This window comes from Campylobacter taeniopygiae (genome assembly GCF_005406225.1).
Taxonomy (GTDB): domain Bacteria; phylum Campylobacterota; class Campylobacteria; order Campylobacterales; family Campylobacteraceae; genus Campylobacter_D; species Campylobacter_D taeniopygiae.
The window spans coordinates 1-115,343 of record NZ_NXLY01000005.1 but is presented as its reverse complement, the minus strand read 5'-3'; the positions used below and the strand labels follow the sequence as shown (position 1 = coordinate 115,343).

103 protein-coding genes, 9 tRNA genes and 1 pseudogene (1 of these 113 running past the window's edge) are annotated in these 115,343 nt (G+C 29.4%); 62 read left to right on the top strand and 51 right to left on the bottom strand.

The window, feature by feature from the left end; translation table 11 throughout:
* The 11 genes from CQA75_RS03755 to CQA75_RS03705 form a co-directional block, all read left to right on the top strand.
* Positions 1-442, top strand: the 3' portion of a protein-coding gene (locus CQA75_RS03755; RefSeq protein ID WP_137623716.1) for a Jag N-terminal domain-containing protein. Its footprint begins 374 nt before the window's first position; the window shows 442 of its 816 coding nt (coding positions 375-816); its start codon lies off the left edge, out of view; it ends in the stop codon at positions 440-442.
* Positions 435-1,763, top strand: a complete 1,329-nt coding sequence (gene mnmE / locus CQA75_RS03750; RefSeq protein WP_137623715.1) for a tRNA uridine-5-carboxymethylaminomethyl(34) synthesis GTPase MnmE — start codon at positions 435-437, stop codon at positions 1,761-1,763. The genes CQA75_RS03755 and mnmE overlap by 8 nt, the downstream gene beginning before the upstream one ends.
* Positions 1,764-1,774: 11 nt before the next feature.
* Positions 1,775-3,961 (top strand): phosphoribosylformylglycinamidine synthase subunit PurL, encoded by a 2,187-nt coding sequence (purL, locus tag CQA75_RS03745; protein ID WP_137623714.1) that lies wholly within the window; start codon positions 1,775-1,777, stop codon positions 3,959-3,961.
* A complete protein-coding gene (locus tag CQA75_RS03740) occupies positions 3,958-4,728 on the top strand; it encodes a J domain-containing protein (RefSeq protein WP_137623713.1) in 771 nt (256 codons plus the stop codon). Before purL ends, CQA75_RS03740 begins: the two co-directional genes overlap by 4 nt.
* A gap of 16 nt (positions 4,729-4,744) precedes the next feature.
* Complete coding sequence (locus tag CQA75_RS03735) at positions 4,745-6,391, top strand: tetratricopeptide repeat protein (protein ID WP_137623712.1); 1,647 nt, start codon at positions 4,745-4,747, stop codon at positions 6,389-6,391.
* An 18-nt stretch (positions 6,392-6,409) separates the two neighbouring features.
* On the top strand, positions 6,410-7,942 hold the full coding sequence (purH, locus tag CQA75_RS03730) for a bifunctional phosphoribosylaminoimidazolecarboxamide formyltransferase/IMP cyclohydrolase (RefSeq protein WP_137623711.1): 1,533 nt from the start codon (positions 6,410-6,412) through the stop codon (positions 7,940-7,942).
* A 91-nt stretch (positions 7,943-8,033) separates the two neighbouring features.
* Positions 8,034-9,626, top strand: a complete 1,593-nt coding sequence (locus CQA75_RS03725) for a methyl-accepting chemotaxis protein (protein WP_137623710.1) — start codon at positions 8,034-8,036, stop codon at positions 9,624-9,626.
* Positions 9,627-9,636: 10 nt separating this feature from the next.
* Positions 9,637-10,068 carry an META domain-containing protein gene (locus tag CQA75_RS03720; RefSeq protein ID WP_137623709.1) on the top strand — a complete coding sequence of 144 codons (432 nt, stop codon included), beginning with the start codon at positions 9,637-9,639 and terminating at the stop codon, positions 10,066-10,068.
* A gap of 79 nt (positions 10,069-10,147) precedes the next feature.
* Entirely contained in the window at positions 10,148-11,125 is a 978-nt protein-coding gene (locus CQA75_RS03715; protein ID WP_137623708.1) for an agmatine deiminase family protein, read from the top strand.
* The gene (locus CQA75_RS03710; protein ID WP_137623707.1) at positions 11,122-12,009 is read left to right on the top strand and encodes a cation diffusion facilitator family transporter; all 888 of its coding nucleotides are present in this window, start codon (positions 11,122-11,124) and stop codon (positions 12,007-12,009) included. The genes CQA75_RS03715 and CQA75_RS03710 overlap by 4 nt, the downstream gene beginning before the upstream one ends.
* A complete protein-coding gene (locus tag CQA75_RS03705; protein WP_137623706.1) occupies positions 12,006-12,878 on the top strand; it encodes an N-carbamoylputrescine amidohydrolase in 873 nt (290 codons plus the stop codon). Before CQA75_RS03710 ends, CQA75_RS03705 begins: the two co-directional genes overlap by 4 nt.
* Here the strand turns inward: CQA75_RS03705 and CQA75_RS03700 are convergent.
* Complete coding sequence (locus CQA75_RS03700; RefSeq protein WP_137623705.1) at positions 12,868-14,199, bottom strand: SH3 domain-containing C40 family peptidase; 1,332 nt, start codon at positions 14,197-14,199, stop codon at positions 12,868-12,870. The genes CQA75_RS03705 and CQA75_RS03700 overlap by 11 nt on opposite strands.
* A gap of 48 nt (positions 14,200-14,247) precedes the next feature.
* On the opposite strand from CQA75_RS03700, the gene CQA75_RS03695 reads away from it, so the two are divergent.
* Positions 14,248-15,585: an ATP-dependent DNA helicase gene (locus tag CQA75_RS03695; protein ID WP_137623704.1), complete on the top strand. Its 1,338-nt coding sequence runs from the start codon at positions 14,248-14,250 to the stop codon at positions 15,583-15,585.
* A 9-nt stretch (positions 15,586-15,594) separates the two neighbouring features.
* Positions 15,595-16,335: a hypothetical protein gene (locus CQA75_RS03690; RefSeq protein ID WP_137623703.1), complete on the top strand. Its 741-nt coding sequence runs from the start codon at positions 15,595-15,597 to the stop codon at positions 16,333-16,335.
* A gap of 4 nt (positions 16,336-16,339) precedes the next feature.
* Here the strand turns inward: CQA75_RS03690 and lolA are convergent, their stop codons facing one another.
* Complete coding sequence (gene lolA, locus CQA75_RS03685) at positions 16,340-16,849, bottom strand: LolA-like outer membrane lipoprotein chaperone (protein ID WP_137623702.1); 510 nt, start codon at positions 16,847-16,849, stop codon at positions 16,340-16,342.
* A 92-nt stretch (positions 16,850-16,941) separates the two neighbouring features.
* Here lolA and secA point away from each other — a divergent pair, with 92 nt between their 5' ends.
* The 4 genes from secA (at position 16,942) to CQA75_RS03660 (ending at position 24,195) form a co-directional block, all read left to right on the top strand.
* Entirely contained in the window at positions 16,942-19,530 is a 2,589-nt protein-coding gene (gene secA, locus CQA75_RS03680; RefSeq protein WP_137623701.1) for a preprotein translocase subunit SecA, read from the top strand.
* Positions 19,527-20,732: an ABC transporter permease gene (locus CQA75_RS03675; protein ID WP_137623700.1), complete on the top strand. Its 1,206-nt coding sequence runs from the start codon at positions 19,527-19,529 to the stop codon at positions 20,730-20,732. Before secA ends, CQA75_RS03675 begins: the two co-directional genes overlap by 4 nt.
* A gap of 807 nt (positions 20,733-21,539) precedes the next feature.
* Entirely contained in the window at positions 21,540-22,691 is a 1,152-nt protein-coding gene (locus tag CQA75_RS03665; protein ID WP_137623699.1) for a Cj0814 family flagellar-dependent secreted protein, read from the top strand.
* 151 nt (positions 22,692-22,842) lie between these two features.
* Entirely contained in the window at positions 22,843-24,195 is a 1,353-nt protein-coding gene (locus CQA75_RS03660) for a Cj0814 family flagellar-dependent secreted protein (RefSeq protein ID WP_171000075.1), read from the top strand.
* A gap of 94 nt (positions 24,196-24,289) precedes the next feature.
* Here CQA75_RS03660 and CQA75_RS03655 read toward each other — a convergent pair whose 3' ends face one another.
* Positions 24,290-24,661, bottom strand: a complete 372-nt coding sequence (locus CQA75_RS03655) for a hypothetical protein (protein WP_137623698.1) — start codon at positions 24,659-24,661, stop codon at positions 24,290-24,292.
* Between the two features lie 110 nt (positions 24,662-24,771).
* Between CQA75_RS03655 and CQA75_RS03650 the strand changes: the two genes are divergently transcribed.
* The 8 genes from CQA75_RS03650 to CQA75_RS03615 all read left to right on the top strand — a co-directional run bounded on the left by CQA75_RS03650 (position 24,772) and on the right by CQA75_RS03615 (position 26,205).
* Complete coding sequence (locus CQA75_RS03650) at positions 24,772-25,551, top strand: amino acid ABC transporter permease (protein ID WP_137623697.1); 780 nt, start codon at positions 24,772-24,774, stop codon at positions 25,549-25,551.
* 61 nt (positions 25,552-25,612) lie between these two features.
* A tRNA-Lys gene (locus tag CQA75_RS03645) sits at positions 25,613-25,688 on the top strand.
* Positions 25,689-25,692: 4 nt separating this feature from the next.
* A tRNA-Val gene (locus CQA75_RS03640) sits at positions 25,693-25,768 on the top strand.
* 17 nt (positions 25,769-25,785) lie between these two features.
* Positions 25,786-25,862, top strand: a tRNA-Asp gene (locus tag CQA75_RS03635).
* 5 nt (positions 25,863-25,867) lie between these two features.
* Positions 25,868-25,943 (top strand) — tRNA-Lys (locus tag CQA75_RS03630).
* A 14-nt stretch (positions 25,944-25,957) separates the two neighbouring features.
* Positions 25,958-26,033, top strand: a tRNA-Arg gene (locus CQA75_RS03625).
* Between the two features lie 9 nt (positions 26,034-26,042).
* Positions 26,043-26,118: transfer RNA gene (locus CQA75_RS03620), tRNA-Val, on the top strand.
* Positions 26,119-26,128: 10 nt separating this feature from the next.
* Positions 26,129-26,205, top strand: a tRNA-Asp gene (locus tag CQA75_RS03615).
* A gap of 15 nt (positions 26,206-26,220) precedes the next feature.
* On the opposite strand, the gene CQA75_RS03610 is transcribed toward CQA75_RS03615, so the two are convergent.
* Entirely contained in the window at positions 26,221-27,489 is a 1,269-nt protein-coding gene (locus CQA75_RS03610; RefSeq protein ID WP_137623696.1) for an aminotransferase class V-fold PLP-dependent enzyme, read from the bottom strand.
* A 150-nt stretch (positions 27,490-27,639) separates the two neighbouring features.
* Between CQA75_RS03610 and CQA75_RS03605 the strand changes: the two genes are divergently transcribed.
* Both CQA75_RS03605 and CQA75_RS03600 read left to right on the top strand, forming a co-directional pair.
* A complete protein-coding gene (locus tag CQA75_RS03605) occupies positions 27,640-28,413 on the top strand; it encodes a DUF234 domain-containing protein (RefSeq protein WP_246023739.1) in 774 nt (257 codons plus the stop codon).
* Entirely contained in the window at positions 28,413-29,432 is a 1,020-nt protein-coding gene (locus CQA75_RS03600; protein WP_137623695.1) for a fla regulon two-component system sensor histidine kinase FlgS, read from the top strand. Before CQA75_RS03605 ends, CQA75_RS03600 begins: the two co-directional genes overlap by 1 nt.
* On the opposite strand, the gene CQA75_RS03595 is transcribed toward CQA75_RS03600, so the two are convergent.
* From CQA75_RS03595 to CQA75_RS03570, 6 genes are all read right to left on the bottom strand, one after another.
* Positions 29,425-30,849: a Mur ligase family protein gene (locus CQA75_RS03595; RefSeq protein WP_137623694.1), complete on the bottom strand. Its 1,425-nt coding sequence runs from the start codon at positions 30,847-30,849 to the stop codon at positions 29,425-29,427. The two genes, CQA75_RS03600 and CQA75_RS03595, sit on opposite strands and share 8 nt — an antisense overlap.
* Positions 30,850-30,851: 2 nt before the next feature.
* Entirely contained in the window at positions 30,852-31,574 is a 723-nt protein-coding gene (locus tag CQA75_RS03590) for an alpha/beta fold hydrolase (RefSeq protein WP_137623693.1), read from the bottom strand.
* Position 31,575: 1 nt separating this feature from the next.
* Positions 31,576-31,791 carry a type II toxin-antitoxin system Phd/YefM family antitoxin gene (locus CQA75_RS03585; RefSeq protein WP_137623692.1) on the bottom strand — a complete coding sequence of 72 codons (216 nt, stop codon included), beginning with the start codon at positions 31,789-31,791 and terminating at the stop codon, positions 31,576-31,578.
* Between the two features lie 61 nt (positions 31,792-31,852).
* Positions 31,853-32,893: a D-alanine--D-alanine ligase gene (locus CQA75_RS03580; RefSeq protein WP_137623691.1), complete on the bottom strand. Its 1,041-nt coding sequence runs from the start codon at positions 32,891-32,893 to the stop codon at positions 31,853-31,855.
* A 13-nt stretch (positions 32,894-32,906) separates the two neighbouring features.
* Positions 32,907-33,458: a Holliday junction branch migration protein RuvA gene (gene ruvA, locus CQA75_RS03575; protein WP_137623690.1), complete on the bottom strand. Its 552-nt coding sequence runs from the start codon at positions 33,456-33,458 to the stop codon at positions 32,907-32,909.
* Positions 33,431-35,293 carry a flagellar assembly protein A gene (locus tag CQA75_RS03570; RefSeq protein WP_137623689.1) on the bottom strand — a complete coding sequence of 621 codons (1,863 nt, stop codon included), beginning with the start codon at positions 35,291-35,293 and terminating at the stop codon, positions 33,431-33,433. Before CQA75_RS03570 ends, ruvA begins: the two co-directional genes overlap by 28 nt.
* 115 nt (positions 35,294-35,408) lie before the next feature.
* Between CQA75_RS03570 and murJ the strand changes: the two genes are divergently transcribed.
* From murJ to CQA75_RS03535, 7 genes are read left to right on the top strand one after another with little or no spacing between them, the layout of a single operon-like run.
* Positions 35,409-36,860: a murein biosynthesis integral membrane protein MurJ gene (murJ, locus tag CQA75_RS03565; RefSeq protein WP_137623688.1), complete on the top strand. Its 1,452-nt coding sequence runs from the start codon at positions 35,409-35,411 to the stop codon at positions 36,858-36,860.
* Positions 36,860-38,242 (top strand): cysteine--tRNA ligase, encoded by a 1,383-nt coding sequence (gene cysS, locus CQA75_RS03560; RefSeq protein ID WP_137623687.1) that lies wholly within the window; start codon positions 36,860-36,862, stop codon positions 38,240-38,242. The genes murJ and cysS overlap by 1 nt, the downstream gene beginning before the upstream one ends.
* Complete coding sequence (locus tag CQA75_RS03555) at positions 38,235-39,971, top strand: ABC transporter ATP-binding protein (protein WP_137623726.1); 1,737 nt, start codon at positions 38,235-38,237, stop codon at positions 39,969-39,971. The genes cysS and CQA75_RS03555 overlap by 8 nt, the downstream gene beginning before the upstream one ends.
* A gap of 54 nt (positions 39,972-40,025) precedes the next feature.
* Positions 40,026-41,075: a quinone-dependent dihydroorotate dehydrogenase gene (locus CQA75_RS03550; protein WP_137623686.1), complete on the top strand. Its 1,050-nt coding sequence runs from the start codon at positions 40,026-40,028 to the stop codon at positions 41,073-41,075.
* Positions 41,072-42,313, top strand: a complete 1,242-nt coding sequence (locus CQA75_RS03545) for a M16 family metallopeptidase (protein ID WP_137623685.1) — start codon at positions 41,072-41,074, stop codon at positions 42,311-42,313. Before CQA75_RS03550 ends, CQA75_RS03545 begins: the two co-directional genes overlap by 4 nt.
* Position 42,314: 1 nt before the next feature.
* Positions 42,315-43,211, top strand: coding sequence for a 4-hydroxy-tetrahydrodipicolinate synthase (dapA, locus tag CQA75_RS03540; protein ID WP_137623684.1), 897 nt, complete (start codon positions 42,315-42,317; stop codon positions 43,209-43,211).
* On the top strand, positions 43,211-43,990 hold the full coding sequence (locus CQA75_RS03535; RefSeq protein WP_137623683.1) for an enoyl-ACP reductase: 780 nt from the start codon (positions 43,211-43,213) through the stop codon (positions 43,988-43,990). Before dapA ends, CQA75_RS03535 begins: the two co-directional genes overlap by 1 nt.
* A gap of 34 nt (positions 43,991-44,024) precedes the next feature.
* On the opposite strand, the gene CQA75_RS03530 is transcribed toward CQA75_RS03535, so the two are convergent.
* From CQA75_RS03530 to dsrO, 3 genes are read right to left on the bottom strand one after another with little or no spacing between them, the layout of a single operon-like run.
* Positions 44,025-47,036, bottom strand: a complete 3,012-nt coding sequence (locus CQA75_RS03530; protein ID WP_137623682.1) for a molybdopterin-dependent oxidoreductase — start codon at positions 47,034-47,036, stop codon at positions 44,025-44,027.
* Between the two features lie 4 nt (positions 47,037-47,040).
* On the bottom strand, positions 47,041-48,102 hold the full coding sequence (gene nrfD, locus CQA75_RS03525; protein WP_171000074.1) for an NrfD/PsrC family molybdoenzyme membrane anchor subunit: 1,062 nt from the start codon (positions 48,100-48,102) through the stop codon (positions 47,041-47,043).
* Between the two features lies 1 nt (position 48,103).
* On the bottom strand, positions 48,104-48,868 hold the full coding sequence (gene dsrO, locus CQA75_RS03520; protein ID WP_137623680.1) for a sulfate reduction electron transfer complex DsrMKJOP subunit DsrO: 765 nt from the start codon (positions 48,866-48,868) through the stop codon (positions 48,104-48,106).
* A 164-nt stretch (positions 48,869-49,032) separates the two neighbouring features.
* On the opposite strand from dsrO, the gene CQA75_RS03515 reads away from it, so the two are divergent.
* Together CQA75_RS03515 and CQA75_RS03510 are read left to right on the top strand one after the other, a co-directional pair.
* A complete protein-coding gene (locus CQA75_RS03515) occupies positions 49,033-49,713 on the top strand; it encodes a response regulator transcription factor (protein WP_171000073.1) in 681 nt (226 codons plus the stop codon).
* Positions 49,698-51,275 (top strand): ATP-binding protein, encoded by a 1,578-nt coding sequence (locus CQA75_RS03510; protein WP_137623678.1) that lies wholly within the window; start codon positions 49,698-49,700, stop codon positions 51,273-51,275. The genes CQA75_RS03515 and CQA75_RS03510 overlap by 16 nt, the downstream gene beginning before the upstream one ends.
* Here the strand turns inward: CQA75_RS03510 and CQA75_RS03505 are convergent.
* Both CQA75_RS03505 and CQA75_RS03500 read right to left on the bottom strand, forming a co-directional pair.
* Positions 51,261-51,569: a hypothetical protein gene (locus CQA75_RS03505; RefSeq protein ID WP_137623677.1), complete on the bottom strand. Its 309-nt coding sequence runs from the start codon at positions 51,567-51,569 to the stop codon at positions 51,261-51,263. The genes CQA75_RS03510 and CQA75_RS03505 overlap by 15 nt on opposite strands.
* Before the next feature lie 9 nt (positions 51,570-51,578).
* Positions 51,579-52,175, bottom strand: a complete 597-nt coding sequence (locus CQA75_RS03500; protein WP_137623676.1) for an MBL fold metallo-hydrolase — start codon at positions 52,173-52,175, stop codon at positions 51,579-51,581.
* 64 nt (positions 52,176-52,239) lie between these two features.
* Between CQA75_RS03500 and CQA75_RS03495 the strand changes: the two genes are divergently transcribed.
* From CQA75_RS03495 to CQA75_RS03475, 5 genes are read left to right on the top strand one after another with little or no spacing between them, the layout of a single operon-like run.
* On the top strand, positions 52,240-52,992 hold the full coding sequence (locus CQA75_RS03495; RefSeq protein ID WP_137623675.1) for an NAD+ synthase: 753 nt from the start codon (positions 52,240-52,242) through the stop codon (positions 52,990-52,992).
* Positions 52,989-53,912: a tetraacyldisaccharide 4'-kinase gene (locus CQA75_RS03490; RefSeq protein ID WP_137623674.1), complete on the top strand. Its 924-nt coding sequence runs from the start codon at positions 52,989-52,991 to the stop codon at positions 53,910-53,912. The genes CQA75_RS03495 and CQA75_RS03490 overlap by 4 nt, the downstream gene beginning before the upstream one ends.
* The gene (thrC, locus tag CQA75_RS03485; RefSeq protein WP_137623673.1) at positions 53,909-55,318 is read left to right on the top strand and encodes a threonine synthase; all 1,410 of its coding nucleotides are present in this window, start codon (positions 53,909-53,911) and stop codon (positions 55,316-55,318) included. Before CQA75_RS03490 ends, thrC begins: the two co-directional genes overlap by 4 nt.
* Positions 55,315-56,034 (top strand): 3-deoxy-manno-octulosonate cytidylyltransferase, encoded by a 720-nt coding sequence (gene kdsB / locus CQA75_RS03480; protein ID WP_137623725.1) that lies wholly within the window; start codon positions 55,315-55,317, stop codon positions 56,032-56,034. Before thrC ends, kdsB begins: the two co-directional genes overlap by 4 nt.
* 49 nt (positions 56,035-56,083) lie before the next feature.
* Positions 56,084-56,854, top strand: coding sequence for a transporter substrate-binding domain-containing protein (locus CQA75_RS03475; RefSeq protein ID WP_137623672.1), 771 nt, complete (start codon positions 56,084-56,086; stop codon positions 56,852-56,854).
* Between the two features lie 34 nt (positions 56,855-56,888).
* Here the strand turns inward: CQA75_RS03475 and fliP are convergent, their stop codons facing one another.
* Positions 56,889-57,608, bottom strand: a complete 720-nt coding sequence (gene fliP / locus CQA75_RS03470) for a flagellar type III secretion system pore protein FliP (RefSeq protein WP_407920021.1) — start codon at positions 57,606-57,608, stop codon at positions 56,889-56,891.
* A 184-nt stretch (positions 57,609-57,792) separates the two neighbouring features.
* Between fliP and glmU the strand changes: the two genes are divergently transcribed.
* The 8 genes from glmU to CQA75_RS03430 all read left to right on the top strand — a co-directional run bounded on the left by glmU (position 57,793) and on the right by CQA75_RS03430 (position 67,323).
* On the top strand, positions 57,793-59,082 hold the full coding sequence (gene glmU, locus CQA75_RS03465) for a bifunctional UDP-N-acetylglucosamine diphosphorylase/glucosamine-1-phosphate N-acetyltransferase GlmU (protein ID WP_137623670.1): 1,290 nt from the start codon (positions 57,793-57,795) through the stop codon (positions 59,080-59,082).
* Positions 59,079-60,233: a bifunctional phosphopantothenoylcysteine decarboxylase/phosphopantothenate--cysteine ligase CoaBC gene (gene coaBC / locus CQA75_RS03460; protein ID WP_137623669.1), complete on the top strand. Its 1,155-nt coding sequence runs from the start codon at positions 59,079-59,081 to the stop codon at positions 60,231-60,233. The genes glmU and coaBC overlap by 4 nt, the downstream gene beginning before the upstream one ends.
* Positions 60,230-60,841 (top strand): hypothetical protein, encoded by a 612-nt coding sequence (locus CQA75_RS03455; RefSeq protein ID WP_137623668.1) that lies wholly within the window; start codon positions 60,230-60,232, stop codon positions 60,839-60,841. The genes coaBC and CQA75_RS03455 overlap by 4 nt, the downstream gene beginning before the upstream one ends.
* Before the next feature lie 2 nt (positions 60,842-60,843).
* Positions 60,844-61,512 carry a polyprenyl diphosphate synthase gene (uppS, locus tag CQA75_RS03450; protein WP_137623667.1) on the top strand — a complete coding sequence of 223 codons (669 nt, stop codon included), beginning with the start codon at positions 60,844-60,846 and terminating at the stop codon, positions 61,510-61,512.
* Between the two features lies 1 nt (position 61,513).
* Positions 61,514-62,299, top strand: a complete 786-nt coding sequence (locus CQA75_RS03445; RefSeq protein ID WP_281276520.1) for a prepilin peptidase — start codon at positions 61,514-61,516, stop codon at positions 62,297-62,299.
* Entirely contained in the window at positions 62,296-63,321 is a 1,026-nt protein-coding gene (locus CQA75_RS03440) for an LptF/LptG family permease (RefSeq protein ID WP_137623665.1), read from the top strand. The genes CQA75_RS03445 and CQA75_RS03440 overlap by 4 nt, the downstream gene beginning before the upstream one ends.
* Complete coding sequence (gene truA / locus CQA75_RS03435; RefSeq protein ID WP_137623664.1) at positions 63,321-64,043, top strand: tRNA pseudouridine(38-40) synthase TruA; 723 nt, start codon at positions 63,321-63,323, stop codon at positions 64,041-64,043. The genes CQA75_RS03440 and truA overlap by 1 nt, the downstream gene beginning before the upstream one ends.
* A 313-nt stretch (positions 64,044-64,356) precedes the next feature.
* Positions 64,357-67,323, top strand: coding sequence for an autotransporter outer membrane beta-barrel domain-containing protein (locus tag CQA75_RS03430; protein WP_137623663.1), 2,967 nt, complete (start codon positions 64,357-64,359; stop codon positions 67,321-67,323).
* A gap of 232 nt (positions 67,324-67,555) precedes the next feature.
* Here CQA75_RS03430 and CQA75_RS03425 read toward each other — a convergent pair whose 3' ends face one another.
* Entirely contained in the window at positions 67,556-67,954 is a 399-nt protein-coding gene (locus CQA75_RS03425) for a CoA-binding protein (protein ID WP_137623662.1), read from the bottom strand.
* 102 nt (positions 67,955-68,056) lie between these two features.
* On the opposite strand from CQA75_RS03425, the gene CQA75_RS03420 reads away from it, so the two are divergent.
* A complete protein-coding gene (locus tag CQA75_RS03420) occupies positions 68,057-68,467 on the top strand; it encodes a hypothetical protein (protein WP_137623661.1) in 411 nt (136 codons plus the stop codon).
* On the opposite strand, the gene trmA is transcribed toward CQA75_RS03420, so the two are convergent.
* Genes trmA through CQA75_RS03400 form a run of 4 tightly spaced genes read right to left on the bottom strand, consistent with a single transcriptional unit; the run spans position 68,454 to position 73,229 of the window.
* Entirely contained in the window at positions 68,454-69,527 is a 1,074-nt protein-coding gene (gene trmA / locus CQA75_RS03415) for a tRNA (uridine(54)-C5)-methyltransferase TrmA (protein ID WP_137623660.1), read from the bottom strand. The genes CQA75_RS03420 and trmA overlap by 14 nt on opposite strands.
* Positions 69,524-71,245 carry a Na+/H+ antiporter NhaC family protein gene (locus CQA75_RS03410; RefSeq protein WP_137623659.1) on the bottom strand — a complete coding sequence of 574 codons (1,722 nt, stop codon included), beginning with the start codon at positions 71,243-71,245 and terminating at the stop codon, positions 69,524-69,526. The genes trmA and CQA75_RS03410 overlap by 4 nt, the downstream gene beginning before the upstream one ends.
* Positions 71,242-71,991: an SDR family NAD(P)-dependent oxidoreductase gene (locus CQA75_RS03405; RefSeq protein WP_137623658.1), complete on the bottom strand. Its 750-nt coding sequence runs from the start codon at positions 71,989-71,991 to the stop codon at positions 71,242-71,244. Before CQA75_RS03405 ends, CQA75_RS03410 begins: the two co-directional genes overlap by 4 nt.
* Positions 71,988-73,229, bottom strand: a complete 1,242-nt coding sequence (locus tag CQA75_RS03400; RefSeq protein ID WP_137623657.1) for an ankyrin repeat domain-containing protein — start codon at positions 73,227-73,229, stop codon at positions 71,988-71,990. Before CQA75_RS03400 ends, CQA75_RS03405 begins: the two co-directional genes overlap by 4 nt.
* Positions 73,230-73,322: 93 nt before the next feature.
* On the opposite strand from CQA75_RS03400, the gene CQA75_RS03395 reads away from it, so the two are divergent.
* Entirely contained in the window at positions 73,323-73,775 is a 453-nt protein-coding gene (locus tag CQA75_RS03395; protein ID WP_137623656.1) for a methylated-DNA--[protein]-cysteine S-methyltransferase, read from the top strand.
* Here the strand turns inward: CQA75_RS03395 and CQA75_RS03390 are convergent.
* Genes CQA75_RS03390 through mobB form a run of 5 tightly spaced genes read right to left on the bottom strand, consistent with a single transcriptional unit; the run spans position 73,772 to position 78,125 of the window.
* Positions 73,772-74,713, bottom strand: coding sequence for a hypothetical protein (locus tag CQA75_RS03390; RefSeq protein WP_137623655.1), 942 nt, complete (start codon positions 74,711-74,713; stop codon positions 73,772-73,774). The two genes, CQA75_RS03395 and CQA75_RS03390, sit on opposite strands and share 4 nt — an antisense overlap.
* The gene (metG, locus tag CQA75_RS03385; protein ID WP_137623654.1) at positions 74,713-76,578 is read right to left on the bottom strand and encodes a methionine--tRNA ligase; all 1,866 of its coding nucleotides are present in this window, start codon (positions 76,576-76,578) and stop codon (positions 74,713-74,715) included. Before metG ends, CQA75_RS03390 begins: the two co-directional genes overlap by 1 nt.
* Before the next feature lie 20 nt (positions 76,579-76,598).
* Positions 76,599-76,796 carry a hypothetical protein gene (locus CQA75_RS03380; protein WP_137623653.1) on the bottom strand — a complete coding sequence of 66 codons (198 nt, stop codon included), beginning with the start codon at positions 76,794-76,796 and terminating at the stop codon, positions 76,599-76,601.
* Complete coding sequence (locus tag CQA75_RS03375) at positions 76,789-77,631, bottom strand: class 1 fructose-bisphosphatase (protein WP_137623652.1); 843 nt, start codon at positions 77,629-77,631, stop codon at positions 76,789-76,791. Before CQA75_RS03375 ends, CQA75_RS03380 begins: the two co-directional genes overlap by 8 nt.
* 14 nt (positions 77,632-77,645) lie before the next feature.
* Entirely contained in the window at positions 77,646-78,125 is a 480-nt protein-coding gene (gene mobB / locus CQA75_RS03370; RefSeq protein WP_137623651.1) for a molybdopterin-guanine dinucleotide biosynthesis protein B, read from the bottom strand.
* 105 nt (positions 78,126-78,230) lie between these two features.
* Here mobB and CQA75_RS03365 point away from each other — a divergent pair, with 105 nt between their 5' ends.
* Positions 78,231-78,716, top strand: coding sequence for a hypothetical protein (locus CQA75_RS03365; protein ID WP_137623650.1), 486 nt, complete (start codon positions 78,231-78,233; stop codon positions 78,714-78,716).
* Here CQA75_RS03365 and CQA75_RS03360 read toward each other — a convergent pair.
* Genes CQA75_RS03360 through gltX form a run of 3 tightly spaced genes read right to left on the bottom strand, consistent with a single transcriptional unit; the run spans position 78,613 to position 81,818 of the window.
* Positions 78,613-80,241: a lytic transglycosylase domain-containing protein gene (locus CQA75_RS03360; protein WP_137623649.1), complete on the bottom strand. Its 1,629-nt coding sequence runs from the start codon at positions 80,239-80,241 to the stop codon at positions 78,613-78,615. The two genes, CQA75_RS03365 and CQA75_RS03360, sit on opposite strands and share 104 nt — an antisense overlap.
* Complete coding sequence (locus CQA75_RS03355; RefSeq protein WP_137623648.1) at positions 80,238-80,519, bottom strand: YggT family protein; 282 nt, start codon at positions 80,517-80,519, stop codon at positions 80,238-80,240. The genes CQA75_RS03360 and CQA75_RS03355 overlap by 4 nt, the downstream gene beginning before the upstream one ends.
* Before the next feature lie 3 nt (positions 80,520-80,522).
* Positions 80,523-81,818 carry a glutamate--tRNA ligase gene (gene gltX / locus CQA75_RS03350; protein WP_137623647.1) on the bottom strand — a complete coding sequence of 432 codons (1,296 nt, stop codon included), beginning with the start codon at positions 81,816-81,818 and terminating at the stop codon, positions 80,523-80,525.
* A 93-nt stretch (positions 81,819-81,911) separates the two neighbouring features.
* Between gltX and CQA75_RS03345 the strand changes: the two genes are divergently transcribed.
* Both CQA75_RS03345 and CQA75_RS03340 read left to right on the top strand, forming a co-directional pair.
* A complete protein-coding gene (locus CQA75_RS03345) occupies positions 81,912-83,036 on the top strand; it encodes a metallophosphoesterase (RefSeq protein WP_137623646.1) in 1,125 nt (374 codons plus the stop codon).
* A complete protein-coding gene (locus CQA75_RS03340) occupies positions 83,036-83,836 on the top strand; it encodes a phosphatidylserine decarboxylase (protein WP_137623645.1) in 801 nt (266 codons plus the stop codon). The genes CQA75_RS03345 and CQA75_RS03340 overlap by 1 nt, the downstream gene beginning before the upstream one ends.
* Here CQA75_RS03340 and CQA75_RS03335 read toward each other — a convergent pair.
* From CQA75_RS03335 to CQA75_RS03305, 7 genes are read right to left on the bottom strand one after another with little or no spacing between them, the layout of a single operon-like run.
* Positions 83,833-84,114, bottom strand: coding sequence for a FlhB-like flagellar biosynthesis protein (locus CQA75_RS03335; protein WP_038837253.1), 282 nt, complete (start codon positions 84,112-84,114; stop codon positions 83,833-83,835). The two genes, CQA75_RS03340 and CQA75_RS03335, sit on opposite strands and share 4 nt — an antisense overlap.
* Positions 84,111-86,186, bottom strand: coding sequence for a flagellar hook-length control protein FliK (locus CQA75_RS03330; RefSeq protein ID WP_137623644.1), 2,076 nt, complete (start codon positions 86,184-86,186; stop codon positions 84,111-84,113). Before CQA75_RS03330 ends, CQA75_RS03335 begins: the two co-directional genes overlap by 4 nt.
* Positions 86,179-87,366 carry an MFS transporter gene (locus CQA75_RS03325; protein WP_137623643.1) on the bottom strand — a complete coding sequence of 396 codons (1,188 nt, stop codon included), beginning with the start codon at positions 87,364-87,366 and terminating at the stop codon, positions 86,179-86,181. Before CQA75_RS03325 ends, CQA75_RS03330 begins: the two co-directional genes overlap by 8 nt.
* The gene (locus CQA75_RS09135) at positions 87,344-87,841 is read right to left on the bottom strand and encodes a hypothetical protein (RefSeq protein ID WP_171000072.1); all 498 of its coding nucleotides are present in this window, start codon (positions 87,839-87,841) and stop codon (positions 87,344-87,346) included. The genes CQA75_RS03325 and CQA75_RS09135 overlap by 23 nt, the downstream gene beginning before the upstream one ends.
* On the bottom strand, positions 87,841-88,122 hold the full coding sequence (locus CQA75_RS03315; RefSeq protein ID WP_137623642.1) for an AtpZ/AtpI family protein: 282 nt from the start codon (positions 88,120-88,122) through the stop codon (positions 87,841-87,843). The genes CQA75_RS09135 and CQA75_RS03315 overlap by 1 nt, the downstream gene beginning before the upstream one ends.
* Positions 88,119-89,393 (bottom strand): glutamate-1-semialdehyde 2,1-aminomutase, encoded by a 1,275-nt coding sequence (hemL, locus tag CQA75_RS03310; protein WP_137623641.1) that lies wholly within the window; start codon positions 89,391-89,393, stop codon positions 88,119-88,121. The genes CQA75_RS03315 and hemL overlap by 4 nt, the downstream gene beginning before the upstream one ends.
* Positions 89,383-89,769 (bottom strand): c-type cytochrome, encoded by a 387-nt coding sequence (locus CQA75_RS03305; protein WP_137623640.1) that lies wholly within the window; start codon positions 89,767-89,769, stop codon positions 89,383-89,385. Before CQA75_RS03305 ends, hemL begins: the two co-directional genes overlap by 11 nt.
* A gap of 79 nt (positions 89,770-89,848) precedes the next feature.
* Here CQA75_RS03305 and folD point away from each other — a divergent pair, with 79 nt between their 5' ends.
* Positions 89,849-90,697 carry a bifunctional methylenetetrahydrofolate dehydrogenase/methenyltetrahydrofolate cyclohydrolase FolD gene (gene folD / locus CQA75_RS03300; RefSeq protein WP_137623639.1) on the top strand — a complete coding sequence of 283 codons (849 nt, stop codon included), beginning with the start codon at positions 89,849-89,851 and terminating at the stop codon, positions 90,695-90,697.
* Between the two features lie 8 nt (positions 90,698-90,705).
* Positions 90,706-91,557: a signal peptidase I gene (gene lepB / locus CQA75_RS03295; RefSeq protein ID WP_137623638.1), complete on the top strand. Its 852-nt coding sequence runs from the start codon at positions 90,706-90,708 to the stop codon at positions 91,555-91,557.
* A gap of 1,050 nt (positions 91,558-92,607) precedes the next feature.
* Here the strand turns inward: lepB and CQA75_RS03285 are convergent.
* The 4 genes from CQA75_RS03285 to fspA all read right to left on the bottom strand — a co-directional run bounded on the left by CQA75_RS03285 (position 92,608) and on the right by fspA (position 95,641).
* Positions 92,608-92,682 (bottom strand) — tRNA-Gly (locus CQA75_RS03285).
* 46 nt (positions 92,683-92,728) lie between these two features.
* Entirely contained in the window at positions 92,729-93,895 is a 1,167-nt protein-coding gene (locus CQA75_RS03280) for a molybdopterin molybdotransferase MoeA (RefSeq protein WP_137623637.1), read from the bottom strand.
* Positions 93,892-95,148, bottom strand: a complete 1,257-nt coding sequence (murA, locus tag CQA75_RS03275; RefSeq protein ID WP_137623636.1) for a UDP-N-acetylglucosamine 1-carboxyvinyltransferase — start codon at positions 95,146-95,148, stop codon at positions 93,892-93,894. The genes CQA75_RS03280 and murA overlap by 4 nt, the downstream gene beginning before the upstream one ends.
* 58 nt (positions 95,149-95,206) lie before the next feature.
* Complete coding sequence (gene fspA / locus CQA75_RS03270; RefSeq protein WP_246023737.1) at positions 95,207-95,641, bottom strand: flagellum-secreted nonflagellar protein FspA; 435 nt, start codon at positions 95,639-95,641, stop codon at positions 95,207-95,209.
* A 188-nt stretch (positions 95,642-95,829) separates the two neighbouring features.
* Between fspA and CQA75_RS03265 the strand changes: the two genes are divergently transcribed.
* Positions 95,830-97,113, top strand: coding sequence for a GntT/GntP/DsdX family permease (locus tag CQA75_RS03265; RefSeq protein WP_137623635.1), 1,284 nt, complete (start codon positions 95,830-95,832; stop codon positions 97,111-97,113).
* A gap of 10 nt (positions 97,114-97,123) precedes the next feature.
* Positions 97,124-98,392, top strand: coding sequence for a D-serine ammonia-lyase (locus CQA75_RS03260; protein ID WP_137623634.1), 1,269 nt, complete (start codon positions 97,124-97,126; stop codon positions 98,390-98,392).
* On the opposite strand, the gene CQA75_RS03255 is transcribed toward CQA75_RS03260, so the two are convergent.
* The 4 genes from CQA75_RS03255 to CQA75_RS03240 form a co-directional block, all read right to left on the bottom strand.
* Entirely contained in the window at positions 98,389-98,955 is a 567-nt protein-coding gene (locus CQA75_RS03255) for an anthranilate synthase component II (RefSeq protein WP_137623633.1), read from the bottom strand. The genes CQA75_RS03260 and CQA75_RS03255 overlap by 4 nt on opposite strands.
* Positions 98,952-100,727 carry a bifunctional chorismate-binding protein/class IV aminotransferase gene (locus CQA75_RS03250; RefSeq protein ID WP_137623632.1) on the bottom strand — a complete coding sequence of 592 codons (1,776 nt, stop codon included), beginning with the start codon at positions 100,725-100,727 and terminating at the stop codon, positions 98,952-98,954. Before CQA75_RS03250 ends, CQA75_RS03255 begins: the two co-directional genes overlap by 4 nt.
* Positions 100,717-101,781, bottom strand: a complete 1,065-nt coding sequence (locus CQA75_RS03245) for a tyrosine-type recombinase/integrase (RefSeq protein WP_137623631.1) — start codon at positions 101,779-101,781, stop codon at positions 100,717-100,719. The genes CQA75_RS03250 and CQA75_RS03245 overlap by 11 nt, the downstream gene beginning before the upstream one ends.
* A gap of 474 nt (positions 101,782-102,255) precedes the next feature.
* The gene (locus CQA75_RS03240) at positions 102,256-103,245 is read right to left on the bottom strand and encodes a c-type cytochrome (protein ID WP_137623630.1); all 990 of its coding nucleotides are present in this window, start codon (positions 103,243-103,245) and stop codon (positions 102,256-102,258) included.
* Between the two features lie 169 nt (positions 103,246-103,414).
* Between CQA75_RS03240 and CQA75_RS09525 the strand changes: the two genes are divergently transcribed.
* Positions 103,415-103,555 (top strand): hypothetical protein, encoded by a 141-nt coding sequence (locus CQA75_RS09525; protein ID WP_337195791.1) that lies wholly within the window; start codon positions 103,415-103,417, stop codon positions 103,553-103,555.
* Here CQA75_RS09525 and CQA75_RS03235 read toward each other — a convergent pair.
* From CQA75_RS03235 to CQA75_RS03215, 5 genes and pseudogenes are all read right to left on the bottom strand, one after another.
* The gene (locus tag CQA75_RS03235; protein WP_137623629.1) at positions 103,543-104,175 is read right to left on the bottom strand and encodes a hypothetical protein; all 633 of its coding nucleotides are present in this window, start codon (positions 104,173-104,175) and stop codon (positions 103,543-103,545) included. The two genes, CQA75_RS09525 and CQA75_RS03235, sit on opposite strands and share 13 nt — an antisense overlap.
* Positions 104,172-104,408: a hypothetical protein gene (locus CQA75_RS03230; protein WP_137623628.1), complete on the bottom strand. Its 237-nt coding sequence runs from the start codon at positions 104,406-104,408 to the stop codon at positions 104,172-104,174. Before CQA75_RS03230 ends, CQA75_RS03235 begins: the two co-directional genes overlap by 4 nt.
* A complete protein-coding gene (locus tag CQA75_RS03225; protein ID WP_137623627.1) occupies positions 104,383-105,441 on the bottom strand; it encodes a DHH family phosphoesterase in 1,059 nt (352 codons plus the stop codon). Before CQA75_RS03225 ends, CQA75_RS03230 begins: the two co-directional genes overlap by 26 nt.
* 8 nt (positions 105,442-105,449) lie before the next feature.
* Positions 105,450-107,624, bottom strand: a complete 2,175-nt coding sequence (gene flhA, locus CQA75_RS03220; RefSeq protein ID WP_137623626.1) for a flagellar biosynthesis protein FlhA — start codon at positions 107,622-107,624, stop codon at positions 105,450-105,452.
* Positions 107,608-108,023, bottom strand: a pseudogene (locus CQA75_RS03215) (Rrf2 family transcriptional regulator). The gene flhA and the pseudogene CQA75_RS03215 overlap by 17 nt, the downstream one beginning before the upstream one ends.
* A 149-nt stretch (positions 108,024-108,172) precedes the next feature.
* On the opposite strand from CQA75_RS03215, the gene rpsO reads away from it, so the two are divergent.
* A complete protein-coding gene (rpsO, locus tag CQA75_RS03210; protein WP_137623624.1) occupies positions 108,173-108,445 on the top strand; it encodes a 30S ribosomal protein S15 in 273 nt (90 codons plus the stop codon).
* 29 nt (positions 108,446-108,474) lie between these two features.
* Here rpsO and CQA75_RS03205 read toward each other — a convergent pair whose 3' ends face one another.
* Positions 108,475-111,438, bottom strand: coding sequence for an FtsK/SpoIIIE family DNA translocase (locus tag CQA75_RS03205; RefSeq protein ID WP_137623623.1), 2,964 nt, complete (start codon positions 111,436-111,438; stop codon positions 108,475-108,477).
* 108 nt (positions 111,439-111,546) lie between these two features.
* Positions 111,547-113,796: a flagellar hook-associated protein FlgL gene (gene flgL / locus CQA75_RS03200; RefSeq protein ID WP_137623622.1), complete on the bottom strand. Its 2,250-nt coding sequence runs from the start codon at positions 113,794-113,796 to the stop codon at positions 111,547-111,549.
* A 172-nt stretch (positions 113,797-113,968) separates the two neighbouring features.
* On the opposite strand from flgL, the gene CQA75_RS03195 reads away from it, so the two are divergent.
* Together CQA75_RS03195 and CQA75_RS03190 are read left to right on the top strand one after the other, a co-directional pair.
* A tRNA-Leu gene (locus tag CQA75_RS03195) sits at positions 113,969-114,055 on the top strand.
* A gap of 182 nt (positions 114,056-114,237) precedes the next feature.
* The gene (locus CQA75_RS03190; RefSeq protein WP_137623621.1) at positions 114,238-114,987 is read left to right on the top strand and encodes an ADP-ribosyltransferase; all 750 of its coding nucleotides are present in this window, start codon (positions 114,238-114,240) and stop codon (positions 114,985-114,987) included.
* Positions 114,988-115,343: the final 356 nt, after the last annotated feature.

The window sequence follows — 115,343 nt, the reverse complement described above, 5'->3', positions numbered from 1 at the left end:
TAAGATTCAGCTTGAAAAATTGCTTAATTCCACTTGTTTTGATATTGCCTTAAAAGAATTAAAAATGTATAATGAAGAAAGCGTCTTTATCCATTTAGATGGCGAAGATGCTGCTTTGCTTATAGGAAAAGAAGCTCATCGCTATAAAGCTATTTCTTATCTTTTACATAGCTGGATTAATGCGAGATATAATCTTTTAGTGCGTCTTGAAATATCTCATTTTTTAGAGGATCAAATTCAAGGTATGCAAGGTTATCTTCAAAGCGTTGTTGAAAAAATTAGACTTTATGGAAGTGGTCAAACAAAGCCATTGGATGGTGTTTTAATTAAGATTGCTTTAGAAAGACTAAGAAGTGAATTTCCGCATAAGTATGTGGGTATTAAGCAAAATAATAATCAAAGATTTATAGTTATAAATGATTTTTTAAAAAAAGATGAATGATACTATAGTAGCAATTGCAACAGCGCACGGAATAGGTTCGATTTCTATTGTAAGATTAAGCGGTGAAAGAGCTTTAGAAATTGCATCAAAAATAAGCAAAAAAAAAGAATTAATTCCGCGTTATGCTACTTTTACCAAGCTTTATAATCACAAAGATGAATTTTTAGATGAGGCTATAATTATATATTTTAAAGCGCCTTTTAGTTTTACAGGTGAAGATATAGTGGAATTTCAAATTCACGGTGGTTTTAGCGTGAGTGAGATTTTGCTTGATGAGCTTGTAAATTTAGGAGCTAGATTAGCTCAAGCTGGAGAATTTAGCAAAAGAGCATGTTTAAATGGAAAAATGACTCCTTTAAAGGCTTTAAACATACAAGATTTAATCGTTTCAAAATCTGCTCTTGCAGCTAAAGTTATCGCAAGAAATATGCGAGGTGATTTAGGAGACCTTTTAGAAAAAATTCGCACCGATTTGGTTAAAACTTTGGCTTTTGTAGAAACAAGTATTGATTATGCTGATGACGATTTGCCGTCCGATTTATTAGAGCAAATTAGCCTTATGTGTCAAGATAATGCTAAAATTTTAAGAGAAATTTATACGATTTCTCAAAGCAAAAAAGGACTTATAGAAGGTTTTAAAATAGCTATAGTAGGCAAACCAAATGTTGGAAAATCTTCTCTTTTAAATGCTTTACTTTCTTATAAAAGAGCCATAGTTTCAGATATAGCAGGGACAACTCGTGATACCATAGAGGAAAATTTTAAATTAGGTTCTTATTTGCTTCGCATTATCGATACAGCAGGCATTAGAGAAAGTAAAGATAAAATAGAACAAATAGGTGTAGAGTTAAGTAAAAAAAGTTTAAAAGATGCGGATATCATTTTGGCTGTTTTTGATTCTTCTAGAAAAGAAGATAAAGAAGATTTAGAAATTTATAATTTATTGCAAGATAGCGATAAAAAGGTATTTTGGATTTTAAACAAAAGTGATTTGTATGAGGTTTTTGAAAATAGTCAAAATATAGATTTTATAAAACTTAGCGCCCAAAATGATATTAATTTGCTTAAAGAGGAATTGGAAAAATATCTCAATTCTTTTGATGCTGAAGATACTATGGTAAGTTCTTTGGAGTTAATTAATTCTTGCAAAATTGCAAGTGAGGCTATATCAAGAGCAAAAGATCTTTTAAAAGAAAATTCTCTAGAGCTTTTTGCATTTGAATTAAATTTGGCAATAGGCGAACTTTCTAAATTTACTAAAGATTTTGAAAGAGATGAAATTTTAGATGAAATGTTTAGTAATTTTTGTTTAGGAAAATGAAAGGTAATAAAATGGATAAAGAAATTATAAAAGCACATAAAATCAGCGATGAAGAATATGATCAAATTTTAGAAATTCTTGGACGAGAACCTAATTTACTTGAATTAGGTGTTATTTCTGCTATGTGGAGTGAGCATTGCTCTTACAAATCAAGTAAAAAATACCTTAATGGTTTTCCAACCAAAGCGCCTTGGGTAATTCAAGGTCCTGGTGAAAATGCAGGGGTGATAGATATAGGTCAAGATATGGCAGCGGTTTTTAAGGTTGAAAGTCATAATCATCCTAGCTTTATTGAACCTTTTGCTGGGGCGGCAACTGGAGTAGGTGGAATTTTACGCGATGTTTTTACTATGGGTGCAAGAGTTGTTGCTGGACTTAATTCTTTAAAATTTGGAAATATTTATGATGAAAAATATGGAAATCATCAAAAATATCTTGTAAAAGGTGTTGTAAGTGGAATTTCTCATTATGGAAATTGTATGGGTGTTCCAACCATAGGTGGAGAATGTTCTTTTGATGAATGTTTTAATGGAAATATTTTAGTCAATGCATTTGCGTTAGGAATTTGTAAAAAAGAAGATATTTTTTATGCTAAAGCTGAAGGGGTAGGAAATCCTGTAATTTATGTAGGATCAAAAACGGGTAGAGATGGGCTTGGTGGTGCTGTTATGGCTAGCGATAGCTTTAATGAGCAAAATAAAAGTTTAAGACCAACAGTACAAATAGGAGATCCTTTCAGTGAAAAACTTTTAATGGAGGCGTGTTTAGAGCTTTTTAAAAGTGATTTGATTGTAGGAATTCAAGATATGGGAGCCGCTGGACTTACTTCAAGTTCTTTTGAAATGGCAGGACGAAGCGGAAGTGGAATGAAGCTTTATCTTGAAAAAACTCCTATGCGTGAAAGTGGTATGACGCCTTACGAATTGATGCTTAGTGAATCTCAAGAAAGAATGCTTATTTGTGCAAAAAAAGGTTGCGAAAATCAAGTTATAGAAATTTTTAAAAAATGGGATTTAGATGCTGTTGTGATTGGTGAAGTGACAGATACGGGAAATATGGAGCTTTTTTGGAATAATGAGCTTGTAGGAATGATACCTATTGAGCCTTTAAGTGAAAAAGCACCTATTTTAGATCGTCCAATAAGTAAGCCAAAATATCTAGATAGCATTAAAGATTATCAATTTGAATTAAAAAATGATATACAAGATTTATTTATTCAGATGATAAAAAATGAAAATGTTAATGATAAAGCTTTTGTTTATGATCAATTTGATTCAAGCGTACAAACCAATACAATTAAAGCCGATGGAAAATTAGGTGCGAGTGTTATACGCGTAAAAGAAAACAATGCAGCAATAGCAATGGCTATAGAATGCAATTCTCGTTTAAATTATATTGATCCAAAAGTAGGCGCAAGTGCTGCTGTGGCAAGTGCTGGAAGAAAAGTAGCTTGTACGGGAGCTAAGCCTTTAGCGATTAGCGATTGTTTAAATTATGGAAATCCGCAAAATCCTGAAGTGATGTGGCAATTTGCACAAGGATGTGAAGGCATTAAGGAAGCTTGTAAAGAATTAAATACTCCAGTGGTTAGCGGTAATGTCTCTTTATATAATGAAACAGAAGGGGTGAGTATTTATCCAAGTCCTACGATTGTAAATGTTGGCGTTTTAGAAAATTCTAATCGCGTTTTAAAAGCAAATTTTGATAAGGCTGGAATTAGAATCTATCTTCTAGGAGAAACTTTAGGTCATTTTGCCGGTTCTTTAGTGATGAAAATTCAAGATAAAAAAGTAGCAGGAAATCTTAAAAATATAGATTATAAAGCAGAATTAATGCTTTGGGATTTTCTTTATAAAGCAAATCAAGAATCCTTGCTTGAATGTGCAAATAGTGTAGGAGTTGGCGGTATTGCTATAACTTTGGCAAAAATGTGTGCTATTTCTAAAAAAGGTGCGATTTTAAAAAGTGGTTTTAGCGATAAAAAAATGATTTTTGATGAAAGCTTTAGTCGTGTTATAGTAGGCGTTGATGAAACATGTGAAGAGCAATTTTTACAATTAATTCAAGAGTTTAAGATAAAAACTCACAAATTAGGCGTAAGTACCGATGAGGATTGTTTTAGACTCGATGAAATTAATTTAAGTAAAAAAGAGCTTGAAAATCTTTATTTTGAAAGTTTTAAAGAGCAAATTCAATGAGTTTAATTTTAATCATTTTAGTTATCTTGATTTTTTATTGGTATTATAAAACTTGGGAAAAACAAGATTTTTTTAATTCTACTGCACGCGGTGTGAAAGGTTTTGCAAAAGGCTTTATGCGTGGAGTAGTTGAAGAGAGAATGGATGAAATTAAAAGACGGATGAATTATTATGTGATTGCACTTTTGGCAAAAATTGCAAAAAGTGACGGCAGAATCAGTCAAGATGAAGCTGATATGATCACCCAAATTTTAGATGCAAATGCAAAAGATAGGCGAGAAAGAGAATTTTTAAAAGCAAGTTTTAATGAGCACAAAGAAAATTTAAATGATGCTTTTGAGGTTGCAAAAGATTTTTTAAGAGAAGTTCCTTTGCCAAAAAGTGAGCGTTTTAATGTGCTTAGAGTGCTTGTTTTTATGGCTTTTATTGATGCAGAATTTAGCCCTAAAAAGAAAGAAATTTTAGGACAAATTGCACAGGCTTTTGATATAAGTCAGAATGAGTTAGAGAATTTTATCAATAATTTTTCAAATTTAAATACTTCTAAACAACAAATAAGTCTAGATGAGGCTTTTGAAATTTTAGAATTACCAAAAAATGCTGATATCAGTGCTGTAAAAAAACAATACCGAAATTTAGCGAAAAAATACCATCCTGATATTTTAAATGCAAACAATGTTAGCGAAGAAGAAATCAAAAAAGGGGTGGAAAAATTCCAAAAAATAAACGAAGCTTATGAAAAAATTAAAAAGTATTTAGAAAGGTAATCTTTAAGGAGTTAAAGTGAAAAAAGTTTGTTTGTTTTTGTTTATATTTTTAGGAATTTTAGCAGCAAAAGAAGAGTGTAAAAGCAATAAAGAATGTTTTAATTTAGGTTCTTTGTGTTATAAAAAAGGAGATTATCAAAAAGCTTATGAAATATGGACTGGTCTTTGCAAAAATAATTATTATCCTGCTTGTTTCTATTTAGGTACTTTTTACATTCAAGGACTAGGTGTAGTAAAACAAAGCTATGAAAAAGCAAGTCAATTTTATATCAAAGCTTGTAATGGCAATGTTTATGGTGCTTGTTACTATTTAGCTAAACTATATAAGGATAAAAAAGTAAGTGTAAAACAAAAATACAAAACAATTTACAAGCTTTATGCCAAAGCTTGTAAGGGTAATGTTTATGACGCTTGTTATGATTTAGGAGTTTTATATACAAATGGACTGGGTGTAAAACAAGATTATAAAAAAGCTGTTGAGTTTTATACCAAAGCTTGTGATAATAATATTTATGATGCTTGTAATAATTTAGGAACTGCTTATATGTATAGTAGAGGTGTAAATCAGGATTATTCTAAGGCCAAAATGTTTTGGGAAAAAGCTTGCGATAATAATAATATTTATGGATCTTGTTATGGTTTAGCTTTTATTTATGCAAATGGGCTAGGCGTAGAACAAAATTATAAAAAAGCTTATGAACTTTATACTAAAGCCTGTAATGCTAACAATTATTCTGCCTGTTATAATTTAGGCGTTTTTTATGAAGGTGGATTAGGTGTAAAACAAGATTATGAAAAAGCAAGTGAATTTTATACTAAAGCCTGTAATGCTAACAATTATTCTGCCTGTTATAATTTAGGTATGTTATCTCAATATAAAAAAGTAGATATGGAAGTGGATTATAAAGTACTTTCTAAGCTTTATACCAAAGCTTGCAATGGTAATGTTTATGATGCTTGTTATAGTTTAGGTATGTTATATCAGTATGTAGATGTAGAACAAGATTATAAAAAAGCAAGTCAATTTTATGCCAAAGCTTGTAAGGGTAATGTTTATAATGCTTGTAATAATTTAGGAGTTTTATATGCAAATGGGCTAGGTGTAAAACAAAGCTATAAAAAAGCAAGTCAATTTTACACCAAAGCTTGTAATAATGATATTTATACCTCTTGTGGTAATTTAGGTATTTTATATGTAAAAGGATTAGGCACAAAACAAGATTATAAAAAAGCTGTTGAATTTTACACCAAAGCTTGCAAGGGTAATGTTTATCCTATGTGCAATGATTTAGGTTTTTTATATGCAAAAGGACTAGGTGTAAAACAAGATTATGAAAAAGCTGTTGAATTTTATACCAAAGCTTGTAATGGTAATAATTATATTGCTTGTGGCAATTTAGGTATTTTATATACAAAAGGATTAGGAGTAGAGCGAGATTATAAAAAAGCACATAAATTTTACTATAAAGCCTGCAGTGGTTATAATGATATTCCAGATATTAATAAAGGTGATATGGCAAAATTTTGCTATAATTTAGGAATTTTTTATGTATTTGGCAAGGGTGGAGAATATAATCTCTCTGAAGGTGGAAAATGCCTTAATCTGGCCTGTACTTTAGATAGAACATATTGTGATAAAACTGATATGGCTACTACAAGATAAATAATTAAAAGGAATAAAATGAGAGCATTGCTTAGTGTTAGCGATAAAGAAGGTATAGTAGAATTTGCTAAAGAGCTTGAAAATTTAGGTTTTGAGCTTCTTTCAACGGGTGGAACTTTTAAAATTTTAAAAGAAAATGGGATAAAAGTTGTAGAAGTGAGTGATTTTACAAAAAGTCCTGAGCTTTTTGAAGGGCGAGTAAAAACCTTGCATCCTAAAATTCATGGCGGAATTTTACATAAAAGAAATGACGAAAATCATGTTAAACAAGCCAAAGAAAATGGAATTTTAGGTATTGATTTGGTATGTGTGAATTTATATCCTTTTAAAAAGACTACTATTATGAGTGATGACTTTGATGAAATCATAGAAAATATCGATATAGGTGGACCTGCAATGATCAGATCTGCGGCAAAAAATTATAAAGATGTGATGGTGATTTGTAATCCGCTTGATTATGAAGAGGTGATTGAGGCTTTAAAAAGTGGAAAAAATGATGAAAAATTCCGTTTAAATTTAATGATAAAAGCTTATGAACATACGGCAAATTATGATTCTTATATAGCAAATTATATGAATGAACGTTTTAATGGGGGTTTTGGATCAAGTAAATTTATAGTAGGACGAAAGGTTTTTGATACTAAATATGGGGAAAATCCTCATCAAAAAGGTGCTTTATATGAGTTTGATTCTTTCTTTAGTACCAATTTCAAAGCCCTTAAAGGTGAAGCTAGTTTTAACAATTTTACTGATATTAATGCGGCTTTAAATTTAGCCAGTAGTTTTGGTGATTCTCCAGCAGTTACAATAGTAAAACATGGAAATCCTTGTGGTTTTGCAATCAAAGAAAATCTTTTGCAAAGCTATATTAGCGCATTAAAATGTGATAATGTAAGTGCTTATGGTGGAGTGGTTGCGATCAATGGAACACTTGATAAAACCTTGGCTGAAAAAATAAATGAAATTTATGTTGAAGTGATAATCGCTGCAAATGTAAGTAAAGAGGCTTTGGAAGTATTTGAGGGTAAAAAACGTATTAAAATTTTCACTCAAGAAAATCCTTATTTAGTGCGTAGTTTTGATGCGTATGATTTTAAACATATCGATGGTGGATTTGTGTATCAAAATAGCGATGAAGTAGGCAATGATGAACTTAAAAATGCCAAGCTTGTTTCAAAAAGAGAAGCAAGTAGGGAAGAACTTCAAGATTTAGAAATTGCCATGAAAATTGCTGCATTTACAAAATCAAATAATGTTGTTTATGTTAAAAATGGAGCTATGGTGGCTATAGGTATGGGGATGACGAGCAGAATTGATGCAGCAAAAGCAGCCATTGCTAAGGCTAATGAAATGGGACTTGATTTACAAGGTTGTGTTTTGGCAAGTGAAGCTTTCTTTCCATTTAGAGATAGCATAGATGAAGCAAGTAAAGTTGGAGTTAAAGCTATAGTTGAACCTGGTGGAAGTATAAGGGATGATGAAGTGATAAAAGCTGCGGATGAATACGCTATGGCTCTTTATTTTACCGGAGTGAGACATTTTTTACATTAAATTTATTGAAAATTAAAATATTATTTAATTTAGTTTAAATAATTTTAAGTACAATGGTTTATAGTATTTTATTTTATGAAAGCAATTTAAAATGTTTAAAACCATTGGATTTAAAGTTTCTTCGGCAATTTTTATTGTTTTATTGTTTAGTTTTGTGATAATGCAAATTATCGTTAGTTTTGATTTTAAAAATACAGCCAATCAAATCAGTAAAGAAAATCTTAATACGGTCAGTAATTTAGTTTTTCAAACCATGAGAATGGCTATGAATTTGGGTGATCCAGATAAAATAAAAGAAGCAATTAATGATGCTAAGAGTATTGAAGGGATTAGCGATATAAAAATTTATCCATCAAAAGAAACAATAGAACTTTTTGATATTAAGAAGCCTTTGATTTCTAATGAAAATATTATTTTAAGTCAATTTTCCAATCCTAGTTTGGTTTCCTTAGAGCAAAATATTAATGGAATAGATCATTTAAGGCTTATTCGTCCTTTGGTTGCAAATAAAACATGTATAGCCTGTCATGCAAATGTAAAAGAAGGCAGTGTGATAGGGGTTATGGATGTATATCATTCTTTAGAAAGTGTAGAAAAAGATATCTCAAAAACAAGCCAAACCTATATAGTGATTTTTACAATTGCTTTAATACTCACTTTAGCTGTTGTGCTTTTTATACTAAAGATCGTTGTAGGACGTCCTGTTTTGGAACTTTTAAATCATGCTAGAGAGTTGGCTCAAGGCAGTGGAAATTTAAAAGCACGAATCCGTATTAAAGGGCATGATGAAATCGCAACTGCTTGTGGATATATCAATCAATTTATCGAAAAAACTCATAAAGCTGTAAGTGAAGCGAGTTTGAGTTCTAAAAATGTGGAACATCAAAGTGTTCTTTTAAATTCAAATGCAACTTCTTTAAATGAAATTACGGAATTAAATCACAAAAAAATTGATTCAAGTTTTCATCTTGGAAATAATATAGGTTCTGATTTAAGAGAATTGGCTAATTTATCAAGTGATGCAAATACTGCAAATGATAAATCTTATGAGTTATTAGAACAAATGCTTAAGTCGTTATTTTCAGTGGCACAAAAAGTTACAGATCTTGCTGAAAGTGAAAACAGTTTGGCTAAGAAAATTTCAGATATGGTTGAACAAGCAAAAAATATACAAAAAGCCACCCAGATGATGAATGAAATTGCTGATAAAACAAATCTTTTATCTTTAAATGCGAGTATAGAATCTGCAAGAGCTGGGGTTTATGGCAAAGGATTTTCTGTTATTGCTGAAGATATAAGATTGCTTGCGAATAACAGCGAAGAATTTTTAAATAGTGTCGCGGTTATCACAAAAGAATTATTAATCAGCATAGAAAAAGTGGCTAATGAGCTTAAGGATAATTCTCAAAAAATTTATTCTTTAAATGAAGATACTAATTTATTAGCCAATAGTGCAAATGAGGTTAAATTTTGCAATCAAGATGCGAAAAATCTTGTGCATCAATGCAGCCAAAAAATAAAAGTAAGTCAAGAAAATATACAAGATTTGTTAATGAGAATGGAAGAAAATGTTGAGGCGAGTGAAAAAAATGAAGAAATTTCAAAAATTTTACTTCAAGTTGCTGATGAGTTAAAAATAGTATGTCATAATCTTGATAATGAATTAAAGCAATTTCAAATTTAAAGGATAAAAGATGAAAAAAACTTTACAAATGACTTTGGCAGCTGCTTGTTTTGCTGGTTGTGCAAGTACTTCAGTGTCTTCTGATGCTAACACTCAAAATAAATTAGCGCAAAATCAGCAATTAAAAATAGAAAAAATAGTTGTTGATGGAAAAACATTTGATCCTAAGAATGCTGAAGAAACTCCAAATATTAGCTTTGATAAAGATAAATTTTACGGTTATGCAGGTTGCAATCGCTTTTTTGGATCATACACTAATAATGGCGATGCTATAAAAATCAACGGAGATCGTGCTGCATCAACTCAAATGCTTTGCCATCCTATGGATGTTATGAATTTTGAAAATTCTTTTCTTTCTAATTTCAATGGAACTTTTAAAATTTCAAACGAAAATGGCAAACTCGTTTTAAATAACGGTAAAATGAAAATCTTTTTTAAATAATTTTTAGCCCTTTTTTGGGCTACTTTCTTAAATTTATTTCAAAAACACAATTAAATTTTTTAATCAATAAGGGTATATAATGATAAAATCAATTCCAGAATGGAGTGAGCAAGAATATTTAATCCTTTCTTTACCACATGAAAAAACGGATTGGAAGCCTTATTTGGATGAAATTTTAAAAAGCTATCAAGAATTTGTAAGAGTTGTGAGTCAATTTCAAAAAGTTTTATTGATTGCTCCGCAAGATCAAGATTTTATCCCTTTTAAGGATATAAAAAACGTTGAATTTTTTAAATGTGATACAAACGATACGTGGATAAGGGATTTTGGTCCTATAGATATTTTAAAGGATGATCGTTTGCAAGCTCTTGATTTTACCTTCAATGCTTGGGGAAATAAATTTCAAAGCGAATTAGACAATGCTGTAAATTCTAAACTTTTTAATATAAAATTTAAAGAAAAACTTGAAAAAATCGATATGGTCTTAGAGGGTGGAAGTATTGATTTTAATGGCGATGGCACTATGCTTACGACGACAAATTGTCTTTTAAATGCAAATAGAAACTCTCATCTTGATAAAACCCAAATCGATAAAAAATTAAAAGAAATTTTTGGATTAAAACATATTATTTGGTTAGAAAATGGTTTTATTAAAGGAGATGATACGGATTCTCATGTGGATATTTTGGCTCGATTTATCAATAAAAATACGATAGCACATTGTGTTTGTGAAGATGGAAAAGATGAACATTTTTTACCTTTAAAGAAAATGCAAGAAGAGCTTGAAAAAACAGGATTTAATTTATTACCATTACCATTGCCTAAGCCTTTTTTTTATGATAATCGTAGAATGGGTGCTACTTATGCAAACTTTGTTTTTGTCAATAACGCTTTAATCGTTCCATTGTATAAAGATGATAATGATAATATTGTAATCGAAAGGCTTTCTAAGGCTTTGCCTGATCGAAAGATTGTAGGCATAGATGCGAGAGTATTTGTGCGTCAAAATGGCTCTTTGCATTGTTCTTGTCAAAATCGTTTCAAGGGCTTAAGATGAGTTTGCAAAAAAAAGCCACTATCATTGCAAGTGTTTGTGCTCTTGGTTTAGCTTGTGTTAAATTTGTAGTTGGTTTGATGAGCGGATCGGTTGCAGTGCTTTCAAGTGCGATTGATTCTTTAATGGATTTTGCAATTTCTGCGTTTAATTTTTTGGCTTTAAAAAAGAGTGCGCAAAGGGCAAATGAAAATTATAATTTTGGCTTTTCCAAAATCGAAGCTTTAATGGGTCTTCTTGAGGGTGGTTTTATCGTAGGTGTGGGTATTTTTATCTTTTATGAAAGTATTTTAAAAATTTATTACAAAAAAGAAATCATTGATTTAAATTCAAGTATCTTTGTAATGATTTTTGCCATTATTGTAACCTTTTTTCTTATTCTTTTTTTAAATTATGTGGCAAAAAAAACAAAAAGTTTAATCATTGAAAGTGATGCTTTACATTATAGGAGTGATTTTTTAACCAATATTTGCACCTTAATTGCTTTAGTGCTGATTTATTTTACAAATTTATATATTATCGATGCTATTTTTGGGATAGTAATCAGCCTTTATACGGCTTTTTCTGCTTTTAAAATCATTAAAAAAGCTTTATCTTTTTTAATGGATCAAGCCTTGCCAAAAGAACAAGTTGATCAAATTTGTACTTTAATTTCTAAGCATCCAGAGATTATTTCTTACCATGAATTAAAAACGAGAAGAACACCAAATTGTAATTATTTAAGTGTGCATTTGGTTTTTTGTCCTATAATTTCGCTTTTAAATGCGCACAAAATTTCAGATGAGATTGAAAATAATGTGCGTTTGATGTTTAAAGATGAAAAATGGGATATACAAATTCATCTAGATCCTTATGATGATCAAGAACAAGAAAGGCAAAGACAATGAAAATAGCTCTTGTGCAACAAAAATTTCATTCCAATAAAGAACAAACAATACAAAAAACTTGCGAATTTATAGAAGAGGCGGCAAAAAAGGGAGCTGAGCTTGTATGTTTAGGAGAACTTCATCAAAGTGAATATTTTTGCCAAAGTGAAAATGTTGCTTATTTTAATTATGCAAATGATTATGAAAAAGATATTGAGTTTTGGTCAAGTGTAGCTAAAAAGCACAATATAGTTTTATTAACCTCATTGTTTGAAAAACGTAGTGCGGGACTTTATCATAACACAGCCGTTGTTTTTGAAAAAGATGGCAGTATAGCTGGAAAATATCGAAAAATGCATATACCCGATGATCCTTGCTTTTATGAAAAATTTTATTTTACGCCAGGTGATTTAGGTTTTAAACCAATTCAAACGAGTGTAGGTAAGCTTGGAGTATTGATTTGCTGGGATCAATGGTATCCTGAAGCCGCAAGATTGATGGCTTTACAAGGGGCTGAAATTCTTATTTATCCTACGGCTATTGGATGGTTTGATAAGGATGAGGAAGAAGAAAAGCAAAAGCAACTTGGTGCTTGGCTGGGAGTTCAAAAAGGACATGCTATTGCTAATGGTTTATTTGTGGCTGCGATTAATCGTGTTGGATTTGAAAAAGACGCAAGTGGAGTAGAGGATGGAATAAGATTTTGGGGAAATTCTTTTATTTTTGGCCCTCAAGGAGAAGAGCTTTGCTTGTTAGATAATGAAAACGAATGTGTTAAGGTTATAGAGATCGATAAAACAAGAAGTGAAAATGTAAGGCGTTGGTGGCCATTTTTAAGGGATAGACGTATAGAATATTTTCATGATTTAAATAAAAGATTTATCGATTAGATAAATCTTTGGCTAAATACTTATTTATCTCATCGATTTCTTTTTGACTTAAACTGATAAAGCTTACCTCTTTAAGTCTTGAAAGTAATAAATTTTTTTCAAGAATTTCTTTTTTTCCTATCTCTAAAGAAGTGATTGCACTTTCTCCTATAATAAGTCTTTGAGTCTTTCCTTTTCTAAGCCCCCATATATTATGTATTACTATGTTATTATCGGTAATTTTTCCAGCATAAAGCATAATGTGTCCTGGGATGTAGAGCAAGGTTGTATAAGCTTTTCCAAATCGATTTAAAAAATCCTTTTTTTGATTATTGTTTAGCATGCTAATATCAAAATGATAAAAAGCATTTTTTTGCGCACCTGAATTTCTTGGTAAATAAAGCCCAAAAGCTGAAAATACATCACGAGTAAATAAAGAACAATCCCTTTCTAAATTATATCCACCCCAACCATAAGGCAAACCAAGCATTTGATTTAATTGATTTTTTAAATTAGTGTCATTTAGTTTTAAAGGAAATTTAGCAACATCCTTTTTTAAAATTTTATATTTTTTAGAGCCAATCTTTCCATAAAAATATTTTTTATCTTGTTTATAATACGGATAAATAGCACCGATTCTAGTCTCAAAGAAAAAATGATGATCTTCGCTAAAAACCGCTTCTTTTTCTTTGAGTGGCGTTATAAAGTGGAGTTTCTCATAAATTTTCGCTCTAGAGTTGGAAAATGTCTCTAAATTTTGACTTTCTACAAAGCCAACTCCAGTTTCACTCAATACAAAAGCGTATCGTTTATCTTTTGTATAATGAGAGATTAAAACAGGCGTAGCGATATTTAAAATCGCATCATTTGCGTAATCAAATGGAAATCCTTCATTTTCTAAAAAAGGATTTTTAAGTATTGCTTTTTGGGTAGGGATATTTTTAAGTAGGGTATTTTGTATGATTAAAGCTTTTTGATTTAACTCGCCTATATTTTTTATATTTGCATTATCGATTTGTTTTTCAAACCAAGAGATAGGAATTTCTTGTTTGTTAAAAAAATAATATTTATTTTTTGGGTTAAGATAAATAGGAAAAGCCCAAAATAAATTTTGATTTTTATAGTTTTTAAAAGAAGAATGCCAAGGTTTAAAAAATATTTTTTTATAATCTTTGGCGTTAAAATTGATGTTTTGATTAAATTTTGGCAATATATCAACACTTTGTTCAAATTCCAATTTAGCATAATGTGAATTTGTTTTATTTTCTTTAAAATGATTTGTAGGGTTTTTAAAGGAGCAAGCTGTAAAAAACAATAGAGAAAAAACTAAAATATATCGCATAATCAACCTTTTACAAAAAATCGTTATAATTAAAGCTAAGGAAATATAATGCTTGATAAACTAGAAAAAATTTTAGCCAATGACAATGTTTTTCTAAGCGGTGGTGCTGGGGTTGGAAAGAGCTTTTTAACCAATAATCTAATGAGATCTTATAGAAAACAAGGTAAATTTGTAGTCGCTTTAGGTTCTAGTGCGCTTTCTGCCTTTAATATAGGCGGCGTTACCCTGCATAGTTTTTTTTGTTTGGGTTATTGTGAGGATATGATGGCACTTAGTGTTTTTGATCGCAAACAAAAAGAAAAAATTGCTAAATTAAATGAGAATTTAAAAAAAATTGATCTTATTATTATCGATGAAATTTCTATGGTGAGTGCTAATATTTTTGAAATGATAGGTTTTAGAATCAAAAATTCAAGATTCGATGGAAAAATTTTAGTCGTAGGGGATTTTTTTCAATTACCCCCTGTGATTAAAGAAAAAAAAGAGACTCTTTTTTTAAATTCTTGCTATGCTTTTTCTTCTTTTTTTTGGAAAGACTTAAATTTTAAAAATGTTAAACTTTCACAGCCTAAAAGAACTCAAAATTTAGAATTTTATAAAAATTTATCTTTAATAAGACAAGGTTTTTTAAATGAGAATATCATCGAGCAATTTAAGCAAATGTGCATTGATACAAAGGAACTAGAAAAATTAGAAGATGATTATACTTTGCTTTGTGGGATTAATAAAAAAGCTAATGAAATCAATGAAAATAAACTTGATCGTTTAACAACTCCTTTGGTAAGTTTTAAGGCTAAAATTCAAAAAGAAAATAAAGAACTAGAAGATGATAAATTGCAAAATTGGATTAAGAGTTTAAATATCTTAGAGGAACTTAAGATTAAAATCGGAGCTCGCGTTATTTTTTGTATCAATAATTGGGATAAAAATTATTATAATGGAGAGCAAGGAGTGATTGAAGATATTATCTATGATGAGGATAAAATTTATATCAGTATCGTAAAAAATAATGGGATTAATATCATGCTTGAACCTTATGTTTTTTTTATGGAGGAAATCGAGCAAAATAATGGGGAGCTAATTATCAATACTCTAGCAAGTGTGAGTCAATTTCCTATAAAATTAGCCTATGCTATTACCATACATAAATCTCAAGGCATGAGTATTGAAAAATTAGTTTGCGATATAGATCATATTTTTGAAAATGGACAACTTTATGTGGCATTATCAAGAGCGATCAATCCTGATACTTTAAAAATTTATTACACTAAGGGTGTAAAATTTGAAAATTATTTTGAAAATATTTTAAAATTTGATGTTAATGTGATTGATTTTTACAAAAATCATTTGTTTTTTGATCTAGAATTAGAAAATATAAGCCATTAAGGAAAAATAATGAAAAAGGTATTTTTTTGTATTTTTTTATGTTTCAATTTAAATGCACAAAGTCTTGAAATATCTAAGTTAAGAACAGATTTGTATTCTAAAAGCGGCGCTAATGTTTTAAAAAAGATTGAAATTTCTTTGGATTTTGAAGGAGAAAATTTAAAAGAAAATGAACTTAAGCTTATTGATTCTATCAATACCGTTATTTCTGGCTTTTTTTATGAGGATATCTTTACTGAAATTGGCAAGGATAATTTTAAAAAAGTTTTGAAAAAATTTATAGAGAAAAAATATAAAATAAATATCGATGATATTTATATTTTATCTTTAAGCGGTGTTGAAAAATTTGATTTAGAAGAATTTAAAAGATTTTTAGAGAGTACAGAAGCTAAAAAAAATAATACAAGCGATGAAGTGAAAAAAGTTTTAGAAAATTTAAGCGTTCCTGAAGTTCCACAGGTTAAAACTCCAAATAATATCAGCGTTCCTAACATACCTGAAGCAAAGCAAATAGGGCAACTTTTTGGCGATGATAAAGAAGATAAAAAAGATGATGGTGAGATCAGTCCTGATTCTCTTAATATCCCTAAGATCAATCCTTCAGAACTTGAGGAAAAAATCAAACAAGATTTGATCAAAAATCCACCACAAATTTTTAAAGAAAAAAATGCAAGCAATAATATTTCTAAAGAAAATTCAGATATGGGTTTTGATTTGAAATTAGATAATAATTTAAGCCACGTTCAATAATTTCTTATTGAACGATGTCGTAATTTTTTGGAATTTTAAATTCAAAAATTTTAGGATCAATTTTAGGATTTTTGATTTGATTGCTTAAGGTTATTGTTACGTCATTTTCAAATTCATCTTTATAAGAAATAGACTGAATTCTATCTTGATCTAAAATAAGAGTGTAATCAATCTTTTCATATTTTGCTAAAAGTTTATTTTTTGAAATTTGTTTAGCATTTTTAAAAATTTGATTAAGATTAGGTATGTTATCGAGTTTTGAAAAGATCACTTGTTCTAAATCATGTTCTATGATCGCAACTCGATTTTTATTGATATAAATTTCTTTTTTATTGGGTGTGGTATATTCCCAAAATGCTTTATCTTTGCTTATGATAAAATGTCCACTATAACGAAGCGTTGAATTTTTGGATTTAACTAGCTGAGTAAAATCGCTTGAATAGGTGTTAAAATCAAGATCAATAGCCCAAATTTTAACTACAGCAATTAAAAAAAATATAAAAATTTTTTTCATTATTTTCCTTAAAATTTTTTATTAATTCTAGCTAACTTTAATTAAACAATAGCTATAATGATAGCTTGAAATTTTAGCAAAAGGTTTTAAAAATGTTTTTAAATGCTTTAAGAGCCATATTTGGAACAAAAAATGATCGCGAAATAAAAAAATATTTTAAACGAGTGGCACAGATTAATATGCTTGAGCCTAAATATCAAAATTTAAGCGATGAAGAGCTTAAAGCTGAATTTTTAAAATTTAAAGAGCAAATTATTAAGGGCGAAAAAGAAGAAAATGAAATCTTAAATGATGTTTTTGCCATAGTAAGAGAAGTAGGTAAAAGAACTTTAAATATGCGCCATTTTGATGTGCAATTAATCGGCGGTATGGTTTTGCACGAAGGTAAGATTGCAGAAATGAAAACAGGGGAGGGAAAAACCCTTGTGGCGACTTTGCCTGTTGTTTTAAATGCTATGAGTGGAAAAGGTGTTCATGTTGTAACTGTGAATGATTATTTAGCTAAAAGAGATGCAGAGCAAATGAGTGCGATTTATAACTTCTTAGGTTTTAGTGTCGGGGTTGTGCTTTCATCTCAAAATAATGACTTAGAGCATAAAAAAGCTTATGATTGCGATATTACTTATGGGACAAACAATGAATTTGGCTTTGATTATTTGCGTGATAATATGAAATTTTCAAAGGCTGAAAAGGTTCAAAGAGGGCATAATTTTGTAATTGTAGATGAAGTAGATAGTATTTTAATCGATGAAGCAAGAACTCCTTTGATTATTAGTGGGCCTACTAATAGAACTTTAGATGGTTATATAAAAGCCAATGAAGTGGCAAAAAAAATGAAAAGAGGTGAAGCGGTATTGCCTCCTGCTAAGCCTGAAGGTGATTTTGTAGTGGATGAAAAAAATAGAAATATTTTGATCACAGAAGCAGGAATTGCTAAGGCTGAGAAGCTTTTTGGAGTGGAGAATTTATATAGTCTTGACAATGCTATTTTGGCACATCAACTTGATCAAGCTTTAAAAGCACACAATCTTTTTGAAAAAGATATACACTATGTTGTTAGAAATAAAGAAGTTATTATCGTTGATGAATTTACAGGGCGTCTAAGCGAAGGACGTCGTTTTAGCGAAGGACTTCATCAAGCTTTAGAGGCTAAAGAAAATGTAAAAATTCAAGAAGAAAGTCAAACTTTAGCTGATATTACTTTCCAAAATTATTTTAGAATGTATAATAAGCTTGCAGGTATGACAGGAACGGCACAAACTGAGGCGACAGAATTTTCACAAATTTACAATTTGGATGTTATTTCAATTCCAACAAATATTCCTATCAAAAGACAAGATAAAGATGATCTAATTTATAAAACTCAAAACGAAAAATTTAAAGCTGTTATTGAAGAGATCAAACAAGCCAACAAAAAAGGACAACCTGTTCTTATAGGAACAGCAAGTATAGAAAGAAGTGAAGTTTTTCATGAAATGCTTGTAAAAGAAAGAATCCCACACCATGTTTTAAATGCTAAAAATCATGAGCAAGAGGCTTTGATTATCCAAGATGCTGGAAAAAAGGGTGCTGTTACCATAGCGACAAATATGGCAGGACGTGGGGTTGATATCAAAATAGATGATGAAGTTAGAGCTTTGGGAGGACTTTATATCATAGGAACTGAAAGGCATGAAAGTCGTCGTATAGATAACCAACTTCGTGGCCGTGCAGGGCGTCAAGGTGATCCTGGAATCAGCCGTTTTTATCTTAGTGTAGAGGATAATTTATTAAGAATTTTTGGTGGCGACAGAATGAAAGGGATCATGGATCGCTTGGGTATAAAAGAGGGTGAGCATATAGAATCTCCTTTTGTAACAAGAGCGGTTGAAAATGCACAAAAAAAAGTGGAGAGTTTGCATTTTGAAAGCAGAAAGCATTTGTTAGAATACGATGATGTGGCTAATGAGCAAAGAAAAACCATTTATCGTTATCGCAATGAATTGTTAGATGAAGAGTATGATATAAAAGCTAAGATTTCTCAAAATATTGCCGAGTATAGTGCTAGTGTGATGAGTGAGCTTATGATCGATGAAAATAATACCGAGTTTAATTTTGAAACTTTGAAAAGTAAAATTTTTGATGAATGTTCTACTGAAATCAAAGAAAGCGATTTTGAAAATCTCAATGCCATTGAAATGCAAGATAAATTAAGTGAAATTTTAGAAAAATCTTATCATCAAAAAATGGAAAAATTAGATGAAAAAGAATTACACAATATCGAGCGTATTTTGTATTTGCAAGTTTTAGACAATGCTTGGAGAGAGCATTTGTATCAAATGGATATTTTAAAAACAGGTATAGGTCTTCGTGGATACAATCAAAAAGATCCTTTAGTGGAATATAAAAAAGAGAGCTACAATCTCTTTTTAGAGCTTGTGAATCGCATCAAATTTGATAGTATAAAACTTCTTTTTAGTGTTAAATTTACTCAAGAAGAAGCTAAAGATTTAGAAGATGCAGCGAGTAAAGAAAATGAAAAAATTCTTGAAAATTCTGTAGAGATTGGAGTAAGTGAAGATGGGCTTGATGAGCCTGAATTTAAAAAAGTTCCTAGAAATTCACCTTGTCCTTGTGGAAGTGGCAAAAAATTTAAAGAATGCCATGGAAAAAGTGGTCCAAAACAAGGAATTTTGGCTTGAATAAAAGCGTTTTAAAATATTTACTTTTTAAATATTTAAGATTTGATAAAGAGCAACCTTTTATTAATCTATCTATGCTTTTAGCATTTTTAGGAGTGTGTGTAGGACTTTGTGTTTTACTTGTGGCAATGGCCATCATGAATGGTTTTGATAAGGAATTTGAAAAACGTTTTTTTGTGATGAATTATCCTATCACCATTGTGTCAAAATTTTATGCTCCTGTTGATGATGAGTTGGTTAATGAACTTAAAAAGCAATTTCCAAAATTGCTTTTTAGTCCTTATATCAGCACTCAAGTTGTTGCCAAAGGAGACAATCGCTTTGAAGGCGGGGTGCTTTTTGGTGTTAATTTTAAAGATGAAATTAAGATCAATGAAATCGTTGCTAAGGCTATTAAAGATCAAAATTTAAGCGGTTTTGATATCCTTTTAGGATCGGCTTTGGTGGATGAGTATGGCTTGCGTAAAAACGATATGATTTCACTTATTTTTTCAAATTTTAATCCTAGCGGATTTTCTTTGATCCCACAAACTAAACGTTTCAAAGTAAAAGCTCGTTTTACTTCTGGACTTGCTTTTTATGATAAAGCTTATATGTATACTGATGTTAAAGCCTTAAGAAAAGTTCTTGGAATGAATGAAAATCAAGGTTATGATGGAATACATGTTTATAGTGATGATGCTTTTAAAGATGTGGAAAAAATAAAAAATTATTTAAAAGATGATTATATCGTTATAGGATGGTGGGAGCAAAATAAAAATTTCTTTTCAGCTTTAAAGCTTGAAAAAAGAGCACTTTTTATAGTTTTGATGCTGATTATCTTGGTTGCAAGTTTAAATATAGTCAGTTCTCTTTTAATGATCGTTATGAATCGTCGTAGCGAAATCGCTCTTTTATTTGCTTTGGGTGCAAGCAAGGCAGAGGTTAAAAAAAGTTTTTTTGCCTTAGGGATGCTTATAGGTGGTGGTGGTATGATAGTGGGTATTTTACTTGCTTTTATCGCTTTGTGGCTTCTAGGAAATTTCGATATCGTTACCTTACCGGCTGATGTTTATGGGACAAGTAAATTACCGCTTGATTTGTCGGTTATGGATTTTACTTTGACGGTTATAGGGGCTTTACTTATCATCGCTTTATCGTCTTTTTATCCGGCTAAAAAAGCAACTCAAATCAATGTTTTAGATACTTTAAGGAATGAATAATTTTTTAAGTTTTTAATTTATTACCAATTTACACATTATTATTAAATTATATTAAAAAATAAAAAACTCCTAAAACACTAAAAATTCATTATAAACATTACCAAAATATCTATAAAATAGAACTTTTAAAAATTTGATTTAAACAATCAACTGTGATAAAATAAATACACTTTAACAAAAAAGAGAAGTCACGATTAAAAAGTTATTTAGTATTGCAACTTTAGGTGCTTTATTAGCAAGTTCTGCCTTTGGGGATGATTTTCTAGCTAAAGTCAGTAATGGTGCACTCAGTGATAATAGTGCAGGTGTTAAAGTTCTTAGTCTTAATGAGATGAAAGATGTTAAGGGTGGGTATTGGAAATCTGAATATACATGCGGTACAACCCAGTGTTATGGATTTGCTGATACTGATAGTATTTTACATAACCCTGTTAATAGAACATGGCAAGCTGATTTAATAGCGGTAACTTTTGAAGAGGCTGATTGATATTTGGGATTTATGACTAAAAATAATAAAGCTGTTTCTGATTTAGGAAAGCCTTGTAACTATTTTACTTATGCGGCAGTTGTTTTAGATGGTGCTACAGGTAGAGTTTATCAGTAATCTAGTGCTGTTTTAAATAACAATAGTATAGTGAGAGAATTAAGCAGAAGATATAAAGATCAATTTGATAGCTATTTAGGCGGCTTGCATATAGGTTGTACTCGCTGATACTTCTTTATATATTAAGTTAAACTCATTTCTACCGATATATAAGGTAGAAATGATAAAAATATTATCTACCACTATAACCAAAAGGCAGTAAAATGATAAACAGTATAAATTCTTACTCAAATTATAATTACTATACAAATACTTTAAATTCTAAAAAGAATTCTAAAACAAATGATTCAGTAGATAATAATAAAGAAATAAACAATAACACAAATTTAAATAATAATAACAATATTTCAAACAATACCCCATTAAAACAAATAAATTCAAATTTAGTAAGCGATAAATCTAAGGCTGTTAATAAAATACTAGGCTATGGTGCAGATGAAGATGGTTTTTTTACCAGTGATTTCAATGAAGCTGCAGGAATACCTAAAGATTATAAGATTTATGCTAAAGATGTGCAAGATTATGCAAACTTTATCAATAAGGAAAATACAGTCAATAATGCCTTTTTTACTAATGTAGACATAGCTAAAACCATAGGAAATGCTTATAAAGTTTTTTCACAACTTATATCTAATGAAAATACATATTTTACCAAAGATGAACTTAAAAATATTCCAAAATGGTTACAATACAATAGTCGAAATTTTCAAATAATACGTATATATTCAAACGAGAATGATTTTATGAATGTTGAAAAATATAAAAATAATTTTACAGTTGAAACTTCATTAAAATTTGATTTTAAAGATAAGCAAAATATAAGCAAGGGTGAAGCATTGCTTGCTTTTACTAAAGGTTTAGAACAAAATTATGGTGTTGTTGAAGGTGATACTACTGTGCTTGGTAAATTAGGTGGGCTTGATAGAAATATGAGTCTTGATGAAATAAAAGATTTAAAAAATTTTTTTGATAAACATCCTATAAATAATACAAATAATGATGAAATTATGAGGCAAGTTTTACTTTTACCTATGCAAATAAATAATATAGAAGAATTTAAAAAAGAATGGTTGGAATTAGAGGCTAAAAATAAAAAATCTTTACAAAAAGAAGAGACAAGTCAAGATATAGAAAGTCAAAAAATATTTAATTCTATTAATACTGATCAAAAAACAATTAAAAAAGATAAACCCTTCAAACCCATCCAAGCAGAAAGTAAAAACAAAGAAACTTACAAAGATGAAATAAAAAATAGTTTTTGGGAACAATTTTTAAAAGTTCAAAAAGAAAATGGAGTAGATATTTTAGAACTTATGGAAAAACTTAATGAAAAAGGTATAGATAAAAGAATTTAAAAAATAATTTTAAAATTTAAAATTATTAAAAAAAACAAATTTATAAAAATATATCATTATTTCTATAACATAAACTTCTCATCATTTCTACCGATATATAAGGTAGAAATGATAAAAATATTATCTACCACTACAACCAAAAGGCAGTAAAATGATAAACAGTATAAATTCTTACTCAAATTATAATTACTATACAAATACTTTAAATTCTAATAAAAAGAATTCTAAAACAAATGATTCAGTAGATAATAATAACAATAAAGAAATAAACAACAACACAAATTTAAATAATAATAATATTTCAAACAATACCTCATTAAAACAAACCCAAGAAATAAATTCAAATTTAGTAAGTGATAAATCTAAGGCTGTAGATAAAATACTAGGTTATGGTGTAGATGAAGATGGTTTTTTTACTAGTGATTTCAATGAAGCTGCAGGAATACCAAAAGATTATAAGATTTATGCTAAGGGTATGGAGAATTTTGCAAATAGTTTTCTTAAAAGACAACCCTTTTATTCTCAAATTGATATAGCTAAAACTATAGGAAATGCTTATAATTCTTTTTCTTCTTTAGTGAATGATAAAGAATTAGGGCAAAATTTTAAAGAGCAAGATTTAAAAAATTTATCCAATAATGATGGTATTAATTATTGGAAAAAATTTCAAGATAATACTGCAACATTTTGGGAACTTGCTGATATGAAATTAGCAGATTTAGGTTCAGATAAATATCAAATAAAAGATGGTGAAATATCCAAAGGAAGTGCTTTGATTGCTTTTTTTGCAAATCACCCTATTGTAGAAGGAACAACTACTTTATTAGGTAAAATGGCAGGTTTGGATAAAAATATTAGCAATAGTGAAATTAAAGATTTTGTATCCTTTATGAATTCTAATCATTTAACTTATTCTGTTCGTATGAAATCTTCTAATCAACAGAACGATTGGGATAATCCCATAGGAGATAGTTTGTCAATATGGGATTATATGAATAGGGCGAAAAATTTAGGAGATGATAGGCTAATTAAAACTATTGAAAAATTAGGAAAAGAATACAATGAAATGATTAATTCTAATATGAGTTTAAATGAGTTTAAAACTAAATATTTAGATTTTAAAGAAAGACACGATAAATTTGTAGAACAATTAACTGCAGAAGAAAAAGCTAAGGGAATTATCTATCATACTTTTCCTAACGGACAAAGCATTTCAAATAATAAAAATAAAAAAACACAAGATGACAATACTCAAAAACCCTTCAAACCCATCCAAGCAGAAAGTAAAAACAAAGAAACTTATAAAGATGATAATATAAGAAATGAACTTATAAAAAAACTTCTTGAAAATAAATTTGATTTAGCAAAAGAATTAGAAATTCTTTTTAATGTAAAAATAGATAATGACAATACAAATAACAATTCCAACTCTAACACTAATCATCTTAGTAAATTGAGTTCTAAAACTAAAACTAAACATAGAAGTGTGAATATTAAGGTTTAGAAGTTTATATTTTTAAAGGTTAAAATTTAAAGTATTTTTAAAATTATTGATAATATTAATATTATTTTTTAAAGAAACTAAAAATCACTGATTTTTAATAATTCTTTATAAAATCCTTTAAAATAACCCCATCGACTCTCAAATCATAAGCTTTTTCCAAATCATCAAAGTTTTCTACCATCATTAAAATTTTGCTATCAAAAAGGTAAAATTCAGCCACTTTTGAAGCAAATTTTGCTAATTTTTCATCTTTAAAGATTAAAAATTTTGCCTCAAATGCATTGCTTAAAAAAATTTCATTTTTATTTTGTATAAAAATAGCAAAATCCAAATTTTCATTTTTTGCTTTTTGGATAATTTTTTCATCATAAAAAAAACAAGAAATTTGATCGTTTTGCAAATTTTCAATTTTTTCTATAAAATTAAAATTCAAATTTTTTGCTAGAGGATGTCCAAAAATTAGCATATTAATTTACCTTTAAGATGATTTTTGAAAATTTTAGTTAATTTTTACTTATAAAAAAATTTGCATACTTGAAATTATAAAAATGTTTTTATGAAGAATAGGGGGATGTTTTGTTTATTCAGGAGTGTAAAAACTTTAGACCCATAAAACCACTTTCTAAAATAGCTTATTTATTAAATGCGACGCTTTTGCTTTGTCTTTTGACTTTATTTTTTTATTTTAGCTTTAAAGTGAGTGTTTATCATTTTGATTTTGCTTTATTGTTGGAATACAAAAAAACAATTTTGAATGGATTTTTAAATACTTTATTGATCAGTTTTTTTGCTTTAGGAGGTAGTATTTTTTTTGGTTTGGTGATTTGTTTTTTTAGCTTGAGTAGATTTATAGTGTTGAGATTTTTTGCTTTATTTTATATAGAAATCATTCGCGGAACGCCTTTGCTTGTTCAAGTGTTGTTGATTTATTACATTATTGCCAATAATTTAGGTTTTGATAATAGATATTTTGTAGGGATATTTATCCTTTCTTTGTTTTCTGGGGCGTATCTGGCTGAAATTTTTAGATCAGGAATTCTTAGCATTGCTTTGATCCAAATAGAAAGCGCAAGAGCTTTAGGACTAAGTGAAAGGCAAATTTTATTTTACGTGGTTTTTCCACAAGCTTTGAAAAATATCTTAGCTCCTATTAGCGGACAATTGGCTAATTTGATTAAGGATAGTTCTTTATTGAGTGTGATCGCTGTAAATGAATTAACACAAAATGTTCAAGAGGTTAATTCTTATGTTTTTGCTACGCTTGAAGGCTATATAATTTTAGCTATAGCTTATCTTGTATTAACCTTGCCGATCGGTTTATTTTCGCGTTATTTAGAAAGAAAATATCAAAAATGAAAAAAATCCTTGACAAATGAGTATATATTTTGGCATAATCACATTTTCATTTTTAGTTTATGTCTCGTTAGCTCAGCCGGTAGAGCATCTCCCTTTTAAGGAGGGGGCCGTTGGTTCGAATCCAACACGGGACACCACTTTGGTCGCTTAGCTCAGTTGGTAGAGCGCCACCCTTACAAGGTGGATGTCATAAGTTCGAGTCTTATAGTGACCACCATTTCTTACTTCTTAGGTGCAGCGGTAGTTCAGCTGGTTAGAATGCCGCCCTGTCACGGCGGAGGTCGCGGGTTCGAGCCCCGTCCGCTGCGCCACTTATGTCTCGTTAGCTCAGCCGGTAGAGCATCTCCCTTTTAAGGAGGGGGCCGTTGGTTCGAATCCAACACGGGACACCACTTTTTTGGGTTTAGACCCTTTCGTCTAGTGGCCCAGGACAACACTCTCTCTGTGTGGAAACAGAGGTTCAAATCCTCTAGGGGTCGCCATTGTTTTTTGGTCGCTTAGCTCAGTTGGTAGAGCGCCACCCTTACAAGGTGGATGTCATAAGTTCGAGTCTTATAGTGACCACCATTTTTTAGGTGCAGCGGTAGTTCAGCTGGTTAGAATGCCGCCCTGTCACGGCGGAGGTCGCGGGTTCGAGCCCCGTCCGCTGCGCCACTTCTATGATACTTTCTAAAATTTCAGTTTTTTTATACTTTGTTTTAAGGCTTTTATAAAATAATCAATATCTTCTTTTTCATGTGTGTAATGCAAGCTAACTCTTAACCATCCTGGTTTTGTTTTAAGCTCTTGATTATCCTTTAAACCAAGCAAATCATGCCCATAAGGTCCAGCACACGCACAGCCTGCACGCGTTTCAATGTGATGAGTTTTGCTTAATTCATAAGCAAGATCATAAGGAGAAATTCCTTTGATATTGAAAGAGAAAATAGGTAAGCGATGGGTTAAATTTTTAGCATAAAGAATCAAATCAGGTATTTTTTGAATTTCTTTTAAAAAATATTTTTTTAATTCCTCATCTTTTTTTTCTATTTGAGAAATTCCTAAAGAATCCTTTATCTTAAAAGCTAAACTAGCACGGATAAGCTGTAAAATTCCAGGAGTTCCGCCTTCTTCTAAAATTTCTTCATTGCAAAGATAACATTGAGAAGTTCTTGAAACGTATCCTACGGTTCCACCTGCTGCAAAACTAGGCTTGTTTCCGCAAAGATTTTTTTTGATGACTAAAAGTCCAGAGCCACCAATACCTCCAATGAGTTTATGTGAGCTTATAAACAAAGCATCATAATATTTGCAAGATATATTTTTATAAGGGATAAAGCTAGAAGCATCAAAAGCCACTATGCCTTTATATTTACGAACTAAATCACTTATGCGTTTATAATCACTCAATATCCCAGTTACATTAGAGGCTAAAGAAAAACTAGCAATAATTTGTCGTTTTTTATTGTTTTGAAGAGTTTTTTCTAAAAAGTCAAAATCTATTTCTCCAAATTCATTTAAAGGTATCCTTATACATTCGCACAAGCCTTCTCTAAAGGATAATTCATTAGAATGATGTTCATAAGGCCCAACAATTACTAAAGGCAGTGTATCTTTTTGTATTTGAGTAAAATATTTTTCTTTCACTAGCGGAGGTAAATAAATTCCAAGTAATTCTTGAAATTTTTTTATCGCACTGCTTGATCCAGTTCCACAGGCAATAAGGGCAAAATCTTTATTTAACTTGAGACTTTTTTTAATATCATCTCTAGCTTGTTCATAAAATTGTTGAGTTTTAAAAGAATTTAAAGAGCTATCAGAATGGGTATTTGCATAGGTTGGTAATATTTTAGCGATTTGTTTTTCTACGCATTTTAAGGCTAAGGCACTTGCAGTAAAATCAAAATGCAAAACACCTTTTTTAAGTATAATTTGTTGTTTTAAATCTGAAATTTGCAATTATAATCCTTGTAAAAATTTGATAGAATTATACTATAAATTATTTTGTTTAAAAGGAAAAATATTAAATTTAATCATTTTGCGAGTTTTTGCAGCACTTTAACTTTAGGGAATGTTTTTGATTTTTATAGTATTTTTGATGGTTTTGATATGCTAGAAAAAATCGATTTTAATCAAAATATTTTTTACAATATAGAAAATTTACTCCTCAAAGATTATCTTAGAATAAACACTCAATTTAATTTTGATGAAACCACTTCTTACGCACTTTCTCTTTTAGCTAAAAACAATAGAAAACGTTTTTCTATTAATAAAAACATACAGCATTTTAAAGCTTGGGCTATTTTGAGATACCTTTTAAAAAATGGTATTTTAAAGCTTGAATACAGCAAGGAAATTAAAAAAGTTAAAAATAAAAGAGAAAAGTTAAAAAAAGAATTAAGATCCTATGTGATACAGGATAAACTTATATTTCAAAATCATTTTACACGTTTCTTTTTTTATTTTTTAAAGCCCCATGAAAAATTCATTTTAGAGCAAAAATATGATAGAGTTTTAGAAATCATTAAGGAGAAATTCGAACTTTATCAAAGTTTTTGTTTTGAACAACTTTCAAGAGAGTTGATCGAAAAGAGATTTGATATTTTGGGAGTGCAAAGTTATTGGAATAAGGATTTGGAAATAGATTTGTATTATCAAGATGAAAATTTGAGTTTAATCGGAGAAGTTAAATTTAAAAATAAAAAAATTTGCAAAAACATCTTAAATCTTTTAGAAATGAAAGCAAAAATCTTAAATTTAACGCCTAATTATTATATTATAATTTCAAAGAATGGTTTTAGTAAAGAATTTTGTAAAATAGCTAAGCAAAATTTGCTTTTAATGGATATGAATGATTTTAAAATTTTATTAGAGGAAAAATAATGAATGAAAATATTTTAAAAAGTTTGGATGCGACTGAAAAAGAAACCTTGCAAAAGGGTTTAGAAAGCCTAATAGAGCAAACTTATGTCATAGAAAATGAATATAAGGTTTTAAATGAAAATTATAATTCTTTGCGTGCGATGGTTGATGAGATTATCGAGGTTCTGCCTAGCGCACTTTGGATTTTGGATAAAGAAAAAAGTATTATTTTACAAAACAAAGAAGCTTTGAAAAACCCTAAATTATTAAGCAGTATCAGTCTTAAAAAAATGCGTGATGAACTTGAATTTGAGGGAAGATTTTACGCTGTAAAGATCATCGCACACAATGAAAAAACTATTATTTCAGCTACAGATATTAGCGATGAAAAACGCAATGAAAGACTTGCGAGTATGGGAAGTGTTGCTGCGCATTTAGCACATGAAATAAGAAATCCAATAGGCTCTATATCTTTACTTGCTTCCACTCTTTTTTCTAGGAGTGAGCTTAAAAATAAACATATAGTGCTTGAGATGAAAAAAGCCATTGATAGGGTAGAGCGTATAGTTAATTCAACTTTATTATTTACTAAAGGTGTGCATATAAATACTTTAAATTTTAATCTTTTAGAGTTAAAAGAAGAGTGTGAAAGCGCAATTAATTCTTATAATTTTTCTTCGCCAATCCAATTTGAATTAAATTTTTTAGATATGCAAATTTATGCCGATAAAGCACTTTTAGGTTTGGTATTGCAAAATTTAATCTATAATGCTATTGATGCTATAGAAGAAAATGAATGCGAAAATCCGGAAATAAAAATCATAGCAGAATCTAAAGAAAATAATTTAATTTTGAGAGTTTATGATAATGGTTGCAAGATTAAAGATGAAAATTTGGTTTTTGAGGCATTTAAGACGACAAAGTTAAAAGGAAATGGTTTAGGCTTATCCCTTTCTAAAGAAATCATTAATGCCCATAGAGGCGAATTAAGCTTTGAAAAAGAGCCTAAAAATTTTTATTTTATTTTACCTCTTACATAAAACTAGGGGCATCATTAGAAAATAAAATCAAATCTCCATTTTTGGTTTCTTTGGCTAAAGTATTTACCAGTTCGGATTTTTCTTTTAATATGATTTTTTTAATGCTGAGTTCTTTTTCAAAAATTTCAGCATTTACATTGGCTGTGATGATAGCTAAATCAAAGCAATCATTAATGATTTGTGCGAGTTTGATATTTTCTTCCTTGCTAACCTCTATAATGCCAGGGCTAACTAAAACTTTACGTCCTTGATAAAGTTTGCATAAATGATAACTTGCACTCATTCCTTTAAAATTGCCATTAAAACCATCATCGATAATGAATTTTGGCTCTTTAGAAATGATTTGTAAGCGATGCTCTACGGATTTGATATTTAAGATATTTTTCTTAATAGACTCAAAATTAATACCTAAATAATGAGCGCAAAGTATGCAAACACATAAATTTTGAGCATTAAATTCTCCTAAAATTTGACTTTTAAAAGTATGCAATTCTTGTTTGAATGATATTTCAAAATTTAAACCTTCTAAATTTGAATCAATATTGCTTATTTTATCATCATACAGAGTGATGATTTCATCTTCTTTTTTTAGTGTGCTTGTATGAAGAAAAGCTTTTTCTAATCTTTTAGAATTTAGAGCTTCAAGCTTTGTTTGTCTGATATTATCTACGCTTTTAAAATATTCTAAATGCGCATTTCCTATTTCTCCTACGATGCAAATTTGTGGCTCTAAAAAGCGAGTGATTTCATCAATATCCCCTTTAAGTCTTGCGCCTGCTTCTGCGATATAGATTTGAGTTTGTTCATTTAGATTGTTATTGATATCTGCAACTATTCCCATAAGAGTATTTACAGATCTTGGAGTTTTATAAACTTTAAAATCATCTTTTAATAACTCATAGAGAAAATTTTTAATGCTTGTTTTGCCAAAACTTGCCGTAATGAGTATGATTTTTAAATTTGAAAGACGGTTTAATTTTGATTTGGCTTGTTTTTTGTAATATATTTTTGAAAAGAGATCATAAATTTTTAAACTTAAAAGTGCTAAGACTAGAGTGCAAAGATTAAAAAGAAATGAAAATCTTAAGGCTAAGATAGCAAAAAGAGTGTTATAAACAAAAACAAAAACAAAAAACCATTTTACCTTGCTAGTAAAGATGAGTTTTTTATCTATGCTTTTATTCCAAAAATATAAAATTGGAGCAAGAATAATAAAATAAATTAAAGAATATAAAGGAAATGCTAAAAACATCAAATAAGGACAAAGTAAAAAATATAAGTGCCATAAAGGCTTATGATAGTGAAAAACAATACGATTTAATTTATAAGAATACCATTGTAAAGCACTAATAAGATAAAAAGATATGCAAAAATTAAACAATAATGAATTAATAAAATAAAGAGCATTAATCAGCATTTTTATCCTTTTATTTGTTTAGCTATAAAAGCAGAATGTTTTAAAAAGAAAAAATGATCCCCTTCTAAAGGATAGAAATTGCTATTTTTAATAAGCTCATGCATTTTTTCTCCACTTGATAATGGGGTAGCTTGATCATCAATGCCCCAAAAAATATAAGTTTTTGCTTCTATTTTTGAAAAAACATCTTTCAAATCCTCATCCACTACATTTTTAAAAGTTTGATACATCGCAGCATTTAAATTTGAAGCATCCTTGCTTGCAAAATAACGATAAAATTTACCCAAACCAAAGATTTTTAAAAATTTAAAAATAGCAATTTTTAAGCGAATTTTTAAAGATTTTGGAGCAAGAATTCCAGAATTAGAAAGCAAGATTAATTTTGAATTTTTAAATTCCAAGGCAAGTAAGGCTGCTATTTTTCCACCAAAAGAATGACCCATGTAAGTATCAATATCGATTTTTTTTTCTTGTAAAAATTTTTTTATAATATTAACATAATCTTTACTTTGAAAAGCCTTTATAATACTTGATTTTCCAAATCCAGGCAAATCAAGATACAAATGGCAATAATTAGGAAATTCTTTAGCAAAAGCTTGTTTCATTAATTCTTTATTAGCCCCCCATCCATGTAAAATAAGTAGAGTTTTTTTCTGATCTTGATTGATAATTTCATAGCTTAAATTATAAGTATTTTCTTCATAGATAATTTGAGTTAATGCCATTTTAAACCTTTTGATTTTTATAAATATTTTCTAAAAGTTGTATAGCATTTTGTAAGCGTTCATATTCTGTCATGTTAAGCATTACAGCTTCGAATTTATTGTTTTTTAAAATAACGATTTTTCCCGTTTGACTTTTTTTTAATTTTTCCATAATAGGGCTAAAATTTCGAACAACCTCTGTGGCTGTATAAATTTCATCTTTTTGAAAGGTAAGCATAGCATTTCCTAATAAATACGTTAAATTTTACATAAAATTTAACGTATTTTGACTTAAAAGTTTATAATTTGCCCTTTTGTCCATTGATTGAATGAAGGAAATTGTAATTTATTTTGATCTTGTTTTCATTTTTAGCATTTTTAGCAAGTTTTTCTAAAAGAGTATTGAAATCTTTAAAAAGATAATTAGCTAAAGAACCTGGATTTGGATTGATTTCATTGAGATAAACTTCGTTATCTAAAATGAAAAAATCACATCGTATTAAAGCGCCTTTAAACAATGGATTATAAATCCTTTTAAAATTTTCTTTAAGTTTTGTTTTTAATTCTTCACTTAAATCAGCTTCGATAAGCTCATTATTGCCAGAAAAGCTAAGATATTTTTGTTCAAAATCTAAAAATTCTTTTTTCTTAGGCTCTTCTATGATGGAAAAAACAAAATCATCATCGATCATACAACCAGCAAGATTGTATTCTTTGATATTGCTTTTAAATTCTTCCACAAGAATATCTGTATCAAATTCAAAAGCCACATCTTTGGCGTATTCGAATTCTTTTTCGTTATTGACGATACTTATACCTATACTACTACCAAGTCTTGATGGTTTTAAGATTGAAGGAAATTTTGGAGTAAAATTATCATTATGATTTTTTCTAAGCATAGAATAATCAAGCGTTTTAACGCCTACATTTTTTGCATAAAGTTTGGTCAATTCTTTATTAAAAGATAAAACACTCGCTTCAAGTCTTGGTCCGATGAAATTAATGTCAAAAAATTCTAGCAAAGAAGCTATTTTTCCATCTTCTCCATCTTTTCCATGGATAAGATTGATCACGCATTCCATTTCGATTTTGCTTTCGCCTATAAAATTTTTAACATAAAATCCTTTTTGTTTTAAAAATAATTCTTTTTCTTTTGTATAAGATCTTGTGCTAAAAGTTTTTGAATGCATTTTATCATTTGGAATGAGATAAAATTTTTTATCTTCATCGCAAAAAATAAAGGTTAAATTTGTCTTAAGAACTTTTTTTAAGACTATAGCACTTATAATGCTAATTTCGTGTTCGTATGAATTTCCTCCAAAAAGTATCGCAAAATTCATTTATTTTTTCTCCTTATGCTAGTTTTTTAAGTGCTTCTTTGATAAGATCGCTAGTATTTGTTCCTGTGCAATCGCGTAAAATATTTAAAATTTTATCCTGTTTAAAACCTAAAGAAATTAAGGCCGCTAGAGCTTCATTTTTCTCATTGCTGATATTTTCAAGATTCTTTTTATTATCACTTAACTCAATGATGATCCTTTTTGCAGTTTTTGCTCCAATTCCTGGAACTTTTTTTAGCAAACTTTCATCACACGTACTTAAAGCTTGATAAAAAGAATTCACATCCAAGCTTGAGCAAACTGCCATAGCAGTACTTGCACCAACACCATTAACCTTTAAAAGCATTTCAAACATTTTTTGTTCATTTTTATCCAAAAAGCCATAAAATCTATTAGAGTCTTCTTTGATAATTTGAGTGATCAAAAGCTCACATTTTTCATTACTTTGAAGTTTGGCGGAGCAAAAAAGAGATATAAAAACTCCATAGCTAAGCCCACTAGCACATTTTAAGACTATAAACGTTGGTTCTTTTTTTGTTATGATTCCTTCGATGGCAACAACCATTCTGTATCCTTTTTATCGTAATCGAGTTTTTTGTTGATTTCTATAAATTCTTGATTGTTTTCTGTGTTTTTTTGCAACCCTATAAATTTAGCACTTTCATTACTAAAAGAAGAATATAAAATATCTTTTTTAGGTTCTATCAGTGAAAATTTTATTTCATTCATATCATTCCACTTACCACTTTTATTGATAAATTTGGCTTCAAATAGGCTTTGTTCAAGCACTACTAATTCAGAATGCAATTGTTTTTTAAGTTCCAAAAGTTCTTTTTCTTCGTTGATCGCTTTATTTAATTCGCGATTTTGAAAAGAAAATTCTTTTAAGGCTTTTTCATATTGTGGAGGTATATTTTGTCCTTGATTTTTAAGTTGAATTGCTTTTTTTTCTATATTTAAAATACTATTTTTGTTAGATGATATAAAATGTTTTAATTTATTGATTTTAAGATTAAGGGTGGATATTTTATTTTTAATGTCTAAAAATTCCTTATCATAATCTTTATCAAGTGATTTTACTTTAATATTGAATTTATTATTTTGACCTTTCATATTTTCAACTACAGCGCAGTCATAGAAAACACAAGTATTATTATTTTCTAAACTTTCTACATAAACTTTTTCAGCTTGTATTGTTCCGCCTAAACTTTTTTTAATTTTTACTTCCTTGGCTTTAACTGTTCCACCTTCGAGTAAATCTATATTTAATATTTCACCCTCTGCAAACCCTCTGTGAGTTTTAATATAGCCTTCTTTTGCATAAATATAAGCCTTAGAATGCGTGATGCCTTCAATTTTCATTTTTGTAGCTTTTAGGTGAGTATTACTACCCACACTTCCAGCGATGTTTAGTTCTTCGCATTCTATTCCAACTCCAGAATTAACAGCATCTTGCATATCGGAGATGAATTTTATATTGATTTTGACATTTTTATCAATTCCAGCACGTATGATACCTATATTTTTAAAATCAACTCCATTAAATTCTAATAAATTATTAATATCAAAACGATCAGATTCTTCGCTTACGAAACCTTTTTTTAAGGCAATATAATCTGTAAAATCCTCATTTTCAACCGCTTTAAACGCAGAAGAGCAGGTAAATTTAATTTTATTTTCATTAGCGCTTAAAACTTTTAATACTCTTAAATTTAAATCCTTACCTTCTTTTCCTTGCTTAAATTTAGTATGCTTTAAAACAACTTCATTTTCATCTACGGCTATAATACCTGATCTTTTTTCATCGATGGTGTAATTTTTAGCCTTTTCTTTGTAAAGCAAAATCAGTTTTTCATCTTGACTTTGAATAGGATCAATGCCTCTAGCTACATTAATTTGCACTATTTGATTTGAAGGATTTAATTTATGCTTATTACAAGCACTAAGAAGTTCTTTTTTAAAATTAAAAATGCGAATTCCTATTAAAAATCTAAGTTTAAGCATCTTTTTATAGATATTTTGCAAAAGTTCAAGAGCTAGTTTTTCATGAAACACTAAAGAACTAAAATCAATTTGCGCGACTATTTTTGTGAGGTTTTTATTGGCGATGAGTTTTACTGCATGTGCTAATTTATCTTCATTTATCCGATGAAAAATTTCTATTTTATATTCTTGTTTGATTTTTAAATCATTTTTTAGAAATACTTCATCTTTTTCAAAAAGACTTAAATCCTTTTCTGAAATTTTTTCCCATTGATTGTCGTTAAAACAATATTGGGTTGAAAATGCCAAAAGTTTAAAATCAAGTTCATTTAAATCAATATTTGTTCTAGATGATACTTCTAAAAGTTCTTGATTTGGATCTTCAGTGTAAGAAATAATTTTTTCATCTAATCCCAAAACTTTTCCTTGTAATTAAATCATTTTTAAAGCAAATTATAGTCAATTTTTAATCAATTTTAGTTAAAATAAAATCTTTATATTTAAAAAATGATGAAAAATTTTCAAAAAAACAATGAAAAATTTAGTATTTAAAAATTTTATTATTAACGCCTTAGGAATTTTATGTTCTCGTGTTTTAGGCTTAGCTAGGGATATTTTAATCGCTCTTTTTTTAGGAGCTGGACTTTATAGTGATATTTTTTTTGTGGCTTTAAAAATGCCCGCTTTTTTTAGAAGAATTTTTGCAGAAGGGGCTTTTGGGCAAAGTTTTTTGCCTAATTTTGTAAAGGCACAAAAAAAAGGAGCGTTTTGCGTTAGTATTCTAGTTCAGTTTAGCTCAATTGTTTTTTTATGCTGTCTTTTGGTGAGTTTTTTTTCTTCTTTTTTTACTAAAATTTTTGCTTTTGGTTTTGATCAAAAAACTATTGATATTGCATCGCCTTTAGTGGCGATTAATTTTTGGTATTTATTTTTTATTTTTTTAGTTACTTTTTTTGGTGCAATTCTAAATTACAAACAAAAATTTTTTATCACTTCATTTAGTGCTGCTTTATTTAATCTAAGTATAGCGATTGCTGCATTTTTTGTTGATAAAAATGAACCTTTAAAAACGCTTTATTATTTTTCTTATGCAACGGTTTTAAGTGGTGTAGCACAATTGATTTTGCATTTAATTATCTTAAAAAATAATCCCGTTATTAAAGCAATGATATTAAGCATAAGATTAAAAAAAGCTAAAACAAAAATGAAATCATTTTATGGAAATTTTTTTCATGGAGTTTTAGGTTCTTCTGCAACTCAAATCAGCTCTCTTTTAGATACCACAATCGCGAGTTTTTTAATCAGTGGAAGTATTTCTTATTTGTATTATGCTAATCGGGTTTTTCAACTTCCTTTAGCACTTTTTGCCATAGCCTTAACTCAAGTTTCTTTTCCTAAAATTTTAAAGCATTTAAAAAGCAATCAAGAAAATCTAGCTTTAAAATTCATGCAAAGAGCGATGATATTTTTAAGTGTTTTACTGCTTGTTTCAAGTATTGTAGGTTCTGTTTATTCTTTAGAAATTTGTCAGCTTTTGTTTCAAAGAGGAAATTTTACCCATTCAGATAGCATTACAACCGCTTATGTTTTAATAGCTTATCTCATAGGACTTCTTCCATTTGGTTTGCAAAAGCTTCTTTCATTATGGCTTTATGCTAAATTCAAACAAAAAACTGCTGCTTTTATAGCATTTAAAGCTTTATTTATAAGTCTTTTGTGTTCGATTGCTTTTATAATTTTAATCAAAGATGAAAATTTAAAAGTTATAGGAGTGGCTTTTTCGAGTTCTTTAAGTGCTTTTTATTTGCTTGGAGCCAATATTAAAGAATTTGGTTTTAAGAAATTTTTTGGTTTAATATCGTTTAAATTTTACTTTTTAATCATAATTGCTTTAGTAATTTTTACTGCAATACTTTATTTGACAAAGCCTTATGTTTTAAATATGTTTATTTGGATTTATATGGGATTTAAGGGGATGATTTGATGAAATTAATGGATAGTGTTAAAAAAGAAAAAATTCATTTAGATCAAAAAAAAATCAATATTTATTTATGTGGCCCTACTGTTTATGATGATGCGCATTTAGGACATGCTAGAAGTAGTGTTTGTTTTGATTTATTACGTAGGGCTTTAATCGCTCAAGGCTGTGAAGTCAATTTTGTTCGAAATTATACAGACATTGATGATAAAATTTTAAAAAAAATATCTGAAAGCGGAAAAAACATCGAGGAATTAACAGAATTTTATATACAAAGCTATGAAGAGGATATGAAAAGATTAAACGTCTTAGATCCTAATTTAAAGCCTAGGGCAACCCATTTTATCGGGGAAATGATTGATTTGATTTCAAGATTAAAAGAAAAAGGTTTTGTTTATGCTTTGGAGGATGGTTTATATTTTGATACAAGCAAAGATAAAGATTATTTAAGTCTTTCTAAGCGAGGTTTGGATGAAAATATTTCTCGTCTTGATAGTGACGTTAAGAAAAAAAATGAAAGCGATTTTGTACTTTGGAAATTTGATGAAAATTTTTATGAAAGTAAATTTGGCAAAGGTCGCCCAGGTTGGCACACAGAATGTGTGGCTATGATTGATTCTATTTTTAAGGACACACTTGATATTCATGCGGGTGGAATTGATCTGCTTTTTCCACATCATGAAAATGAATCTGCACAATGTCGTTGTGGCTGTGAAAGATCTTTGGCTAAAATTTGGCTTCATAATGGTTTTGTCAAAATCAATGGTGAAAAAATGAGCAAAAGTCTTAACAATAGCTTTTTTTTAAAAGATGCACTTAAAGATTTTATGGGCGAGGCATTGAGATTTTATCTTTTAAATTCACATTATAGAGCGCATTTTAATTATTCTTTGGAAGATTTGCATGCCGCTAAAAAACGTCTTGATAAATTTTATCGTCTTAAAAAGAGACTAAATATGGAAGAAATTTTAGATTTTGATATGACGCAAAGTATAACATTTCAAAGCGATATTGCACAAAAAATTTTAGAAATTTTAAATGATGATCTAAATATCTCTAAAGCTTTAGCTTGTTTGGATGATTTTATCAATAATGCTAATTTAGAATTAGATAAAAAAAATAAAACTTTAAAACAAGATATTAAAGATTCTTTAGATGAGTTAGCTAAAATTTTTGGTTTTGGCTTTATGGATGCAAAAGAGTATTTTCAATGGGGTGTGAGCGAGGATAAAAAAGCTTTCATTGAAAATGAAATTTTAAAAAGAAATGAAGCAAAAAAAGAAAAAAATTTTAAAAAGGCTGATGAAATAAGAGAAAATTTAGCTAAAGAGGGTATCTTTTTACAAGATACGCCAAGCGGAACAATTTGGGAGTATGAAAATGTATAAAGAAATGAATTTAAAAGAAGTTTTAATTCGCTTTAAACCTTTTTATAAGCAGTATTGGAAGCAATTTGTTATTGTCGGAATAGGTATGCTTCTAGCAAGTGGTGGAACTTCAGCGAGTGCTTATATGATAAAGCCTATTTTGGATCAAATTTTTATAGATAAAAAAGAAACAATGCTTTATTTTGCTCCTTTTTTATTTTTTTTGATTTATTTTCTTAAAAATGCGGGTTCTTATTTGCAAACTTATTATATCTCTTATATTGGCACAGATATATTAAGGATTTTGCGTTCTAAGGTTTTAAAAAATATCTTGCGTTTGGATATGGATTTTTTTAAACGGCATAGAAGTGGAGAGCTTATAAGCCGCTGCACTAACGACATAGGTGCTTTACAAAATGTAGTTTCTAGTGTCATTCCAGATTTTTTAACTCAACTAATTACAGCTATAGGACTTTTAGGTGTGGCTGTGTCTCAAAGTCCAAGATTGGCTTTTTTTGCTTTAATCATTTTTCCAATTACTATTATTCCTTTATTTTATCTTGTTAAAAAACTCAAGCTTTATGCAAGAAATATCCAAGAAAAAAATTCTGATCTTTTATCTCGTTTAGGAGAAATCTTTTCAAATATAGAATTAGTTAAAGCCAATAATGCGCAAGAAAAGGAAAGGCAAAAATTTGATCAAGAAAATAAGTCTTTTTGTAAAATTATTTTAAAAAGCACAAGAATTAATGCTTTAACAAGTCCGATGATGGAAGTTATAGGTTCTATCGGAGTTGCGGTTATGATTATAGTTGGTGGGCACGAAGCGATTAAAGGAAATGTAACCGTTGGAAGCTTTTTTGCTTTTATTTCGGCGCTTTTTTGGTCTTATACGCCTATAAAAAGACTTTCAAATTTATATGGAGGTCTTCAAGGAGCTATAGCAGCAAGCGAAAGAACTTTTTATTTGTTGGATTTAGAGCCTGAAATTAAAGGTGGAGATAAAGAATTAAAAAGTATAAAAAATATTCAATTTAAAAAAGTGGAATTTGCTTATGATAATTCTTCTAAAAAGGTTTTAAATGGAATTGATTTTGAATTCAGCAAAGGAGAAACACTAGCACTTGTAGGTATGAGTGGCGGTGGAAAATCTTCCATTATTAATCTTTTGATGTATTTTTATGAAAAAAATAAGGGTGAAATTTTATTTAATGATGTAGATATCCACCATTTTAACATTGAAAGTTTAAGAGATAAAATAGGGCTTGTGACTCAAAATATTTATCTTTTTAATGATAGCTTTGCTGAAAATGTAGCTTATAGTGAAGATTTAGATGAAGAAAGAGTGATTGAAGCTTTAAAGCTTGCTAATGCTTACGAATTTGTAGAATCAATGGGCGGAATTTATGCTGAAATAAAAGAGCATGGAAAAAATTTAAGTGGAGGGCAAAAGCAACGTATCGCTATCGCTAGAGCTTTGTATAAAAATCCAGATTTATTGATTTTTGATGAGGCAACTTCAGCGCTAGATAATGAAAGCGAAAAGGCTATAATGAAAACCATAGAAAATCTAAAAAAAGAAAGATTGATCTTAATGATCGCACATCGATTAAGTACGGTTGAAAATGCAGATAAAATCGTTGTTATTGACAAAGGGCAAGTTTTAGCCATCGGAAAAGATGAAGAGCTTTTGAAAACCTGTGAACTTTATCGTAAATTCAAAAATAAAGAAAAAGAAATGAAAGCTTGACTTTATTTTAATTTTGTTAAAATTTTATATTATTTTTTATTTCAAGGAAAAACAATGTATGAACAAATAAAGCCTTTGCTTTTTAAACTTCAACCAGAATCAGCTCATTATTTAGTGGAGCATTCTTTAAGAGGACTCAATGCTATTTTTCCAGCTGCATTGGGCTTAATGGCTAAGAAATTTGTTGTAAATGATGCAAGCTTGAAACAAAATTTATTAGGACTTGATTTTAATTCTCCAGTAGGCATAGCAGGTGGTTTTGATAAAAATGGAACCATGATTAAGCCTTTAAGTGCATTGGGCTTTGGCTTTTTAGAGTATGGAACTTTCACTCCTAGACCTCAAGAGGGAAACGAGAAGCCAAGAGTATTTCGCTTAGTAAAACAAGAAAGCATACAAAATGCTATGGGTTTTAACAATAAAGGATCATATGAAGTGCGTTCGCATGTTTCAAAAGTTTATCCTTTTGCTTTACCTTTGGGTGCAAATATAGGTAAAAACAAAGACAGTCAAAATGCTTTGGAAGATTATTTTATTTTGTTGAGAGAATTTAAAGATTTGTGTGATTATTTTGCTATTAATATTTCATCTCCAAATACTAAAAATTTAAGAGATTTGCAAAATGATCAATTTTTAAATGATTTATTAACAGAAGCAAAAAAAATCACTCCAAAGCCTATCTTTATAAAAATAGCACCTGATTTAGATGTTTCTATGGCTATAGCACTTTGCCAACAAGCAATAGAAAAAGGTGCAGATGGTTTTATAATTGCTAATACAAGTACAGATTACTCTTTGATTGATAATGGAAGAACCTTTGGTGGTATCAGTGGAAAGCTTATCCAAAAGAAAAATGGTCTTTTCTTTAAAGAATTGGCTAAAGAGCTTTTTTCTCATACTCTTTTAATTTCTTGTGGGGGTATTGATAGCGGAAAAGAAGCGTATGAACGTATAAAAAATGGAGCCAATTTAATTCAAATTTATACCTCTTTAATCTTTAAAGGGCCAAGTATAGTAAAAAATATCAATCAAGAATTAATTTCTTTATTAAGACAAGATGGTTTTATGCATATTAGTGAAGCCGTGGGGGCTAATCTTAAATGATTGCTTTTGAAAAAATTCGTTTAAAAAATAAACTTGAAGTTTATGCCCTTCCTGTAAATAAAAATAGCGATGTGATCAGCGTTGATATCTTTTATAAAGTGGGGTCAAGAAATGAGATCATGGGTAAAAGTGGAATTGCCCATATGCTTGAACATTTGAATTTTAAAAGTACAAAAAACCTTAAAGCCGGTGAATTTGATGAAATCGTTAAAAGCTTTGGAGGTTTGGATAATGCAAGCACAGGCTTTGATTATACACATTATTATATAAAATGTGCTAAAAAAAATTTAGATAAAGCTTTAGGGCTTTTTGCTGAATTAATGGCTAATTTAAATTTAAAAGATGAAGAATTTCAGCCTGAAAGAAATGTTGTTTTAGAAGAGCGTAGATGGAGAACGGATAATAATCCTTTAGGATATTTATATTTTAGACTTTTTAATCATGCTTTTATGTATCACCCTTATCACTGGACTCCGATAGGATTTTACAAAGATATAGAAAATTGGACTATTAAAGATATTAGAGATTTTCATAGTATATATTATCAACCTAAAAATGCTATTTTACTTGTTAGCGGAGATATAGAGCATCAAGAAGTTTTTGATCTTTCTAAAAAGCATTTTGAAAACATTAAAAATACAAAAACTATCCCAAAAATTCACACACAAGAACCTAAGCAAGATGGTGCAAAAAGAATTATTATCAAAAAAGAAACTCAAACTCAAATTCTTGCTGTAGCATTTAAAATTCCAAATTTTAAACACAAAGATATTCCAGCCTTAAATGCCTTATCAGAACTCTTAGGAAATGGAAAAAGTTCCATTATGAATGAAATTTTAATAGATAAACTTCATTTAATCAATGATTTTTACGCCTTTGCTAATGATTGCATTGATGAAAATTTATTTATTTTTATTTGCAATTGTAATGTAGGGATTAAAGCTGAAGAGGTTGAAAAGGAACTTTGGAAAATTTTAGAGCAAATCAAAAAAGGAAAATTTACAGAAAAAGATTTACAAAAAGTTAAAAATAATATAAAAAGTGATTTTATTTTTTCACTTGATACAGCAAGTGCGGTTTCTAATATTTATGGTTCTTATTTGGCAAGAGGGGATTTAAAACCTTTATTAAATTATGAAGAAAAAATAGAAAAATTGACTTTATTGGATTTGCAAAAATGTGCTAAAAAATATTTTGATGAAGAAAATTCCACAACTTTGATTTTAAGAAAGGATTAAAATGGATAAAAATGTCATCATTGGGGCGATGACAGCACTTGTTACCCCATTTAAAAATAATAAAATCGATGAGCAATGCTATGCAAAACTTATTCAAAGACAAATTGATAATGGAATTGATGCCATAGTGCCCGTTGGTACGACTGGAGAAAGTGCGACTTTGACCCATGATGAACATAAGGCTTGCATTGAAATTGCAGTAGAAGTTTGTAAAAATACAAAAGTTAAAGTTTTAGCAGGAGCTGGAAGTAATGCGACGCATGAAGCTGTCGATTTGGCACAATTTGCAAGAGATTGTGGAGCTGATGGTATTTTAAGCGTGGCTCCGTATTATAATAAACCAACTCAAAAAGGACTTTATGAACATTATAAAGCAATTGCAATGAGTGTGGATATTCCTGTTCTTTTATATAATGTTCCAGGACGAACAGGTTGTGATATTGCTACAGAAACTGCTATTGAGCTTTTTAGAACTTGTGAAAATATTTATGGGATTAAAGAAGCAAGTGGAAGTATCGACAAGTGCGTGGATTTGCTTGCACATGAACCTAAGATGGTTTTAATCAGCGGTGAGGATGCGATTAATTATCCTATACTTTCAAACGGTGGAAAGGGGGTGATTTCAGTAACTTCAAATTTATTACCCGATAGAATCAGTATGCTAACGCATAGGGCTTTGGAAGAAAATTACAAAGAAGCCAAGCAAATCAATGATGAACTTTATAATATTAATAAAATTTTATTTTGCGAAAGCAATCCAATCCCTATAAAAACAGCGATGCATATAGCTGGATTGATAGAAAATTTAGAATTTAGACTCCCACTTTGTCCTCCTAGTAAAGAAAACTATGCTAAAATACAAGAAGTGATGAAGCAATATAATATTAAAGGATTTTAATGAATCAAGAATTTCAAGGAAAAACTTTAGTGATTAGCGGTGGAACGCGTGGAATTGGTAAAGCTATTGTGTATGAATTTGCTAAAGCGGGTGTCAATGTAGCTTTTACATATAATTCTAATGCGCAAATCGCAGAAGAGATGATAAAAGATTTAGAAATAAACTATAAAATTAAAGCAAAAGCTTATGAATTTAATATTTTAGAACCAGAAACTTATAAAGAAATTTTTGAAAAAATTGATCAAGATTTTGATCGCATAGATTATTTCATTTCAAATGCGATCATTTCAGGTCGTGCGGTAGTTGGCGGATATACTAAATTTATGAAATTAAAACCTAAAGGAATTAATAATATCTTTACTGCAACAGTTAATGCTTTTGTCGTTGGTGCCCAAGAGGCGGCTAAGAGAATGGAAAAAGTAGGGGGAGGAAGTATTATTTCTATTTCTTCTACTGGAAATTTAGTTTATATAGAAAATTATGCAGGTCATGGAACAGCAAAAGCAGCAGTAGAAGCTATGGCAAGATATGCAGCCACTGAACTTGGAGAAAAAAATATCCGTGTGAATGTTGTCAGTGGTGGCCCTATTGAAACGGATGCTTTAAGAGCTTTTACAAATTATGAGGAAGTTAAACAAGCCACTATTGATTTAAGTCCGCTTAATCGTATGGGGCAGCCTGAAGATTTAGCCGGCGCTTGTCTTTTTCTTTGCTCTTCAAAAGCAAGTTGGGTAACCGGACATACTTTCATCGTGGATGGTGGAACTACGTTTAAATGAAATTTATCATCTTGAATATTCAAGATGATACAGGTTAAATCTTTTCTATTTTTACCATAAATGCTTGTCTTGCATTAGATCCTATGACAAAATCGCCTAAATTAGGACTATTTGGTCTTGTAATATCTCTTAAACCTAATTGACTATAAGCAATTCCAGTTTTTCGTCTGATTTTTGCCTTAAGTGTTTTTCCATCTATACTAAGATCTCGTGCTCCTTCTGCATCCCTTCCACCTCCGTGTTCTAAGCCAATTGCACATGGATGAATGCCTTCTTTAACTCTTGCATAACCTATAATTGAGGTTTCATAGGTGCTTAATTTTACTTTATCGCCATTTTTGATATTATATTTTTTTGCACTTTGTGAATTAATATCTATATAGGTGCTATATTTGATCTCTTTTAAGGACTCAAGAGTAGCAGAATAAGAAGAGAAAACATTGGATTTATAATTAAATACTAAAAGATCAAAACCTTCTTTTTTGATAATTTTTTCTCCATTGGCGTATCTTGCATCATAATATTTTATAGTTCCACTGTGTCTTTCTCCGCTGAGTGCATTTTTGGTTGTTGCTAGTTTTTCATTATAAATTGCGATAGCTTTTTTATAAGAATTGCTTAAAGCATTATCTTTATAAGCACTTTCTTTACTCGAAAATCTTCCTCCACGACTCATTATGAAAGCTACTTTTCTCCAATGCTCTTTACAAATTTCTTTTAAGATTTTCTCATATTTTTGCAAACCGCTTATTTTAAACTCTTCATCACTGATATCATTTACAGGATTTTGAGTATCTAATGCAACGTTCAAAAAAGCTCTTAAATAAAAATCTTCAGGCTTATCTAAAGGATAATAATTTCCATCTTTATCTTTAATGGCATCTTTTCCAAAAGAAGGTAAATTTAAAGCTTTTCCGAGTTCAATTAAAAAACTATCCATGCATATACTTTGGCCGTTTTTAAATTTTTCATTTGGACTTTGGATAATAGGAAATCTTAAATGGGTTGTTTTTGTGGTATATCCAGCCCAAGGAGACAACACTCCCCAAGTTTCAAAAAGCACACTATCAGGAACAATATAATCAGCATATAAACTTGTTTCATTGATAAAAGGATCTATGGCTATAAATAATGGAATTGATTTTTTAGGATCTTTTAAAAGTTCAATAGTTTTTGAATTTAAATTTTGCCCATAAACCAGACTAGTTCCCCAAGTTATTAAGGTGCCAAGTTTATATGGATAAGCATTAGCACTGCTTGTTAAAACTTCATTTTCTAAAGCATTGCTTAGTGGATACCATTGATCTTTGGCAGGATATGGATTTTGATTATTTTTGATTTTTTCTTGAAATTCTGTACTTGTTTCATAGGCTTTTCTTGCACGATCTATTCTTGTTCCATAAGGTTTCTTTTTACCTTCGTAGGCTAAAAGATTATACATTTTTCCATTAAAACTATTGAATTTTCCACCTCCTATACTCATACCTCCTTTATGGTTTAAATTTCCCACCATACTTCCTAGCATCATGATCGCATAAGCGGTATAAAATCCTGTTGTATGCATGGTTCCTCCATGGCAATCAGTCGCCACAGCTCTACCATACGAAGTGAATTCTTTTGCTAAATCAGCGATAATATTTGGTTCAATTTCGCATTTTTGTGCATATTCTTCCAAGCTATACTCAAAAACATTTTCTTTTAAAATTTCAAAGCTAGTTTTTACTTGATACATTTGACCTTTGTATTCTACACTTCCGCTAAATTCAAGATCGGCTTGTTTAACTTCATCAGCATTTTTAAGAATGCCATTTTCAAGAACTAAAATTTGATCATTTTCATCTCTTAAAAAAGTGCCATAGTGTGCTTCATTTTGCAAGACAAGATGAGTTGCGTTAGTAAAACTAACATCATTAAGAGCGATTTGAGATTTTAAACTTGGAATTTGTAAATAAGAAAGATTATAAAGTTTATTTTCTATGATCACTCTTAACATCCCCATGACAAAAGCAAGATCGCTCCCTGGTTTTATGGGTATCCATCTTGATTTATTTTCCACTGCAAAAGTATCGGCGTTGGTTAAATTTGGAGTTATAGTGACGTATTTCATTTCTCCTTCACTTCTAGCTTTTGCGAGTAAATGCGCTTGTCTTTTAAAAGGATTTCCAGCTTGTGCGGGTGCGGTTGCTATATTAAGAAGAAATTTACAGTGTTCAAAATCAGGTTTTAAATGGGGATATTTTTGAAAATCATTCAAATAAGCAGCCTCGCCCGCACGCATAGAAAGACCACAGATTGCAGTATGTCCTAAATAATTTATCGTTCCAAAACTTTGAGCAAATCTGTGGGTGATAAAATTTTGCCTTCCTTCATCTCCCGTGCCTAAAATACATAATTTATTTGCCAAAGGACCATAATCTGGATTTTTTTCATCGATTAAAGTTTTTGTATCACAAAATGTTTTAAGCCCTTCAACATGTCCTTCGTTAAATAGATCGCCACCATTTATAATTTCAGAGATCAATTCTTCGATGCTAATACTTTTCCATTTATTTTCCCCACGTTTTCCTACTCTTTTTAAAGGCTTTGTGATCCTAAATTCATCATCAAGTTTATGATGGATAAAATTACCCCTAACACAACATGTAGAACGCATATTTAAGCCATTTTCATTATGATTTGATAAGGCGATAAAACTTTCTTTTAAAGGTGTATTCATATCAAGATAAGGATCGCTTGAAAGCAAACTATAAGGATTTCCACTTACTCTAAGTACTTTTTGGCTTTTTTTGTCGATTTTAGCACGCACAGAACAAAAGGTTACACAACCATTGCAAACACTTGGCATGATGCTAAATTTATCATTAAATTTAATCCCATTTTTATCCAAGGATACTTCGCATTCTTGTGCGTTTGCATAGATGGTATTTTTTGCTTTACTCCCTTTATCTGAAAAAGTCAATGCATGTTTTAAAGTATCAGAATATCCAAGTGCTGAAATTGCACCAATGCTTAATCCTGATCCGATTAAAAATTTTCTTCTTTTCATTGTTTTATTTTCCTTTTATCAATATATTTTTATTAAAAAATGCTAAAGCAAGGCAAAAAAGTGCGATCAAAAGTCCATAATTGCAAATTATGCCTATAAGATTTGAAAAATCTATGTGATATTCTAAAAAAGAAGGTGTGGTTTTTGGAAAAGATTGACCTTTGATCACTAGGGTATATCTAAACATTAAACTTCCAAGTACGCCTAAACATCCTGCTAAAATCACAAAAGGTAGTTTTTGGTTTAATTTTGAAAAACCTATGATTAAAGGCAAAAGAAGGCAAAGTCCCATATCTATGAAAACGATAAAAAATCCTTCTTTTTGGAAGAAAATTTGAGCTACAAATTTATCATCTGTATTAAAGACTAGTAAAAAGCTAAACCAAAAAATTCTTAAAATAATATCAAGCATAGCAAAAAAGGCTAAAAATTTTGCCAAGGTTGAAAATAAAGAAATATTCAATTTTTCATCAGTGAAAAATTTAAGATAAAGTTGTGTTATAAGTATTAACATTCCTATTCCGCTTACAAAAGCAGACGCCAAAAACAAAAGTGGCATTAAAGGAGTGTGTAAAAACACAAATGAGCTTAAAATCGCAATCAAATACGCAGTATAAAATTCGATCCCAAAAGCTAAAATAAGTCCTAAAATTCCAAAATAAAAAAGCATTTTTTGCTTTTTGGATTGATTTTTAAAAAGCACTTGATAGGCTAAATAAAGCTCAAAAAATGTAACAATAAAGAAAGAAATCAATAACAAAACTCCCCATTTCATAGGACTAGTGAAGAAATTTTCCCATCCGTATAAAAAGACATTAATCATTCTTCCAGGTTGGCTTAGATCATCGATCAAATTTAAGGGTGCTACCATTAAAAAAATAAAAGAAATTATAAGGGCTAGGAAGGCTATATTTTTTAATTTTTCTTGTTTAAAGATAAAATAAAAATTAGCAAAAATAAAATTAGCCGCTGAAATTCCTGTTAAAAATAAATAATTGGCTATATTTAAACCCCAAGGCCTTTCAGGGGTTATACTGACTAATGAGTGAATAACGCTTAAATCCATATCAAACTCCTTCGCTTTGCCATAATAATTTTTCATTTTTTGATTTTAATGCATCGTCTAAATCATCCATCGAAATAACATTGTCTGATAATTCTCCATTTAAACCTATGTAAAAAACTTGAGGTTTGGTTCCGCTTTTTTGTTTTAAAACAAAATTTGGAAATTGGCTTAAAAGTTGATAGATTAAAGAATTTTTATCGTTTAAATTTCCTATGATTCTTGCACCTCCAACGCAAGTTTCAACGCAAGCTGGAAGTAACCCCGCATCAAGCCTATGTGCGCAAAAAGTACATTTATCTACCACCTTAGTTTGAGAATTGATAAATCTTTTATCATAGGGACAAGCATTAACACAGTATCCGCATCCCCAGCATGTTTGATTATCTACAACAACAATACCATCTAATCTTTTAAATGTTGCACCCGTTGGACAAACGCTTACGCAAGGTGGATTTTCACAATGATTACAAAGTTGTGGTAAAAAAGCCTTTCTAACATTAGGAAAAGTTCCTATTTCAAATTCAGCAACATTGGTTCTAAATTGATCTTTAGGAACTTGATTTTCAACCTTGCAACTTGCAGTACAAGCATGGCACCCCACACATTTTCTAAGATCAATTAGCATTGCAAATTTTTTATCTTTTTGACCTAAAGCTTCTGGATTTTTGGCATTTCTGCTAGGATTTTTTAAGCTAAAAGCCTTGCCACTAGAAAGTAAGGCTATACTAGCAGCACCTTGCTTAAGAAAAAAACGTCTTTTGTTCATAAATTTTCCTTAATGATTTTAAATGGGATTATTTTAGAAAAAAATAGGGAAAAAATAGGGATATTTTTTAAATGTATTATTAATTTATTTATATTTTTTAAATATTTATAAAATTAATGAAAAATTTAAAATAAAATAATTTATAATAACGCATGCAAGAAATTTTGAATTTATTTAGCAATTTAACTGTTTTAAATGTCGAGGATGAAGAAGGCGTTAGAAAATCATTGAGTGCTAATTTATCCTTTTTCTTTAAAGAAGTTTATGAAGCAAAAGATGGAGAAGAGGCATTAAATTTATTTTTTGAAAAAAATCCTGATGTTATTTTTATGGATATTTGCATACCTAAATTTGATGGTCTTGAAGTGCTTAAAAAAATAAAAGATTTACACAAGAAAATTCCTATTGTAATTGTAAGTGCTTATAGTGAGCAAGAATATTTTTTAAAGGCAATAGAACTTCATATTTGTAAATTTTTAATCAAGCCTTTTAGTCGGGACGAATTTATTAATACGCTTAAGCATATAGCCCAGTGGATGTATGAATATACAGATAATTATAGAATAAAATTACAAGAAGATGTTTTTTATGAGCCCAATACATCAAAGATTTTTCACCATCAAAATGTCTTTACTTTAACAAAAAAAGAAAAACAAGTGTTTGAATATCTTTTAAGAAATAAAAACAGGGCGGTAAGTTTTGACGAACTCGAAATCAAGCTTTACAATGATGTCAATGATCACAAAGAAGCCTTAAAGGCGATTGTTAAACAATTACGCAAGAAAATTCCTTATAAAATCATAGAAAATGTTTTTGGTTTTGGTTATCAATGTGTTTGTCTTTAAATTTTTCAACCAAAACCAAAACGATGATTTTGGTTATAGCTTTATTTATTTTAACTTGTTTAGTTTTTAGCCTTTTAAGGCAATTTGATATTAGAAATTTAATCAATCTTTCCAAAGAAGATTTTAGAAATGAAATTGAAAATATTTATAATACAACCCTAAAACGTACTAAAGAATTTTACATGAGTAGGGCAAAGGCAAATGTTGAATCTGATAATATAAAAATCTATATCAAAAAACAAGATATAGAAAAAATCAACAAATTAACCCTAGTAAGATTTCAAGTTTTAAAAGAAGAAAATCCTTATTTAATCAGTATGAAATTTTTTGATCATCAAGGAAAACTTTTAACCTATTTAGGCGAAGAAAGCCTGTCTTTAAATTTAAACCAAAGCGAATATTTTTTTCTTGATAAAAACAGATTAACCTACCATATCTTAACCCCTTTTTATGAAAATGGTAAATTATTAGCTTGGATTGAATTTTGTTTTGGAGCTGAATATTTTTTAAAGGAGATAGAAGCTTTTTCGAAATTAAAAGGCAGGATTATTTTTGATAAAAATTATAAAAATAAAGATACGATCAAAAAGGATGGAAAATTTTTTATCATACATTCTTTCAATTTAACCGATGAAGCAAAAATGGTTTTTTATCAAGACATCACAAAACAAGAAAAGATTATTACAAAATCTTTCTATGAGGCTTTATTATTATCTTTAGTTTTATTTTGTGTTGTTTTTATTATTTTACATTATGGTTTTAAAGTGCTTATTAAAAGGCTTGAGCTTAGTGAAAATTCTTTAAAAAATTTAAATGCAAATTTAGAGCAAAAAATTCAGCTAGAACTTCAAAAAAGAAGAGAACAAGAAAGAATTTTAATGCATCAAGGTCGTTTGGCTAGTATGGGCGAAATGATAGGAAATATCGCGCATCAATGGAGACAACCTCTAACCGAACTAAATACCATTTTAACACACATAAGCCTTATGTTAGAATTTGAAAAAATAGATTATCAAAATTTTAAAAGACTTGAAAAAAATGCTGAGGATTTGATCTCTTACATGTCAAAAACTATAGATGATTTTAGAAATTTTTTCAAGCCCAATGTTTCTAAAAATTATTTTTACATAGATCAAGCTTTGAGTAAAACTTTAAAGTTGCTAGAAAGTTCTTTTAATTTTATAAAAATAGAAGAAAATTTTGAAAAAAAGATCCAATTTTATGGTTTTGAAACTCAATTTTGCCAAGCAGTCTTAAATATACTTTGCAATGCCAAAGATATTTTTATAGAAAGAAAGATAGAAAATCCTTATATAAAAATAGTAGCTTTTAAAAAAGGACGAAATATCATCATTGAAATTTGTGATAATGCGCAAGGTATTACTATATCACCTATAGAAAAAATTTTTGAACCCTATATCAGCAGCAAACATGCCAATATAGGAACAGGTATAGGTTTGTATATGAGTAAGGTGATTATTGAGAAAAATTTCAAAGGCAGTTTATTAGCAAGTAATGAAAACGACGGAGCAAAATTTAGCATATGCTTAATCGATTTTTAATTTCCAGCCTAAAAATGCCATCGAAATAGAAAGGGCTAAGATAAGATCTAACGCCCAATTTCCAAATCCTATAAACCCTATAGAAAGAACGCTATAAAAAAGCCCACCTACGGCACAATAAATACAAATTGTGCTTAAAGAGCCATTTTCAGCCATTTTTCTACAAGGACAAATTCTAGAAAATTTTTTTTCATTGAATTGATTTTTTTTGCCTTTTCCAAAAAACAAACCCAGTAGGGCAAAAATGTTTAAAAATATAAAAAAATAAACTAAAAACAGATCTAAGTTATCCAAAATTTATTCCTAGAAATATCTTAACCAAGAAGGAATATGTACTTGTTCATTCTTTAGCATTGTTTCTTTTCCATGTCCAGGTAAAAGTCTATAATCATTTTCATAAGCCAATACTCTTTGCAAACTTTCTTTCATAAGTTTTGGATCAGAAAAAGGAAAATCCCATCTTCCTATACTTCTATAAAATAAAAAGTCTCCGCTAAACATTAAATTTTGTCCTACAACTTCTATCATGGTACATCCTGGTGTATGTCCAGGTAAAAAATGGAATTTAAAATCAGTTCCACAAATATTAAGAATATTTTCATCCTCGACTAAAAAATCCGCTTTACTTGGTTCAAATCCTCTATCCATAGGATCATCTAACATAAATTCATCATTTTTGTGTATGTAAATAGGGATGTTGTATTCTCTTTTGACTTTTGCATTATCCCAAACATGATCACAATGCCCGTGAGTGTTTAAAATAGCCAAAGGATTTTTAACATGCTCTTTGATGAATTTTAAAGCTTCAAAACCTGGATCTATGATGATCTCGCCTTTTTGTGTTGATAGAATATAACAATTGGTCATATAAGGACCACAAGCTTGTTGAGTAATTTGCATTTTTTAGCCTTTTTTTTGAATTTTTATATATAATTATATTAGCGAATTATTGTAAAGGTAAGTTATGAATTGCGAACAAATTTTAGAAAATTTGTGTGTTTTTATAAAAGAAGAGCTTTTAAAAAGTGGCAAAGATAATGTTATTTTAGGGCTTAGCGGAGGGATTGATTCTGCTTTAGTCGCTACGCTTTGCAAAAAAGCTTTAGATAAAAATGTTTTTGCACTTTTAATGCCCACTCAGTATTCTAATAAAGATCATTTAAATGATGCTTTGATGCTTTGTCATGATTTAAATATAGAACATAAAATCATTCCTATTGAAACGATTCTTAATGCCTTTATTAAGCAAAGTCAAGATATAGATAAAATTCGCATAGGAAATTATGCAGCGCGTATTAGAATGAGTTTGCTTTATGATTATTCTGCACTTAAAAATGCCCTTGTAATTGGCACTTCCAATAAAAGCGAGTTACTTTTGGGCTATGGAACAATTTATGGGGATCTAGCTTGTGCTTTTAATCCTATAGGTGATCTTTATAAAACGCAAGTGTATGAAATGGCTAAATTTTTAAATTTGCATGAAAACTTTATTAAAAAAAGCCCGAGTGCAGATCTTTGGGAAAATCAAAGCGATGAAAAGGAATTAGGTTTTACCTATGAACAAATAGATTTAGGTTTAAAAGCTATAGAAAATGATGATAAACAAACTATAGATAAATTAGATGAAAATTTACTCAAAATGCTAAAGACGCGTATTAAAAACAATGCCTTTAAAAGATCTATGCCTAAAATCGCAAATTTAATGGAATTTAAGTGAGTGAAGATAAAAAATATCAACTTTGGCTAGATCATTATTTTTTCAAACCTAGTTTTTTTCAAAAATGTTTAGCGTATGCGTTGTTACCTTTGAGTTTTATTTATACATTATTAGCCATCATAAATACTTGGTTTTTTAAAAAAATAGATTTTAAAAAGCCTGTGATCAGTGTTGGAAATTTAAGTTTTGGAGGCAATGGAAAAACACCCCTTTGTAAGGCAATAGCAAGGGAATTTGAAGGTGTTTTTATCGTACTTAGAGGCTATAAAAGAAAAAGTAAAGGTTTGCTTGTTATTAAGCACAATCATGAAATTTTATCCGATGTTACACAAAGCGGCGATGAAGCGATGGAATATGCCTTTGAGGATAAAATTTCAGGCGTAATTGTCAGTGAAAATAGGGCAGAAGGAATCAAAAAAGCTTTTGATTTGGGCGCTAAGATAGTTTTATTAGATGATGCTTTTTCTAAATTTTATATTCAAAAATTCGATATTTTATTAGAGAGCGAAGTAAAGCCTTATTTTAATTTTACTTTACCTAGCGGGGCGTATCGTTTGCCAAAATTTTATAGCAAAAAAGCTGATTTTATAGCACTTGAAAATAGGGATTTTATCCGTTATTCTTATACCAAAGAGAATCCTAAGGCTATATTGGTTACGGCTATTGCGAAACCTTTTAGACTTTATGAGCATTTTATAAAGGCTAGGGCTTGTTATTTTTTTAAAGATCATTATGAATTCAAAAAAGATGAGCTTGAAAAATTACTTAAAAAGCATAATTGTGATACTCTAATGCTTACTTTTAAGGATTATGTTAAAGTGAAAGATTTTGGTTTTAAGTGTCAAATTATAGAATTAAATATAGAATTAAAAGAAAATTTTAAAGAGAAATTGCATCAATATGTAAGGAGTTTTGATTGATTTTAGTTGAAAGTAGAAATATTAACAATAAAGCAGATTTTAAAGAAGCATTGATTAATCCAAATGCGCCACAAGGTGGGCTTTACTCACCTTTAAATTTACCTTATTTTGATGGGGAAAAATACAGCGAACTTTCTTATAATGATTTTGCTTTCAAATTGATAGAAAGCTTTGAATTTGGCTATGAAGAATTATTTAAAAAAGCCCTGAAAAGCTATGAAAAATTTGATCATGGTTTTGCAATCAATTTAAATAAAATCAAAGATAGGGTTTATATTAACGAGCTTTGGCATGGACCTACAAGAGCTTTTAAAGATATGGCTTTGCAACCTTTTGGAGTGCTTTTAAATGAATTTTCAAAAGATAAAAAAATTCTAATCATGTGTGCCACAAGTGGAGATACAGGCCCAGCTACGCTTAAAAGCTTTGAAAATTTAGAAAATATTAAAGTTGTTTGTATGTATCCAAATGGCGGAACAAGTTCTTTACAAGAACTTCAAATGAGAGCTTTGGATAAAAATAATTTAAAAGTTTTAGCTATTGAAGGCAATTTTGATGATACACAACGTATTTTAAAAAATCTATTAGCAAAAGCAGAATTTAGAGAAAAATTAAAAATGCAAGATTACGAGCTTTGTGCTGCAAATTCTGTCAATTTTGGACGCATTTTGTTTCAAATAATCTATCATTATTATGCGAGTTTAAAATTATGGAATGAATTTAAAGAAAAGATTGAAATTATCGTTCCTAGTGGAAATTTTGGAAATGCTTTAGGGGCTTATTATGCAAAAAAAATGGGTGCTAAAATTGCAAAAATAAAAATCGCATCCAATGCAAACAATATTTTAAGTGAATTTTTCAATAAAGGCATTTATGATTTGCGGGGTAAAATTCTTAAAAAAACTATATCTCCAGCTATGGATATTCTTATTTCTTCCAATATAGAAAGACTGCTTTTTGATAAATTAGGCGATTTAAGAACCAATGAGCTAATGAATTCGCTTAAAAATCAAAATTATTTTATTCTTGATCAAAAAGAATTGCAAAGTTTGCAAGAAGATTTTGAAGCTGATTTTTGTGAAGATAGTGAGTGTATGAGATTTATCAAAGAAAGTAAAACTTTAATCGATCCACACACCGCAACTTGCTTTAAAATGCTAGATACTTCAAAACCAAGCATTATCACTTCAACAGCTGAATGGACAAAATTTACTCCAAGTATGATTAAGGCGATTTTTGATAGAGATTGTAAAGATGAAAAAGAAGATTTTAAACTTTTAGCTAAAAATTTTAATCTAGAAGTAAAGGAAGAAATTTCTAAACTTTTTGATTTAAATTTGCAAGATAAAAGAGTGTATAAAAGCGAAGAAATTGAAAATGAAATTTTAGAATGGATGAAAAAATGATTATTATACCTACAAGATTAAACTCAACGCGTTTTCCTAAAAAAATTCTTTGTGATATAGGTGGCGTTCCTATGTTTATAGCGACTGCTAAACAAGTACAAGAAGTCGATGAGGTTTGTATAGCGGTTGATGATGAAGAAATTTTAGAACTTGCTACAAAGTATCATTTTAAAGCGGTTTTAACCAGTAAAGAGCATGAAAGTGGCACAGATAGAATCAATGAAGCTTGTCAAAAACTTGCTTTAAAGGATGATGAAATTATCATTAATGTACAAGCGGACGAACCTTTTATAGAAAGCAAAAATTTGCTTTTATTTAAAGAATTTGCACATTCTTGCTTAGATAAAGAAGCTTTTATGGCAAGTTGCTATAAAAGCATAGATAAAAAACAAGCCGATGATCCTAATTTAGTTAAAGTGGTTTGCGATAAAGATAATTTTGCTTTATATTTTTCAAGATCAAAAATTCCTTATGAAAGAGAAGGTTATCAAGATAATTTTAAAGGGCATTTAGGAATTTATGCTTATAGTGTAAAAGCTTTGCGTGAATTTTGTGCTTTAAAAAATTCAATGCTTGAAAAAACTGAAAAACTAGAGCAGTTAAGAGCGATTGAAAATGGGAAGAAAATCAAAATGCTGGAAATTAGCACTCAAAGCATGGGGATTGATACTCAAGAAGATTATGAAAAGGCTTTGAGATTTTATAAAAATTTGTAAAATTTTATGTATTTTAATACATATTTTTAATTTTAATTAAGGAGAAATAATGAAAAAAATTGTTTGTTTTTTAACGATGTTTTTTGCCTTACATTTGATGGCAAAAGATTTGGTTGTGGGTATGGAGTTGGGTTATCCACCTTTTGAAATGAGCGATAAAAACGGAAAAGCAAGTGGGATTAGTGTCGATTTTTTAGATCAATTTGCTAAAGAACACGGTTATAAACTCGTAGTTAAAAATATAGCTTGGGATGGTTTAATACCTGCCCTTAAAACTGGAAAAATAGATCTTATTATGTCTTCTATGACGATTACTGATGAACGTAAAAAGGTTGTGGATTTTACTATCCCTTATGCACAGGCTAATTTGGCAATTTTAACTCCTATTAACTCAAAGATCAAAAGCATAAAAGATTTAGATAAAAAAGGAGAAATTTTAGCTTTAAAACGTGGATCTACAGGGCATTTATATGCAAGTAAAAATCTTAAAAACGCAACCATACATCTTTTCGATAAAGAAAGTGCGGCGATTTTGGAAGTTATACAAGGCAAAGCAGATGGATTTTTTTATGATCAACTGACTATTTATAGAACTTGGCAAAAACATCAAGATACTACAAGAGCTATTTTAGCACCTTTTCAAAAAAGTCCAGAATTTTGGGGTATAGCTATAAGAAAAGGCGATACAGATCTTAAAAAACAATTGGATGATTTTATAAGTAAAAGCAAAAAAGATGGATTTTTTGACTCGCTTGGAGAAAAATATTTAAAAGATGTTAAAGACACTTTTAAAAAGAATCATTTGCAATTCTTCTTTTAAGTTTATAAGAAAAGACTTTTTAGTCTTTTCTTTATCACGTTACAAAACTTTCTACTAATCTTTGAATCAATAAATTCCAACCATCAACAAGAACAAAGATCAAAAGTTTAAAAGGCAGGGAAATCATTACAGGTGGGAGCATCATCATACCCATAGCCATCAAAACAGAACTCACAACCATATCTATAACTAAAAAAGGCAAGTAGATTAAAAAGCCTATTTCAAAAGCCGTTTTAAGTTCAGAAATCATAAATGCAGGTACTAAAACAGTTAAAGAAACATCATCAATCGTTTTAGGATTTGGCAAGTGGCGTATGCGATAAAATAAAGCTAGATCTTTTTCTCGAGTATTTTTTAACATAAAATCTTTAAAGGGCTTGATGCTTTTATTAAAGGCTTCTTCGTAGCCGATTTTTTCCGCTAAATAAGGCTTGATACCTTGATTATAAGATTTTGTAGCCACAGGTTCCATGATGAAAAAGGTTAAAATTAAAGCAAGAGTTACCAATATAGTATTTGGTGGCATACTTTGTGTTCCCATAGCTTGACGCAAAAAAGAAAAAACAACGATTAAGCGTAAAAAAGAAGTCATAACAAAAACTATACTCGGAGCAAGCACTAAGATTGTTAATACTATGACTATATTTAAAGTTGTAACAAGTTGATTAGGAGTATTTGGAGCACTAAGACTTAAATTTACCGTAGGAATTGTTGCCTCAGGTGCTGCAAAAAGAGTGCTAAAACAGGCACTCATTATCAATAAAAAAAATATTTTTTTCAAATGCTAACCTTAGATTTTGATTTTAAAAATAGGCTTTATTTTAACTTTTGATGACTAAAAAAGAGTTTAAAACTTTTGTTTAAAATATCCAAAACTTAACTTTAAAATGTTAAAATAGAACAAAATTATTTATCATAAAATAAAGGCTTTAAAGATTATGAAAAATTCAATTTTAATTTTAGCAGCAGGACTTGGCACTCGGATGAAATCGCAAAAACCAAAAGTTTTGCAAGAACTTTGCCAAAAAAGCATGATTTTGCATATTTTAGAAAAAGCCTATGAATTAAGTGATGATGTAAGTGTGGTTTTGTCTCATCAAAAAGAGCTTGTTGAAAAAGAAATTCTCTCTTCTTTTCCAAAAACAAAAATTTTAGAACAGGATTTGCAAAATTACCCTGGAACTGCAGGTGCTTTAAAAAATTTCAAATCAGACAAAGAAAAAGTTTTAATTCTTTGTGGGGATATGCCTCTAGTTGAAAGTGAAAGCTTAAAGCAATTATTGCAAAATGATGCTGATTTGAGCTTAGCGGTGTTTTGCGCTAAGGATGCAAAAACTTATGGGCGAGTCTTGATAGAAAATGATAGAGTGGAAAAAATCATAGAATTTAAAGATGCCAACGAAAAAGAAAGATTAATTAATATTTGCAATGCTGGAGTTTATGCGATCAAATCAAAACTTTTATCAGAAATATTGCCTTTAATTGATAATAATAATGCCACTAAAGAATACTATCTAACCGATATGATAGCTTTAGCCAAAGATAAAAATAAAATCATTAAAGCTATCTATGTAGATGAAAATGAATTTATGGGTATTAATGATAAATTTGAGTTAAGCATAGCTGAAAATTTAATGCAAGAAAAAATCAAAAAGCATTGGATGAAACAAGGAGTGATTTTTCATTCACCTCATAGCACTTTTATAGGATTGGATGTTGAATTTGTAGGAGAATGTGAAGTTTATGAAAATGTGAGAATTGAAGGAAAAAGCAAGATCGTTAATTCTATCATCAAAAGTTCTAGCGTGATTGAAAATTCTATCGTTGAAAATAGCGATGTAGGGCCTTTGGCACATTTGCGTCCAAATTGTGAAATAAAAAATACCCATATAGGTAATTTTGTAGAATGTAAAAATGCAAAATTAAACACCGTAAAAGCAGGGCACTTAAGCTATCTAGGCGATTGTGAAATCGATAGTGGTACTAATATAGGCTGTGGGACTATCACTTGTAATTATGATGGGATTAAAAAACATAAAACTATTATCGGCAAGAATGTTTTTGTGGGATCAGACACGCAATTTATTGCTCCTGTCAATATAGAAAATGATGTTATTATTGCGGCTGGAAGTTCGGTTGATTGTAATGTTTCTAGTGGTTCTTTGTTTATCAATAGAGCTAATAGAAAAGTGGTTAAAGATTATTTTTATAAAAAATTTAAAAAATGAAAACTATACTTTTAGCGGTTAGCGGTAGCATAGCTTTTTATAAAGCTTATGAACTTATTTCTTTATTTAAAAAAGAAAAGATTAGAGTTAAAGTCTTACTTAGCCAAGGGCTTTTAAAATTTGCAAATAAATTAAGTTTTGAAGCTTTGGCAGATGAAATTTTATGTGAAGAAAATGAAAGTTGGGAAAATAAAAAAAATCATATAGATTTTAGCAAAGATTGCGATCTTGTTCTTTTTGCACCCGCGAGTGTCAATTCGATCAATAAATTAGCCCTTGGTATAGCGGATAATCTTTTTATCCAAACCTTAATCGCTTGCACTAAACCTTTAATCATAGCTCCAGCGGCTAATACAAACATGTATCATCATTTTAGCGCACAAAATTCTTTAAAATTACTTCAAAAAAATAAAGCCTTAATCATCCCTCCAATTTCTAAAGTTTTAGCTTGTAAGGATGAAGGAGTAGGGGCTTTAGCAGAAGTTGAAGATATATTTAACATTACCAAAAGAGAGCTTTTTAAAAAGAAATTTTGGCTTGATAAAAGTGTAGTGATCAGTGGTGGAGGCACAAGAGAAAAAATAGATGATGTGCGTTGCATTAGTAATTTTTCAAGCGGAAAAATGGCAAAATCAATCGCTGATGCCTTTTATTTTTTAGGAGCTAAGGTTATATTTTTAAGTTCTGTAGATTTTAAAACCCCTTATGAAATTTACAAATTTGAAGATTCAAAAGATTTAAAGGCGTTATTGCAAAGATTTTGCGAAAATGATTTTTTGATTATGGCGGCTGCTGTGAGTGATTTTATCCCGCAATTTCAAAAAGGAAAAATCAAGAAAAATCAATTTTCAAAAGGCTTAGATCTTCACTTAAAACTTAATGAAGATTTGCTAAAAAATATCGATTTTAAAGGCAAAAAAATAGGCTTTAAAATGGAATTTGATGCAGAAAATGCCATAGAAAACGCTAAAAAATCTTTAGTGGAGAAAAACTTAAATTTAGTATGCTTAAATATCCTAAATGAAAAAAATACTTTTGGAAGTGATCAAAACGAATTTTATTTTATAAGTAAAGACGCTTGTGAAAAAAGCGGCTTAAAAGATAAAAAAGATTTAGCTTTTGATTTGATTGATTGGTGTGAAAAATTATGATTAACGCCACTCTACCTATTCAAATGAAAGTTTTGGGAAAAACAGGTTATGGTCATTATACCTTGCTTTTAAATCATAAAAAAATTCAAACTAAAAGCATGATTGATCTAGAAATTGGTGCGGAATATTTGGCTGAAATTTATAAAGAAAAAAGCGGAGCGATACAGTTTAAACATTTATCAAAAAGACCGGTTTTTACACCTTTTGAAGAAGGTTTGCCTTTGATAGTAGCGATCTTAGAAAATAAGATCAATTATAAAGAATACATCATTTCAAATCTTATGGAATGTAAAAATAGAGAAAAATATCAAATTTTAAAAGAGATGCTTTTTGCAAGTTTTGAAAATATTTATCATATTCCTTTTATTTTTGAAAATAAAGCTTGTTTATTTCAGATGAAAAAGAGGGCTAAATTTTTGGAAATTTATCTTTATTTTAGCGTTTTTGGTGCTTTAAAAATACTCATTGATAATCACGGAGTTTCGATTTTTACTCCTTTTTTTAAAGTGCAAAAATTTTTAAATGAACATTTGAATTTTAACGTTGTGCAAGATAATAAAATTGCGCCTTTATTTGTATTTAAAAAATTATCTGATTTTAAGGGGTGAAAATGAATGATTTAAAACATCTTGCCATAGTTATGGATGGCAATAGACGTTGGGCAAAGGCTAAGGGCTTTTTGGCAAAGTTGGGTTATTCTCAAGGAGTAAAGACTATGCAAAAGCTTATGGAAGCTTGTGTTGAAGAAGGAATTTCTAATTTGAGCTTATTTGCTTTTAGCACTGAAAACTGGAATAGGCCTAAAGATGAAATAGAATTTATTTTTGAACTTTTAGATCGTTGTTTAAATGAAGCTTTGGAAAAATTTGAAAAAAACAATGTCCGCTTAAGAGCTATCGGTGATCTAACAAGACTTGATCAAACTTTAAGAGATAAAATCGCCTTAGTGGAAGAAACGACCAAACATTGCAATGGACTTTGTGTTAATCTAGCCATCAGCTATGGTGCTAAAGATGAAATCATCCGTGCTACGCGTCGTGTTATAGAAAAAGGTTTGGAAATCAATGAAAAAAATATCAGTGAAAATTTAGATCTTCCTTTAGATGTGGATTTGATGCTTCGCGTAGGCAATGCAAAAAGACTTTCGAATTTTTTACTTTGGCAATGTGCTTATGCTGAAATTTATTTTAGTGAAACTTTATTTCCTGGGCTTACGAAAAGAGAATTTAAAAAAATCATAAAAGAATACAGAAAAAGAGAGAGAACATTTGGAAGGTGAAATTTTTACACAAAGCTTTCTAAAATTTACTTTTTTGATTATCTTGGGTTTGAGTTTGGGCTCATTTTGTATGTGTTTTTTAAGTCGTTTTTGCGAAAATAAACCCTTTTTAAGTATGAGATCTTATTGTTTTTCTTGTGGTAAAAAACTTAGTATTTTAGATCTTATACCTTTTTTTTCATATATATTTTTAAAAGCTAGATGTAGGTTTTGTAAGGAAAAAATTCTCATTGATATATTTTTAGCTGAAATTTTAGGTGTGATTTTTGTTTTTATTGCTTATTTTTTTAGCAAAAATTTATTAGAATTTCTAGTTTTTTCATTATATTTATTTGTTTTTTGGATGCTTTCTTATATAGATATAAAATTTAAAGCAGTTCCGCAAGTATTGCTTTGGGCTTTATTTTTTTTGGCTTTGATTTTAAAGCTGGATATCAATGATTTTTTTTATTTTCTTATTTTTGAAGATTTTAAAAATGGCTTTTTAATACAAGCTTTTTCTTTTGCGGGTTTTTTGTTTTTGCTTAAAAATTTGACAGCCTATATTAAGAATTTCAAATCAAAAAATATACAAGAAAATTTAGGAGATGCAGATATTATCGTGTGTGCTAGTATAGCTGGAATTTTTGGATTTAAAGAAAGTTTTATTATCCTTTTTTGTGGAGCTTTATTGACTTTGCCATTTTTTATTTTTTATAAAAGAAAAGAATTGGCATTTTTACCTTTTATCAATACTGCTTTTATCGGCTATGTGATTTTTTTAATTTTTAATCAGGACTTAGCATGAAGCTTGTTTCAAGATATATTTTAAACCAATTTTTAAGCACTAATCTTTCCATTTTTTTTGTGCTTTTTAGCATTGTTTCTATGGTATTTTTTATCCAATTAGCTAAACTAACTTCAAGTATAGAAATCAGCTTTTTGGATTTGCTTGAACTTTATGGATTTATGTTGCCTAGAATTTTAATTTTTACCTTGCCTATATCTTTTTTTATAGCACTGACTTTGACTTTATTTAGACTTTCTAGAGAAAATGAAAGTATAGTTCTTTTTACTTTAGGATTTTCTCCAAAAACTTTGGCTTCATTGTTTTTAAAAATTTCTGCTTTGGTAAGTGCTTTGATGTTATTTACATCTTTAGTGATGATACCTTTGGTGCTTGAACTTCAAGATAATTTTATCGATTATAAAAAAACACAGGTAAAATTTAATTACAAAACAGGAGAATTTGGGCAAAAATTTTTAGATTGGATGATTTTTATAGAAAAGCAAGATGGCGATAAGTATGAAAATATCATTATGTATCATCCAAAAAGAGTGCAAAGCGATAAAGAGCAACTCATCATTGCCAAAGAAGCCACCGTGCAAAAAGAAAGTACGGGTTTTGCTTTTAAACTTTCTAAGGGTAGAATGTATAATTTCGAGCAATCCGGTATGCTTTTTACAGGAGAATTTGAAAATCTCACCTTAAATACAAAATTTAACAACAATGATTTTAAAATCAAAAAATTTTATGAATACTGGCTAGATATCAATACCGACACAAAACGTGCTAAAGAATTTGTGATTTACACCACCATAGCACTTTTTCCATTAGCAAGCACACTTTTTGCACTTTCATTTGGTATCGTCACTTATCGTTATGAGAAAGGTTTTGTGTATGTGGGGATGTTTGGTGTTATCGTGCTGTATTTTGGACTTTTAAGCTTATTTTATAAACCGCCTTTATTGGCATGTTTTAGTATCTTTGTGCTTAGTTTTATTGCTTCAATGATTTGCTTTAAGAAAATGATTTTGAGTCGTTATTGATGAAATTAAAACTGGTTTTTTCTTATGATGGATCAGCTTTTTTAGGCTCTGCTACACAACCACACAAAAAAGGAGTTCAAGATGCCCTAGAGGACGCTTTGACTCATCTTGGAATTTTTTCTAAAACCTACATGGCTTCAAGGACAGATAAAGGAGTACATGCAAGTTTTGCGATAGCTTGTGTTGAGTGCGGAGATCATTTTAAAGATCTAAACTATCTTAAAAATCAGATCAATAAATTTTCTCATCCTTATATACACATCAAAAATTTAGAAATCATGCCTTTAAATTTTGAGGTGAGATATGATGTTAAGAGTAGGGAATACCGCTATATTTTCCACCATGGTAAATTTAGCCCTTTTATGTCTCGATACGTGTATTTTTATCCGAAAATGGACATTAAAAAAGCCAATGAAATTTTAAAACACTTTATCGGAGAGCATGATTTTAAGTATTTTTGTAAAAGCGGAAGTGATGTTAAAAGCACGGTTAGAAAGGTATTTAAATCTCATGCTTATACTTATAAAGATATGACAATTTTTCATTTTAAGGCCAATGGTTTTTTAAGAGGGCAAATTCGTCTCATTGTTGCAAGTGTTTTAAAGATTTTAGATCAAAAAATGACTCAAAAAGAACTCGTAGAGCAATTAAAAGCTATAAAAAAGCACAATCACTTCTTGGCTCCAGCCAATGGACTTTATCTAAGCAAAATCACATACTAAAAAATAATAAAATTTATTTATCCATAATAATAAAAAATTTTAATTTGATAACTTCAATTATAATTTATTATAATTACATATTATTTTTAATAATAATATAAATTATTTTTAAAGATAAACTTTTAAATTGGGGTTAAAGCTATCAAAATAAACCCTATAATATCAGCTTTAACTCTACTCAAAATCAAATCAAGTTGCAATAATCATAATTGCTTAAAAATAATATAAATTATTTCTTAAATAAATATTTAGAAATGATTTTTCAAGGAGAAATTTATGAAAAATAAAAACTTGTCTAACTGGGGGGGGGGATTTGGAAAATTTCACTTCTTTAAATTCAAAGGAATTATTAAATTCTAAAACTCATTCTTATACTCTCTCTAAAAAATTCCTATTTTCTTTAGCAACAGTTTCTGTTTTAGCAACCTGTGCCAATGCTCAAATAACTGGTCCTAGTTGTAGTGGAGGAAATTGCGAAACAGTAAATGATAATAGAACAGGAACAATTGTTATTAAAGGTGATGGTAGTTCAAATTCTTTAACCATTACAAATAGTGGAACCATTAGTAATACAAATGGAAATCATAAAGCTGTAGATGTTTTAGGAGAAAATGCTGGAACCCTTACAGTAACCACACTTAAAAATGAAGGAACCATTAATGGTAAAGTAGTTGTAGAAAATAGTGCCAATGGATTTACAGGAACTATTAATGTAAATACTTTAGAAAATAAAGGTCAAATCAACAATCAAGTTTATATAGGACTTTGGGGTAGCAAAACTAAAGGAACTATTAATGTAGATAAATTTGAAAATAGCGGAACGATAAGTAATACAAATGATAATAGCATTGTAATTGAAGGTAAGGATACAACCGTTAAGACTTTTACTAATAGCGGAACTATACAGAGTGATAAGAATAAAGGAGTAGTATATATAAATAGATCTACTATACAAAATTTTATTAATAGTGGAACTATTAATAATTCTATAGATACAGTAGTTCAATTAGTTGGAGGTAACATAAAAACTCTTATTAATTCAGGTATTTTAAATAGTGAAAGTACAAAAGCTTCAAGTGCTGGAATCAAAATTGATAGCGGCGGGACCATTGATCAAATAAAAAATACAGGAAAAATTATTTCTCAATCATTTGGTATTAGCGTAACTCATGGAAAATTTGGAACTTTAGAAATTTCAGATGGTGGAGTAGTCCAAGCTAGGGTTAACGGTATTGATGTTGGTCAATGGCAAACTTTAGGCGATCTTATTATTGATGGTGATGGAAGCAGGATTTATGGCGGTCAATACGGAATTGGATTGGGTGTAGGTGCATCTACTCAAAATATCACTCTTGAAAATGGTGGATATATAGAAGGCGGGATAGATGGAATACATCTTGATAACGCAGCGCAATTTGGAGGAAATTTAATTTTAGAAGGAGAAGGTTCAGTTGTCAAAGGTGGTAGAGGGGCTGCGATTGCTAATAATGGTGGAAAAATAAGCGGTCATATAAAAATTTCAAATGGAGCCACTATTTATTCTGACTCTGGAGTCGCTATTTCTAATTCAGGAGCAGGTGTAGTTACAGGTGGAATCACTATTAGTGGAGAATCTACTAAACTTGAAGGTGATATAGTCAATACTGACAATGCTTCTATAAATAGTGATATTAAAGTAGAAAATGGTGCTATTATAGAAGGTAGCATTAAAAATGAAGGAAAAGGAAACATCTTGGGTGGTATTAAAGTAGAACAAGGTGGTACTATAACAGGTGGTATTTTAAATACTGGAAATGGAAACATTCAAGGTGCTATTACAAATGAAAGCGATAATGATTTAAGTATTAAAAATGATAAAGATGCTACCATAGGTGGTGGTATTGTTAATAGCGGTAATGGTAATATTCATATAGACAATCAAGGAACAGTAAATAAAAATCCAGATAATGGTAGTCATATTACCAATAATGGTAATGGTAATATTGTAGTAGATGATTGGGTTGTTTCTACAGGTAATGATGGTAAATTAGATACAGTTATAGTTGGAGGAAATCATACTGATAAAGTCACTATAGATAAAGTAACCATAGATCAAGGTGGACTTGATCTAGGAGGAATTGGTAGTGTAGGGGATATTGTTTCAGGTGTTAAACCAGGTCAAATAGGTAATATAGGAACAAATGGAGGTGGAGAACTTTCTTTCGACTTTGATCCAATTTCAGGAAGAGTTACTACCGATTTCAATCTTAATGCTTCCATAGCAGGAGCTACTTTTAGATCACTGATTAACACCACTTCAAGAAGATCAACATTTATTGATAGTGTTATGGGTAATTCTATGCAACACTTTGCCTTTGCTAAATCTAGTACTGCTATTGCTATGCAAGAAAAAGGTAATTTATATGCAAGTGCAAGTGATTATATAAAAAATGATTTTAATAATGGAAGTTATGGTTATAATAAAGAGCATTCTTTATTTATCCTTCCTTATGCTTCTTCACAGAATGTTGAGCTTTCTTTAAATGAAGAAAGTAAAGGACACACTAAAGGAACTATTATAGGTTATTCTACTTTAAAAGATAGTGGTATCTATGGTGTGTATGCAGGTTATGAAGATACTAAAATGAAATCAACCTATTTTGATATAAACAATAGATCTTATTATGCAGGTTTAAAATACTTTAATACCTTATTTACAACAAGTAAGGGTCAAGAAGTTTATCTAAAAGCTCAAGGTAAAACCGCTTTTGTTAAAAATAATTTAACTAAGAAAATTGGCAAGAATGAAGCTAAAGCTGATCCTAATTCTTATGCTTATGGTATGAGTGCGGATTTGGGTATGAATTTTAACTATGGTAATAATATCTTCTCTCCAGAAGCAGGATTGGCTTATGAAGGAGGCTATACTGAAGCTTTCTCTATGATCAACACCAAAGGTGAAGCAACAGTTAAAGGTGGAGAAAGAACCTATAAAAACTATTTAAATCTTTTCTCTACAAGAACAAGCTTTACATGGTTTAGAGATTGGTTGCCAAATTTAAAAACTTCTATGACTTTAGGAGCTAAGTTTAATATCAATCCAGAAGTTACAGCTAAGGCTAGATTTGGTCAGATAAAAGTAAAAGATAAATTTTATCTACCAAGGGTACAAAGATATGTAACTACATCTATGATTGTTCCTTTAAATGATGCTTTCTATTTTAGCTTAAATTATAATGGAATGTTTGATGCTAAAGGTAATACTCATACAGGTTTTGCACAATTTAATTATGTATGGTAAATTAAATCATGAGAATTCTTAAAAATTAAAAATAAATTGTGGGTTAGTGTTGGGTGGGTTTTCCTTTTTGTAAAAATCATTTCAAAATAAAACTACTGATTAAATCAGTGGTTTTATTTCTTTGGTTTTAGTTTTTTTATTTTTATTTTAGTTTTTTTGTTTTTTTATCTTCTATTATCCTTAGTTGAATTATCTTGTTTTTGTTTGCTTGAATAGTTTAGTTTTTAAATTATCAATTTTTATAAAGTGGTAATTCTCGCATAATGCATCTATCTTGAACAAAATTAATCCCTAATTTTTGACATTTTTCTTGCACTTCATCATTAAAAATACCAAGTTGAAGCCAAAAATTTTTAATCCCTTTTTGTATGATGATAGGCAATAAATTAGTAGCAAAACTTCCTTTCCTAAACATCAAAACAAGATCAATTTTTTCGTTAATATCTTCTAAATTTCTATATATTTTTTCACCTAAAACTTCTTTAAATTTAGGATAAATGGGATAAATTTTATAACCATTTTCTTGTAAATATTGTGCTACGATATAAGAAGCTTTACTGCTATCAACGCTCAATCCAATCACAGCAATACTTTTTGTTTGCTCGAGTATTTTTTTAATATTTTCTTCCATGTTTTTTCTTTTAATAAACTTTAAAATGATATTAATCTTATTTTCCTTAAAGATTAACAAAAAAGAGCAAAATTGATATAATAAAATAAAAAAGGAGAATAAATGTTTTATCCCTATATTTTACTGATACACTTACTTTGTGCGATATTTTTTATAGGCTATTTGTTTGTGGATATTTTTATTTTAGGAATTTTAAAAAAGAAAAATTCTAACCTTGATCAAGAACTTTTTAAAACCATCGGTGTTAAGATTATGCCTTTTATTGTGATTATTTTGCTTTTAAGTGGCGGAGTGATGATGCCTTTGCATACCAATCCTTTGAATTTACTTTTTCTTATAAAGATATTTTTTGTTGGTATTATTTTACTTTTGGTGGTATTTTCTTTGTTTTATTATTTCATCCTAAAAAGAAAAAATCCTTTAGGAAATTTCATCCATCTTTTAGTTTTTATCCTTTGCTTAGGAATTGTTATACTAGCAAAATTAATGAATTATTTTTTTATATCTTTGTAAGCAAAACGCCGCATTCTAGATGAGGGGTATTTACAAATTGATCAAAAGCGGCCATTTTTATAATTTTGTGTGTTTGGCTTAAGACTTTTAAATTTTCTTTCAAACTTATAGGATTGCACGAGATATAGATAATATTATCATATTGTTTTATTAAATCCATCACGCTTTTATCTAGTCCTGCACGAGGTGGATCGACTAAAACATGAGAAAAGCAAAAATCATCTAAATTGATATTTTTTAAGCGAAAAAATTCCCTTTCTTTTTTTAAAGCTTGGCTTAATTCTTCGCTTGAAAGTCGAGTAAAATAAATATTTGAAACATTGTTTAATTTGCAATTTTTAAGAGCAAAATTGATATTGTTTTTTGAAATTTCAGTCGCTAAAATCTTAGAAAAATCATCAGCCAAAGCAAGGGTAAAATTGCCATAACCGCAATAAAGCTCAAGTAAATCTTTTTTAGCTTGAGTAGTAAGGTTTTCTTTAACCCAAGAGATCATTTTTTCATTGATGAAAGTATTAGGCTGAATGAAACAATCATTATTAAATTCATAAAAAATTTCTTTATTGCCGATTAAAAGACTTTGTTTTAAATTTTCATTATTAAAAACTAATTTTTTATTTTTACTTCTTGCGATTAAATTGCAGTTTAACTCAAAGCTTAGTTTGGCTAAGTCTTGATCAATAGTTTCTATATTTTTGTGATAAAGTAGGGTAGTGCTTAAATCATGCTTAGTTGCTAGAAATTCCACGCCAAAAAGTTTTTCTTTTAAATTAGGATTAACTTTGATTTTTTCAAGCAAAATCGGCATAAAATTACAAATTTTTTCATCGGGAAAATCTATATTTTCTATGATGATTTTTTTCTTAGTTTGAGGATCAAACATCGCATAATAAAGCTTATTATTTTCATGATAAAAAGAAAATTCAGCTCTAGTTCTAAAGTGTTTCTCCAAAGAATTAAAAAATTCAATTTCTCCTTTATAAAATTCAAGAAAAAAATCTTTTATAAAGGAAATTTTTTCTTGAAAATCAACTATATTGCCAAATTCTTTAAGACTCATGGTAATTTTTTTCCTATTATCTTAAGCAATAAAGCGATAAGAATCAAATTAAGTGGTAAAACAATCCAAATGCTAAAGCCCAAAGATACTGGAATATATCCTGTCACTAAAGAAATAGCACAAATAAATAAAGCGTAAGGAATTTGAGTTTTAACATGCTCCATATGATCACATTTTGCACTCATTGAAGATAAGATAACATTATCAGCGATCGGCGAACAATGATTTCCAAAAATAGCTCCTGTTAAAACACAGCTAATATTAATGACTATATAATGATGCATAGTGTTAGCATCCATTCCGCTAAGCTGTGCGATTTTATAAGCTAGTGGAACAGCTAAAGGCATTAAAATTCCCATAGTTCCATAGCTTGTACCTATGGCAAAGGAAATGCCTGAAGCAAAGGCAAAAATAGTTGCAGGTAAAATGTAATCAGGCATTTTATCCGCTAACAAACTCGTGATAAAAAGTGAAGTTCCAAGCTCTTTTACTATGCTTGAAAGCGACCAAGCAAGTAAAAGAAGTATAATGGTAAAAATCATTGTTTTCCAGCCATAAATCCATGTTTCAATAGCTTCTTTGATATTGAAAATTTTACGATAAACCCCGATAAATATCGCTACAATGCTTGAAAACAAAGCCGCTTGAAAAAGAACGACTGAAGAATCAGCCTTTCCAAAAACCATTCTTAAGGTTTCAAAAGAAAGAGGAAAGGCATTAGCCTTTTCTAAATCCTCTCCCGATAAAGCACTAAAACCATTAAAATAAAAACCAAGCAAAGCAAGGATCATAAGGGTTAAAATAGGAATGATGGCATTAAAAGCACAAATTTTTATTTCATCTTTAGGGGCTAAAAATTGATCTTCTAATTCTGCTGTATCTAAAGTTTTAGATTTCACAACAGGTGCGATTTTTCCAGTAGTTATAGCGCGCATTTGTGCTTGATACATAGGGCCAAATTCTCTTTTCATCACAGCTGTCATTAAAACAAAAAAGAGCATAAAAATATTGTAAAAACGATAAGGTATGGTTTCTAAAAAAACGCTAAAGGCGTTGATATTTTCATAACCTATATCCTTATAAGCAGTTTTAATAAGGGAAATTTCCACACCTATCCAAGTTGAAATGATGGCAATTCCAGCTACAGGTGCAGCGGTAGAATCGATGATAAAAGCGAATTTTTCACGCGAAATTTTAAATTTATCCGCTAAAGGACGCATAATAGGGCCAACTATTAATAAATTAGCATAATCATCAAAAAATATTAAAAGTCCCAAAAACCAAGTATTAACTTGAGCACTTACGGCGGATTTTGCTCTTTTTGCAAATTTTAAAGCCAAAGCTTTTGCACCGCCCATTTTGGTTACAAGTGCTACAAGCCCACCTATACAAAGAATTTGTAAAATAATACCCGCATTAGCTGGATCTGAAGCAGAATTTAAAATAAAAGTGATGATTTTAGAAAAAGATTCTATGGCTGTATTGTAAAAATTAAGCAGTGAAAGCGAGTGTTCTTTTAAGATGTGAGTAGAAAGACTCAAAAGAAAAGTTCCGCTTAAAACACCCATAAAAAGAGATAAAATCACATCTTTAGTGATAAAGGCTAAGGCAATAGCAACAAAAGGCGGTATTAATGTAAAAATTCCAAATAAATTGGCATTAGCTTCAGAAGAAGCTAAGCAAAGCAGCGGCAAACAGATAAATGAAAATATTTTCATTGACTCTTCTCTATATGAAAGCCGTTCCAAGTTTGAGTGATTGGCATAAGTTCTATTTCATTGATATTGATATGTTCTGGAAGATTGATGATAGATAAAATAACTTTCGCAATATCTTCAGCACTGATAAATTTTGTATTTTCATAGACTTTATCAGCTTTTTCTTTATCTCCTTTAAATCTCACCTCGCTAAATTCTGTTTTACATAAACCAGGAGCGATATTGGTAACTTTAATATTACTTCCGCGTAAATCATTTCTTAAAGCCTTTGAAAATTGCCCAACAAAAGCTTTAGTTCCACAATACACATTACCCCCAAAATAAGGATTAGTGGCCGCAACTGATCCTAGATTAAAAATATAGGCATTTTTTTGCTTTCTAAGTATAGGAATCACAGCTCTAGCGACATACAAAAAACCTTTAACATTTGTATCAACCATGGTTTCAATATCTTCTAGACTTAAACTATCGAATTCATCTTGTCCTAGGGCAAGTCCTGCATTGTTGATTAAAATGTCAATTTCTTGAAATTCTTTAGGTAAATTTTGTATTTTTGAAAAAACTTTTTCTTTTTCGCGTATATCTAAGGCAATGGTATGTATTTTTTCTTGAAATTCTTGTTTTAAAAGTTCAAGTTTTTCTTCACGTCTAGCTATAGCTATAACCTTAAATCCTTCTTTAATTAAAGCTTTTACACAAGCTTCGCCAAATCCAGAACTAGCTCCAGTAATCAAAGCGGTTTTCATTCTAAACTCCCTCCATAAAATAAATTTTCATTTGCTTTTAGTCCTAAGCTTTTAAGATAGTTTGCGTTTTCTTGTTTTCCTGCTGCTATAGCAAAATCAAGCGCATTAAAGCCCAAATCATCAACATCATGAATATTAGCACCCTTTGCAATAAGCATTTTTAATATCTCAACATCTCCATAAGCCGCAGCATGCATTAAAACATTTTTTGAAGTATGATCTAAAGCACAAAAGGTTATAAAATAAGGGGTATTGTCGTAATTATTAGCACTTAAGGCTAATTTTTCATTATTGTTAATATATCTTTTATTGACATCAGCTCCATATTTTAAAAGCAAAGAAATGATATCTTTTCGGTTAAACTCGATAGCGTAAAACAAAGGAGTTTTTCCAAAAGCATTACTGCTATTTACATCAGCACCCTTGTCTAATAAAAATTTAGTATTATCGTAGTTTTCTAAGGCATAAAACAAGGCATCTTCATAGCCTTCATCGATTCTAGCACCGTAGTGAATCAAAAGATCAAGTATGGGTTGTTTTCTTTGATTTAAAAGTGCAGCTTGCAAACCTATAGTAAGTTCATCTTTGCTAAGATTGTTTCTAAAAAGAAAATCTTGTATATATTCTATAGAATTATTTTTATTTGAAAGCACCTTAGCTAAAGGGCTGATATCTTTATAAATTTTTGTTTCACCTACAGCCCAATTTAAAAACTCATTTAAGGCATTAGTTGCATAATAAGTACTGCTTCCTTGATCAAAATTGAAATTATCTTGAAAATATTTTTCTAAAGGATCAATAGCTTGATTATACTCTTTCCAAAAAGATCGATAAAGTCTAAAATTACCTATGCTTTGATATGCCCAATATCTAAAATAAGATTTTAAAATATCGTATTTTTTTTCTAAATTTTCAGGAGTATCTAGGCTTTTTTGATAAAAACTAGGATCAAGAGCGATTTTTAAAAGTAAAAAATCAAATTTTTGAAGTTTAGGTAGGTATTCTATGCCATTACAAGCACTATTTTCCCCACGAATTTCATTAGCTAATTTATAAAGTTTTTGAGTAAAAATTTGATTCTTTAAAGAATCAGGGCATTTTGAAGCGATTTCAAGATACGTAGAATTGATATCTTTTTCAAAAACTTGCACTCTATTTTTTTTTATATAATCGCAGTCTATAATATCTTGCGCTACTAAATTCAATATGCCGCAAAGTAAAATAAAAAATATTTTCAATTTTTTTCCTTTTTTTGGAAATTGATTCGATATTTTAACTCAAATAAGCTTTAAATTTAAATTAATCATATAAAGATTTTAGTATAATTTATTATGTTTAAAGTCTTTTACAAATTGCCTATATGTTCTTTGTCGTTAAAAAGCGATGGTGAATTTTTAACCGAAGTTGATTTTTGTTTTGAAGAAAATTTTGAGGAAAATTCTTGTGAATTATTAGAATTTGCTAATTGGGAGTTGAAAAATTATTTTTCTAAAAAATTAAAAGTTTTTAAAACTCCTTTAAAAATTCAAGGAACTAGTTTTGAAATCAAAGTTTATAAAGCTTTAATGCAAATTCCTTATGGGCAAACGGTCACTTATAAGGAACTTGCAGAAATTATCAACCACCCTAAAGCCTTTAGGGCTGTTGGAAATGCTAATTCTAAAAATATTATTCCTATTTTTATTCCTTGTCATAGGGTACTTGCAAAAAATAGTATAGGCGGATACAATGGCGGAATTAATATCAAGAAATTTTTGCTTCAAAATGAAGGTGTGAAAATTTAAAATAGGCTTGGAAGTTGGTTTGATTGGTTTTCAAATTCTTGCTCAAAATCTGCATGATTTTCTAAAATAAGACAATATTTAAAATCTTTTAAATTCTTGAGATCTGAAAGTTTATCATATGAAAAATCGCAAAATAAAGAATTTTTTACTGCTGTTTTAAAACCTTTAGTGTGTTTAAAATTTTCATTCCAATAATCAAAGGTATTTTGATTATTAACGACTATAAAAGCTTTTGTGCTTGTGCCAAATTCGCAAATTTCAAATTTTTCATCAATAAAATAAATTTTAAAATCATCTATTTTGTTAAAATCAAAGCTGATTTTTGTATTTTTTTCTTTCAAATAAGTCATAATTTTGGCAAAAATTTGCGCATACACAAAAGGTAAATTTAGGTTTTTAAAATACAAATTATCACAAACCAAAGTGGTAAAAAAGAAACTCGATCTTGAAAGAAGGGTAAAATTAACCTCTTTTAAAATTTCAATATTAGCACAAATTTTAAGCAAATAATTTTCATCATTAAAGCAAAAAATTTCTCCTTTCTTTGCTTTAATAAGCGTATCAAAATCTATAAACACATTGCCTTTTAAAACATTTAAAGAAAATGCCTTGCAAATACTTAATTCATAAGATTTAAGCGATAAAAATTTACATTCTTTTTCTTCGCATAAAAAACGTAAAAGTTTCATTAAGGCAATTTCTAAATTTTCTACCTTAAGATAATAAATTTCTTTATCTTTGATAAAATATTCATATTCAGATATAATCGCAAAAGCGCCTTTATCGATCGCTTGGGCTATTTCTTTTTCATCGTTACTAAAAAAGGCAAATTCGCTTTTTAATTCATTGAGATTTAAGGCAAATCCAGCCACGCTTAAAATACTTCCTTCATTGAGTATATTTGCGTGGATGAGTTCGCTTAGATTGCTTATATTCATCAACCTATTAATGCTCCATTGTCAATGATTTGTTCAGGAGTGATAAGAACGAGTTTATCGTTGTACTTTGCACTCAATATCATACCGTTACTTTCATGTCCGAAAATTTTTGCTTTTTTAAGATTAGTTAAAACGCAAACTTGTTTTCCTATTAAATCAGAAGCTTTGTAGTATTTGGCTATACCAGAGACTACTTGACGGATTTCTTTATTTTCAAGCTCGAGTTGAAATTTCAAAAGTTTTTCACTACCTTCTATATTTTGACAATCCAAAACCGTAGCGACTTTAATTTCTATTTTAGAAAAATCTTCGATTTTTATTTTTGCTTTTTCTTCTTTTTTAATTTCTTGCTTTGGCTCTTGTTTGATCTCAACTTTTGGAAATAAAACTTCACAAGCTGTGGCTTTAAAATCAAATAATTCATTATGGATAATCAGTTTTTCATAATTGATAGTTGAAATTTCAAAATTTAAAGCTTGAGAGATTTTTTTACAAGAATTTGGCAGAGCAGGGCTTAATAAAATACTAGCCTTAGCTAAAATATTTGCACAAAGCCCAATAAGTGCATTTGCTTCATCGTGTTTGTTTTCTTTGATCAAATTCCAAGGTTCGTATTTGCTGATAGCTAAATTTGCCACACTTAAAGCCTTGAAAATCTCTTCTAGATAACGATTGCACTGCAAATTTTCTAAATAGTCTATGGCAAGTTTTAGATATTGCATCGCTTCATCAAGTTCATTTTTATAAAGATCTAAAACTTTATTTTGGGTAATTATTCCATTGTTATATTTTTGACTCATACCTATGATGCGATTGAGTAAATTGCCAAATTCGTTACTTAATTCAGCGTTGATGCGGTTAATAAGCATGTTTTCACTAAAATCGCCATCATTTCCAAAAGGCACTTCTCTAAGTAAAAAATATCTAAAAGCTTCTATGCCATAAGTATCTGCAATTTCTTTAGGTTTGATAACATTGCCTTTAGATTTACTCATTTTTTCACCTTCTTTAGTCCACCAACCATGTGCACCTATGAATTTAGGTAAAGGTAAATCCACACTCATTAAAAAAGCCGGCCAATAAATCGCATGAAAACGCAAAATATCTTTACCAACTAGATGAATATGTGCAGGCCAAAATTTTTCCTTTTGAGTCTTTAAAGAGCTGATATAAATGAAAAGCGCATCAAGCCAAACATAAATAATGTGCTTATCATCATTGATTTCTTTTGGAAGTTTAATCCCCCAATCAAAACTGGTTCTTGTAATAGAAAGATCTTTTAAGCCATTTTGTATAAAATTTACAAGTTCATTTTTTTTATTTTTAGGAAGAATAGGATCTTTTTCTTCATACCATTTAAGGATTTGATCTTGATATTTTGAAAGCTTGAAAAAATAACTTTCTTCTTTTAAAAGTGTGGTATTTTTTCCACAATCTGGACAGCAAGTTTCGTTAGTCAGTTGGCTTTTAGTAAAAAAACTTTCGCAAGAAATGCAGTAATGCCCTTCGTATTGATCTTTATAGATATCACCTTTTTGCCACATTTTTAAAAACATAGCTTGCACAAAGTCAATATGTGTTTGATCTGTAGTTCTAGCATAAATATCATAATTAATTTCTAACTCATCCCATAACTTTTTAAATTCAGCGCTGATTTTATCTGTATATTCTTTAGGTGTTGAATTTCTTTCTTTTGCAGCTTGTTCTATTTTTTGCCCGTGTTCATCGGTTCCTGTTAAAAATTTGGTTTCATGGCCTTGTAAGCGATAAAATCTAGCCATGGTATCAGCAATAATAGTTGTATAAGCGTGTCCTAAATGAGGCACATCATTTACATAATAAATTGGAGTTGTAATATAACGCATGTTTAATTTCCTTAAAAAATTTAAAAATCAAATCCGCCTTCGGTTTTACCCTTAGACATGCTATTATAAACAGCATCAACATAGTCTTTTCGTGTTTGGCAGGTAAAAATTTCTTCGCAATTATAGCAAGAATTTAAGTTTTTTGAATTTTGGCAGGATAATAAAATTTCTTTTTTATTATCCATTTCTTGTTCGAATTCATCTCTAACTTCAGCCATTATAGATTTCCAAAAGCTTTTCGATTTCGTATTTAGAGCCAAAAAAACAAGGTGTAGTTGCATGTATAGCATCAAATTCAAGATCGAGTAGAGATTGATTGCTTCCATTTGTGGTTTTTCCGCCCGCTTTTTCTACAATAAAAGCTAAAGGAAAAACTTCAAAAAAAGCTCTTAATTTCCCCATAGGAGAATCTTTTGTTGCTGGATAGCTAAAAATTCCGCCCCCTTTGAGTAAAATTTGATTGATATCGCTAACCATAGCTCCAGAATATCTTAAACGATAATTTTCATCAAATAAAGTTTTGATAAATTTGGCGTGTTTTTCATCCCAAAATTTTTGAGTTCCACCTGTGGCGTTGATTTTTCCTTTTTCACTCATTTTTAATTCTTTGATAAAAACAAATTCGTTATTTTTATCAAGACGATATAGTTTAGGAGTATCTTCACAAATAACCATTTCTAGTCTTGCTCCATACATACTATAAACCGCTGCTTTTAAATTTTTAGCACTGGCTTTTTCTTCATAAATGCCAAAAATTGAACCTATGGCAAAATTAACATCCATAAGACTAGAGCCATCAAGTGGATCGTAAGCTACAATATATTTTGCATTATCATTGACTTTTAAAATTTCATTTTTTTCTTCGCTGATAATAGCTTTAAGAGTAGGGCACTGGCTTAAAGTTTTTGTAATGATCTCATCGCTTAAGATATCAAATTTAAGCTGGGTATCACCTGTGGAATTGTGATTTTGACTATAACTTGTATCTGGAAATTTCAAAGCGTCTGAAATTTCTAAAACGGCCTTTTGAATATAAGAAATTAATTCTTTCATTGTAACTCTCCTTTTTAGATTTTTTTTGCATTCTCTAATATATATCTACAAATTTCTTTAATATTGTTTAAATCAAGCCAAATTAAATTCGGATGTGAAATTTTATCATAACTTGCAATGGCTTGAGAAAATGAAAAATAACTTTCATCAATTTCTTGGCAAAAAACACTAATACGTGGCAAATCTAAACTCTTTAAGCCCTCAACTAAACATATATCAAAATCTTGAGATAATTGTAAAGCTTTTAAAATATCTCTTTGCTTGTGAGAAAAAAAGGTTGTTCTTGTGGGACTTAAAACCATTACTTCTGCACCAGTTTGAAAAAATTTAAAGCTATCTTTACCATTAAAATCAAACTGTGCTTTATCTGCAGGATCGTGCTTGATAATAAGAACTTTTAATCCTTGATTCATAAGTTCATTTGAAATTTTTGTGATAAGAGTTGTTTTTCCAGAATTTGAAGGCCCACTAAAAGCCATAATTAATTTTTCCATAAAATTTCATTTTCCTAAAAATTAAAATTAAATTATAATATTTTAAACCAAAAAATAGAGTTAAAAGGTTAAAATTATAAAAAATATTTACGATTAGGTTAGGGTATGAGAATTTCTTTTTTATTATCAAGTGTTTTATTTTTTAGTGCGTGTTCTATGAAAGATCCTGCTATTGTGGATACAAATTTAAAAACTCAAACTCTTATGTTCTCTCAAAAATATAAAATAACACAAGATAATCTTAGTGCTATTGTTACAATGTCTTATTTAAATCCTGTTTTAGATTATGCTAGTGATGATGATATTTTTGCTTTTACATTTACACCTGATTCTTTTAAGATAGATAAATTAGAGATCTTTTTAAATAATAAAAAAGCTAAGGTGCAAGAACTTGATCCATTTTTTATGAAATATTTATTGCAAAATAAATATACGAAGTATCTAGAGGTAACTCTTCCTAGTGTAAAAACAGAAAATTTTGTCAAGGCTAAGATTTGTTTAAATCATTTGCCTTGTTTTGAATTAAATTTTCAAAAATATCCGAAATCTTTATACTATCGTTCAGAAGATATCGATATACAATATAATTAGCCAATACTTTTTTTCCATAAATTCGGCTTTCTTGATAAGGGATTAATTCCATAGATAAAAAAGGCTCATATTTTCCATTTTTAAACATATCATCTCTAGCCAATAATCTTTTAACAAAGCCTATGCCGCCATTATAAGCATAAGCTATAAATAAAGGAGATTTCAATCTTTTTTCTAAATAATCTAAATGATAATTTCCAAAATGATAAGCAATTTCAGGTTTAAACATAAAATCTTGATCAAAATTCGGAATTTTTAGTTCTTTCTCTCCAATATGATTCGCCAAAAAAGGCATAAATTGCATCATGCCTAAGGCATAAGAAACTGAAATAGCTGTAGGAATAAATCTGCTTTCTTGTCTAGCAATAGCTAAAATTAAAGCTTGTCTAGGAATATCATAATCTTTGATGTATTGATAATAAGGTGTGATGAAATAATGTTTTTTAAATTTAGATTTTCGTTCTAAAATATAAGCATAAATAGGCAAAGTTTCTTCTGTATCAAATTTTTTAGCCAATTCATCTAACTTTGTAGCGTTAGCTTCAAGTATAGTTTTGTTAAGTTTTTGCCATGCAAATGGATCTTGCATATTAAAATCATTTTTTTCTTTATGAACTTTGATGGTTTCGATTTTTGGAAAAGCAGAATGCGTTAATTCTTTAGCATACAGACTATAGATATTTAAAGAATTGCTTTGTGTAAGCATTTGCAAATCTTTTTCATCTTTTTTGATTAACCACATCCAAAAAATGGCATTATCTCTACCACTTCTACTTTTAAAAGTTTGTGCAGCCTGTTTGAAAAACTCATAAGCTATATGATCTTTATCATAGGTTAAAGCATTAATACCTAAATAAAATGCCGTATATTCTTTTGTATTTTTTGGATTAGTTTGCAAAAGAGAATATCTAAATTTCGGATATTGTCTTTGGATGACGATAGTTTGAGCAAAGTTATTAAAATTATTATAATTTGAAATTTGATTAACAAAACTTGCATTCAAATCACAATCTCCATGATCAGCTTTGAAGTATTTATAGAGTTTAAAAAAGCCATTTACATCATCTTTTTCTTCCATGTATTTCATAGGTTTGCTAGAATTAAAAGCAAGGAGTAAATTTGTCAAATCAGGTCTTTTGGAGTCAAATTTTTTTGCCAATATATCTCTATCTTTATTGCTTAAACTCGCGATAAAAGATATCGAATTCAAACGCACACTTTGACAAGTTAAATTTGCATCTAAAATCGTATTTTTTGTATAAATGTAGCATTGCATATATTTTGGATTGATATAAGGCTTAATAGGAATAATCTTTTCAATTTCTGTTTTTATCTTACCTGCATAGCGAAAAATATGCGATTTTAAATTTTCAATTTCTGTTTTATGAAGAGTTTTTTTCTCTAAAAGTCTATAAATATAATAATCCTTAGCTAAAGAATTATCTTGTTTTTTTAAGGTTTCTAAGTCGTATTCTAAGGCATTAAGATATATAAAACTTAAAAGCAATAAACATATTTTTTTCACAAAATACTCCTTAAAATACTATCAAGGAAAAAGTTGAGAAATTGTAATGCTAGAAGTATAATTAAAGGAGCTAGGTCGATATTTCCTATGCGTGTTGGAATTTTTCTTACCAAAGCATAAGCAGGATAACTAAGCTTGTATAAAATTTGGACGATAGGATTATATGGGTCAGGATTAACCCAGCTTAAAAGTGCAGTGATAACAATAATCCAAGTGTAAATATTAATAATAATGTGCAAAACTTGAAAAGTAGCATAAATAAAAGAATCAATAATCATAATTTACATCCTTGCTAATTCATGTATGAAATTTTTTATATGCGGATAAAGATCGCTAAGTTCTGGCCCATGGATATTTCCCGTTAAAATTATCCTTAAAGACATAAAGAAATTTTTACCTTTTAGACCGCTTTTTTGTAAAAGATAGTTTTTAAAATCATCATAATTTTCAAAAAGTTCTATATCGTTTAAAATTTCTTTTAAAATTTTACATTCTTTTTCAAATTCAAGATAATCTTTGGGGCTAAAAATAGCATGAATTTTTTCTTTTAACTCGCTGATCGTGCTTGCTTCTTGGGTGTAAAATTTTGCCAAATTTGCTAGATCTCTTTTTAAATTTAAAATTTCATTAAGTTTTGAATTTTCTAGTAATTTTATATGTTCTCTATTGATTTGCAAAAGTTTTTTTAGATCAAATCTTGCAGGAGATTTTGAAATTTTATTGATATCAAACCAAGAAATAGCTTCTTCTATGGTGAAAATTTCACAAGGAGTTTTATTTCCTAAGATAAGAAGATAATTAGCAATAGCACTTGGCAATATCCCTTGTTCAAGTAGCCATTTTACAGAAGAATGCGCTTCTCTTTTGCTCATTTTAACACCCTGTTCGTTAAGAATAATTGGCAAATGTGCATAACTTATTTTTTGTTCATAACCTAAACTTTGACGGATATGCTCTTGTTTAGGTGTATTTGAAACATGATCCTCTCCGCGTATAATACAAGTGATATTTTCAAGCATGTCATCTACAGCACAAGCAAAATTATAAGTAGGGGTTTTATCTGTTCTCATGATAACAAAAGAATCAATATTATCAGGCTCAAAACTAAGCTTACCTTTAATAAGATCTGAAAATTCTATCGTTTTATTAGGTTTTTTAAGGCGGATAACAAAAGGTTTTTCACATTCTAAAACATCGATATCTGCTAGTTTTTCACAAGTTCCATCGTATCGATAAGGTTTTCCTTGCTGTTTTGCTAATTCTTTTTTTTCTTCCAATTCTTTTTCTGTACAAAAACAAGCAAAAGCTTTTTTTTCGCTAACAAGCCTTAAAGCCATTTGTCGATGAAATTTTAAATTCTCACTTTGCACATAGTATTCTTGCCAAGAAATTCCAAAAAGACTTAAAATTTCTTTTATTTCTTCCTCTTTTCCTTCTATATTTCTTGCTTTATCAGTATCTTCTATGCGTAAGACAAAATGAGTGTTTTTTTGTTTAGCGCAGATGTAATTAAACAAAGCCACGCGTAAATTTCCTATATGCATATCTCCTGTTGGAGAAGGGGCAAAACGATACATTGTAAAACCTTATATTTTGGATTTTCAAAAAAAACAAATTATAACAAATAATTTTATACAGATATTTAATATTTACTTGATATAATTACTTTTATGATGTATTTGTTTCTATCTTTTATTATTTTAGTTATATTTGGTTTAGTTAATTTATATGTTTATAAGCGTTTGATTAAAAAATTTTTACTTTTTAAGTATTTTCAAAAAATTTTTGCATTAGCCTTTTTTGTGCTTTTTTTAGCTCAAATTGTTTTTTTGATCTTAAGAAGGGACGATTATCTAAATGATACATGGTATGAAATTTTATCCATGACTTATGCTCCAAGTTATTGTCTTTTTTTCGTTACTTTAATACTTGATTTTTTTAGACTTTTTTTAATTCTTTTAGGAAGAGCTTATAAAAAGATCAATATCTTTATTCGTTTGATTTTTGAAATTATTGTTATTTGTATTTCTGTATTTTTAATCTATATGAGTATTTGTAATGCTTTAAGAATTCCTGAAATCAATACCTTAAATTTAAAAATCAATGGCTTAAAAAAAGATCTAAAAATAGCTGTTTTAACAGATATGCATTTGGGTAAAAATTTACATGAAAAATTTCTAGATCAAGTGATCAATAAAGTCAATTTGCAAAAACCGGATATGATTTTTATCATCGGCGATTTAATAGATGCAAATCCTAAAGATTTGGCGCCTTATATTTCAAAATTAAATAATTTTAAATCCACTTATGGAACTTTTTACACTGTGGGAAATCACGAGTATTATCATGGAATCAATCAAGTTTTAAACTTGCTTAAAACTCATACAAAAATGAAAATTTTACTCAATCAAAATGTAGATTTAGGTTTTATCAATGTTGCTGGTTTAGCAGATCTAGCCGGAATAAGCAAGGGGTTATATGCTCCTAATTTAGCAAGGATTAAAGCGGATTTAAATACATCAAAACCAAGTATTTTGCTAACACATCAGCCAAAAGCAGCTTTGCTCTATGATTTGAGTGCCTTTGATTTGATTTTAAGCGGACATACCCACGGGGGACAAATTTTCCCTTTTATGTTTTTGGTTAAACTTCAGCAAGGTTTTGTTTATGGGCTTTATAATTTAAGCGCAAAAACAAAATTATATGTTAGCAGTGGGGCAGGTTTTTGGGGTCCAAGTCTTAGAGTTTTTGCTCCGAGTGAAATTGCTATTTTAAATCTTAAAGGAGATTTGTAATGAATTTTTCAAGAGAAAGTTCTAAACTTTTTGGCCTTATAGCTCAATTTAAATTTCCAAAAATCATTCAAAAAAAAATCAATCAATGGTATGTGAATTATTTTAAAATCGATATGAGTGAATTTGATGATGTTTTAGAATATAGAAGTTTAAATGAGCTTTTCACAAGAACTATGAAAATTCCACGCACTATAGGAGAAGGTTTTATCAGTCCTAGTGATGGAAAAATTTTGCAATGCGGAAGTACTTTTTTAGCCGATGAAGAATATTTCGCTTTTTCTATTAAAGGACACACTTACAGTGTTGAAGAACTTTTAAAAGATAGTTTTGAACCTTATGAATTAGAAAAAGGATTAGATTATATCAATATTTATCTTTCGCCAAGAGATTATCATCGCTATCACAGTCCTTGCGATATGCAAATTTTAAGTGCGACTTATACAAGAGGAGCACTTTATAGTGTCAATGAAAAGCATTTAAAGTCTATTAGCAATCTTTATACTAAAAATGAAAGAGTAAGTTTAAAATGTCAAAATAAAAAAGGTGTTTTTTGGCTTGTTTTTATAGGCGCACAAAATGTTGGAAAAATGCGTTTTAATTTTGATGATAGCATTAGAACTAATGCTAAATTTTCTTATAGCTTTACGAAAAAGTATGAAAATTTAAGAGTAAAAAAAGCTGAAGAACTTGGGTATTTTGAATTGGGTTCTACTATAGTGTTGATCGCCCAAAAAGGCATATGGAATAAAAAATTAGAAATAGGGCAAAAAATTAAATTTGGAGAGAGTATTTCTGATTAATTTTTAGGAGTTTTATTTGCCATTTGATAGATAAAAGCAAAAACTTCAGCCACTGCTTTATACATATTTGGCGGAATTTCATCTCCAAGATCGAGTTTGCTTAAAATTTCAATTAGATCCTCATCTTCTTTTATGGGTACTCCATGTTCTTTAGCTAAAGAAATTATTTTAGCAGCACTTTCTCCTTTGCCACTTGCAAGAACTTTTGGTGCAGAATGTTTTTCTTTTTGATAGCCTAAGGCTACAGCTTTTTTGATGGATTTTTTAATTTTACTCATACTGTTTTATCCATACCCATTTCAAGATCTAAATTCTTTATATCCCTGCTATCAAATTTGCTTCTTATGATATCACCTACAAAGAAATTAGCGCTTAAAAGTCCTGCTTTGTTGATATTTTTTTTAAGTTCGTGTGCATTTTCATAAATCGTTTTTCTAAATTCTTTATTTTCAGCCATGATGTTTATATCTATATATTTTTCATGGTTTAAAGAAATTAAAATTTCTAAATCACCAAGTTTAGCAAATTCGAGTTTTATTTGGGCAAAGAATTTATCTTTTTTACCTCTTCTAAACATAATCTTAGAATCATTAAGATCTTCCCAAGAAAAAGGCAAATAAGTATTAATAGAATCATTCGCTAAGGAAATAAGCTGATTGATTTCAATTTGGGCTAAAAGCCTATTGGTTTGATTATAAACAGCTTCATTGCCTTCGTTTTTGGCTAAATTTGAAATTTGTAAAAGAGTGGATTTGATATCGTGATGTAAAGATTCTGCTATATCTTGATCTGTTTTTGGCTTGATTTGGGCTAAATCCTTCATAGATAAATCAAGTTTGCGTTCTAAATTTTTTATTTCAGCTTGATTGGTTTTTGTGCGTTGAACATGAGGTTCTAATTCCCTTAAGCTTTCATTGAGTCTTCTTGAAAGATTGCCAAGATCCTTGCTTAGATTTTGTACTTGATCTAGATCTAAATTTTCTACTACAAAGGCTAAATTTTTGACATTATTTTGCTTGTTAAAAATTTCTTGATTTTTAAAAAGATTTTCTTGATTTTGTGTGTTATTTTGAGGTATTTTCTGCATATTGTTTTCATTTTTGGTTTCAAAAAATTTAGCATTTTCTTTAGGAGTATTTTTTATACTTTCTTGATTTGAATTATTTTTAGTATTTTCATTTTTTTTATCTTGAAAATTTTCTATTTCTTTTTCTTCTTCTTTGTTTGTTTTTTGATCATTTAAATGATCATTTTCTTGATCATGATCTTTTGTTTTATGTTCTAATTCGTTATCTTGTGTTTGTTTGTCGTGGTTTTTTACTTCGTGAGAATTTTCATTTTTAGTTTCATTTTTATCTGAAATAAGGTTTTTTAAAATATCATCTTCATCATGATCGGGCATTTTTAAATTTGATTTTTCTAAAATATTTTTTAAGGTATTTTCTAGTTTTTCAAAGGCTTTGGCAGTATTTTTTAATATATTTGTATCTTGAATCATTATATTTTCTGGTTTGTTTAAGGCTTTGAAAAAATCATTTTTTAAGGTTTTTATTTCTTTTGAAATTTTATAAGCGATATCGATGATTTTATTTTGAGCTAAGCTAGGATTTTTTGTGATGTAATTTTTAAAATTTTCTATTTTAGAGCCTAATTTAAGAAGAGCTTTAAAAGAGCTTTGATCTAAAATTTGTGTATTTTCCTTTTTGTTGGTTTGCAATATATTTTTAAGTTCTTTTAGGGTTTCTTTTGGGCTTAAATTTGCAGCAGCCAATTGAGCGATTTGGACACTAAGTTTTTCATTGCTTAAGCCTTTAATCGTGCTTAAAAGAGAATAAAAACTTTTAGGCAGGTTTTCTTCATTTAAAGCATCTTTTAATTTTGCTTCAAAAAATACACCCGAATTTTTAAATAATGGAGCTAGATTATTATTTTTAATTTCACTTGCTGGTTTTAAAATTTGGTTTAGTTTATCTAAAACTTGAGAAAAAACATCATCTTTAGCAAGTTCAGTGCTTAATGTTTTTAATTCATTAGCAAAATTGGGGGCTAAGTTTAAATTTTTACTTTGTTTCAGTATAGGTGAATCAGGATTTTTTTGAGAATTGATTTGTTCTAAAAGCTTATTAACAAGTTCTTTAAGTTTTGTACCAGTTTCATTTTGGATAAGCTTAGAAATAATCTCTTCATTGCTTGCATCTTTATCTAGGCCTAAATTGTGTTTTAAGGCATTAGAAAGCGCTTCTTTTGGATTTTCTTTAGAATTTACTTTATCTTTTGTTGGAGCATTATCTAGCTTGATATCATTTTTTTGTGCGTTAGCAATTTGACTTGTAAGCTGAGTATTAATCATCTAGCATCACCATATTTCCAGGCTTTTTGCTGAATTTTTTACTTAGGATATTAGGTCTATTGATGGTAAAAAGTATTAAAAATCCAAGTAAGGAAATATAAAACCAAGTAAAACCTTTTGTATCAAAATATTGCATCAAAAGACCCAAAATCAAAGGTCCAAATAAAGATCCCAAAGAATAGCAAAAAAGAACACCGCGTCCTAATTCTACGCCTTTATTTTTGATCACCAAAACATCATTAGCTCTAGCAAGCGCCAAAGCATAGAGGCAAAAAATTCCCATACCTAGCAAGAAAGACAAGCAATATTGAATATACAAACAAGGTTTAAAAAAAACAAAGACAAGCATAGTGAAAAAACCTATACTCGCACAAGTAATAATGGCAAATTTTCTACCTAGTTTATCTGAGATAGTTCCCATGATAGTTTGAGCAAAAAAGCCACCTAAAATTCCACAAAAAGTAAAATAAGACACAGCTTGATTGTTAAATTTTTGCAAAAGTATAAATAAAGGAGCCATTGAAAAAAAGCCATTTATAAGCATTCCAGCTATAAAACTAGTGATGATGGCCAAAGGTGCGATATCAAAAACTTTTGGTATGGAAATAGGGCTTGATGCGGGCAAAAGAGGTTCTTTTATCTTGATCAAATTTAGCGGCAAAGAAGAAAATAAAATCAAAGCGGCACTTAAAATAAAAACATTATGTCTGCTTAGATTAAGAGCGATGATTAAAGTTCCTATGCCAAAAGAAAGATAAAATACTATTTCATAAAATCCTAGTATCCTTGAACGTATAGCGTTTTTACTTTTTTCATTGAGCCAAGATTCTATTACCATTAAAAAGCCATAATAGCAAATGCCTATTAAAAACCTTAAAACAGCCCAAAAAATGAGATTATTGCTGATAGTATGCAACATAGCTGAAATTCCAAAAATAGCGCCAAATAAGCCAAAAGATCGTATATGACCTATTTTTGAAATGATTTTATGTGCACTTATAGTTCCAATAAGTCCGCCGATAAAAAAACAAGAGCTGATAATCCCTACGACTAAAGGACCTTCTCCTCTTTCTTTAAGAACAACGCCGATTGAAGTGACAATCAAAGCATTACCAGCAAATAAAAAAGCCATGCTGGCAAAAAGTGCTGTCATTGATTTAATAATTCTTTTTGGACTCATATCTTACATACACAATAAAAATAAAAATACAAATAAGCAAGCTTGAAATTCCACACAAATAGCCAAAAATGTGAAGTATTCCTTGTCTGTGTAAAAATAAAAAACCCGCAACTAAAACCACATAAGCAAAAATTTTTAATAAATTAAAAAATGCTACAAAAAAATACATTTTATTTTTTATACTAAATTCTAAATCGTCTTTTAGGATTGTAAATTTTATATTTTTAGGCAGACTTTTCACTTTTTTAAGAGAAAATAAAAATAAATTTTGATTGATTTTGTATTTTCTTGCTTGAGAATAGATCATTTTTTTGTAGCTAAGATAAGAGGCTATAATAACTAGTAAAATACTAAAAAAAGCTATTTCAAAGCTAAAAAATATATTTAGACTGAAAGGGGTTAAAAATAAAAAAGATAAAAAAAATGCAATATGAATTAAAAATATAATCACAGCAAATGCTTTTTTGTATTGCATTATTTATTTTTCTCTTTTTGGATAATTTCTTTTACTAATTCATCGCGTTTTGCAAATTCTTCATAAGTTTTTACTTGTTTTTTATAGGCTTTATAAACGTTGAGTATTGCGCCAGAAATTCCCCAAAAAACCCCAAGCCAAAATAACCAAGGATAAGGGGTAAATTTTTTGAGTAAATATCCAATACCAATACCAATTAAAACAGCAACAACCATAGAAATTCCAAGGCTTAAGCCATCGGCAGCTTCTATGGTTTTATGGATGATTTTTTTTCTATTCATAGGTGCTTAAAGCTTTCTTTTACGGCTTCTAAAGTGGAGTCGATCATTTTATTATTCATTTTAGAGCAAATAAAACCCGTTTCAAATTGTGAAGGAGCAAGATAAATTCCATTTTTAAGCATTTTTTGGTGGAATTTTGAAAAAAGTTTAAGATCTGATTTTAAAGCATCTTGATAATTTTCAACCGGCTTTTCTGTGAAAAAATAACCAAACATAGAGCCAACATAGCAAGTTTGCAAAGGAATTCCTTTCTCAAAAGCTAATTTTTTCATACCATGAGTTAATTTTTTAGCTAACTTAGCTAATTTTTCATAAAGATCTTTTTTCTTTTTTGCCTTAGAAATGCTAGCAATTCCTGCTGCCATAGCCAAAGGATTTCCGCTTAAAGTTCCAGCTTGATAAACCCCACCTAAAGGACTTAAAATATCCATAATTTCAGCTCTAGCTGCAAAAGCTGCTGCTGGTAATCCGCCACCAATAACCTTTCCAAAAGTGACAATATCAGCTTTAATATGATTAACTCCATAAGATCCAAGATATGAAGCTCTATAACCACTCATAACTTCATCAAAAATAAGTAAAGTTTGATTTGCTTTGCAAATTTGTACCAACTCTTCTAAAAATTCTTGTTTAGCCGGTACTAAGCCCATATTTCCAGCTATAGGTTCTATGATAACACAAGCGATATCTTGATGTTGTTTAAAAAGTTCTTTGACGCTTTGAATGTCATTGTATTTTGCAACTAAAGTAAATTGTGCGATTTCATTTAACACTCCTAAAGAACTTGGAGTATTAAAGGTAGCAGCACCACTTCCAGCACTCACTAGTAAAGAATCTGAATGTCCGTGATAACACCCTTCAAATTTTAATATTTTATCTTTTTTTGTAAATCCACGTGCAAGGCGAATCGCACTCATTGTTGCTTCTGTTCCGCTATTGACAAAACGGATTTTATCTAAATGTGGAAAATCTGATAAAACCAAATTTGCAAGTTCAGTTTCTAATAAAGTAGGGGCTCCAAAACTTGATCCCTTTTTAAGAGCATTTTGACAAGCCTTTTGAATATCTTTATCGCAATGACCAAAAAGCAAAGGCCCCCAACTTTGCACATAGTCAATATAAGATTTTCCTTCAATATCAACAATATAAGCACCCTTACCATGATCGATAAATCTAGGCTCACTTTCTACATTGCTAAAGGCTCTAACTGGTGAATTTACGCCACCTGCTATGATTTTACATGCTTGTTCAAAAGCTTTTTTATTTGTCATTTTTTACTCCTTTGGTGTTTATGGGTTGTTGTTTTTTATTTTTATTAAATTGGCTAATGTAATTATACAAGCTTACAATTTCTTCATTGGTTAATGAATAATTTGGCATAATGGATTTAGCGTTTTTAATTTGATTGAGTGAGTTTTTAAATTTTTCAAAACTAAGATTTTGAATGCTTGGAATTTTATAAGGCGTTTTAACTCCTTTTTTTAGATAGTATCCTAAAATTTGCTCACTTCCGTCATTTCCATGACATTTTTTGCAACTGATTCCTCTAGGGTTTTCATAAAGCATTTTAGCGTATTCTCTTGGGGTTATAAAATCAGAACCAAAAAGAGTGAGGGTTGTGAATAAAAACGTTATAAGAATTTTCAAAATTTAACCTTGCTAATGAAATTTTAATATGATACAATTTTTACTTTAAAAAAGTAATAAAATTTTATAAAGGAAAGTAATGATTTTACTTGATGGTAAAGCCTTAAGTTTAAAAATCAAAGAAGAGCTTAAAGAAAAAAATCAAATGCTTAAGGAACAGGGTATGCAAGCTTGTCTTGCTGTGATTTTGGTTGGCAATAATCCTGCAAGTCAAACTTATGTGAATTCCAAAGCTAAAGCTTGTGAAGCATGTGGAATTAAGTCTTTAGTGTATCATCTTGATGAAAATACAACCCAAAATGAACTTTTAGCACTCATTAATACTTTAAATTACGATGATAGTGTGCATGGAATTTTAGTGCAGCTACCTTTACCAAGTCATATTAATAAAAATTTAATTTTAGAAAGTATCATAAGCAGTAAAGATGTAGATGGTTTTCATCCTATCAATGTAGGATATTTAAATTTAGGCTTAGAAAGTGGATTTTTACCTTGCACTCCGCTTGGGGTTATGAGGCTTTTAAAATCTTATGAAATCAATTTAGAAGGCTTAGATGTTGTCATTATAGGAGAATCAAATATAGTCGGACGCCCTATGGCTACGATGTTTTTAAATGCCGGTGCGACGGTGAGTATTTGTCATATTAAAACAAAAGATTTAAAAATATACACTCAAAAAGCTGATTTAATTGTGGTAGCGGCTGGGTGTGTGAATTTGTTACGTTCTGATATGGTAAAAGAGGGAGTGATTGTTGTAGATGTTGGGATCAATCGCCTTGATGATGGTAGAATAGTAGGTGATGTTGATTTTGAAAATGTTTCAAAAAAAGCAAGTTTTATCACTCCAGTTCCTGGAGGAGTTGGGCCAATGACTATTGCTATGCTTTTAGAAAATACGGTAAGATCGGCTAAAAATAGATTAAAATAGGAAAATTCATGATTTTTTTTAAAAAACTTTATAGATTTTGTCAGTCTTGGACTGGGACGGTTGTTATTGTTCTTTTGGTTATGTTTTTCTTTATGCAAGCTTTTGTAATTCCTAGCGGTTCTATGAAAAATACCTTATTGATACATGATTTTTTATTTGTGAAAAAATTCAGCTATGGTATCCCAACTCCGCATATTCCTTGGTTAGAAATTCCTGTTTTGCCAGATTTTAATAAAAATGGTCATTTAATCGCAGGATCGGGACCAAAAAGAGGGGATATAGTGGTTTTTAGATATCCTAGAGATACAAAACAGCATTTTGTCAAACGTTGCGTTGGAGTAGGGGGAGATAAGATAGTTTATGCAAATAAAACCCTTTATGTAAGAATGCATGAGGGCGATGAATTTATGCGCACTCATTATCCTCAAGATTTGGTTAAACTTGGCGGGGAAATTTATGTTAAAGAGCCTTATAAAGAAAAAGGGATTCATTATGATCCAAAAAAAGATATAGAAAGTGATATATCGGCACATTTTAATATAGGTGATTTTGCTATGTCGCCAACTTATTTTAAAGAACTTGGAGATCAGATAGGTTTTAATGGTGGAAATGCTTATGTTTTTGAAGTCCCTAAAGATGAATATTTTATGATGGGAGACAATAGAGATTATTCGTATGATAGTCGTTTTTGGGGGAGTGTTCCTTATAAATTTATAGAAGGGGAGCCTTGGTTTGTGTATTTTTCTTGGGATGATAATAAAGGTATTGTTAGATGGGAAAGAATAGGAAGAAGTGTTGAGACTTTGGAAAATAACGATGCTTATATTCATGACTATGATGAAAATGACACTTTAGGCTAAAACAGTAATTGAAAATTTCTTTAGAAATTTTCAATACCTTTCAATACTCTGCAATAAAAATTCAAAAATTATAAAAATATTTTTTATCTTTATTAAAATTAAAAATTATTCTTAAAAACGTTTTTAGTTTTGAGTGTAAATTTAAATGTTTGGATAATTTTTCTAAATTATCGCCACAACAGAAACTAAAATTGCACTTACCTTGTTTAAAACTTTTTATTTTGCCTTCGATATCGCTTTTAGCATTTATAATGTATATTTTATAATCATTTTTATTTAGATATAAGGCATATTTTGAAAAAGATAAACAATGGATCATAGAGAATGAAAATCCTTTTAGCATTTTTTATCAATTTTTCATTTGCTTGTAATTTTATAAAAAATTTGCTTATTTTTTTGTCTTTTCAAGATAAGACGTTTCACCTCTTAAAACATCCCCTCTTGTTTTAAAAGGTAATAGGGTTGTAAGATAAGTTAAAAGTTGCTCTAAATTATTCTTCATTTTTATATAAAATCATTATCTATAAAGTATTTTGATAATTCAGAAAGGGTGGGGTAAGAGTTAATTAAAGATTTTGAAAATCCAGCGCCAAAAAAGAAAATATCATCGTGTTATATTGTATAAAAATCCTTTTTTTGATTGGCATTATATTAAAAGTAGTTTTTTGTGTTATTTTCACTCATTATCAATATAAAATAAAAAAATATTGCTTTAAAATTAATAAAATTTATTTATTTAAATTATAAAAAAAATTAATTTCATAATTTTAATTATTTTTTAGTATAATTTCAATTATCTTTAAATAACATAAAATATTTAAAGATATGAACATCTTTCAAAGAGTAAGTTTAAAGCTAAATTAGTTTCCTTGACTTCATCTTTCACTCTTTTAGCTTTAGATTAATCATTCTAAATTAAAGTTTGGTTTTTTAGCAATATTGTTTTTTAGCAATATTGCTAATTCTTTATTTAAAATAAATCATATTCTTTTAATTGTTTAAAATAGGGTATAGGATAAATTGTATTAAATTTTTAAGAAAGAATCAAAGTGGAGCGGGAAACGAGATTCGAACTCGCGACCCCAACCTTGGCAAGGTTGTGCTCTACCCCTGAGCTATTCCCGCAAAGTAAAAGCGAAATTGTAATAAATTTTTTATTCTTTGTCAAGAATTAGAGCTTTAAAAGCTGTATTTGATCTCCTTTTTGATAAATTTCTACATCCTCTTCACTTATGAGTAAGAATTCACTACTAATTAAAGGCAGTATCATGCCTGATCCAAATTGATTGTTATTAAAAGGTATGAAAAATTCATCTTCTAAATTTCCTAAAATGAAATTATTTCTTCCTTTTTTAATTTTTAGATCAACACCCATTTTAGCACTAATCTTAAAAGATTTATGAGAAGTATTGCAAAGTAAATCAATAATTTTTTTAGCAAAAATAAAACAAGAAAGATAAGCCGCCATAGGATTTCCTGGTAAAACTAAGGCTAATTGTTTATCTTTTTTATAAAGTTTGCTAGGACGAGCAGGGCGCGCTTTTACGCCTTTGAAAATAGCCTTATAGTTTAACTCATCAAAGGCTTTTTCTAAAAAATCAGCTTCACCCACACTTGCACCACCGGAAGTGATTAAAAGATCAAAATTTGTTTTAAAAAGAGTATCTTTAACTATGTTAAAATCATCTTTTACGATTCCAAGATATTGAATTTCACATTCTTCTAGCATAGTCATTAGCGGCAATGCATTAGCATTGTAAATGCTTTCTTCATCACAAATTTGCCAAGGTTCTTTAAGCTCATTGCCACTTGAAAAAATGCCTACGCGAATTTTTCTTACAACTTCAATTTTATAAATTCCTTGAGAGGCAAGTAGGGCAATATGTCTTGAATTTAACTTTGTGCCTTTTTTGAGTAAAAATTCACCTTCTTTTAATTCTTCACCCTTTAAACGTCTTGCGTTAAACTGCTTAGGAATTTTTTTGATAATAAGTTTGCCATTTTCTAAATGCTCATCCTCGATCATTAAAATCGTATCAGCATTTTTTGGCATTTTTGCTCCAGTCATAATCTTATAACATTCATTTTTGCCAATTTCATAAGTTTTATTATCTCCCGCAAAGATAGTGCCTTTTATGCTTAAAGCTTCTTTTAAATCCGCATAATTAAAAGCATAGCCATCTAATGCCGCATTATCAAAACTGGGTAAATTTTTTTGCGCATAAAGATCCTCTGCTAGGATGCGATTTTTTGCATTTTCCAGACTAATGATTTCAATTTCTTCTAAAGGCTTGATTTCTTTTTCTAAATCTTTTAAGGTTTCAAAAAGATTTTTCATTCCTCAAGCCTTGTGATTTTAGCCCCTAAAGCTTTAAATTTATCTTCTAAATTTTCATAACCTCTATCTAAGTGATAAATTCGGTGCACTCTGCTTGTGCCTTTAGCAGCAAGAGCAGCAAGTATGAGAGCTGAAGAAGCGCGCAAATCTGTAGCCATAACATCAGCCGCATTGAGTTCTTTTCCGCCTACTATGGTTGCAATGTGCCCGTTAAGTTTAATATCTGCTCCCATTCTTAAAAGCTCACTTACGTGCATAAAACGGTTTTCAAAAAGTCTTTCATCGATGATGCTTGTTCCTTCTGCTTTTAAAGCCAAAGCCATAAATTGCGCTTGCATATCGGTTGGAAAACCTGGATATTCACTGGTTAAAATTTCTATAGGCTCTATTTTTTTAGCTGGAAATAGGGTGATATTGTCATTTTCTATTAGGGTTTTAAAACCCATTTGATCGAGTTTTGCTAAAACAGCTCCTAGGTGTTCTGCGTTGACTTTTTTAAGTTTGATTTGTGAATTGGTGATGGCTCCTGCACAAAGATAAGTTCCCGCTTCGATTCTATCAGGAATTACGCTAAATTCTTTAAAATTTAAAAGCTCGCCATCTGTGCCATAAATTTCAAGTTCATTGCTTCCTATACCTTTAATATCAAGTCCCGCATCGGCTAATATTTCACAAAGTTGCACAACTTCTGGCTCTTTAGCTACATTTAAAAGCTTAGTTTTTCCTTTGGCTAAAGCTGCAGCCATAATGATATTTTCACTGCCTGTAACAGTGATCTTGTCAAAAAGAATTTCAGCCCCTTTAAGCTTGCCATTTGCGATCACATAACCTTGCTTGATCTCTATATTTGCCCCCATTTTTTCTAAAGCACTTAAATGCAAATCAATAGGTCTTTGGCCTATCGCACAACCTCCTGGCAATGAAACCTCGCAATGCCCAAAACGTGAAAGCAGTGGGCCTAGTGTGAGTATAGAAGCGCGCATTTTACGCACGATATCATATTTGGCAATGGTTTGATTAAGAGTGTTTGTGTTTATAATTGCAGTATTATTTTCAAAATTTGTTTTTGCGCCTAAATTTTCCAGCAAGGATATTAAGGTTTTAATATCTGCTACATTAGGAACATTGGACATTTTAACTTCATTTTTAGCAAGTATAGTGGAAGCGATTAAGGGTAGGGCGGCATTTTTAGCACCGCTGATTTGAACTTCACCTTGTAAAGAATCAACACCTTCAATTTCTAAAAAAGTCATTTTTTGCCTTGATTTTAAATTTTGGGCTAATTATATACTTTTTTTTCTTTGTGAAAGTTTATTGTTGATCTTGAGCTTCTAGTTCTTGAATTTGAGCTTCTATAGTATTAGCCTGTGAAGTTAAAACCTCGATTTGTTTTTGATAAATCGCCTTCATTTGATCATTAGCATTAGCCATTTTTTGCGTTAATTCTGTAATTTTTGCTAAAATTTCAGCCAATTTTGCTATTAAAGTATCGAGGGCAGCATTTCCACTGCCACCTTGTCCAACTTGAGTTTCATCACTATTTTTTGGAATTTTTTCTTGACTTACAGTTATGGAATATTTTTTCTCTGAATTTTTATCATCTAATTCTTTTGCTTCTTTGGAAATAGTGACTTCAACTGCACTATTGTCTTGAATAGTCTTGGAATTACCATCATCTTTTTTTAAGTCCATTCCTGTTTTTTTGCTGAAATATAAACTTGTTTTTTCTTGAAAATTTACCTGCATTAAAACCTTTTTCTGTTTTATATCGACTTTTATTATTAAAAATTTATAGATTGATTTTAAAAAATTACAAAACGCTTCAAAAGGTAACACAATAAAGAAAAATTTCAAAAAGTATCAAAATTTAATTTAGTTTTATTTTTCTTTCTTTTTCTAAAATATTAAAATAGTTAAAAATAAGGAGGAAAAAAATGGGTCATTTTGCGTTAATTTGTATTCTTGTTTTGGCTATTGTTTTTGTAGTTTTTTCCATAACAAAATTAAAAATTCATGCTTTTTTAGCACTTTGCTTAGCGAGTATTTTTGTAGCTCTAGCTACTGGAATTCCTTTAGAAAATATAGGGGATATTCTTCAAAAAGGAGTAGGAGGAACTTTGGGATTTTTAGCGATCATTATAGGATGCGGTGCGATTTTAGGAAAAATGCTTGAAGTAAGTGGTGGCGCAAGAGTGATTGCAAATTCTTTACTTTCTTTACTAGGTAAGAAAAGAGCAGATATCGCAATGATGTTGGTTGGTTTTATAGCAGGTATTCCTGTTTTTGTTGAAGTAGGTTTTGTATTATTAGCACCTTTAATTTTTGTTGTAGCCAAACAAATGCAAATTTCAAGAATAAAAATAGGTGTGGCATTAGCAACTTCGCTGATGTGTGTTCATTGTTTAGTTCCACCGCACCCAGCAGCAACAACTATAGTTGTAACTTTGGGAGCAGATATTTCTAAAGTGATTATTTTTTCATTGTTAGTAGGTCTTGCTTGTGCATTTTTTGGAAGCATTATTTATCTAAAATTTTTTCGCTTTGATAAAGATGACGAATTAGGGGTAACAACTATTTTGCAAGATAATACCCCTGGAATTTTCACGACTTATTTTACTATATTATTACCTTTAATTTTGATGCTCAGTAAGGTTTTATTTCACAATAATATCATCGTTTTTATAAGTAATCCTATAGTAGCCCTTTTAATTAGTGTTTTTGTATCTTACTATACCTTAGGTTTGAGATTAAACTATAGTATGCAAAATTTATTAGATTTGAGTTCAAATTCTTTTTTTCAAATTGCTGGAATTTTGCTTATAATTGGTGCAGGAGGTGCTTTTAATGAAATTTTAATTCAAAGTCACATTGGCGATGCCTTAAAAACAGTTTTGAGTGATTTAAAACTTAATCCAATTTTTTTAGCTTGGCTTATTGCTATCATTTTACATGCTAGCGTTGGGAGTGCTACAGTAGCTATGATTAGCGCTGCTGGGATTGTTTTAAATCTTGAAAGTAGTGTAAGTAAAGAAGTTTTATGTCTTGCTATTGGTAGCGGTGCTATAGGTTGCACTATAGTTACTGATAGTTTATTTTGGCTTGTTAAGGAAACTTTAAAATTAAATATAAAAGAAATGTTTAAATATTATACAGGTGCAACCGCCATTGCTTCTTTAACGGGGCTAGGTTTAAGTTTTATTTTATCAAATTTTATTTAAAGGATGAAAAATGTTATTAGAAAATTTAAAGAAAATGAAGGAAAGCTTTTGGCTTAATGATCATTTAAGTTCTGATTTAAAAGAAGAATTAAATTCAAAAGGAATTACTTATGAAGATATTGAAGACGCAAGGGATAGACTCGATCGTTTTGCTCCGCTTTTGAAAATTCTTTTTCCTGTTACTTTGAAAACAAATGGTATTATAGAAAGTCCTTTACAATGTGTCAATACTTTTAAAGAAAAATTAGAAATTTTAGAAGATGTAAAAATCAATGGAGATGTATTTATAAAATTAGATTCACATTTACCAATATCAGGCTCTATTAAAGCAAGGGGTGGAATTTATGAAGTTTTAAAACACGCCGAAGATTTACTTCTCCAAAACAAGCTTTTGAAAGTAGAAGATGATTATTCTAAAATTCTTACATTTAAAGAATTTTTAAGTCAATATAAAATTGCTGTAGGCTCAACGGGCAATTTAGGACTTTCTATAGGCATTATGAGTGCAAAACTCGGTTTTAAAGTAAGTGTCCATATGAGTAATGATGCTAAAGAATGGAAAAAACAAATGTTAAAGGAACACGGATGTGAAGTAATAACCTATGAAAGTGATTATGGTAAAGCCGTAGAAGAGGGTAGAAAAAGTTCTCAAAATGATCCATTTTGTTACTTTATAGATGATGAAAATTCTAAAAATTTGTTCTTAGGATATAGTGTAGCCGCAAAAAGACTGAGTGGTCAGTTACAAGCTTTAGATATTATTATTAGCGATAAAAGACCTTTGTATGTATATTTACCTTGTGGAGTTGGCGGAGGTCCAGGGGGTATAAGTTATGGCCTTAAAAGTGAATTTGGTAAAAATGTTAAATGCTTTTTTGCTGAACCAACGCATAGTCCGTGTATGATGCTTGGCTTATACACTAAAAAACATAATTTAATATCGGTTAATGATATAGGTTTGGATAATAAAACAGCTGCGGATGGTTTAGCTGTTGGCAGGGCTTCAAAACTGGTAGGTAAAATCCTTGAAAATGTTATCGATGGTTGTTTTAGCGTGAGTGATGAAAATATGTATAAATATTTAACTTTAATGCATAAAATTGAAAATATAGACTTAGAACCATCTGCGCTAGCTGGAGTAAAAGGCTTGGTGTTTAATAAGGAATTAAACAATATTCATCCTAATGCTATTCATTTAATCTGGGCTACAGGGGGTAATATGGTACCATCTAAAGAAATGCAAAAATTTATTCAAGAAGGAGAAAAATATTTGGGTTAAATTTTCATAAAATTACGGAGTATTTTTTTACCTTGTTGGCTTAAAATGGCTTCAGGATGAAATTGAACTCCATAAATATCGTATTTTTTATGCTTAATTGCCATAATAACACCTTGAGAATTTTTGGCTAAAATTTTACATTTTTTAGGCATTTTGCTTATATGTAAAGAATGATATAAACAAATTTTAATATCTTTTTTTATGCCTTTAAAAAGTGGATCTTTTTTAAAAATAAGGGTTGAAGTTTTGCCATGGGTTGGATTTTCCATTTTGCTAACTTCGCCCTTAAAGACTTTGGCTATACATTGATGTCCTAAGCAAATTCCTAAAATTTTTTTACTTTTTTTAAAGTATTTTATAGCTTTAAGGCTTAGTTTTGATTCTTCGGGAGAATTTGGACCTGGGGAGATGATTAGATGAGTAAAATCAAATCGGCTTAAATCTTTTGCTTTTTTAAATTCGTCATTTTTAATAACTTTGCATTGATATCCTAATTCTTTTAAATAAAAAATAATGGTATAGCTAAAAGAATCGTAATTATCTATAAATAAAATTTTTTTCATTGCAAATAAACCTTTTTTAAGCCCCTAACAGAATTAATACAATAAATTTCATCCGCCTCTATCAAATCTTTTTCATAAAGATTTTTTTCTTGTACATGGCCTAATTGCACCAAAAAAGAGCGATAAATTCCATTTAATAAGCCGCTATTTAAAGGTGGCGTATAAAATTTACCATTTTTATTTATAAGTATATTACTTCTTGATCCTTCGCAAAGTTCATTTTTTTCATTGAAAAACGCTATGTCATAGCATGAATTATTTTTCCACGATGAAGCCTTATCTTCGTATAATTTTCTTATAGAACTTTTATGATATAAAAAATCACTTTTTGAATTTAATTTTTCCTTGCTTAAAAATAGGGTATTGTTTGTGTTATCTTTTATATGATTATAAGAAATATGGTAATTTCCATTTTTTTCTAAAGTAAGTTTTACAATGGCTTGTTTGTGTTTAGTTTCAAGTTTGCTAGTATAAAATAAATTATGCTCTTTAAAAAAAAGCTTTTTATTTAGTTTGTGGATACTTAGATTTAAAAACTCATTTACATCGGTTTTTTCTTGCAATATTTGATCAAATTTTTTAAGTAAAATTTGAGTGTTAAAATCAAATTTTATAGCCGAATTTAAAAGCCTTTGTAGGTGTTGTTTGAAAAACAGAATTTTGCCATTTTTATAATACATAGTTTCAAAAAGAAAAAAATCTTTAGGCATTAAAAATTTAGTCTTTAATTTTAACTCATCAAATTCATCATTTAAATTAGAATCCCAAACCAAACCACCGCCTACGCTGTATTGATAATTTTCTCTTTTTTCTAAAGTGCGTATTGCAACGCTAAATTTGCTTTTATTTTTATGTATAAGTCCTATCGAACCACAATAAATTCCACGTTTTCTTTTTTCAAGATTTTCGATGAGTTTTATGGTTTCAATTTTAGGAGCACCGGTGATTGATCCACAAGGAAAAAGAGCTTTGAAAATTTTATAAAAATCAATATTTTTCTTTAAAGAGCCCTTGATTATAGAAGTCATTTGGTGTAAAGTAGGGTAGCTTTGTATCTTAAAAAGTTTTACTTTCATACTTTGTTTTTTAATAAGCTTAGAAAGATCATTCCTTAGAAGATCAGCAATCATCACATTTTCGCTTAAGTTTTTAATATCATTTTTTAAAAAAAGTTTATTTTCCTTATCTTTTTTTGGATCTTTATCTCGTTTGATTGTTCCTTTCATAGGTTTTGTAATGATTGTATTATTTTTAGTTTTGAAAAATAATTCCGGAGAAAAAGATAAAATTTCTCGATTTTCATCTTTAATATAAGCTTTAAATTGTGTATTTTGTCTTTTTAATAAAAGATTAAATAAATCAAAACCATCAAGCAAAGTGTTAAAATGAAAATTTTGAGTGAGATTGACTTGATAGCTTTGACCTTTGGCAATTGCTTTTTTAACTTTTAAAAAATTTTCTTTATAGTTTTGAAAATTAAGCCCATCGTAAAAAGAGGGTAAAAATCTATCCTCATCAATAGAAAAAACAGAAAATTCCCTCCTTTTTTTGTAAGCAAAAAACACTAAATAAGCCTCTTTACTTTTAAAATTATCATCATATAAATATTTATAAAATTCATAATCAACAAGGACTATAAAATAAAATTTTTCTTTATGTTTTTCTGCAAAATTGAAATATTTTTTACTTTGTTTTTGATTATAAGCTCTTAAAATGTATTTTAGATCATAATACAAATACCTTCCAAAAACTGCAAAATTTTCAGCGCTCACTGATCTCCTTTGCAACTTGTGCAGCAAGTTTTAATTTGTCGTTATCAAAATGAGTATAAATTCTTGAGGTATTTAAGCTCGCATGTCCTAAGGCTTCTTGCACTAAAACTAAATCTTTTTGTTTTTTATAAAGCAAAGTAGCAAAAGTATGACGCAGCATGTGCGCTCCATTTTTTTGTTTGCGAATTCCTGCGCGAAATAAAAGTTGCTCGACGATGCGACTAACGTAAGATTGGGTTAGGGGAGTGCCTTTTTTATTGACAAAAAGCAAGGTATCTTTGCTCATATAGTTTATTTGGACATTTTTAAGTAAATATTCTATGAGTTCTTTTTTAATCATAACAATACGGTATTTATTACCTTTTGATCTTATTCTTATAAGATAAAGATCGTTTTCTTCGCTAATATCACCCATTTTTATATTGATAGCTTCACTGACTCGAATTCCTGTAAAAATGATGATTTTGATAATGAGTTGATTGCGTATAGTATTGCTTTTAAAATCAGCATTTTCTATAGCATCAAGAAATTTTTTAACTTCTTCTTCGCTCATAAATTCGGGCAGTTTAACACCTTTAGAACCTGTAATTCCTGCCCAATTTTTAAGATTAATATCAAAGATATGAGATTTACCATCCTCTTCATTTTGTTTATCTAAAAAATCAAAAAAATTAATCACAGCAATTCTGTGATTTTTTTTACTTGCATCAGATAAAGATCCCGTAATACTGGCTAAAATTTCAACGATTAGCTCTTCATCGATTTGTTTTAAAGAATGGAGTTTATAAAATTTCAAATATTCAAAAAGCTTTTTTAAAGGATTAAAATAGGTATTAACTCCGCTTAAACCTATATTTCTTGCTTTTTTTGCTAAAGCATCTAATTCTTCTATATTTGAAATGCCTTTGGTAAGCGCAAAATTGATTTTAGCTAAAATTTCTGGATTTTTGAGTTCTTTATTTGAAAGAGAATTGAGTTTAAATTTTACATATTTGGCCAACCAAAATAAAAAAGATTTTTCAAAACTTTCTTCACAATCTAAAGGATATTTCATTTTTATTTTCCCAATTTTATTTTAAAAGAATATTTTAGTATCAACTTAGTAAAAAAAAGCTTTTTATGAGTCAAAAAACTTTTTAGACTAAAAAATATAAAATACTTAAAAAAGTATGATAAAAGGTAAAAATACATATTAAATTCTAATTTTGTATTGAAAACTATAATTTTCAAACTTTTTTATTTTTATGGAAATAAAGCGTTTGTTTATGCTTTAAAGTATGGATATTTCATATTTTAAATACTTTACCTTTTGTAGGTTTCTAATTTATCCATAAAATTTATTGTATAAATTTATTGATTTTTATTTGTATTTTGAAAACTAAATTTTAGCTTTATTATTTTTTAGTTTTAATACCCTATTGCGAATTTTTGAAAATTATTTTTTACAATTTAAAGAAAAAGATTGTAATGAAATTTTAGAAAGAAAATTAAGAAAGTTAAAGGCAAGAAAATTTCTTGCCTTAGAGAATTATTTTTTTAACATTGGTTTATAAGGTCCATAACGATGTTGTGTTGTAGAAAAACTATCATCATAAGGTCCAACATCCATATCCAAAGGTTTTACTTTTCTATCAGGAAAATCTTGATCTCTATGTGATTTTACAGGACGAGATTGAGAATTCATATAAGCAGCTACATCATAAGATTCTTCAAGAGTTAAGTTAGGATCACCTTGAGGCATATTTTCTTTAATGTAAGAAGCTGCTTTGATTAAGCGATACATTCCTGCTCCTGTATTATAACTATCTTTTCCCCATAATGGCGGATAAATGTAGTAGGCTCCTTTGGTATCTTCATTTTTTAAACCTTGGCCATTTTCTTGGTGGCAAACTGCACATTTATCCATATAGATTTTTTTACCTTTTTTTGGATCAGCTGCTCTTGTGAGATAATCTATTTTTTTAAGGCTTTGACCTTCGATCTTAGCTCCCACTGGAACACCTTGAGACAGCCATTGCATATAAGTAAGCATTGCTTTCATTTCTGGAGAATTTTCAGGCATACGTTTGCCATTCATAGATCTTTCGTAACAACCATTGATTCTATCTGCTAGAGTGATCACTTTATCCGCTCTTGCATTATATTGTGGAAATCTTCCCCAAATTCCTACAAAACCTGCTTGATTTGGAACACTTCCAGCCGCTGCGTGACAGCTAGAGCAAGATAGATTGTTTCCTGCAAATCTTTTTTTTGGATCTTTTGCTTGAGGTCCAGTGTATTTGCTAGTTTCATTAAGAATTTTGTTACCAAAAATTACCATTTGGGCGTATTTAGAATCTTTTGGCATTTTGCTCTCATCGATCGTACCATCTTCATTTAATGCCTTAGGTAAAACCCATTTAGCTTTAGGTAAGTCAATACCTGTAGCACTTTTGGTTTTTTCTAATTTTTGATCAAGTGCAAATGCACAACTTCCAAATAACATTAATGCCAAAGCTACTGAAATTTTCTTTTTCATAAGCTTTTCTCCTTTTTAGAAAATTAAATCACAATTAATTATATAATTTTGGTTAATAAAAGTCAATGAAAATTAAAAAAGGATTAATCGTTAAATTTTTAATAAAAAACTAAAGTAATTTAAAATAAAATACATATTTGCAATATTTTATATAAGGTTTAATTTTCAAATGAAAAATTTAAGCATTCAAGAAAAAAGAGATTTAGATACTTGTGTTTTTCAAACTCTAGGACAAAATAATTTTTCCGATAAAATCAGTTTTTTTAAAAAAATATTTTTAAAAATTAAACTATTTTTTTATTCTAAATAATACCAATTAAAATCTTTTGCTGTATAGGAAATATCTTTAAAATCTGGAGATTCTATAAAGAATTTACATTTTTTATCTAAATTTTCTATACCATAGACTTTCATGGCCATTTTAGAATTATGTTTTAAAAGTTCTATACCAACACACGCTTGGTTATTGACTTTATAAAGTAAGGTTCCGCCCTCTTTTGGATCCATATTTAAAATATCCAAATTTGGATTTTTACTCATGTCATCTTTATTTCGACTAAAACTATAATGCAATTTATAATAAATCATAATATCTTGCATAGCATTTTTTAAATCCCATGTTATTTGTTGGATTATTTGCCCATCATTTTTATATAAAGTTAGAAAATCGTGATTTAAAAAATCATTAAAATTAGAATCTTTGTCTAAATTTTTGCAAGAATTGTAAGTTTTTAAAATTTGCACTTGATTAGATTTGATTAAAAGATCTAAACATTCTTTATTGTTTTTATAAAAATGGACTATTTTTGCATTTTCAACTTTAACATTTTTATCAGAAGTTTTTTTATAAGCAAAATCACTCAAATTTTCATAAATATTGGCATAGCTTAAAGAATATAAGCTTAAAACTATCGTAGCTATTTTTTTCATAGAAATAAATCCTTATGTTTGTTTTTTAAAAATTCCACAACTTCTAAAATTTCATCAACGCCCTCTTTTTGAGAATCTTTTAATACTAAATCTATATTGTCTATATACGCCTCAATGGCTGATTCTAATTTCTCTCTTTTAACTCCAGCATATAAAAGCATAGCCTCTAAAACAATGCTTAATTCATATTGCAAATCTTCTAACTCTTCATTTAAGTTCTTTTGCTTGGACATCTTTGCTTTCCTTTTTTAATTCTTTGCTTTTGATAAGATCAAGAATTTGAGCTTTGATATAAGGGTAATTCGAGCTATCTTTATAAGCTGAAAATAAGCCACCGCTTGCATTTTTATGCCCTCCTCCACCAACTAATTTTTTAGCCATTAGACTAACGTCTATTTTACCATTTGCTCTAAAACTTAGCGTTTTTCTTGAACTTACATCAATAAAAAAATCATAGTCTGGATTTTTGATTAAAAAATCATTGCCAATGATGGAAGTATTTCCTATATTAACAGTTAAAATTCCCTTATGACCTCCGTATTCTATGCCAAATTCATCTTTTAACTCCCCTAGTTTTTCAACAACAAAACTAGAAATTAAATTAGCAAGTGTATCATCACAATTTCTCATAAAAAAATCTTTTTTTATAAAGTGTATAGCATTTTCAAGCAAAATATGAGAATTTTCTTTTCCTATAAATTTAATAGCTCTTTCAAAAAGAAAAAATATATAATAAACCTGTATTTCTTTAAACATCACTCGATTGATTTCTTTAGCATTAGCAACTAAGCCTAAAAAAACTTTTCCAAGCTCAAAATTTTCATCCGCGTTTAACCAAATATCTACAGCATTAACTACATCAACAAAATGTGAAAGTTCTAAATCTGTATGGCAAATTTTAGAGAAAAAATCATAAGTGATTTTAGTAGCTGATCTTTTTGAGTCCAACAAATACCAAGGATATTTTTTTGCACACTCTTCCCCACTTTGATGGTGATCAAGTAAAAAAATCTTAATCTTTTTTTCTTGACATATTTTGTCAAATTCTTCGCATTGTGAAAGGCTTAAATTTAAATCTGTGATTAAAATAATTGCTTTTTCAAAATTTTCATCTTTTTCGATATCGCTTAAAATAGCATTAAAATTATCATTGATTTCTTTTCCATAGTTTGAATTGTAAAATTTCACATTCTTAAAATAAAAATGAGTGATAAATTGACAAGCATAACCATCAAGATCTGTATGCGAAAGATGATAAATTTTCATTATTTTCCTTAAAGTTCTATCTTAATAATACCTTCTGTATTGAAATTGGTATTTTCAGCAATTTCAGCAAAGCTTAGCACAACAATGTTAATATTAAAGTTATAACAAATATCGGCAATAAATTTTCTAAGCTGCGGCTCAACACAAAGTATGAAAGGTTTGATGCGACCATTAGAAACTGCAGCCACTTCGGCTCTTAAAGTATCGACTAAAACGCCAGTTTGTGCTACACTTAAAGGTAAATGATAACTACCGTCTCTAAATTGGACATTTTCCATTAAAATCGCCGAACTAGCAGAATCTAAAATAAAAATATCTAAATTTCCTTTATCATCTAAATACATATTTGTAATCATTCTTGCTAACGACGCTCTTACATGCTCTATAATCATGTCAAAACTTTTACTCACTTCGGCAATATCGCTAACTGACTCTAAAATAGTAAGCATATCTTTAATTGGAATATGATACTTGAGTAAATCTTTTAAAATCTTTTGAATAAGACTTACAGGTGCCACACTTAAAGCACCTTCAACTATAATAGGATAATCGTTTTTAACCTTATCTAAAAGGTTTTGCACTTCTTGACGTGTTAAAAGCTCGCTTGCATGTGATTTAATAAGTTCACTCATGTGAGTTGAAATCACGCTAGCAGGATCGATCACTATATAACCATTAAGAGTTGCTTCATCTTTTAAATTCGCATCAATCCAAAGTGCATCGGAATTAAAAGCAGGTTCTTTGGTGGCTATACCCTCAATTTCTTCGGTGATAAATCCACTATCCATAGCCAAATATTTATCCGGATAAATTTCAGCACTCGCTATGGAAACTCCTTTTAATTTAAAGCTGTATTCATTAGGCTTAAGTCTTAAATTGTCACGAATTCTTATTTTTGGCATTAAAAATCCTAAGCTTTCTGCGATACTTCTTCTCATGGATCTAATTCTTTCAGTCAATTCGCTTTCAGCTAATTTTATAAGTCCATATCCAAGTTCAAGTTCTAAAATTTCAACCTTAAGAATATCATTAATTTTATGCTCTTCTTCTTTTAAAATTTCTTCTTCGCTTTTCTTAGCAGGAACTGCAGCATTTGGTGCAGCTGCTCCACCACTAGCTGCAGCACTCGGCTTAGTCTTTTTAGCTGCCATGATTTCAATTTTACCCTCTTTTACTTGTTTGGTTAAAAATCCTAAACCTAAAAAGACTAAAGACATAAATCCTAAAGATAAGTGAGGCAAACCTGGTACTAAAGCAAAAATAAACAAAACAAAACCTACGATTAATAAGGTTCTGTATTCACTTAAAAGCTGATTTAAAGTTCCTTCTGCAAAATTATCCTCATCTTTACTTGCGCGAGTAATAATAATAGCTGTAGCTGTAGAAGTTATGAGGCCAGGAATTTGAGATACAAGTCCATCACCTATGGTAAGTATAGTATAGGTTGAAGCAGCTGTGGATAATGGCATATCGTGTTGAAAAGAGCCGATTAAAAAGCCTCCGATAATATTGATAATTGTGATAATAATACCAGCAACTGCATCACCTTTGATAAATTTACTCGAACCATCCATCGCGCCATAAAAATTCGCTTCAGCTATGATTTCTTGACGTCTTGCACGTGCTGTTTGTTCATCAATAAGACCGGCATTTAAATCCGCATCAATAGCCATTTGCTTACCAGGCATTGCATCAAGTGTAAATCTTGCTTGCACTTCAGAAACCCTAGTACTACCTTTGGTTACAACCATAAAGTTAATCAAAACAAGGATGCAAAATACGATTACTCCGATAACCATATTTCCACCAACCACAAATTCACCAAAAGAAGCGATGATCTCACTTACAACTTCAGGTCCATTTTGTCCTTCACTCAAGATCATACGCGTTGTAGCGATATTTAATGAAAGTCTAAAAAGCGTTATGATTAAGATTAAAGTCGGAAAAGTGGTTAAATCGGTTGGTTTTGGAATATAAATAGAAATAAGGATAATCAAAACCGATAAAGCAATACTCAAAGCTAAAAAAAAGTCCAAAATAGGACTTGGCAAAGGAACGATAATAATAGCTAAAATACAAACTATAAAACCAACTATAGTGAGACTTTTAGCCTTTAAAACCGGTCCTATTAAAGGTCCTAAAAAAGGAAAAACAAGATCAAATATTTTATTTTTTTTTGCCATTTATTTTTTCATAATATCCGCTAAGGTTATAGAGCTTAAAAATCCATCTATTCTATCTTGTAGTTCTATAAGCATGGGCATAAGAGTGCAATTTTTCTCTTTATTGTCAGGACATACCCCACCACTACATTCAAAAACATTGACTTCTTTTTTTTCTACGCTATTTATAATTTCTTTGATGTTATATTCCTTAGGATCTTTTGCTAAAGTAAAGCCCCCTTTTGTACCTTTGAAAGAATTAAGCAAATTATCCCTAGCTAAGGTTTGTAAAATTTTAGCTAAAAAACTTTTTGGAATATTAAGCTCAGTGGATAGGAAATCTACATCTTGAGGTTTTTCTTTTTGAGCAATGTAAATTAAAGAAAGTAAAGCATATTCGCTTGCTTTGGTAAATAGCACAAATTTCTCCTTAGAATATATAGTTTTTAATTATAATAAAATTTTCTTAGAAAATGGCTTAAAAATTTAAATAAAAGTTATTTCAGTTTATTTTTGGTTTTTATTTGATAAAATCACAGTTTTTAAATTATACCAATCAGGAGGTCAATATGGCTTTAGATTCGGCTAAAAAAGCAGAAATTGTTGCGAAATTCGCTAGAAAACCAGGTGATACTGGCTCAACAGAAGTTCAAGTAGCTCTTTTAACTGCAAGAATTGCAGAGCTTACAGAACATTTAAAAATTTACAAAAAAGATTTTTCTTCAAGATTAGGACTTTTAAAACTAGTTGGACAAAGAAAAAGACTTTTAAGTTATCTTAAAAGAAAAGATTATAATTCTTATTCTAAATTAATCAATGAATTAAATCTTAGAGATAAATAATTTTTATAATATCCTTTATTTAAAGGATATTATAAAATCTGTCTTTTACCTTTAGAATCAGGCTCACTTAAAAATCCCTCTTTTGTTAATCTTTCTATTATGTTTGCAGAACGATTATAGCCTATATTTAATCTTCTTTGTATATAAGAAATACTTGTTTTTTGATCTTCTAGAATGATTCTTTTTGCATCTTCATAAAGCTCATCTACTTCATTATCATCTGAAAAAGTATCATTTACTAAAGATGAATTTTTAGAATCTTGCAAGAAATTTTCATCATAGCAAACTTCTTCTTGATCTTTTAAGAAATCTACAATTTTTTCTATTTCAAATTCACTTGCAAATGGGGCGTGTAATCTCACAATAGAACTTGTTCCAGGAGGGGTAAATAAACAATCCCCTCTTCCTAGTAAGCTTTCAGCTCCCATAGCATCTAAAATAACTTTAGAGTCTATTTTCTGCCCTACTTTATAAGAAATTCTACTTGGTAAATTTGCTTTGATAAGACCAGTTACCACATCCACGGAAGGGCGTTGAGTAGCAACAATTAGATGAATTCCGCTTGCTCTTGCCATTTGTGCAAGACGTCCTATGTAAAATTCTACATCTTTACCTGCAGTCATCATCAAATCAGCCAATTCATCGATAATAACAACGATAAAAGGCAATTCCTCGCCGCCTATTTCTTTCATTTTTTCATTGTAATTTTCTATATTTTTAGTTTTTGCATCCGCCATTAATCTATAGCGTCTTTCCATTTCCGCAACCATATTAGAAAGAGCATTAACCGCTTTTTTAGGATCTGTAATGACAGGGGTTAAAAGATGTGGGATGTCATTGTAAATACTAAATTCAAGCATTTTTGGATCGATCATCATCAAACGTAAAGTTTTTGGAGAATTGCGATATAAAAGGCTTAAAAGCATAGAATTAATCCCTACGCTTTTTCCACTTCCAGTTGTCCCTGCTATTAACAAATGAGGTAATTTTTTAAGATCAGTCACAAAAGCATTACCTACAATATCTTTTCCTAAAGCTATAGTTAAAGGGCTTTTAGAGTTTTTAAATACTTCGCTTTCTAAAATTTCACGCAAATAAATCGTTTGAATTTCTTCATTTGGAACTTCAATTCCCACTACATCTTTTCCAGGAATTGGAGCTTGGATGCGTATAGATTTTGCCATTAAAGCCATGGTTAAATCATCTTGTAAATTTAAAATTCTACTCACTTTTACATCAGCACTTGGGCGAAATTCAAAGGTAGTCACTACAGGCCCAACATAGGTTCTAGTAACATCACCCCCTATTTTAAAACGGCGTAATTTTTCAAGTAAATTGTAAATTTTTTTATCAATTTCAAGCTCATTAACATCATATTTATGCTGCGAAAAATTAGCTAAAAAGTCAAGCGGTGGCAATTTAAAATCTTTTGGCTTTTCCATCTCTCCTTGTTCTATTTCTTTTAAAAGTGCTTTATTGAGTTCAATTTCTTTTGCTAAAATAGCTCTTTGTTTAATAATTTCCTCTTCTTTGTTTTCACTTTTAATTTCTTCTTTAAATTCATTGTCATCTTGTTCTCTAATTGCTTCAAAGGCTTTTTGAGTTTCTTCTTTTGATTCTTCTTGGAGTTTGATAACAGGAATTGGCTCGATATAAGGACGATCTAATTCTTCAACTACGGGCATAAAATCATCAGTATTTTCATTCATGCTTTCTATTTCTTTAGGTTTAAAGTTCTCTTCACTAAAATCTAAAATTTCAGGTTCTTCAAAATTTGTATGATATTGCATAGTTGGTTGATCGGCTTCTATTATTTTTTCTTTTGTTGCAGGCTCTTCAAAGATTTCTTTAGGCTTAATCACTTCTTGTTTTATTGTAAGATCTTGAGTTGTTTCTTCAAAATTGTATTTATTACCTTCTATGATATTATTTAAATCTGGTTCCAATTTATCATTTTTTTCTAATTCTTGAATTTCTTCTTTTACTTTATTTTCAAGTATTTCATTTTGATAAGCTTTGTATTCTTGCTCTAATTTTGCTTTTTGTATCAAATCTTCTCTTTGTTCTAATTCTTTGGTGAAAATTTTTGGTTTTATTTCTTGTTTTGGTAGTGAAATTTCTATATTTTTTCTTTTATAGCTTGGCTCATCCAAATTTCTACCCGTGGTATCTATTTGCTTAATTTCTTCAAGTTTTTTAGGTTTTAAAAAACGTTCTGGGATCATATCTACCTCTTCTTTTAAAATAAAATTAAATTCTTCATCAAGACTTATACTACTTCTACTAGCCTTTTGTGCAAAATTTCTAACCTGTTGAGAATTTTCATAAACAAAACTTTTTGCCTCTTTTAAACTTTCTTTATCAATTTCTACTTTTTCATCTAAAATTTGATTTTTTAATTTTTCAAAATTTTCTTTAGCTGTTGTGATAGAATTTTTACTTGCATTAATATTATTGATTTTTACCAATTCTTCAACTTCGCTTAAAGTATTAACTGGATGTTTTTGCTTAACTTCGATAATTGGAGCTTGTGGTTCTGATTTTCCTATATCATCCTTATCGCTATCTCCGCCGAAAACTCTCATTAAAAGTGTTTTTAAAGCATGTTCTAATTTAAGTAAAATAGTAAAATTTAACTCTATTTTTAAAAGTTCTTTTGCAAATTTTGGAAAGAGTAAAATCAAAGAAAAAACAAAAAGTAAAAGTGCAAAAATACCGCTTCCAACATGCCCTAAAAGAGTAGAAAAAACAGTATAAACGAATTCTAAAATATAGCCATAACCTCTATAAAGCACAGAAAAAAGTAAGAGTATCGAAAAAAAAGCAAAACCTATACCAAAAAGTTCTTGACGTGAAAAATTTTCTATTTTATAGCTTCTTTTGTAGTAAAAATAATTTAAAATAAATAAGAAAAAAGGATAATAATATCCAAATTCCCCAAATAAAAATAAATTTATTTTATAAATCCAACTCCCCATGCTAGGAGTTAGCATACAAAGACATAAATAAAAAATACCAAAAGTAGAAATAGTAAAAATGGCTTCTTTTTTGATGTTTTTTCCTTAAAAAATATTTTTTAAAGAAGCCATTATAGCATAATTTTACATATAATTTAATAAACTAAGTTGAGATATAGTAGTGCTTGCTTTAAGGGAAGCTTGGTATGCAAGTTGGGTTTGCATTAAATTCATCATCGCTTCGCCATAATCAACGTCAATAACATTTGTTTTAATGCTTTGCACATTTACACTTAAAAAACTCACTCGGGTATTTACCCCATCTATGATATTGTGATAAGCACCCATAGTTGTATTAAGTTTGCTTACATGATCAGCCAAGTGATCAAGCCTTTCTAAAGCGCCTTGCATTCCTGTATTTCTAGGATCGGCTGAATTTCCATCTGCTCTCATATTGCCACTTAAAACTGCATCGATCATAGTATCAAGATCTTTTATAAGATCGACATTTGGTTCATCTATAGTTAAAGCATTGTTTGCACTAAAGCTAAAATTTGGCCCACTTTGAATTTGTGCTGTTTCGCTATAAGGAGGTTGAGGAAAATGACCACTTTGAGAATCGCTTAAAGAAATTCCTATGTTCGTTCCTGAAGAAAGTTTATCTGTAACGCTAATACGTCCTTTGTAATCCATACTAACATCTACAGTTGCTTGAGAATCTTTTATGAGTTGTTGGATATTGTCATAACCTGTAGCATCAATCTTGTTATTTGTTGCATCAATGCTTTGGGTAGGCACTTTATCAGAGGCAAACATACCGATGATATTATTAATTTGTCCATAAGTTATTTCATCTGAAGGAGTTACTACCCCGCTATTTCCTGTCGTAGGATCGGTATGCATGATAGGAAAACTTATATCTTGTCCAGCCGCATTTTTAAATTTTACAGTTGAATTGCCTAAATCTATAGTCACATCATAGGAATTTCCACCTTTGGAATTGACTTTTAAATTTAAGGTGGTACCATTTAGACTATCTCCTGCCATCACCTCGCTAAGTTTGGTTGAATCTGTTGCATAGGCATTACTTCCCTTGATAACTTGAGAAACATTGCCATAAACAGTGTTGCCATCTTTTTCAAAATAAACATTATCATAATCTGCACCATTAGCTGGTTGATTAGTAGAATCAGTCATATTGCTTTTGATAAAATCAGTTTGAGCTAGACTAAAGCTAAATTTTTGTTTAGTTCCATCCTTTCCTGTTAATTCAATTTCAACTGGAGTTTTTGGATTAGTGATATCGCCATTTTGTATAGCAGCTTTCATAACTTCATTAGTAACATCGTCCATATTAAGGTCATTATCCTTAACAAATTGTTCCATTGCTCTATATTGATCAGTTGTATCCATTTGCGGAGTATAGGCTACGGCATGAAAGTCTAATTTATTATTACCTTGTTTTAAATCTGTGATTTGAATTTGACCGCTATTGTTGATGCTTACTTCTACAACTTTATTGTTAGGAGTGTTGCCATAAAGTGCGCCGATTTGTTCTAATACATCTTCTATTTTATCATCTGGTTTTACCAAAACTGCACTTTTAAAGCTTGTGCCATCTGGTTTAGTTCCTTGAACATAAAGTGTTGAAGGTGGAAAATCAAGCTTTTGATCTTTATCTTCAAAATCTTTATATGGATCTAATTTTCCATCTTTTACATAATTTTGCCCGATAAGCTGTTTCCAAGCAGAATCTCCATTTAAATACTCTTGTTTGTCTTTGTCTGTTTCGGTGTAACGATTATCCTTAAAGCTGATATTGGTGGTAATTTGCTTTTTATAGTCTCCATCGGCTTTGAAAAAGAGATCCCAACCAGGGATATTGTAAGGACTTTCAGTTCCTGAACCAGTTACAACATTGATATTATTTTTATCACCATAATAATTACCATTAGAATCAAAAGGTTTGTTCGCAACTTGAGAACCGGCAAAAAGATATTGACCATTGACGCTAGTATTTGCAAGTTGCAGAATGCTTTCTTTGATACGTTGCAATTCTTTTGCTATCGCTTCTCTTGATGTTTGAGAATTACTATCACTAGCTGCTTGAGTAACTTTAACTTTAAAATCTTCTAAAAGCTTAACCATATCTTGCAAGGCTTTCATGCTATTTTCGGTTAATTCTTTAGCAGAACTCGTTGCTTGCTTAACCTGCTCTAGCGTTTTTAACTCATATTCTAAACGAGTATTGTCTATATAGGTACTTGCATCTTCGTAAGAATTTTGAATTTTCAATCCTGAAGCAAGTTGTTGAGAGATCTTATATAAGGCACTTTGCCCACCCATTGAAGTGCTAACAGAATTGGTGAAATTTAATTTATTTGTAATTCTCATTTTTTTCCTTAAAAAATTAATAAACTAGAATCTTTTGTCAATATTGCTACAATTTATAAGCAATAAGTGTTCCAAAAAACCAATTCTTATATTTTTTTAAAATATTTTTTATCAAAACCTTTATTTTAAATTGTTTTTTAGCTAAAAGAAATATAATTATAGTTTTAATTAAGCCCGAGTGGTGAAACTGGTAGACGCGCCAGACTCAAAATCTGGTAAGGGCAACCTTGTGTCGGTTCGAGTCCGACCTCGGGCACCATTCTATCATAACTTCTTAATTTCATACTTACAATATAAAAAATGAAATTTTCTATCTTGTTTAATCTAGATTCAATATCAGTCATTTCTATTTCAAAAATAAAAGTTATCATATTAAGAACTTTATAATATTGAATAATTTTCCGATATTTATAAGGAAATATTTATTAAAAGGAGTATTTAATGAAAAATATTATTTTTTTACTTTTATTTTTAGGTTTTCAATTATCTTTAATGGCTGATGGGGAAAGCTATAAAAAATTTAAAACTGGTAGAGAAGCTGTAAATTGGTGGATACAATTATATGGAAATAATATTTTATCCAAAGAAGAAAGAGATATAGTTTATCAATATACTTATGGTGATTTTGTAGTGATCAATGAAAAATTAAGAAATGGAGAAGGACTTTATTCTTTAAATGAAAAACAAAAGGATATGGTGAAAAAACTTGACAAAGCTTTAAGAAAAACAATCATATTTGAAAATTTAATTGTTTATCGCTATGAAAATTTAAGTTTTATATTTAGACTTTTAGATCAAGGTTATTTTTCAAAAATTTATAAAAATGGAAAATTTACAGATCAAGCCAAAACCTATCTGGAGTTAATCAGTCATAAAAAATATAGAGACTATGGTTTTATGTCTACTACGGCAATTAGAAATAGTGTATTTCAGTCAAGGCCGGTTGAACTTGTTATAAAAGTTCCAAAATTTTCAGATACACTTTTTGTCTCTTTAAAAGGACTTGCTGCATTTGAAACTCAATATGAATTACTTTTTCCAAGAAATAGAGTTTTAACCATAGAAAGTTATGAAATATCTCCGGATAAAAAAAGACTGACAATTTATGTTAAAATGACAGGTCCTTGTTATATAAATCAACCTTGTGAGATTGAAAAAGTAGATAATTTAAAACAACCATCAGAATTTTAGTTAAATGAGATAAATTCTCATTTAACTTGATGATATCTGATTTTTTGAAAATTTGAATCGCTTTTATATTGTTTTATTTCTCTTAATTTAATACAAAATAAGCAAATTCTTTATCTTCAAATAGCAATTATTTATGTTTATTTATTGCCCTCTTTTTAAAATTATTACTTTTTATCTTAGCTGGATTAAAATTATTTTTATAAATTTATATCTTTAAATATTTTTAGATAAAATACAATCATATCCATAAAAATTTTTACAATAGACTATATTCTTAAAAACCAAGGATTATAAATGAAAATCATTTTGGCAATTTTAGCTTTAGTATTTTTAAACTCTTGTGCTTTAATAAAAAG

Coding starts and splice junctions, on each gene's coding strand:
- dsrO (WP_137623680.1), bottom strand. CDS start 48,868: ATGAACAAAAGACGTTTTTTTCTTAAGCAAGGTGCTGCTAGTATAGCC.
- CQA75_RS03190 (WP_137623621.1), top strand. CDS start 114,238: ATGAAAAATATTATTTTTTTACTTTTATTTTTAGGTTTTCAATTATCT.
- flhA (WP_137623626.1), bottom strand. CDS start 107,624: ATGGCAAAAAAAAATAAAATATTTGATCTTGTTTTTCCTTTTTTAGGA.
- CQA75_RS09135 (WP_171000072.1), bottom strand. CDS start 87,841: ATGCAATACAAAAAAGCATTTGCTGTGATTATATTTTTAATTCATATT.
- CQA75_RS03345 (WP_137623646.1), top strand. CDS start 81,912: ATGATGTATTTGTTTCTATCTTTTATTATTTTAGTTATATTTGGTTTA.
- CQA75_RS03395 (WP_137623656.1), top strand. CDS start 73,323: ATGTTTAAAGTCTTTTACAAATTGCCTATATGTTCTTTGTCGTTAAAA.
- gltX (WP_137623647.1), bottom strand. CDS start 81,818: ATGTATCGTTTTGCCCCTTCTCCAACAGGAGATATGCATATAGGAAAT.
- CQA75_RS03245 (WP_137623631.1), bottom strand. CDS start 101,781: ATGAAATATCCTTTAGATTGTGAAGAAAGTTTTGAAAAATCTTTTTTA.
- CQA75_RS03235 (WP_137623629.1), bottom strand. CDS start 104,175: ATGAAAAAAATAGCTACGATAGTTTTAAGCTTATATTCTTTAAGCTAT.
- CQA75_RS03585 (WP_137623692.1), bottom strand. CDS start 31,791: ATGCTTACCTTTCAAAAAGATGAAATTTATACAGCCACAGAGGTTGTT.
- CQA75_RS03550 (WP_137623686.1), top strand. CDS start 40,026: ATGTATGAACAAATAAAGCCTTTGCTTTTTAAACTTCAACCAGAATCA.
- CQA75_RS03425 (WP_137623662.1), bottom strand. CDS start 67,954: ATGGAAGAAAATATTAAAAAAATACTCGAGCAAACAAAAAGTATTGCT.
- purL (WP_137623714.1), top strand. CDS start 1,775: ATGGATAAAGAAATTATAAAAGCACATAAAATCAGCGATGAAGAATAT.
- CQA75_RS03705 (WP_137623706.1), top strand. CDS start 12,006: ATGAAAATAGCTCTTGTGCAACAAAAATTTCATTCCAATAAAGAACAA.
- CQA75_RS03660 (WP_171000075.1), top strand. CDS start 22,843: ATGATAAACAGTATAAATTCTTACTCAAATTATAATTACTATACAAAT.
- mobB (WP_137623651.1), bottom strand. CDS start 78,125: ATGGAAAAATTAATTATGGCTTTTAGTGGGCCTTCAAATTCTGGAAAA.
- CQA75_RS03555 (WP_137623726.1), top strand. CDS start 38,235: ATGTATAAAGAAATGAATTTAAAAGAAGTTTTAATTCGCTTTAAACCT.
- truA (WP_137623664.1), top strand. CDS start 63,321: ATGAAATTAAAACTGGTTTTTTCTTATGATGGATCAGCTTTTTTAGGC.
- CQA75_RS03440 (WP_137623665.1), top strand. CDS start 62,296: ATGAAGCTTGTTTCAAGATATATTTTAAACCAATTTTTAAGCACTAAT.
- CQA75_RS03690 (WP_137623703.1), top strand. CDS start 15,595: ATGAAAAAGGTATTTTTTTGTATTTTTTTATGTTTCAATTTAAATGCA.
- CQA75_RS03710 (WP_137623707.1), top strand. CDS start 11,122: ATGAGTTTGCAAAAAAAAGCCACTATCATTGCAAGTGTTTGTGCTCTT.
- purH (WP_137623711.1), top strand. CDS start 6,410: ATGAGAGCATTGCTTAGTGTTAGCGATAAAGAAGGTATAGTAGAATTT.
- nrfD (WP_171000074.1), bottom strand. CDS start 48,102: ATGGATTTAAGCGTTATTCACTCATTAGTCAGTATAACCCCTGAAAGG.
- CQA75_RS03335 (WP_038837253.1), bottom strand. CDS start 84,114: ATGAGTAAAATTAAAAAATCCATCAAAAAAGCTGTAGCCTTAGGCTAT.
- CQA75_RS03665 (WP_137623699.1), top strand. CDS start 21,540: ATGATAAACAGTATAAATTCTTACTCAAATTATAATTACTATACAAAT.
- CQA75_RS03255 (WP_137623633.1), bottom strand. CDS start 98,955: ATGAAAAAAATTTTATTTATAGATAATTACGATTCTTTTAGCTATACC.
- CQA75_RS03580 (WP_137623691.1), bottom strand. CDS start 32,893: ATGAATTTTGCGATACTTTTTGGAGGAAATTCATACGAACACGAAATT.
- CQA75_RS03405 (WP_137623658.1), bottom strand. CDS start 71,991: ATGAAAACCGCTTTGATTACTGGAGCTAGTTCTGGATTTGGCGAAGCT.
- CQA75_RS03530 (WP_137623682.1), bottom strand. CDS start 47,036: ATGAAAAGAAGAAAATTTTTAATCGGATCAGGATTAAGCATTGGTGCA.
- trmA (WP_137623660.1), bottom strand. CDS start 69,527: ATGAGTCTTAAAGAATTTGGCAATATAGTTGATTTTCAAGAAAAAATT.
- folD (WP_137623639.1), top strand. CDS start 89,849: ATGATTTTACTTGATGGTAAAGCCTTAAGTTTAAAAATCAAAGAAGAG.
- metG (WP_137623654.1), bottom strand. CDS start 76,578: ATGCGTTATATTACAACTCCAATTTATTATGTAAATGATGTGCCTCAT.
- CQA75_RS03230 (WP_137623628.1), bottom strand. CDS start 104,408: ATGTCCAAGCAAAAGAACTTAAATGAAGAGTTAGAAGATTTGCAATAT.
- CQA75_RS03740 (WP_137623713.1), top strand. CDS start 3,958: ATGAGTTTAATTTTAATCATTTTAGTTATCTTGATTTTTTATTGGTAT.
- CQA75_RS03330 (WP_137623644.1), bottom strand. CDS start 86,186: ATGATTAATACTCAGCTTACAAGTCAAATTGCTAACGCACAAAAAAAT.
- CQA75_RS03590 (WP_137623693.1), bottom strand. CDS start 31,574: ATGGCATTAACTCAAATTATCTATGAAGAAAATACTTATAATTTAAGC.
- CQA75_RS03720 (WP_137623709.1), top strand. CDS start 9,637: ATGAAAAAAACTTTACAAATGACTTTGGCAGCTGCTTGTTTTGCTGGT.
- CQA75_RS03700 (WP_137623705.1), bottom strand. CDS start 14,199: ATGCGATATATTTTAGTTTTTTCTCTATTGTTTTTTACAGCTTGCTCC.
- CQA75_RS03410 (WP_137623659.1), bottom strand. CDS start 71,245: ATGAAAATATTTTCATTTATCTGTTTGCCGCTGCTTTGCTTAGCTTCT.
- CQA75_RS03280 (WP_137623637.1), bottom strand. CDS start 93,895: ATGAAAAATCTTTTTGAAACCTTAAAAGATTTAGAAAAAGAAATCAAG.
- CQA75_RS03715 (WP_137623708.1), top strand. CDS start 10,148: ATGATAAAATCAATTCCAGAATGGAGTGAGCAAGAATATTTAATCCTT.
- CQA75_RS03545 (WP_137623685.1), top strand. CDS start 41,072: ATGATTGCTTTTGAAAAAATTCGTTTAAAAAATAAACTTGAAGTTTAT.
- lolA (WP_137623702.1), bottom strand. CDS start 16,849: ATGAAAAAAATTTTTATATTTTTTTTAATTGCTGTAGTTAAAATTTGG.
- CQA75_RS03725 (WP_137623710.1), top strand. CDS start 8,034: ATGTTTAAAACCATTGGATTTAAAGTTTCTTCGGCAATTTTTATTGTT.
- glmU (WP_137623670.1), top strand. CDS start 57,793: ATGAAAAATTCAATTTTAATTTTAGCAGCAGGACTTGGCACTCGGATG.
- fliP (WP_407920021.1), bottom strand. CDS start 57,608: ATGAGTGCCTGTTTTAGCACTCTTTTTGCAGCACCTGAGGCAACAATT.
- murA (WP_137623636.1), bottom strand. CDS start 95,148: ATGACTTTTTTAGAAATTGAAGGTGTTGATTCTTTACAAGGTGAAGTT.
- murJ (WP_137623688.1), top strand. CDS start 35,409: ATGAAAAATTTAGTATTTAAAAATTTTATTATTAACGCCTTAGGAATT.
- CQA75_RS03260 (WP_137623634.1), top strand. CDS start 97,124: ATGTTATTAGAAAATTTAAAGAAAATGAAGGAAAGCTTTTGGCTTAAT.
- rpsO (WP_137623624.1), top strand. CDS start 108,173: ATGGCTTTAGATTCGGCTAAAAAAGCAGAAATTGTTGCGAAATTCGCT.
- CQA75_RS03655 (WP_137623698.1), bottom strand. CDS start 24,661: ATGCTAATTTTTGGACATCCTCTAGCAAAAAATTTGAATTTTAATTTT.
- hemL (WP_137623641.1), bottom strand. CDS start 89,393: ATGACAAATAAAAAAGCTTTTGAACAAGCATGTAAAATCATAGCAGGT.
- CQA75_RS03695 (WP_137623704.1), top strand. CDS start 14,248: ATGCTTGATAAACTAGAAAAAATTTTAGCCAATGACAATGTTTTTCTA.
- CQA75_RS03495 (WP_137623675.1), top strand. CDS start 52,240: ATGAATTGCGAACAAATTTTAGAAAATTTGTGTGTTTTTATAAAAGAA.
- CQA75_RS03535 (WP_137623683.1), top strand. CDS start 43,211: ATGAATCAAGAATTTCAAGGAAAAACTTTAGTGATTAGCGGTGGAACG.
- CQA75_RS03420 (WP_137623661.1), top strand. CDS start 68,057: ATGTTTTATCCCTATATTTTACTGATACACTTACTTTGTGCGATATTT.
- CQA75_RS03365 (WP_137623650.1), top strand. CDS start 78,231: ATGAGAATTTCTTTTTTATTATCAAGTGTTTTATTTTTTAGTGCGTGT.
- CQA75_RS03225 (WP_137623627.1), bottom strand. CDS start 105,441: ATGAAAATTTATCATCTTTCGCATACAGATCTTGATGGTTATGCTTGT.
- CQA75_RS03455 (WP_137623668.1), top strand. CDS start 60,230: ATGATTAACGCCACTCTACCTATTCAAATGAAAGTTTTGGGAAAAACA.
- dapA (WP_137623684.1), top strand. CDS start 42,315: ATGGATAAAAATGTCATCATTGGGGCGATGACAGCACTTGTTACCCCA.
- CQA75_RS03390 (WP_137623655.1), bottom strand. CDS start 74,713: ATGAATATAAGCAATCTAAGCGAACTCATCCACGCAAATATACTCAAT.
- uppS (WP_137623667.1), top strand. CDS start 60,844: ATGAATGATTTAAAACATCTTGCCATAGTTATGGATGGCAATAGACGT.
- CQA75_RS03240 (WP_137623630.1), bottom strand. CDS start 103,245: ATGAAAAAGAAAATTTCAGTAGCTTTGGCATTAATGTTATTTGGAAGT.
- CQA75_RS03380 (WP_137623653.1), bottom strand. CDS start 76,796: ATGGCTGAAGTTAGAGATGAATTCGAACAAGAAATGGATAATAAAAAA.
- CQA75_RS03510 (WP_137623678.1), top strand. CDS start 49,698: ATGTGTTTGTCTTTAAATTTTTCAACCAAAACCAAAACGATGATTTTG.
- CQA75_RS03265 (WP_137623635.1), top strand. CDS start 95,830: ATGGGTCATTTTGCGTTAATTTGTATTCTTGTTTTGGCTATTGTTTTT.
- CQA75_RS03355 (WP_137623648.1), bottom strand. CDS start 80,519: ATGATTATTGATTCTTTTATTTATGCTACTTTTCAAGTTTTGCACATT.
- CQA75_RS03340 (WP_137623645.1), top strand. CDS start 83,036: ATGAATTTTTCAAGAGAAAGTTCTAAACTTTTTGGCCTTATAGCTCAA.
- ruvA (WP_137623690.1), bottom strand. CDS start 33,458: ATGGTTGTTGCCATCGAAGGAATCATAACAAAAAAAGAACCAACGTTT.
- flgL (WP_137623622.1), bottom strand. CDS start 113,796: ATGAGAATTACAAATAAATTAAATTTCACCAATTCTGTTAGCACTTCA.
- CQA75_RS09525 (WP_337195791.1), top strand. CDS start 103,415: ATGAAAAATTTAAGCATTCAAGAAAAAAGAGATTTAGATACTTGTGTT.
- CQA75_RS03500 (WP_137623676.1), bottom strand. CDS start 52,175: ATGCAAATTACTCAACAAGCTTGTGGTCCTTATATGACCAATTGTTAT.
- kdsB (WP_137623725.1), top strand. CDS start 55,315: ATGATTATTATACCTACAAGATTAAACTCAACGCGTTTTCCTAAAAAA.
- CQA75_RS03315 (WP_137623642.1), bottom strand. CDS start 88,122: ATGAATAGAAAAAAAATCATCCATAAAACCATAGAAGCTGCCGATGGC.
- CQA75_RS03205 (WP_137623623.1), bottom strand. CDS start 111,438: ATGCTAACTCCTAGCATGGGGAGTTGGATTTATAAAATAAATTTATTT.
- CQA75_RS03595 (WP_137623694.1), bottom strand. CDS start 30,849: ATGCTGATTAATGCTCTTTATTTTATTAATTCATTATTGTTTAATTTT.
- CQA75_RS03600 (WP_137623695.1), top strand. CDS start 28,413: ATGAATGAAAATATTTTAAAAAGTTTGGATGCGACTGAAAAAGAAACC.
- coaBC (WP_137623669.1), top strand. CDS start 59,079: ATGAAAACTATACTTTTAGCGGTTAGCGGTAGCATAGCTTTTTATAAA.
- CQA75_RS03325 (WP_137623643.1), bottom strand. CDS start 87,366: ATGAGTCCAAAAAGAATTATTAAATCAATGACAGCACTTTTTGCCAGC.
- CQA75_RS03605 (WP_246023739.1), top strand. CDS start 27,640: ATGCTAGAAAAAATCGATTTTAATCAAAATATTTTTTACAATATAGAA.
- fspA (WP_246023737.1), bottom strand. CDS start 95,641: ATGCAGGTAAATTTTCAAGAAAAAACAAGTTTATATTTCAGCAAAAAA.
- CQA75_RS03375 (WP_137623652.1), bottom strand. CDS start 77,631: ATGAAAGAATTAATTTCTTATATTCAAAAGGCCGTTTTAGAAATTTCA.
- secA (WP_137623701.1), top strand. CDS start 16,942: ATGTTTTTAAATGCTTTAAGAGCCATATTTGGAACAAAAAATGATCGC.
- cysS (WP_137623687.1), top strand. CDS start 36,860: ATGAAATTAATGGATAGTGTTAAAAAAGAAAAAATTCATTTAGATCAA.
- CQA75_RS03475 (WP_137623672.1), top strand. CDS start 56,084: ATGAAAAAAATTGTTTGTTTTTTAACGATGTTTTTTGCCTTACATTTG.
- mnmE (WP_137623715.1), top strand. CDS start 435: ATGAATGATACTATAGTAGCAATTGCAACAGCGCACGGAATAGGTTCG.
- lepB (WP_137623638.1), top strand. CDS start 90,706: ATGATTTTTTTTAAAAAACTTTATAGATTTTGTCAGTCTTGGACTGGG.